108 protein-coding genes and 3 tRNA genes (1 of these 111 only partly in view) are annotated in these 112284 nt (G+C 71.6%); 69 read left to right on the top strand and 42 right to left on the bottom strand.

The features are described 5' to 3' along the window. From AB0D99_RS19040 to AB0D99_RS19025, 4 genes are all read left to right on the top strand, one after another. Positions 1-368 carry the 3' end of an amidohydrolase family protein gene (locus AB0D99_RS19040; RefSeq protein ID WP_362362899.1) on the top strand. 823 nt of this gene lie to the left of the window's left edge, so only the last 368 of its 1191 coding nucleotides appear in the window; its start codon lies off the left edge, out of view; it ends in the stop codon at positions 366-368. Beyond that, entirely contained in the window at positions 368-1504 is a 1137-nt protein-coding gene (locus AB0D99_RS19035; RefSeq protein ID WP_362362896.1) for an acyl-CoA dehydrogenase family protein, read from the top strand. Before AB0D99_RS19040 ends, AB0D99_RS19035 begins: the two co-directional genes overlap by 1 nt. A gap of 14 nt (positions 1505-1518) precedes the next feature. After that, entirely contained in the window at positions 1519-2382 is an 864-nt protein-coding gene (locus AB0D99_RS19030; RefSeq protein ID WP_362362893.1) for an acyl-CoA dehydrogenase family protein, read from the top strand. Positions 2383-2772: 390 nt separating this feature from the next. After that, a complete protein-coding gene (locus AB0D99_RS19025; RefSeq protein ID WP_362362890.1) occupies positions 2773-3222 on the top strand; it encodes an ATP-binding protein in 450 nt (149 codons plus the stop codon). A gap of 283 nt (positions 3223-3505) precedes the next feature. Here the strand turns inward: AB0D99_RS19025 and AB0D99_RS19020 are convergent, their stop codons facing one another. Continuing rightward, positions 3506-4444: a cyclase family protein gene (locus AB0D99_RS19020; RefSeq protein WP_362362887.1), complete on the bottom strand. Its 939-nt coding sequence runs from the start codon at positions 4442-4444 to the stop codon at positions 3506-3508. A gap of 101 nt (positions 4445-4545) precedes the next feature. On the opposite strand from AB0D99_RS19020, the gene AB0D99_RS19015 reads away from it, so the two are divergent. From AB0D99_RS19015 to AB0D99_RS19005, 3 genes are all read left to right on the top strand, one after another. After that, the gene (locus AB0D99_RS19015; RefSeq protein WP_362362884.1) at positions 4546-5460 is read left to right on the top strand and encodes an SDR family oxidoreductase; all 915 of its coding nucleotides are present in this window, start codon (positions 4546-4548) and stop codon (positions 5458-5460) included. Between the two features lie 82 nt (positions 5461-5542). Continuing rightward, on the top strand, positions 5543-6598 hold the full coding sequence (locus AB0D99_RS19010) for a Zn-dependent alcohol dehydrogenase (RefSeq protein ID WP_362362881.1): 1056 nt from the start codon (positions 5543-5545) through the stop codon (positions 6596-6598). 40 nt (positions 6599-6638) lie between these two features. Beyond that, positions 6639-8048, top strand: coding sequence for an MFS transporter (locus AB0D99_RS19005; protein ID WP_362362878.1), 1410 nt, complete (start codon positions 6639-6641; stop codon positions 8046-8048). Here AB0D99_RS19005 and AB0D99_RS19000 read toward each other — a convergent pair. After that, positions 7996-8970, bottom strand: coding sequence for a helix-turn-helix domain-containing protein (locus AB0D99_RS19000; protein ID WP_362362875.1), 975 nt, complete (start codon positions 8968-8970; stop codon positions 7996-7998). The two genes, AB0D99_RS19005 and AB0D99_RS19000, sit on opposite strands and share 53 nt — an antisense overlap. A 166-nt stretch (positions 8971-9136) precedes the next feature. Between AB0D99_RS19000 and AB0D99_RS18995 the strand changes: the two genes are divergently transcribed. Together AB0D99_RS18995 and AB0D99_RS18990 are read left to right on the top strand one after the other, a co-directional pair. Further along, positions 9137-10348 (top strand): MFS transporter, encoded by a 1212-nt coding sequence (locus AB0D99_RS18995; RefSeq protein WP_362363009.1) that lies wholly within the window; start codon positions 9137-9139, stop codon positions 10346-10348. 88 nt (positions 10349-10436) lie between these two features. Next, positions 10437-11750 carry an MFS transporter gene (locus AB0D99_RS18990; protein ID WP_362362872.1) on the top strand — a complete coding sequence of 438 codons (1314 nt, stop codon included), beginning with the start codon at positions 10437-10439 and terminating at the stop codon, positions 11748-11750. 65 nt (positions 11751-11815) lie between these two features. Here AB0D99_RS18990 and AB0D99_RS18985 read toward each other — a convergent pair whose 3' ends face one another. Continuing rightward, positions 11816-12400: a flavin reductase family protein gene (locus AB0D99_RS18985; RefSeq protein ID WP_362363006.1), complete on the bottom strand. Its 585-nt coding sequence runs from the start codon at positions 12398-12400 to the stop codon at positions 11816-11818. A 243-nt stretch (positions 12401-12643) separates the two neighbouring features. Here AB0D99_RS18985 and AB0D99_RS18980 point away from each other — a divergent pair, with 243 nt between their 5' ends. Then, positions 12644-13279: a hypothetical protein gene (locus AB0D99_RS18980; protein ID WP_362362869.1), complete on the top strand. Its 636-nt coding sequence runs from the start codon at positions 12644-12646 to the stop codon at positions 13277-13279. Positions 13280-13337: 58 nt separating this feature from the next. Here AB0D99_RS18980 and AB0D99_RS18975 read toward each other — a convergent pair whose 3' ends face one another. The 3 genes from AB0D99_RS18975 to AB0D99_RS18965 all read right to left on the bottom strand — a co-directional run bounded on the left by AB0D99_RS18975 (position 13338) and on the right by AB0D99_RS18965 (position 17799). Then, positions 13338-14129: an enoyl-CoA hydratase-related protein gene (locus tag AB0D99_RS18975; protein WP_362363003.1), complete on the bottom strand. Its 792-nt coding sequence runs from the start codon at positions 14127-14129 to the stop codon at positions 13338-13340. Between the two features lie 5 nt (positions 14130-14134). Next, on the bottom strand, positions 14135-16366 hold the full coding sequence (locus AB0D99_RS18970) for an acetate--CoA ligase family protein (RefSeq protein ID WP_362362866.1): 2232 nt from the start codon (positions 16364-16366) through the stop codon (positions 14135-14137). 263 nt (positions 16367-16629) lie between these two features. After that, positions 16630-17799 (bottom strand): NAD(P)/FAD-dependent oxidoreductase, encoded by a 1170-nt coding sequence (locus AB0D99_RS18965; protein WP_362362864.1) that lies wholly within the window; start codon positions 17797-17799, stop codon positions 16630-16632. Positions 17800-18001: 202 nt separating this feature from the next. Between AB0D99_RS18965 and AB0D99_RS18960 the strand changes: the two genes are divergently transcribed. Next, entirely contained in the window at positions 18002-18454 is a 453-nt protein-coding gene (locus tag AB0D99_RS18960; RefSeq protein ID WP_362362861.1) for a DoxX family membrane protein, read from the top strand. Next, positions 18451-18855, top strand: a complete 405-nt coding sequence (locus AB0D99_RS18955) for a Zn-ribbon domain-containing OB-fold protein (RefSeq protein ID WP_362362858.1) — start codon at positions 18451-18453, stop codon at positions 18853-18855. Before AB0D99_RS18960 ends, AB0D99_RS18955 begins: the two co-directional genes overlap by 4 nt. A gap of 94 nt (positions 18856-18949) precedes the next feature. On the opposite strand, the gene AB0D99_RS18950 is transcribed toward AB0D99_RS18955, so the two are convergent. Continuing rightward, on the bottom strand, positions 18950-19591 hold the full coding sequence (locus tag AB0D99_RS18950) for an HAD-IA family hydrolase (RefSeq protein WP_362362855.1): 642 nt from the start codon (positions 19589-19591) through the stop codon (positions 18950-18952). Positions 19592-19639: 48 nt separating this feature from the next. On the opposite strand from AB0D99_RS18950, the gene AB0D99_RS18945 reads away from it, so the two are divergent. Further along, complete coding sequence (locus tag AB0D99_RS18945) at positions 19640-20029, top strand: SSI family serine proteinase inhibitor (protein ID WP_362362852.1); 390 nt, start codon at positions 19640-19642, stop codon at positions 20027-20029. Between the two features lie 268 nt (positions 20030-20297). Then, positions 20298-20678, top strand: coding sequence for a VOC family protein (locus tag AB0D99_RS18940; protein ID WP_362362849.1), 381 nt, complete (start codon positions 20298-20300; stop codon positions 20676-20678). A gap of 59 nt (positions 20679-20737) precedes the next feature. On the opposite strand, the gene AB0D99_RS18935 is transcribed toward AB0D99_RS18940, so the two are convergent. From AB0D99_RS18935 to AB0D99_RS18925, 3 genes are all read right to left on the bottom strand, one after another. Beyond that, positions 20738-22966, bottom strand: coding sequence for a VCBS repeat-containing protein (locus AB0D99_RS18935; RefSeq protein ID WP_362362846.1), 2229 nt, complete (start codon positions 22964-22966; stop codon positions 20738-20740). Positions 22967-23117: 151 nt separating this feature from the next. After that, on the bottom strand, positions 23118-23633 hold the full coding sequence (locus AB0D99_RS18930) for a DinB family protein (RefSeq protein WP_362362843.1): 516 nt from the start codon (positions 23631-23633) through the stop codon (positions 23118-23120). Positions 23634-23733: 100 nt separating this feature from the next. Then, complete coding sequence (locus AB0D99_RS18925) at positions 23734-24150, bottom strand: MarR family transcriptional regulator (RefSeq protein ID WP_362362840.1); 417 nt, start codon at positions 24148-24150, stop codon at positions 23734-23736. A 112-nt stretch (positions 24151-24262) separates the two neighbouring features. Between AB0D99_RS18925 and AB0D99_RS18920 the strand changes: the two genes are divergently transcribed. After that, positions 24263-24820, top strand: coding sequence for a TIGR03086 family metal-binding protein (locus tag AB0D99_RS18920; RefSeq protein ID WP_362362837.1), 558 nt, complete (start codon positions 24263-24265; stop codon positions 24818-24820). Positions 24821-24905: 85 nt separating this feature from the next. On the opposite strand, the gene AB0D99_RS18915 is transcribed toward AB0D99_RS18920, so the two are convergent. Both AB0D99_RS18915 and AB0D99_RS18910 read right to left on the bottom strand, forming a co-directional pair. Beyond that, the gene (locus AB0D99_RS18915; protein ID WP_362362834.1) at positions 24906-25334 is read right to left on the bottom strand and encodes a DUF1992 domain-containing protein; all 429 of its coding nucleotides are present in this window, start codon (positions 25332-25334) and stop codon (positions 24906-24908) included. 134 nt (positions 25335-25468) lie between these two features. Next, positions 25469-25672, bottom strand: coding sequence for a cold-shock protein (locus AB0D99_RS18910; RefSeq protein WP_003967102.1), 204 nt, complete (start codon positions 25670-25672; stop codon positions 25469-25471). Positions 25673-25941: 269 nt separating this feature from the next. On the opposite strand from AB0D99_RS18910, the gene AB0D99_RS18905 reads away from it, so the two are divergent. After that, complete coding sequence (locus AB0D99_RS18905; protein WP_362362831.1) at positions 25942-26802, top strand: menaquinone biosynthesis protein; 861 nt, start codon at positions 25942-25944, stop codon at positions 26800-26802. Positions 26803-26943: 141 nt separating this feature from the next. On the opposite strand, the gene AB0D99_RS18900 is transcribed toward AB0D99_RS18905, so the two are convergent. After that, a complete protein-coding gene (locus AB0D99_RS18900) occupies positions 26944-28020 on the bottom strand; it encodes an alpha/beta fold hydrolase (protein WP_362362828.1) in 1077 nt (358 codons plus the stop codon). A gap of 141 nt (positions 28021-28161) precedes the next feature. On the opposite strand from AB0D99_RS18900, the gene AB0D99_RS18895 reads away from it, so the two are divergent. From AB0D99_RS18895 to AB0D99_RS18885, 3 genes are read left to right on the top strand one after another with little or no spacing between them, the layout of a single operon-like run. After that, positions 28162-29940 carry a protein kinase gene (locus AB0D99_RS18895; protein WP_362362825.1) on the top strand — a complete coding sequence of 593 codons (1779 nt, stop codon included), beginning with the start codon at positions 28162-28164 and terminating at the stop codon, positions 29938-29940. A 60-nt stretch (positions 29941-30000) separates the two neighbouring features. Continuing rightward, positions 30001-31200, top strand: coding sequence for a cyclic dehypoxanthinyl futalosine synthase (gene mqnC / locus AB0D99_RS18890; protein WP_362362822.1), 1200 nt, complete (start codon positions 30001-30003; stop codon positions 31198-31200). Positions 31201-31207: 7 nt separating this feature from the next. After that, positions 31208-31858 carry a hypothetical protein gene (locus AB0D99_RS18885; protein WP_362362819.1) on the top strand — a complete coding sequence of 217 codons (651 nt, stop codon included), beginning with the start codon at positions 31208-31210 and terminating at the stop codon, positions 31856-31858. Positions 31859-31874: 16 nt separating this feature from the next. On the opposite strand, the gene AB0D99_RS18880 is transcribed toward AB0D99_RS18885, so the two are convergent. Together AB0D99_RS18880 and AB0D99_RS18875 are read right to left on the bottom strand one after the other, a co-directional pair. Continuing rightward, a complete protein-coding gene (locus tag AB0D99_RS18880; protein WP_362362816.1) occupies positions 31875-32684 on the bottom strand; it encodes a hypothetical protein in 810 nt (269 codons plus the stop codon). 8 nt (positions 32685-32692) lie between these two features. After that, entirely contained in the window at positions 32693-33223 is a 531-nt protein-coding gene (locus tag AB0D99_RS18875; RefSeq protein WP_362362814.1) for a SigE family RNA polymerase sigma factor, read from the bottom strand. Between the two features lie 160 nt (positions 33224-33383). Between AB0D99_RS18875 and AB0D99_RS18870 the strand changes: the two genes are divergently transcribed. Both AB0D99_RS18870 and AB0D99_RS18865 read left to right on the top strand, forming a co-directional pair. Beyond that, entirely contained in the window at positions 33384-34103 is a 720-nt protein-coding gene (locus AB0D99_RS18870; protein ID WP_362362811.1) for a demethylmenaquinone methyltransferase, read from the top strand. Positions 34104-34185: 82 nt separating this feature from the next. Next, positions 34186-35469, top strand: coding sequence for a geranylgeranyl reductase family protein (locus AB0D99_RS18865; protein WP_362362809.1), 1284 nt, complete (start codon positions 34186-34188; stop codon positions 35467-35469). Positions 35470-35528: 59 nt separating this feature from the next. Here AB0D99_RS18865 and AB0D99_RS18860 read toward each other — a convergent pair whose 3' ends face one another. The 3 genes from AB0D99_RS18860 to AB0D99_RS18850 form a co-directional block, all read right to left on the bottom strand. Next, the gene (locus AB0D99_RS18860; protein ID WP_362362806.1) at positions 35529-35933 is read right to left on the bottom strand and encodes a helix-turn-helix transcriptional regulator; all 405 of its coding nucleotides are present in this window, start codon (positions 35931-35933) and stop codon (positions 35529-35531) included. Between the two features lie 200 nt (positions 35934-36133). Beyond that, on the bottom strand, positions 36134-37081 hold the full coding sequence (locus tag AB0D99_RS18855) for a hypothetical protein (RefSeq protein ID WP_362362803.1): 948 nt from the start codon (positions 37079-37081) through the stop codon (positions 36134-36136). 140 nt (positions 37082-37221) lie between these two features. Further along, the gene (locus AB0D99_RS18850; RefSeq protein ID WP_362362800.1) at positions 37222-37638 is read right to left on the bottom strand and encodes a peptidase inhibitor family I36 protein; all 417 of its coding nucleotides are present in this window, start codon (positions 37636-37638) and stop codon (positions 37222-37224) included. 271 nt (positions 37639-37909) lie between these two features. Between AB0D99_RS18850 and AB0D99_RS18845 the strand changes: the two genes are divergently transcribed. The 4 genes from AB0D99_RS18845 (at position 37910) to AB0D99_RS18830 (ending at position 41964) form a co-directional block, all read left to right on the top strand. Next, the gene (locus AB0D99_RS18845) at positions 37910-38434 is read left to right on the top strand and encodes a hypothetical protein (protein WP_362362797.1); all 525 of its coding nucleotides are present in this window, start codon (positions 37910-37912) and stop codon (positions 38432-38434) included. Next, the gene (locus AB0D99_RS18840; RefSeq protein ID WP_362362794.1) at positions 38427-39887 is read left to right on the top strand and encodes a peptidoglycan-binding protein; all 1461 of its coding nucleotides are present in this window, start codon (positions 38427-38429) and stop codon (positions 39885-39887) included. Before AB0D99_RS18845 ends, AB0D99_RS18840 begins: the two co-directional genes overlap by 8 nt. A gap of 158 nt (positions 39888-40045) precedes the next feature. Continuing rightward, positions 40046-40717 carry an ABC transporter ATP-binding protein gene (locus tag AB0D99_RS18835; protein ID WP_362363000.1) on the top strand — a complete coding sequence of 224 codons (672 nt, stop codon included), beginning with the start codon at positions 40046-40048 and terminating at the stop codon, positions 40715-40717. 5 nt (positions 40718-40722) lie between these two features. Then, positions 40723-41964 carry an ABC transporter permease gene (locus AB0D99_RS18830; RefSeq protein ID WP_362362791.1) on the top strand — a complete coding sequence of 414 codons (1242 nt, stop codon included), beginning with the start codon at positions 40723-40725 and terminating at the stop codon, positions 41962-41964. Here AB0D99_RS18830 and AB0D99_RS18825 read toward each other — a convergent pair. Continuing rightward, positions 41888-42931, bottom strand: a complete 1044-nt coding sequence (locus tag AB0D99_RS18825) for a helix-turn-helix domain-containing protein (RefSeq protein ID WP_362362788.1) — start codon at positions 42929-42931, stop codon at positions 41888-41890. The two genes, AB0D99_RS18830 and AB0D99_RS18825, sit on opposite strands and share 77 nt — an antisense overlap. An 85-nt stretch (positions 42932-43016) precedes the next feature. Here AB0D99_RS18825 and AB0D99_RS18820 point away from each other — a divergent pair, with 85 nt between their 5' ends. Further along, positions 43017-43898, top strand: coding sequence for an NAD(P)-binding domain-containing protein (locus tag AB0D99_RS18820; RefSeq protein ID WP_362362785.1), 882 nt, complete (start codon positions 43017-43019; stop codon positions 43896-43898). An 80-nt stretch (positions 43899-43978) separates the two neighbouring features. On the opposite strand, the gene AB0D99_RS18815 is transcribed toward AB0D99_RS18820, so the two are convergent. Beyond that, complete coding sequence (locus AB0D99_RS18815) at positions 43979-44797, bottom strand: C40 family peptidase (RefSeq protein WP_362362782.1); 819 nt, start codon at positions 44795-44797, stop codon at positions 43979-43981. Between the two features lie 661 nt (positions 44798-45458). Between AB0D99_RS18815 and AB0D99_RS18810 the strand changes: the two genes are divergently transcribed. Genes AB0D99_RS18810 through nuoN form a run of 14 tightly spaced genes read left to right on the top strand, consistent with a single transcriptional unit; the run spans position 45459 to position 61200 of the window. Next, on the top strand, positions 45459-45818 hold the full coding sequence (locus AB0D99_RS18810) for an NADH-quinone oxidoreductase subunit A (RefSeq protein ID WP_030494815.1): 360 nt from the start codon (positions 45459-45461) through the stop codon (positions 45816-45818). Between the two features lie 17 nt (positions 45819-45835). Then, positions 45836-46390, top strand: a complete 555-nt coding sequence (locus AB0D99_RS18805) for an NADH-quinone oxidoreductase subunit B (RefSeq protein ID WP_007383964.1) — start codon at positions 45836-45838, stop codon at positions 46388-46390. Then, positions 46387-47118 (top strand): NADH-quinone oxidoreductase subunit C, encoded by a 732-nt coding sequence (locus tag AB0D99_RS18800; protein ID WP_362362779.1) that lies wholly within the window; start codon positions 46387-46389, stop codon positions 47116-47118. Before AB0D99_RS18805 ends, AB0D99_RS18800 begins: the two co-directional genes overlap by 4 nt. Further along, positions 47118-48440 carry an NADH-quinone oxidoreductase subunit D gene (locus tag AB0D99_RS18795; protein WP_362362776.1) on the top strand — a complete coding sequence of 441 codons (1323 nt, stop codon included), beginning with the start codon at positions 47118-47120 and terminating at the stop codon, positions 48438-48440. The genes AB0D99_RS18800 and AB0D99_RS18795 overlap by 1 nt, the downstream gene beginning before the upstream one ends. Next, entirely contained in the window at positions 48437-49180 is a 744-nt protein-coding gene (gene nuoE / locus AB0D99_RS18790; protein ID WP_362362773.1) for an NADH-quinone oxidoreductase subunit NuoE, read from the top strand. Before AB0D99_RS18795 ends, nuoE begins: the two co-directional genes overlap by 4 nt. After that, entirely contained in the window at positions 49180-50529 is a 1350-nt protein-coding gene (gene nuoF, locus AB0D99_RS18785; RefSeq protein ID WP_362362770.1) for an NADH-quinone oxidoreductase subunit NuoF, read from the top strand. Before nuoE ends, nuoF begins: the two co-directional genes overlap by 1 nt. Next, a complete protein-coding gene (locus AB0D99_RS18780; protein ID WP_362362767.1) occupies positions 50526-53009 on the top strand; it encodes an NADH-quinone oxidoreductase subunit G in 2484 nt (827 codons plus the stop codon). Before nuoF ends, AB0D99_RS18780 begins: the two co-directional genes overlap by 4 nt. Further along, complete coding sequence (gene nuoH / locus AB0D99_RS18775; protein WP_362362764.1) at positions 53006-54361, top strand: NADH-quinone oxidoreductase subunit NuoH; 1356 nt, start codon at positions 53006-53008, stop codon at positions 54359-54361. Before AB0D99_RS18780 ends, nuoH begins: the two co-directional genes overlap by 4 nt. After that, entirely contained in the window at positions 54354-54932 is a 579-nt protein-coding gene (gene nuoI / locus AB0D99_RS18770; protein WP_362362761.1) for an NADH-quinone oxidoreductase subunit NuoI, read from the top strand. The genes nuoH and nuoI overlap by 8 nt, the downstream gene beginning before the upstream one ends. Further along, positions 54929-55756, top strand: coding sequence for an NADH-quinone oxidoreductase subunit J (locus AB0D99_RS18765; protein ID WP_362362758.1), 828 nt, complete (start codon positions 54929-54931; stop codon positions 55754-55756). Before nuoI ends, AB0D99_RS18765 begins: the two co-directional genes overlap by 4 nt. Beyond that, the gene (nuoK, locus tag AB0D99_RS18760; RefSeq protein WP_069927518.1) at positions 55753-56052 is read left to right on the top strand and encodes an NADH-quinone oxidoreductase subunit NuoK; all 300 of its coding nucleotides are present in this window, start codon (positions 55753-55755) and stop codon (positions 56050-56052) included. Before AB0D99_RS18765 ends, nuoK (AB0D99_RS18760) begins: the two co-directional genes overlap by 4 nt. An 11-nt stretch (positions 56053-56063) precedes the next feature. Next, positions 56064-57959: an NADH-quinone oxidoreductase subunit L gene (gene nuoL, locus AB0D99_RS18755; RefSeq protein WP_362362754.1), complete on the top strand. Its 1896-nt coding sequence runs from the start codon at positions 56064-56066 to the stop codon at positions 57957-57959. Between the two features lie 5 nt (positions 57960-57964). Continuing rightward, on the top strand, positions 57965-59554 hold the full coding sequence (locus AB0D99_RS18750; protein ID WP_362362751.1) for an NADH-quinone oxidoreductase subunit M: 1590 nt from the start codon (positions 57965-57967) through the stop codon (positions 59552-59554). Continuing rightward, a complete protein-coding gene (nuoN, locus tag AB0D99_RS18745) occupies positions 59551-61200 on the top strand; it encodes an NADH-quinone oxidoreductase subunit NuoN (RefSeq protein WP_362362748.1) in 1650 nt (549 codons plus the stop codon). The genes AB0D99_RS18750 and nuoN overlap by 4 nt, the downstream gene beginning before the upstream one ends. 65 nt (positions 61201-61265) lie before the next feature. Here nuoN and fahA read toward each other — a convergent pair whose 3' ends face one another. After that, positions 61266-62492 (bottom strand): fumarylacetoacetase, encoded by a 1227-nt coding sequence (gene fahA, locus AB0D99_RS18740; protein WP_362362745.1) that lies wholly within the window; start codon positions 62490-62492, stop codon positions 61266-61268. Between the two features lie 283 nt (positions 62493-62775). On the opposite strand from fahA, the gene AB0D99_RS18735 reads away from it, so the two are divergent. Continuing rightward, complete coding sequence (locus AB0D99_RS18735) at positions 62776-64062, top strand: LPXTG cell wall anchor domain-containing protein (protein ID WP_362362742.1); 1287 nt, start codon at positions 62776-62778, stop codon at positions 64060-64062. Between the two features lie 60 nt (positions 64063-64122). Here the strand turns inward: AB0D99_RS18735 and AB0D99_RS18730 are convergent, their stop codons facing one another. Both AB0D99_RS18730 and AB0D99_RS18725 read right to left on the bottom strand, forming a co-directional pair. Next, positions 64123-66120 carry a CocE/NonD family hydrolase gene (locus AB0D99_RS18730; protein ID WP_362362739.1) on the bottom strand — a complete coding sequence of 666 codons (1998 nt, stop codon included), beginning with the start codon at positions 66118-66120 and terminating at the stop codon, positions 64123-64125. 12 nt (positions 66121-66132) lie between these two features. Further along, positions 66133-67638 carry a peptide MFS transporter gene (locus AB0D99_RS18725; protein ID WP_362362736.1) on the bottom strand — a complete coding sequence of 502 codons (1506 nt, stop codon included), beginning with the start codon at positions 67636-67638 and terminating at the stop codon, positions 66133-66135. Positions 67639-67804: 166 nt separating this feature from the next. On the opposite strand from AB0D99_RS18725, the gene AB0D99_RS18720 reads away from it, so the two are divergent. After that, positions 67805-68815: a polyprenyl synthetase family protein gene (locus tag AB0D99_RS18720; RefSeq protein ID WP_362362733.1), complete on the top strand. Its 1011-nt coding sequence runs from the start codon at positions 67805-67807 to the stop codon at positions 68813-68815. A gap of 117 nt (positions 68816-68932) precedes the next feature. Then, complete coding sequence (locus AB0D99_RS18715; RefSeq protein ID WP_362362730.1) at positions 68933-70081, top strand: DUF2092 domain-containing protein; 1149 nt, start codon at positions 68933-68935, stop codon at positions 70079-70081. 63 nt (positions 70082-70144) lie between these two features. Here AB0D99_RS18715 and AB0D99_RS18710 read toward each other — a convergent pair whose 3' ends face one another. The 4 genes from AB0D99_RS18710 to AB0D99_RS18695 form a co-directional block, all read right to left on the bottom strand. After that, on the bottom strand, positions 70145-71446 hold the full coding sequence (locus AB0D99_RS18710) for a M28 family metallopeptidase (RefSeq protein WP_362362727.1): 1302 nt from the start codon (positions 71444-71446) through the stop codon (positions 70145-70147). Between the two features lie 339 nt (positions 71447-71785). After that, a complete protein-coding gene (locus AB0D99_RS18705) occupies positions 71786-72592 on the bottom strand; it encodes an NmrA family NAD(P)-binding protein (RefSeq protein ID WP_362362724.1) in 807 nt (268 codons plus the stop codon). 86 nt (positions 72593-72678) lie between these two features. After that, positions 72679-73575, bottom strand: a complete 897-nt coding sequence (locus AB0D99_RS18700; RefSeq protein ID WP_362362721.1) for an RNA polymerase sigma-70 factor — start codon at positions 73573-73575, stop codon at positions 72679-72681. Between the two features lie 62 nt (positions 73576-73637). Further along, positions 73638-74825, bottom strand: coding sequence for an FAD-dependent oxidoreductase (locus tag AB0D99_RS18695; protein ID WP_362362718.1), 1188 nt, complete (start codon positions 74823-74825; stop codon positions 73638-73640). Between the two features lie 190 nt (positions 74826-75015). Between AB0D99_RS18695 and AB0D99_RS18690 the strand changes: the two genes are divergently transcribed. After that, entirely contained in the window at positions 75016-75516 is a 501-nt protein-coding gene (locus AB0D99_RS18690) for a DUF1203 domain-containing protein (RefSeq protein WP_362362715.1), read from the top strand. A gap of 3 nt (positions 75517-75519) precedes the next feature. Here the strand turns inward: AB0D99_RS18690 and AB0D99_RS18685 are convergent, their stop codons facing one another. Further along, positions 75520-75972 carry a VOC family protein gene (locus AB0D99_RS18685; RefSeq protein ID WP_362362713.1) on the bottom strand — a complete coding sequence of 151 codons (453 nt, stop codon included), beginning with the start codon at positions 75970-75972 and terminating at the stop codon, positions 75520-75522. Between the two features lie 245 nt (positions 75973-76217). Next, positions 76218-76670 (bottom strand): helix-turn-helix domain-containing protein, encoded by a 453-nt coding sequence (locus tag AB0D99_RS18680; RefSeq protein ID WP_362362710.1) that lies wholly within the window; start codon positions 76668-76670, stop codon positions 76218-76220. Positions 76671-76776: 106 nt separating this feature from the next. Between AB0D99_RS18680 and AB0D99_RS18675 the strand changes: the two genes are divergently transcribed. Further along, positions 76777-78168 (top strand): MFS transporter, encoded by a 1392-nt coding sequence (locus tag AB0D99_RS18675; RefSeq protein WP_362362997.1) that lies wholly within the window; start codon positions 76777-76779, stop codon positions 78166-78168. A gap of 66 nt (positions 78169-78234) precedes the next feature. Here the strand turns inward: AB0D99_RS18675 and rarD are convergent, their stop codons facing one another. Both rarD and AB0D99_RS18665 read right to left on the bottom strand, forming a co-directional pair. Further along, positions 78235-79257 (bottom strand): EamA family transporter RarD, encoded by a 1023-nt coding sequence (gene rarD, locus AB0D99_RS18670; protein ID WP_362362707.1) that lies wholly within the window; start codon positions 79255-79257, stop codon positions 78235-78237. An 82-nt stretch (positions 79258-79339) separates the two neighbouring features. Beyond that, entirely contained in the window at positions 79340-80209 is an 870-nt protein-coding gene (locus tag AB0D99_RS18665; protein WP_362362704.1) for an NmrA family NAD(P)-binding protein, read from the bottom strand. An 88-nt stretch (positions 80210-80297) separates the two neighbouring features. On the opposite strand from AB0D99_RS18665, the gene AB0D99_RS18660 reads away from it, so the two are divergent. From AB0D99_RS18660 to AB0D99_RS18645, 4 genes are all read left to right on the top strand, one after another. Next, positions 80298-80705: a helix-turn-helix domain-containing protein gene (locus tag AB0D99_RS18660; protein ID WP_362362701.1), complete on the top strand. Its 408-nt coding sequence runs from the start codon at positions 80298-80300 to the stop codon at positions 80703-80705. A 249-nt stretch (positions 80706-80954) separates the two neighbouring features. Then, positions 80955-81617 carry a hypothetical protein gene (locus AB0D99_RS18655; RefSeq protein WP_362362698.1) on the top strand — a complete coding sequence of 221 codons (663 nt, stop codon included), beginning with the start codon at positions 80955-80957 and terminating at the stop codon, positions 81615-81617. Further along, positions 81614-83887 carry a bifunctional serine/threonine-protein kinase/ABC transporter substrate-binding protein gene (locus AB0D99_RS18650; RefSeq protein WP_362362695.1) on the top strand — a complete coding sequence of 758 codons (2274 nt, stop codon included), beginning with the start codon at positions 81614-81616 and terminating at the stop codon, positions 83885-83887. The genes AB0D99_RS18655 and AB0D99_RS18650 overlap by 4 nt, the downstream gene beginning before the upstream one ends. A 3-nt stretch (positions 83888-83890) precedes the next feature. Then, positions 83891-86089 carry a bifunctional serine/threonine-protein kinase/ABC transporter substrate-binding protein gene (locus AB0D99_RS18645; RefSeq protein WP_362362692.1) on the top strand — a complete coding sequence of 733 codons (2199 nt, stop codon included), beginning with the start codon at positions 83891-83893 and terminating at the stop codon, positions 86087-86089. A 55-nt stretch (positions 86090-86144) separates the two neighbouring features. Here the strand turns inward: AB0D99_RS18645 and AB0D99_RS18640 are convergent, their stop codons facing one another. The 5 genes from AB0D99_RS18640 to AB0D99_RS18620 all read right to left on the bottom strand — a co-directional run bounded on the left by AB0D99_RS18640 (position 86145) and on the right by AB0D99_RS18620 (position 92915). Next, the gene (locus AB0D99_RS18640; RefSeq protein ID WP_362362689.1) at positions 86145-87197 is read right to left on the bottom strand and encodes a 2-oxoacid:ferredoxin oxidoreductase subunit beta; all 1053 of its coding nucleotides are present in this window, start codon (positions 87195-87197) and stop codon (positions 86145-86147) included. Next, positions 87190-89127 carry a 2-oxoacid:acceptor oxidoreductase subunit alpha gene (locus AB0D99_RS18635; RefSeq protein WP_362362687.1) on the bottom strand — a complete coding sequence of 646 codons (1938 nt, stop codon included), beginning with the start codon at positions 89125-89127 and terminating at the stop codon, positions 87190-87192. Before AB0D99_RS18635 ends, AB0D99_RS18640 begins: the two co-directional genes overlap by 8 nt. 305 nt (positions 89128-89432) lie before the next feature. Beyond that, entirely contained in the window at positions 89433-90092 is a 660-nt protein-coding gene (locus AB0D99_RS18630; protein ID WP_362362994.1) for a response regulator transcription factor, read from the bottom strand. 194 nt (positions 90093-90286) lie between these two features. After that, positions 90287-91573 (bottom strand): sensor domain-containing protein, encoded by a 1287-nt coding sequence (locus AB0D99_RS18625; protein ID WP_362362684.1) that lies wholly within the window; start codon positions 91571-91573, stop codon positions 90287-90289. A 175-nt stretch (positions 91574-91748) separates the two neighbouring features. Next, positions 91749-92915: a sensor domain-containing protein gene (locus AB0D99_RS18620; RefSeq protein ID WP_362362681.1), complete on the bottom strand. Its 1167-nt coding sequence runs from the start codon at positions 92913-92915 to the stop codon at positions 91749-91751. A gap of 174 nt (positions 92916-93089) precedes the next feature. Between AB0D99_RS18620 and AB0D99_RS18615 the strand changes: the two genes are divergently transcribed. From AB0D99_RS18615 to AB0D99_RS18555, 13 genes are all read left to right on the top strand, one after another. Beyond that, on the top strand, positions 93090-93497 hold the full coding sequence (locus AB0D99_RS18615; RefSeq protein ID WP_362362991.1) for an NADH-quinone oxidoreductase subunit A: 408 nt from the start codon (positions 93090-93092) through the stop codon (positions 93495-93497). Beyond that, positions 93488-94057, top strand: coding sequence for an NADH-quinone oxidoreductase subunit B family protein (locus tag AB0D99_RS18610; protein WP_362362678.1), 570 nt, complete (start codon positions 93488-93490; stop codon positions 94055-94057). Before AB0D99_RS18615 ends, AB0D99_RS18610 begins: the two co-directional genes overlap by 10 nt. Further along, positions 94054-95559 (top strand): NADH-quinone oxidoreductase subunit C, encoded by a 1506-nt coding sequence (locus AB0D99_RS18605; RefSeq protein WP_362362675.1) that lies wholly within the window; start codon positions 94054-94056, stop codon positions 95557-95559. Before AB0D99_RS18610 ends, AB0D99_RS18605 begins: the two co-directional genes overlap by 4 nt. After that, positions 95556-96524, top strand: a complete 969-nt coding sequence (locus AB0D99_RS18600; protein WP_362362672.1) for a complex I subunit 1 family protein — start codon at positions 95556-95558, stop codon at positions 96522-96524. The genes AB0D99_RS18605 and AB0D99_RS18600 overlap by 4 nt, the downstream gene beginning before the upstream one ends. Then, positions 96524-97087, top strand: a complete 564-nt coding sequence (locus tag AB0D99_RS18595) for an NADH-quinone oxidoreductase subunit I (protein ID WP_362362669.1) — start codon at positions 96524-96526, stop codon at positions 97085-97087. The genes AB0D99_RS18600 and AB0D99_RS18595 overlap by 1 nt, the downstream gene beginning before the upstream one ends. Beyond that, positions 97084-97635, top strand: a complete 552-nt coding sequence (locus AB0D99_RS18590; RefSeq protein WP_362362666.1) for an NADH-quinone oxidoreductase subunit J — start codon at positions 97084-97086, stop codon at positions 97633-97635. Before AB0D99_RS18595 ends, AB0D99_RS18590 begins: the two co-directional genes overlap by 4 nt. Then, positions 97635-97976: an NADH-quinone oxidoreductase subunit NuoK gene (gene nuoK, locus AB0D99_RS18585; RefSeq protein ID WP_362362664.1), complete on the top strand. Its 342-nt coding sequence runs from the start codon at positions 97635-97637 to the stop codon at positions 97974-97976. Before AB0D99_RS18590 ends, nuoK (AB0D99_RS18585) begins: the two co-directional genes overlap by 1 nt. Continuing rightward, positions 97973-99961, top strand: coding sequence for an NADH-quinone oxidoreductase subunit L (locus AB0D99_RS18580; protein WP_362362661.1), 1989 nt, complete (start codon positions 97973-97975; stop codon positions 99959-99961). Before nuoK (AB0D99_RS18585) ends, AB0D99_RS18580 begins: the two co-directional genes overlap by 4 nt. Positions 99962-99988: 27 nt before the next feature. After that, positions 99989-101542 (top strand): NADH-quinone oxidoreductase subunit M, encoded by a 1554-nt coding sequence (locus AB0D99_RS18575; protein WP_362362988.1) that lies wholly within the window; start codon positions 99989-99991, stop codon positions 101540-101542. Then, positions 101539-103038 carry an NADH-quinone oxidoreductase subunit N gene (locus AB0D99_RS18570; protein ID WP_362362658.1) on the top strand — a complete coding sequence of 500 codons (1500 nt, stop codon included), beginning with the start codon at positions 101539-101541 and terminating at the stop codon, positions 103036-103038. The genes AB0D99_RS18575 and AB0D99_RS18570 overlap by 4 nt, the downstream gene beginning before the upstream one ends. 79 nt (positions 103039-103117) lie before the next feature. Continuing rightward, positions 103118-103573, top strand: coding sequence for a large conductance mechanosensitive channel protein MscL (mscL, locus tag AB0D99_RS18565; protein ID WP_362362655.1), 456 nt, complete (start codon positions 103118-103120; stop codon positions 103571-103573). A gap of 172 nt (positions 103574-103745) precedes the next feature. Continuing rightward, the gene (gene htpX / locus AB0D99_RS18560; RefSeq protein WP_362362652.1) at positions 103746-104609 is read left to right on the top strand and encodes a zinc metalloprotease HtpX; all 864 of its coding nucleotides are present in this window, start codon (positions 103746-103748) and stop codon (positions 104607-104609) included. After that, the gene (locus tag AB0D99_RS18555) at positions 104606-105010 is read left to right on the top strand and encodes a YccF domain-containing protein (protein ID WP_362362650.1); all 405 of its coding nucleotides are present in this window, start codon (positions 104606-104608) and stop codon (positions 105008-105010) included. The genes htpX and AB0D99_RS18555 overlap by 4 nt, the downstream gene beginning before the upstream one ends. Before the next feature lie 10 nt (positions 105011-105020). Here AB0D99_RS18555 and AB0D99_RS18550 read toward each other — a convergent pair whose 3' ends face one another. After that, positions 105021-106253, bottom strand: a complete 1233-nt coding sequence (locus tag AB0D99_RS18550; protein ID WP_362362647.1) for an APC family permease — start codon at positions 106251-106253, stop codon at positions 105021-105023. Positions 106254-106310: 57 nt separating this feature from the next. On the opposite strand from AB0D99_RS18550, the gene AB0D99_RS18545 reads away from it, so the two are divergent. Further along, positions 106311-106580 (top strand): GlsB/YeaQ/YmgE family stress response membrane protein, encoded by a 270-nt coding sequence (locus AB0D99_RS18545; RefSeq protein ID WP_362362644.1) that lies wholly within the window; start codon positions 106311-106313, stop codon positions 106578-106580. A gap of 28 nt (positions 106581-106608) precedes the next feature. Here the strand turns inward: AB0D99_RS18545 and AB0D99_RS18540 are convergent, their stop codons facing one another. The 3 genes from AB0D99_RS18540 to AB0D99_RS18530 all read right to left on the bottom strand — a co-directional run bounded on the left by AB0D99_RS18540 (position 106609) and on the right by AB0D99_RS18530 (position 108314). Then, positions 106609-107235, bottom strand: coding sequence for an alpha-ketoglutarate-dependent dioxygenase AlkB (locus tag AB0D99_RS18540; protein ID WP_362362641.1), 627 nt, complete (start codon positions 107233-107235; stop codon positions 106609-106611). Next, positions 107235-107735, bottom strand: a complete 501-nt coding sequence (locus AB0D99_RS18535) for a methylated-DNA--[protein]-cysteine S-methyltransferase (RefSeq protein ID WP_362362638.1) — start codon at positions 107733-107735, stop codon at positions 107235-107237. Before AB0D99_RS18535 ends, AB0D99_RS18540 begins: the two co-directional genes overlap by 1 nt. Positions 107736-107825: 90 nt before the next feature. Continuing rightward, the gene (locus AB0D99_RS18530) at positions 107826-108314 is read right to left on the bottom strand and encodes a YajQ family cyclic di-GMP-binding protein (RefSeq protein WP_147980723.1); all 489 of its coding nucleotides are present in this window, start codon (positions 108312-108314) and stop codon (positions 107826-107828) included. Between the two features lie 182 nt (positions 108315-108496). On the opposite strand from AB0D99_RS18530, the gene AB0D99_RS18525 reads away from it, so the two are divergent. Further along, positions 108497-108578: transfer RNA gene (locus tag AB0D99_RS18525), tRNA-Tyr, on the top strand. Positions 108579-108641: 63 nt separating this feature from the next. On the opposite strand, the gene AB0D99_RS18520 is transcribed toward AB0D99_RS18525, so the two are convergent. Both AB0D99_RS18520 and AB0D99_RS18515 read right to left on the bottom strand, forming a co-directional pair. Further along, a complete protein-coding gene (locus AB0D99_RS18520) occupies positions 108642-109298 on the bottom strand; it encodes an NAD(P)H-binding protein (protein ID WP_362362635.1) in 657 nt (218 codons plus the stop codon). Positions 109299-109300: 2 nt separating this feature from the next. Further along, on the bottom strand, positions 109301-110578 hold the full coding sequence (locus AB0D99_RS18515) for an amidohydrolase family protein (RefSeq protein WP_362362632.1): 1278 nt from the start codon (positions 110576-110578) through the stop codon (positions 109301-109303). A gap of 219 nt (positions 110579-110797) precedes the next feature. On the opposite strand from AB0D99_RS18515, the gene AB0D99_RS18510 reads away from it, so the two are divergent. From AB0D99_RS18510 to AB0D99_RS18490, 5 genes are all read left to right on the top strand, one after another. Next, a tRNA-Thr gene (locus tag AB0D99_RS18510) sits at positions 110798-110870 on the top strand. 44 nt (positions 110871-110914) lie between these two features. Next, a tRNA-Met gene (locus tag AB0D99_RS18505) sits at positions 110915-110987 on the top strand. Between the two features lie 89 nt (positions 110988-111076). Next, on the top strand, positions 111077-111241 hold the full coding sequence (rpmG, locus tag AB0D99_RS18500) for a 50S ribosomal protein L33 (RefSeq protein WP_003956487.1): 165 nt from the start codon (positions 111077-111079) through the stop codon (positions 111239-111241). An 82-nt stretch (positions 111242-111323) separates the two neighbouring features. Further along, complete coding sequence (locus tag AB0D99_RS18495; RefSeq protein ID WP_362362629.1) at positions 111324-111776, top strand: MaoC family dehydratase N-terminal domain-containing protein; 453 nt, start codon at positions 111324-111326, stop codon at positions 111774-111776. 2 nt (positions 111777-111778) lie between these two features. Then, the gene (locus AB0D99_RS18490) at positions 111779-112207 is read left to right on the top strand and encodes a MaoC family dehydratase (protein ID WP_362362626.1); all 429 of its coding nucleotides are present in this window, start codon (positions 111779-111781) and stop codon (positions 112205-112207) included. The last annotated feature ends 77 nt before the right edge of the window (positions 112208-112284 follow it).

Here is a 112284-nt window from a genome sequence, read left to right as displayed (position 1 = left end):
CGAGGCTGAAGCTGGCGTACAGCGAGGGCCAGATGGGCTGGATCCCCTACGCCCTGGAACGCGCGGACGACGTGTGGGAGGAGCACCGGGCATGGGGCGGGGTGCGGGACCTCGTCCCCGAGCCGCCGTCGACGTACTACTACCGGCAGATCTTCTGCTGCTTCTTCCGCGACAAGCACGGCATCGCCTCGCTCGACGTCGTCGGCCGGGACAACGCCACCTTCGAGACCGACTACCCGCACGTCGACTCCACCTTCCCGCACACCAAGGAAGTCGCCCTCGACCACGTCAAGGGACTCGACGACGAGACGGTCTACAAGCTCATGCGCGGCAACGCCATCCGCATGCTGGACCTGGGCATCGTCTGATGGACCTCGCGTACGACGAGAAGGAGGAGGAGTTCCGGTCCCGGCTGCGGGAGTGGCTCGCACGCGTCCTGCCGACCCTGCCGCCCCGGCCCGACCCGCTGGACTGGCCGGGGCGGCGGGCGTACGACTGCGGCTGGCAGCGGCGGCTGTACGACGCCGGGTACGCGGACGTCCACTGGGATGCCTCCCCGACCCAGCGGCTCATCTTCCTCGAGGAGACCGAGCGGGCCGGGGCCCCCTACGTGGGCGCCAACTTCGTCGGGCTGCTGCACGCCGGGCCGACGATCGCCGCCGAGGGGACGCCGGAGCAGCGGGAGCGGTGGCTGCCGCCGGTGCTGCGGGGCGACGAGGTGTGGTGCCAGGGCTTCAGCGAGCCGGACGCCGGCTCCGACCTGGCCTCGCTGCGGACGAGGGCGGTGCGGGACGGGGACGCGTACGTCGTCACCGGCTCCAAGATCTGGACCTCGCACGCCGAGGTCGCGGACTGGTGCGAGCTGCTCGTGAGGACGGACCCGGGGGCGTCCTCGAAGCACCGGGGGATCAGCTGGCTCGCCATGCCCATGGACGCGCCGGGCATCACCGTCCGGCCGCTGCGGACCCTCGCCGGGTCGACCGAGTTCGCCGAGATGTTCCTCGACGAGGTCCGCGTCCCCGTCGCCAACCGGGTCGGCGACGAGAACGACGGCTGGCGCGTCACGATGGTGACGCTCTCCTTCGAGCGCGGAACGGCCTTCGTCGGCGAAGTCGTCGCCTGCCGGCGGGTACTCGCCGAACTCGCCCGGGCGGCGCGGGAGAACGGCACCTGGGACGATCCGGTGATCCGGCGCGGGCTCGGCCGGCTGAGCGCCGAGTTCCGGGCGCTGTGGCGGCTCACCCAGTGGAACGTCAGCGAGGCGGAGGCGACGGGCGGGGTGCCGGGGGTCGGCGGCTCGGTCTTCAAGCTCCGGTACTCGCACGCGCGGCAGGAGCTGTACGACACGGCGGCCGCCGTTCTCGGCCCGGACGCGCTCGACCTCGGACGGGAGTGGAACCTGGACCGGCTCTCCTCGCTCTCGTACACGATCGCCGCCGGAACCAGTCAGATCCAGGCGAACATCGTCGCCGAGCGCATTCTCGGCCTGCCGAAGGGGCGATGAGAGGTGGTGGTCTCGTGGACTTCCGGCTGACGGACGACCAGAAGGCGCTGAAGGCGGGGATGCGGGAGCTGCTCGCGGGGCGCTTCGACAGGGACGCGCTGCGGGCCTCCGTCGAGCGCGGCACGCTCGACCGCGGGCTGTGGCGGGAGCTGGGGGCCGCCGGCTTCTTCGCGCTGCGGCTGCCGGAGCGGGAGGGCGGTGTGGGGCTCGGGCTGCCGGAGGCGGTCCTCGTCTTCGAGGAGGCGGGGCGGGCCCTGCTGCCCGGACCGCTGGTGGCCACCCATAGGGCGGCGGGCACCGTGGAGGGGGCCGCGGAGGGGGAGGTGGTGGTGGCCTCCGTCGACGGGGGGCTCGTCGAATGGCTCGACGAGTCGGACGCGGTTCTGGGGGACGCCGCCGGGGCGGTTCCCGTCCGGTCCGTCGATCCGCTCACGCCGCTGCACCGGGTGCCGGGGCCCGCGGGCGGGACCGCGTCCGGGGTGGAGGGTCTGCTCACCGCCGCCGAGCAGGTCGGCAGCGCCGCCCGCACGACCGAGGCGGCCGTCTCCTACGCGCGCGCCCGAGAGCAGTTCGGGCAGCCGATCGGGGGCTTCCAGGCGGTCAAGCACCTGTGCGCGCGGATGCTCGTGCGGACCGAGGTCGCCCGGGCCGCGGTCTACGCCGCCGCCGTCACCGGTGACCCCGTCGAGATGGCCGGGGCGAAGCTGCTCGCCGACGAGGCGGCGGTCGACTGCGCGCGGGACTGCCTCCAGGTGCACGGCGGGATGGGGTTCACCTGGGAGTCCGATGTGCACCTGCATCTGAAGCGGGCCTGGGTGAGGTCGCGGCGCGGTCCGTCGAAGGCGCAGGCGGAGGAGGCGGAGGCGGCCGCCTTGTAGCAGGACGTTCACGGAGCGTCGATATCGGGTTGTGTCCTTCGGCCGGTCCGTCACGGCCCGGAGTCGGGCTCCCGCTCCGGTACGCTCCGTGGGATGCGAGTGCTTGTGGACCCGGATCGACCCGGTGCCGCCGATGCGGCGGCTCCGGATCGGGCGATGCCCGCCGCTCGTACCCCGTGGAGGCGCTGGGCGCCCTCCTGTTCGACTCCCCGCAGCGTGCGTCGCACAGTATGGACCATGCGTACTCCTTCGCGCTGGAATATGCCCGAAGCGCTTGTTGCGGTGACTGTACGTCAACCATGCTGTCTCACAGGGGAATCACGGTCCGTGAGGACGTCGATGGCTGTGAGGCGCGAGGCGATGTGTCCGCCGGTTCGGATGGTGTGAGCGGTGCAGGTGCTTCAGGTTCAGTTGGAGGTCGGGCCGGACCCGGCAGAGGTGGGACGCGCTCGGCGATGGGCGCGTTCGAGGCTCGCCGGATCGGGCATAGGGGATGACGAGCCGCTGGCCGAGACGCTGGTGCTGCTCATCTCCGAACTCGTGACCAACGCCGTGGTGCACACGGGCTGTCCCGCCGTGCTGAGGATGCTGTTCGGCGCGGGCTGTCCGGAGGCCGGAACCGTGCGGGTGGAGGTCGCCGACACGAGCGACCGGCCGCCGATGCCGCGCCACGCGCAGGGCGAGGACACCAACGGACGCGGCCTGGAGCTGGTGGACGGTCTGGCCGACCGGTGGGGCTGGCAGCGTGAGGGCGTCGGCAAGAGCATCTGGTGCGAGGTGGACCGTGGGGCGCCCAAGGAGCCCTCGGTCGCCACCCCGGCGGCCTCGGTGCACTGTTGACGGTTCGTGGCGTTTTGTTCACCCTGGGGTGAGCGATTCGACGTGAGGGGACGACGAGGGCGCATCACGCCGCCCTCGACGAGTGCGGGTCGTGTCCAGGGTGGCGGCGGCCGTGCCGTGCTCGGGGCGCGCGCGAGCGCCGCCACCCGCGTACGACCACCGCGACCCCGCAGGCCGTCCCGAGCCTGCCGGTTCTCCGGATCCCGCCGGTTCTCCGGATCCCGCCGGTTCTCCGGATCCCGCCGGTCCTCCGGATTCCGTCGGCCCTCGGAGCGCCGCCGGTTCAGAGGATCGCCACCGGAGCCACGGGTGTGCCCGTACCGCCCACGAAGGGCTCGGGCATCGCGGAGAGCAGGAACGCGTACCGCCCGCTCTGTGCACAGGCTGTGGACAGGTCCTCCAGATTCCAGTTCTGCCCCTGGAGCATCCCCATCTCGACGAGGTCGAGGGCGTGGACGGGCAGCCAGAGGTTCTCGATCTCGGGCGGGAAGATCTCGAAGGTGAGCGTGTCGTTGGCGACGGCGGCGACATCGCGGGCGTGGAACCACTCCGGCGTCCGGAGGGAGAGGCCGGGGGAGGGGAACGCGTAGGCATGCTTGTCCCCGGCGAGGTACTGCCGTATCTGTCCGGTCCGTACGAGGACGATGTCGCCGGCCCGGACGGTGACGCGGCCGAATTCCGCCGCCTCGTCGAGGTCTTCGGGGGTCACGGCGTGGTCGCCGGGCAGCCGGTCCAGTCCCTTCGCGGCGGCCACGTCGAGCAGGACGCCCCGGCCGACGATGTGGCGGGCGGTGTGGATGCCGCTGAACTCGGACCGGCCGTGCGGGGTGATCGTGGTGGCGGGGCGGCCGTTGTAGATCTTGCCCGAGTGCGAGACGTGGGTGAGGGCGTCCCAGTGGGTGGCGGCCTGGAGGCCGAAGGTCACCGCGTCGTCGCTGGTGGCGACCGTGCCGGGACCGAAGAGCTCCTGGTTGACCTGGACCATGACGTGCAAGGGGTTGACCCGGCCCGGGATCATGCCCGTCTGGACGCCGTCCTGCCGCAGGTCGAGGGCGAGGGGGACGCGCCGGCCCGAGCGGACGGTCGCGACGGCGTCCCGCACGACCTCGTCGGTGATCAGGTTGAGGGTCCCGATCTCGTCGTCCCGCCCCCAACGCCCCCAGTTGTTGACGCGCTTGGCGATGTCGTGGAACTCGACGGGAAGCTGCGAGGGAACTGACATCGGGGCCTCCAGGGTCTTGTTTTCCGGTATCTGACGGACCGTAGAATCCTGTCGACGAACGAATCTAACGGACCGTCAGAAAATGCGGGAAGGGGCCGGGCGTGGGGAACTTCTTGGCAGGCAAGGTCGTCGCCGTGACGGGCGCGGGGCGGGGCATCGGGCGCGCGGTCGCCCTCGCGTGCGCGGCCGAGGGGGCGAAGGTCGTCGTCAACGACTACGGCGTCTCCATCGAGGGCGGGGAGCCCACGTCGGAGGTCGCGCTGTCGGTGGTGAAGGAGATCGAGGCGGCGGGCGGTTCGGCGGTCGCCGTCGCCGACGACATCTCGACGATGGCGGGCGGCCAGCGGATCGTGGACGTGGCCCTGGCGGAGTACGGGCGGATCGACGGGGTCGTGTGCGTGGCGGGCATCCTGCGGGAGCGGATGCTCTTCAACATGTCCGAGGAGGAATGGGACCCGGTCGTCGCGACCCATCTGAAGGGGACGTTCACGGTCTTCCGCGCGGCGTCCGCGGTGATGCGGAAGCAGGGCACGGGGACGCTGATCGGCTTCACGAGCGGCAACCACCAGGGATCCGTGGCACAGGCGAACTACTCGGCGGCCAAGGGCGGGATCATCTCGCTGGTGCGGTCGGCCGCGCTGGGCCTGCACAAGTACGGGGTGACGGCGAACGCGGTGGCGCCGGTGGCGCGGACGCGGATGTCGGCGAACGTCCCGATGGAGCTGAAGGAGATCGGCGAGCCGGAGGACGTGGCGGCGCTGGTGGTCTACCTGCTCTCGGAGCGGGCGCGCGCGGAGAGGATCACGGGCCAGGTGTACACGATCGCGGGCCCCAAGATCGCGGTCTGGGCGCAGCCGCGGGAGCTGCGGTCGGGGTACGCGGAGGGCGGCGCCTGGACCCCGGAGCGCATCGCGGACTTCCTGCCGGGGACGGTGGGCGTGGACCCGATGCCGATGCTGGCGCGCCTGGAGGAGATGGCGAAGGCCGCGGCGGAGGGCGCCCGGCCGAACGGCTGACCGCGCCGGGGGTGTCCGCTCCGGGCGCCCCCGTACGACGAGGTTCGCCCCCGACCGCGCGACGGACAGAAGGAGCACGCACATGAGAGGCGTCGTCTACGACGGCAAGCAGGTCCAGGTCGTGCACGATCTGGAGGTTCGGGATCCCGGTCCCGGGGACGTGCTCGTGCGCGTCGCCGCCGCCGGGCTCTGCCACAGCGATCTCGCCGTCATCGACGGCACGATCCCCTTCCCGGCCCCCGTCGTCCTCGGACACGAAGGCGCCGGAGTCGTCGAGGCCGTCGGCCCGGGGGTCACCCATGTCGTCCCCGGGGATCACGTCGCGCTCTCCACGCTCGCCAACTGCGGAGCCTGTGCCGACTGCGACCGTGGCCGGCCCACCATGTGCCGCAAGGCCATCGGGATGCCCAAGCAGCCTTTCTCCCGCAGCGGTTCCGGCCAGGCGCTCTACCAGTTCGCCTCCAACTCCTCCTTCGCCGAGCGGACCGTCGTCAGGGCCGTTCAGGCCGTGAAGATCCCCTCGGACATCCCGCTCACCTCCGCCGCCCTCATGGGCTGCGGAGTCCTCACCGGCGTCGGGGCCGTCCTCAACCGTGCCAGGGTCGACCGCGGCGAGACCGTGGTCGTCATCGGCACCGGCGGCATCGGGCTCAACGTCATCCAGGGCGCGCGGATAGCCGGCGCGCTCACGATCGTGGCCGTCGACACCAACCCCGCCAAGGAGGAGACGGCCCGTCGTTTCGGCGCCACGCACTTCCTCGACTCGGCCGCGTCCGTCCGCGACATCCTCCCCACCGGCGCCGACCACGTCTTCGAGTGCGTCGGTCACGTCGGCCTGGTCAGGCAGGCGATCGACCTCCTGGACCGGCACGGCCAGGCGATCCTCCTCGGCATGACCGCGCCCACCGCGGAGGCGAGCTTCCCGCCCGCGGCGATGTTCCTCGACAAGTCCATCCTCGGTTGCCGCTACGGCTCCTCGCGTCCGCAGAAGGACATCGCCCTCTACGCCGAGCTCTACCGCGAGGGCCGCCTCCTGCTCGACGAACTCGTCACCGCCACGTACCCGGTGGAGGAGTTCGCACGGGCGACGGAGGACGCCGAGCAGGGCAAGGTGGCACGGGGGGTGCTGACCTTCTAACGGGAGGCGTGGCCGCGAGGCCGCGGATACGGTCATGGTCATGGCATACCGCGACCTCGTCACCCGTCCCGTCCTCGTCTGGTCGGCCGTCGCCGTCGCCGCCAGGATGCCGGTCGCCATGGCGCCGCTCGCGCTCGTGTTCCTGGTGCGTGAACTGCCCGGCGGCTACACCCTGGGAGCCGTCCTGGCCGCCGCGTACGTCCTCGGCGAGATCGTCGCCGCCCCGGTCCTCGGCATCCGCCTCGACGCCGAACGGGCCAGACCGCACCTCGCCGTCGGGCTCGTGGTCGGAGCGCTCGCCTTCACCGGCCTCGGCCTCGGGCTCGCCGGGACCGTCCACCCCGTCGTCCTCGGCGCCCTCGCCTTCCTCGCGGGCGCGGGCCCCGCCGCCGCGCCGGGCGGCCTGCGCGCCCTGCTGACCGGCATGGTGCCGGAGAAGGCCGTCACCCAGGCTCTCTCCCTGGAGTCCGTCCTCACCTTCGGGATCTGGGCCGCCGCCCCCGCCCTCGCGACCGGCCTCGCCCTCGGCGTCGGACCCGGCGTACCGCTCCTGCTCCAGGGCGGGTTGATGGCGGCCTCCGTCGCCGGGCTGTGGGCCCTGCCCGCCGGATGGCGGGTCGAGGCGAAGGGCTCCGGCGGCGAGCCGATGCGCCGCGTCCTCGTGCGGGCCTGGCCCGTCTACGTCACGGGCGCGGCGAGCCTGACCCTGCTCGCCCTCGCCGAGCTGATCCTCCCGGCCCTCCTGGAGCAGCGGGCGATCGGGATCGGCTGGGCGGGGCCCCTGCTCGCCGGATTCTCGATCGGCTCGGCGGTCGGCGCGTTCGTCTACGGGCTGCGCGGCGGCTGGCCCGGGTCGCTGCCCGTGCAGAGCGCGCTCCTGATCCTGGGCGTCTCGACGGGCGTCGTGCTCGTCGCCGTGCTGCCCTGGACGGGCGCCATCGCCACCGCCCTCGTCCTCGCCGGACTGCTGCAGGCCCCGGCGATGCTCACCCGCAACCTGGCCCTCCGCCGGATGCTGCCGCCGGAGGCCCTGGCCGCCGGGTACTCCGTGATGTACGCGGCCGTCGGCGCCGGTTACGCGGCGAGCGGCACCCTGGCCGGCGGCCTGCTGAAGGTCGTCGCACCGTCCACGGCGATCCTCTGGGGCGTCGCCCTCACGCTGCTCCTGACCGCGATCGGCGTGGTGGGCGAGTGGCGCCGGGTGCGCCGGGGCGCGTGGCGTGCGGCGGAGGCGCCGGAGGGCGGCCCGGCCGGTGGCGGTGACGGTGTCCGTGGGGCCGCCGGTGGCGGTGGCGGTGACGGTGACGGGGTCCGTGGGGCCGCCGGTGCCAGTGGCGGTGACGGCATCCGTCGCAGCGCCGCTACCGGTGACGGTGCCGATCCGTCCGCCCGGCCGGCTAGCTCGCCGCCGCCCCCGTCCGGAACGTCCGCCGGTACGTCGTCGGGGTGACGCCGATCGCCGTCTGGAGGTGGGACCGCAGCGACTGGGGCGTGCCGAAGCCCGCGTCCCTCGCGACCTGGTCGACCGGCAGGTCCGTGGACTCCAGGAGGTGGCGGGCGCGTTCGACGCGCTGCCGGGTCAGCCACTGGCCGGGGCTGATGCCGACCTCCTCACGGAAGCGGCGCGTGAACGTCCGTACGCTCATCGCCTCCCGTACCGCCAGGTCCCGCAGCTGGATCGGCTCGTGCAGATGGGTCAGCGCCCAGGCCCGCGCCGAGGTCGTCGTCGCCGTCCCCGCCTCCGGGAGCGGGCGGGCGATGTACTGGGCCTGCCCGCCGTCCCGGTGCGGCGGTACGACGGTCCTGCGGGCCACCTCGTTGGCGACGGCGCTCCCGTGGTCACGGCGCACGATGTGCAGGCACAGGTCGAGCCCGGCGGCCACGCCCGCCGAGGTCAGCACGTCCCCGTCGTCGACGAACAGCACGTCCGCGTCGACCCGTACCTTCGGGAACAGCCGCTGGAAGTGCGCGGCCGAGGCCCAGTGCGTGGTGGCCGGCCGCCCGTCGAGGTAGCCGGCGGCGGCGAGCACGTACCCGCCGGTGCAGATGGACACGAGCCGGGTCCCCGGCCGGATGTGGGCGAGGGTGGCCGCCAGTTCGTCGGTCAGCCGGCCCTCGTCGTGGACGGGACCGAGTTCGTACGAGGCGGGGACGACGACGGTGTCCGCCGTCGCGAGCGCCTCCGGGCCGTTCTCCACGTACACGGCGAAGTCCGCGTCCGTCGGGACAGGGCCGGGTACCGGGGCGCAGGTCACGATCTCGTACAGCGGCCGACCCCCGGCGTCCTTGGCGCGGCCGAAGATCCGGTGGGGAATGCCCAGCTCGAAGGGGAGGAGGCCGGGCAGGGCGAGGACGGCGATGCGGTGCGGCACGAGAAATCCCCTTTGTGGTCCAGACCACTTGCTGCTAGAAGTCGGATCCGTGACGACGGACAAGCAGGCGGACGGGCGAGCGGACGTGACGGCGGACGGACAGGTGGACGCACCCGCGGACGGACGTGCGGAGCGGTACCCGTACAAGTCCGGGGGCCCTGAGCGCATTCCCGGACCCAGCGGGGCTCCGGCGCTCTGGAACCGTAACTTCCGGCTCTTCTTCGTGGCCCGGGCCGCCGCGGTCTTCGGCGAGGGCATGGTGCCCGTCGCCCTCGCCGCCGGTCTGCTCGGCGCCGGGCACCCCGGTTCCTCCGTCGGCTACGCGCTCGGCGCCTGGATCGGGCCCTTCGCCCTGTTCGTCGTCGTCGGCGGGGTTCTCGCGGACCGGTTCACCGCCCGTCGGATGATGATCCTCGCCGATCTGGTGCGCCTGCCCGGCGCGGCGGTCCTCGCCGTCTCCTTCGGCCTCGGCGGCCCGCCCCTGTGGGCGGTGTACGCCCTCAGCGCCGTCAGCGGCATCGGCGCCGCGCTCTTCCAGCCCGGCGTCGCCTCGACGATCCCGCGCATCGCCCCCGACGTGCAGCGCGCCAACGCCGTGCTGCGGGTCGTCGAGTCGCTGATGACGATGGCCGGCCCGGCCGCCGCCGGAGTGCTCGTCGCGCTCACGGGCGGCGCGGCGGCCGCGTTCGGCCTCAACGGCGCGACCTTCGCCGTCAGCGCGGTCTGTCTCACCCTGACGCGGCTGCCGTCGACCCCGTTCGACTCGGTGCGGCGCGGCTCGCTGCGGGCCGAGATGGTCGTGGGCTGGCGGGAGTTCACCGCGCGCACCTGGCTGTGGGGCGTGATCGCGATCTGGACGGTGTACGGGTTCACGGTCGCGGGGCCGATGGTCCCGTTGACGGCGACCCTGGTGACCGGGGACCACGGCTCGGCGACGTACGGCGTGCTGATGGCGGTCGCCGGCGCCGGCAACGCGGCCGGCGGGCTGCTCGCCCTGCGGCTGCGGCCCCGCCGTCCGCTCGCGGCGGGCGCGGTCGCCCTGCTCGGTCTCCCGGTGAACCTCGTCCTGCTGGCCTCGGGGGCGCCCGTCGCGCTGCTCGGGGCGGGGCAGTTCCTGGGCGGGGCGGCGTTCGCCTTCTGGCTGGTGATGTGGTCGACGTCGGTGCAGACGCACGTGCCCCAGGACGCGCTCAACCGGATGCACGCGTACGAGGTGGCCGGCTCGCTCCTGATGATGGCCGCGGGCCGGGCGCTGGCGGGTCCGGTGGCGGAGGTCGTCGGCACGGAGGAGGTCCTGCTGGCGGGTGCCGGGTTCGCGGTGCTGGTGGTGGTGGCCCTGGTGGTGGTCCGGCCGATCAGGACGCTGCCCCGGGCGTAGCCCCGTGGACGGCTCGGAGGGCGGACCGTGGCCCGATCCTTGTCAAAGCTGTCATCCGGGCCAGTGGTGGGCGCGGAGTCCGGTCACGATGCTGTGTGACGTGACCCAGACAACCGAGACCCCCGCGACCGTCGGCGAGAAGCCGACGCGTACTCCCCGTGTCCACCGCGCCTGGTTCGTCGCGGCGGTCACCTTCGTCACGATCATCGGCGCCGCGGGCTTCGCCTCGCTGCCGGGCCTGCTGATCGAGCCGCTGCACGGCGAGTTCGACTGGTCGCGCGGCACGATCGGCTTCGCGGTGTCGGTGAACCTCGCGCTGTACGGCCTCACGGCGCCGTTCGCCGCGGCCCTGATGGACCGGTTCGGCATCCGCCGGGTCGTCGCCGTCGCGCTGAGCGTGATCGCGCTCGGGTCCCTGCTGACCGTCTGGATGACCGCGTCCTGGCAGCTCGTCCTGTACTGGGGAGTCCTCGTCGGTCTCGGCAGCGGCACGATGGCCCTGGCGTTCGCGGCGACGGTGACGAACCGCTGGTTCGTCGCCCGGCGCGGTCTCGTCACCGGCGTCCTCACGGCGGCCGGCGCCTCGGGCCAGCTGGTCTTCCTGCCCCTGCTGTCCTGGCTGGTCGAGAACCACGGCTGGCGCCCGGGCGCGGTGACCGTCGCCCTCTCCGCCCTCGTGATCGTCCCCTTCGTCTGGCTGCTGCTGCGCGACCACCCGGCGGACGTGGGCCTCGCCCCGTACGGCGGCACGTTCGCGCCGAAGCCCGTGCCGGTCACCGGCGCGGCCCGGCGGGCCGTGACGGTCCTCCTCAAGGCGGCCCGGACCGGGCCGTTCTGGCTCCTGGCCGGCACCTTCGCCATCTGCGGCGCCTCGACGAACGGTCTGGTCAGGACCCACTTCGTGCCCGCCGCCCACGACCACGGGATGCCCGTCACCGCGGCGGCCTCGCTGCTCGCCGTCATCGGGGTCTTCGACGTCGTCGGCACGATCGCCTCCGGCTGGTTCACCGACCGGTTCGAAGCCCGCCGCCTGCTCGCCGTCTACTACGCGCTGCGCGGGATCTCGCTGCTCTTCCTGCCCGTGCTCCTGGCGCCGTCCGTGCACCCGCCGATGGTCCTGTTCATCGTCTTCTACGGTCTGGACTGGGTGGCCACGGTCCCGCCGACGATCGCCCTGTGCCGTGAGCACTACGGCGAGGACAGCGCGATCGTCTTCGGCTGGGTCCTCGCCTCCCACCAGGTGGGCGCGGCGGTGGTCGCCTTCGCGGGCGGCGCGGCGCGGGACGTCTTCGGCTCCTACGACGTCGTCTGGTACGCCTCGGGCGCCCTGTGCGCGGCGGCGGCGCTGATGGCCCTGGTGATCCGCCGCCGCGAACCGGCCTCCCCGGTTGAGGTCGCCTAGCCGCTGAACCGGCCGGTCCAGGTCGCCTAGCCGCTGAAGCGGCTGAACCGGCCGGTCCAGGTCGCCTAGCCGCTGAAGCGGCCGAACCGGCCCCGGTGGAAGAGCAGCGGTTCGCCGTCCTCGTCGCGGGTGCCGAGGGCCTCCACCCGGCCGACGACGATGAGGTGGTCGCCGCCCGTGTGGACCGTGGCGACCGTGCAGTCGACCCAGGCCGGGGCCCCGGCGAGGCGCGGCGAGCCCGTCACCGGGGCGTCGTCGTACCCCACGCCCGCGAACTTGTCGGCCCCGCTCCTCGCGAACCCAAGGCACAGCTCCCCCTGGTCCGCGCCGAGGATGTTGACGCAGAAGGCGCCGGCGTGGGCGATGCGGGGCCAGGTGGTCGACGTACGGGCGACCATGAAGGCCACCAGGGGCGGGTCGAGGGAGAGCGAGGCGAAGGACTGGCAGGCGAAGCCGGCAGGGCCGTCGGGGCCGGGGGCGGTCACCACGGTGACACCGCTCGCGAAGTGCCCGAGGACGCGCCGGAACTCGGCCGGGTCGACGGGCAGCCGCTCGTCCTCCCGTACCGCGCGGAGGCGGGGCCCGAGGAGTGGTTCGACGGCCGTGGGGGATCCGGCCGACCTGAGGTATCGGACGGCGGTGGCCGCCATCCCAGCATGTCCCATCACACCCCCCATTGAAGGTGACGGTTCGTCAGATGGGAAGCCGTGCGGCGAGGTCGGCCCGTCCGCCGCATGGCGGGTACCGGGCCATGGCGATCGGGTGAAGTGGTCGAGGCGCCCGTAATCGCCTCCTCACCCGGTGCGTTGCCGACGTGCCGGAGTCCGGTGACCGTGCCGCTGCCGAGCAGTCCGAGCAGGTCGCGACGGACCCTCACACGACAGGAGACGTACATGGTCACGCACACGCTCAGGCACCGGATGTCGGCCGTCGGCACCGTCCTGGGGCTCGGCCTCGGACTGCCGTTCGCCTTCGGGGTCACCCCCGCCCACGCGGCGGCGGTGTTGGAGGTCACGAAGACCCACACGGGCGACTTCGCCCGGGGTGGGGCGGGCACCTACCGGATCACGATCACCAACGGCGGCGACGAGGAGAGCAACGCGACGACTTTGGTGGACACATTGCCGCCAGGGCTCCAGATCAGCCTCGTGAACATCGGCGCGAACACGGTAGCGGTCGGCTGCACCTGGGACGATACGACGGTCACGTGCAAAAGCGACCCGATCGGCGTCTCCGAGGGCTACTCCATCGACGTGTCCGTCTCGGTTGCCGACGACGCTCCCTGCAGCCTGACCAACACCGCGACCGTGGTGGACGACGAGACCAGCGCCTCGGCCAGCGCGAGTGACCCCACGACCGTCACCGGCGGGGACTGCGACGACGACGGGAACGGGGGCCTCCTGTCGATCCTCCCCGTCAACCTCAACGGCGTCCTGCCGATGTTCAACAACATCAGCACCAACAACAACATCAACAGCCCTGGCGCCACCAACACCACCGGGCAGAAGTTCAGCCTGACCGCGCCCTGACCGCGCCCTGACCGCGCCCTGACCCTCGTGCGGCTCGGCGGCCCTCGGTACGGGGGTCTCAACGCCCCTCGTACCGAGCCGTCCGCCGTTCCACGAAGCTCGCCACGCCCTCGTTGGCGTCCCGGGTCGTCATGTTGATCTCCTGCGCCGCGGCCTCCGCCGCGAAGGCGGCGGAACGGTCCACGTCCAGCGAGGCGTTCACCAGCTGCTTGGTGAGCGCCAGCGCCCGCGTCGGGCCCTGCGCCAGCCGCTCGGCCCATTCGCGGGCGGTCTTCTCCAGCTCCTCCGCCGGAACCACCCGGTTCACCAGGCCCAGCTCCCGGGCCTCCTGAGCCGTCACCGCGTCGCCGAAGAACATCAGCTCCTTCGCGCGCTGCGGGCCGATCAGCCGGGGCAGCAGGTACGCCCCGCCCCCGTCCGGCACCAGTCCCCGGCGTACGAACACCTCGATGAACCGCGCCGGCTCCGCCGCCAGCACGAGGTCGCAGGCGAACGCCAGATGGGCCCCGATCCCCGCCGCCGTCCCGTTCACCGCCGCGATCACCGGCTTCTCGCAGTCCATGACCGCCCCGATGAACCGCTGCGCGCCGAGCCGGATCGTCCGCGCCACATCCCCCGCCACCCGCTCGCCGGCCGCGGCCGGGGCCCCTCGCAGGTCCGCGCCCGCGCAGAAGCCCCGCCCGGTCGCCGTCAGCACCACCGCCCGTACCCCCGGGTCGGCCGTTGCCTCCCCGAGGAGCGTGATGATCCGCTCACGCTGGTCCCAGGTCACCGCGTTCATCGCCTCGGGCCGGTTGAGCGTGATCCACGAGACGCCGTTCCCGACGGAGTGCAGCAGGTCGTCCACCAGGGCTCCTATCGGCAGACCGCGAGCGCGTCGAGCGCCACCGCGCCCTGCCCCCGCGGCAGCACCATCAACGGGTTGATGTCCAGTTCGGCGAGGTCGTCGTCCAGCTCCAGGGCCATCCGCTGCACCCGCAGCACGACCTCCACCAGCGCGTCCACGTCGGCCGGCGGAGCGCCCCGCACGCCCCTCAGCAGGGCCTGCCCGCGCAGTTCGCCGAGCATGTCCCTGGCCTGGTCCTCCCCGAAGGGCGGCACACGCACCGCCGCGTCGTTCAGGACCTCGACCAGCACGCCCCCCAGGCCCACCGTGACCGTCGGCCCGAAGAGCGGGTCGCGGGTCACGCCCACCACCATCTCGACCCCGCGCCCCACCATCTGGCAGACCAGGATCCCGTCGAGGTCGACGCCCTCGTAGCGGGCGATGTCGGTGAGCTCTCGGTACGCGTCCCGCACCTGACTGGCGGACGTCAGCCCGACCTTCACCAGACCCAGCTCCGTCTTGTGCGCCAGCTGGGCCCCGGACGCCTTCATCACCACCGGGTAGCCCACGAGCCCGGCGGCCCGGACGGCCGCCGCGGCGCTCGTCACCAACTGCTCGCGCGGCACCCGGATCCCGTAGGCCCGCAGCAGCTGCTTCGCCGCGTGCTCGCTCAGCTGCCGGCCCGGCCGCATCAGGGCCTGCGCCTTGCGGAAGGAGGGGGACGGGGTGCGCGGGGCCTCGTCGAAGGGGGAGCGGTAGGCGGTGGTGAAGCGGTGGTGGTCGAGATAGGAGCGCACGGCCCCGATGCAGTTGGAGAACGTACGGAAGGTGGCGACGCGCGAGGACCCGAGCAGGGTCTCGCGGTAGGCGGCCTCCGTCCCCACCGGCGATCCCCACACCACGCACACCAGCTTGTCGGTGGCCTCGGCCGCGTCGACCAGGTCCTGCGCGAGCTTGTCGCTCATCGGCGGGAAGGGGCCCGTGATGGGGCAGATCAGCACCCCGACGGACGGGTCGGCGAGGATCGCGTCGATGATCTTCCGCCCGCGCCAGTCGCCCACCGGATGGCCGCCGTTGTCGACCGGGTTGGCGACGTTCAGGTACGGCGGTATCCACTGGTGCAGCTCGTCCTGCTTGGCCTGCGGGAGCGTCGGCAGCCGCAGCCCGGCGGCCGTGGCGAGGTCGGAGAAGTGCGCGCCGGTGCCGCCGGAGATCGAGTAGACGACGACCCCGTCCGCGACCGGTTTGCGGGCCCGCGCCAGCAGGGCGGCGGTGTCCTGGAGTTCGTCGAGCCCGTCGACCCGGATGACTCCGAACTGCCGCATCGCCGCGTCGACGACCTGGTCCGCGCCGGTGAGTTTGCCGGTGTGCGAGGCGGCCGTCCGCGCCCCGGTCTCGGTCCGTCCGACCTTCACCGCGACGACCGGCACGCCTTCGCGGGCGGCGCGGTCGGCGGCGAGGAGGAAGGAGCGCCCGTCCTTGAGTCCCTCGACGTAGCAGGCGATGGCCCCCACCTCGGGCCGGGTCGCGAAGTACGAGATGAAGTCGGCGGTCTCCAGGTCGGCCTCGTTGCCGGTGGGCGCCCAGTGGGAGAGCCGTACGCCCAGTTCCTGGAGGGTGTGCACGGGCCGCCCCTGGTGGCCCGACTGCGTGATGAGCGCGATCGCCGGCCCGTCGAGGTCGTCGCGGAAGCGCTCGAAGGCGTTGAGGTTGGTGTTCGGCCCCAGCAGACGGATCCCGGAGCGCCGTACGGCGTCGGTGAGACGCTCCTGGGCCGCGGCGCCCTCGTCGCCGGTCTCGGCGAAGCCGGAGGCGAAGGCGACGGCGAACCGCACCTTGGCCTCGGCCAGTTCCTCGATGACCGGCAGCGGGTCGGCGACGAGCAGGACGGCGAGGTCGACGGGCTCGTCGAGCGCGCCGACGGAGGGGACGCAGTCGATCCCGAAGACGCTCGTACGGGTCGGGTGCACGGGCACGAGCCGGGCGCCGACCCGCTCGGCCCAGGCGATGAGCTGCCGCGTGATGCCGGTGTTGGGCCGCCCCTCGGCGTCGGACGCCCCCACGACGGCGACGGACCCGGGCCGGAAGAACCGGTCGAGGTCGGGCACGGGGACGTGCAGCGGCCGCCCGCTCACGTCCCGGTCGCCGTCCACCGCGGTGACACCGTGCACGGCGATCCCGGGCGTCCCGGAGTGCTCCCCGCAGGCGACCACGCGGGCGCGGAGGTCGGTGGTGAAGGTGCCGTGAGTCGATCCAAGCATCGTTCCGCCCACTCTCCCGCTCGTCGTCATCGCCGCAGCGCGTTACCTGACACTTAGTCAGATTACAGAACTGACGCTCAGTCAGGAATGACTGTGACAGGGCCAATGAGCGAAGAGGCCGGGTGGAGGGGCGGGGACGGCCGTGCCGGGAGCGCCCCGGGCGGGCGCGCTCCGGCCGTCGGCCGTCGCGGGGAGGGGCACCCCGGACCGGGACGCCCGGCCCGCGCCCACCCGCTGCCGGTCGGTCGTGGCCCCGTCCGGCGTCAGCCGGCCGTCTTCTCCCTGTTCGCCGACTTGTGGATCGCGCGGGCGATCTTCTCCGCGTCGATCGCCAGCTCCCGGAGCATGCCGCTGATCGGGTTCGTGAACCCGGTGAAGTACAGCCCCGCCGCCTCGCGCGGGCTCCGTGCGCCCCGAGCCGTCGGCCGTCCGTGCTCGTCGAGGACGCCCAGGTGCCCCACGAGCGGTTCCAGGGCGCGCCGGTAGCCGGTCGCGGCGATCACGGCGTCGGGGGTGACGGCCGAGCCGTCCGCGAGGAGGACCTTGTCGCCGTCGAAGCCGTCGACCGCGCCGACGACCTCCACCTTCCCCTTCCGTACGGCGTCGATCAGGCCCACGTCCTGCACGGGGACGGCCCCTTCGCGCTGTCGCGAGTAGAGCCCGGTGTCCGGCCGGGGCAGACCCCGCTCCGACAGGTCCGGGACGGAGACGCGGCACATCAGCTCGCCCGCCTTGTCGACCAGGCGCACCGGCAGTCGCCGCACCAGGATGCCGGTGCGCTGGGCCGGCCACCCGGCCGTGGAGCGCCGCACGATGTGCGGCACGGTGCGTATCGCGAGCCGCACCCGGGCCGCCCCGCCGTCCGCGAGATCGGCCGCGATCTCGGCGCCGGTGTTCCCGGCGCCGACGACGAGGACGTCCTTGCCCGCGTACGGACCCGGGTTCCGGTAGGCGCTCGCGTGGATCAGCTCGCCGCCGTACGCGTCGAGCCCCGGCCACTCGGGCAGCCGGGGGGTGTGGTTGTACCCGGTGGCGACGACCACGGCGCGGCCGGTCAGCCGCCGTCCGCCGGTGGCGTGCAGCAGCCAGTCCTCGCCGACGCGCTCGACGCGGGAGACCTCGACGCCGGTGACGATCTCCAGCTCGTGGAACTCGGCGTACTTCTCCAGGTACCGCACGACGTCCGCGCGGGCGACCCAGCGCCCGAAGGAGCGGGGTATCGGCAGGCCGGGGAGCGCCGAGAGGCGGCGGGTCGTGTGCAGCCGCAGACGGTCGTAGTGCGCCCGCCAGGAGGCGCCGACCGCCTCGGACTTCTCCAGGACGACGGCCCGTACGCCCTGCGCGCGCAGGGCGGCGGCGACGGCGAGTCCGCCGGGTCCGCCGCCGATGACGTACACGGGGTGGTCGGGCCTGGAATGGGGGGTGTTGGACATGAATGCTCAGCGTAACGAGATGCTCACTTGTTGGGTCTCGGTCAAGAGGGGAATCGGTTGCGAAACGGTCACGTGTGGGTGGGAGCTGGGTGGGGTGTGCGGGGGTGGGGCGGGGTCGTGCGGGGGTCTTGCGCAGACGCCGCGACATCCGCTGAACTGACGTACCGTCAGATCAGGATCGGGGAGGGGCAGGTATCGACCGATGCAGACCATCTGGCTCACCGGCGCCGAGTGGCTCGCCGTCCTTCGCATCGGCCTCGGCCTGTGGTGGCTGGAGAGCTGGCGCCACAAGGACAAGAAGGGCTGGTTCGAGCGCGGTACGGGCATCGCCTGGGCGGCGGACGTCGCCGGCAGGCACCGGTGGCCGTTCGTGAGGAAGGGCTTCGACTCGGTCGTCGCGCCGCGCCCCAAGGCGATGGCGTACGTCGTCGTCTACGCCGAACTGGCCCTGGGCCTCGGCCTGATCCTCGGCCTCCTCACCCCCGTTGCCCTGATCGGCGGCCTCCTCCTCAACCTCCTCTACCTCGTCCTGATGATCCACGACTGGGCCGAGCAGGGACAGAACGCGATGATGGCGCTGATCTCGCTGGTCGCCCTCTTCGCGATGTCCTGGCAGACCTGGTCCCTCGACCACGCGATCGGACTGTTCCTGTGACGGCCGCCGATCCGGACATCGACGCCTTCACCCGCCCGTACTGGGACGCGACCGCCGAGGGCCGCCTCCTCCTCATGCGCTGCGGGGCCTGCGGCCGCGCGCACCACTACCCGCGCGAGTTCTGCCCCCACTGCTGGAGCGAGGACGTCCGATGGGAGGAGTCGAGCGGCCGCGCCACGCTCTACACCTGGTCGGTCGTCCACCGCAACGACCTCCCGCCGTTCGGCGACCGGGTGCCCTACGTGGCGGCGGTGGTGGACCTGGCGGAGGGCCCGAGGCTGATGACGGAGGTGGTGGGCGTGCCGGAGGCGGACCTCCGGATCGGCATGGATCTGGAGGTCGCGTTCCGCAGGGAGGGGGAGGTCTCCGTCCCCGTCTTCGGTCGGGCGTCACCGGGGTGACCTTCCGCCGGAGCCGGCCGACGTCGGGCTCCGCGTGGACGACCCGGTGGAGCGGGCCGGTCGGCCCCGAACCGTCGCCGAACGGGGGACGGCCCTATGCGGACGAGCCCGAGAGGGCGAAGGCCAGGATCTCGGGAGCGGCCTCGGACAGGGTCGGGAAGTGACGGTGCCCGCCCGCCCCCGCCGGCGCCGCCGGCGCGTTGACCGTCCACACCGTCATCCCCGCGGCCACGCCCGAGCGGACCCCCGACGGCGCGTCCTCGATCACCAGGCAGTCGGCGGGCGCGGCGCCCAGCCGCTCCGCCGCCAGGAGGTACGGCGCCGGGGAGGGCTTGCCCTCGGTCACGGAGGCGGCGTCCACGACGAGCCCCGGCAGCGGGAGGCCCGTGCGCGCGAATCGACCCCGCACGCGGTGCTCGTAGTTGGAGGTGACGAGCGCCCAGGAGTCCGGCGGGAGGCCGCCGAGCAGCTCCGCGGCGCCCGCGAAGGCACCGTACTCACCGTTCCGTACGTCCTCGTCCTCCAGCGCGTGGAGCAGCGCCAGACACTCCTCCGGGTCGTGGCCGGGCGCCACGGCGGCGAACGTCTCGACGGGCCGCGTGCGGAGCGCGACCGCGTACACCTCCTCCCCGTCCAGCCCGTACCGCGCCGCCCAGGCGTGCCAGACGCGCCGCTGGTTGGCGACGGCGTCCATCAGGGTGCCGTCCACGTCGAAGAGGATGAACTTCCTGGTCATACGGGTGGAGCTTAGTGACCCCGGACCGGAGCCCTCGTTTGCCGGGGCATGAAGAGCACCCTTGCTTTCGCCGTGGCCACGGCCACCGTCGCGGGCTTCGGCCTCGCGGGCGCGGCGGGCGCCGCGCCGACCCCGCCCGCCAGCATCCTCCTGACGATCACGTCGGGTGCGACCGGTGACGTGAAGGAGGTCTCTCTCGGCTGCGGCCCCACCGGGGGAGACCACCCGCAGGCAGAGCTCGCGTGCGGCGACCTGAACGACGCGCGCGGAGACTTCGAGAAGCTGAAGGGGGACGCCGACGTGATGTGCCCGATGGTCTACGAGCCGGTGGTGGCGGAGGCGCAGGGCACCTTCGACGGCGTCCCGGTCGTCTGGAAGAAGGAGTTCGGGAACACCTGCGAGCTGAACGCGAGGACGGGCGCCGTCTTCGCGTTCTGACCGGCGCCGGCCTGGCCGGAAAGGCCGGCGTACCCCTGACGCGATAATGACCTGCGTCGTCGGTCGGTGATCAGTAAGGTCATCCGACGTGAACACCGGACCGGCGCATCGACGCCACGCACGGATCGGCTACCCGGTGGTGGGCTGATCGCTCGGTGGGTGCTGTCGGAGCGCCCCCGCCACCTCGGTTCGGCACGCGGACCTCCCAGCGCTGCTTCTGCACCGCGAGTCCGTTTCCTCCCTGCCGAATCACCATGAGGTCATCCGTATGTCAGTCACGTTCAACCACACCATCATCGCCGCCGAGGACAGCGCCGAGTCGGCCCGGTTCTTCCGGGAGCTGCTGGAACTCCCCGAAGCACCGTCCTGGGGCCCGTTCGTCAACGTGCAGCTCGCCGACGGCGTGCTCCTCCAGTTCGCGACCCCGCCGGGGCACATCGAGATCCAGATGCAGCACTACGCCTTCCTGCTCGACGACGAGCTGTTCGACCGGGCGTACCAGCGGCTGTGCGACCAGGGCGTCGTGCACTGGGCCGATCCGCAGATGCGGCGCCCGGGCGAGATCAACGACGAACACGGCGGCCGGGGCGTCTACTTCAAGGACCCGGCGGGCCACGCGATCGAGCTGATCACTCGTCCGTACGTGTAGGCGGAAGGCCCCGGGCCGGACGTGCACTCCACGTCCGGCCCGGGGCCTTCGCCGTCCGGTCAGGCGATCGAGGTCGGCCTGTTGGCGGACAACGTGGTCTCCTGCCGCTGGGCGAAGGGCGCGCTCCAGCTTCCCGTGCCCTTGTACAGGTACGTCCTGCTGTCGGCGGAGTTGGCCGCGAACAGGTCGGGACGGCCGTCCCGGTCGGCGTCGCCGACGCCGACGATGTGGCTGTAGCCGCCCCAGCCGGCGCCGATCTTGACGCGACTGGCGAAGGTGCCGTCGCCCTTGCCGAGGTAGAGCCAGAGGACTCCGGCGCCGTCGCGGGCGACGAGGTCGCCTGCGGCGCCTCCGGCGATGTTGCCGGTGGCGGTGATCTGGTTGTAGCCGTTCCAGCCGGTGCTGATCTTGACGCGCGTGGTGTACGGGGCGCGCCAGTTGCCGGTGCCCTTGTAGACCCACATGGCGCCGGCGGTGTCGGTGGCGACGAGGTCGGCCCTGCCGTCGCCGTTCAGGTCGCTCCCGGCGGCGATCTTGTTGTAGCCGCCGAAGCCTGTGGTGATCTTGTACCGGGTGGCGAAGGTCCCGTCGCCGTTGCCGAGGTAGTGCCAGAGCGCGCCCGTGGTGTCGCGGGCGATGAGGTCGGCGTGGGCGGCTCCGCCGATGTCGCCGGCGGCCTCGATCTGGTTGTAGCCGTTCCAGCCGCCGCTCAGCATGGTGTGCCCGTCGAATGCCAGTCGGCGGTCGTACACGTCGTAGCGCGAATCGGCGCGGTACAGCACCCCTTGGTTGTCGCGCAGGAGTATGTCGGGGGTGCCGTTGTCGTTGTAGTCGTGCGGGCCGGGCTTGCGGACGACCTTGAACGTCCCTGAGACGACCAGGCTCGGGCCGATGAAGTTCAGCGGATCCGCTGTGATCTCCCAGACGTAGTCGCCGTTGTAGGCGCTCTTGTCGGCGAGGTGGGTCGTCCAGCTGAAGGGCAGGACGCCGTTCTCCAGCATGTACAGGTTCCGGTATTCGACGATCTCGCCGGTCCGCACGTGGCGCAGGGTGAACGAGCCTGCGATGTTCTCCCGCGAGAACTGCCACGTGAACAGCCCCGGGTCCTTGTCGAGGTCGAGCGTGGCGGGAACGTTGTGGCTGAGCAAGGCGACCTTGGTGGGCTCGCCGGTGGAGGCGACGGGCGTGACGGTCGGCACGCCGTCGCCACCGGGGGCGATCCGGTAGAGGCCCTCCCCCTGGTCGACCGTGCCACCACGGACGATCTGGGCGCCGTCCGGTGCGACGGCGGACGTGGTGGTGTGGTCGAGGAGTTTTCGGGTCGTCACCCCGTCCTCGATGTTGAGCGCGGTCAGCGCGTTCAGGGGATTCAGCTTGGTGTCGACCGATCCGCTGCGAGTGCCGTACGTGACCCAGCCGCCGACGAGGCCGACCTCGACGTCGTGCCGCGAGGAGCTGCCGACCGCGATCCGCCGGGCCGTGGCCGTGGAGCGGTCGACGATCACCACTGTGGCGTTGTACCCCGCGTAGTCGACCCAGGCGAGGTGCGTCGCCGAGATGGCGATGTTGCCCTCCACGGTCAAGGGCAACGCGTAGTGCTCCGCCACTGTGTTGGTGGCGAGGTCGAGCGTGGCCAGGTACTTCTTGGATCTCACCTGGTCGCCGGCGTAGTAGGTCACCAGGGCGTGGTCGGCTGTGCCGGCCTTGACCGTGACGCTCGTGAGGTCCGCCGGAAGACCGGCGGTCGGCTGGGCCACCCCGTCGACCGCCGTGTGCATGGACAGGCGCCTGTTCCCCCGCGTGTCGCCGACCGAGGTGAACAGGGCGTCGCGGGCGGCCCCCGCGTAACTGGGCCCGGTCTTGGTGGGGACCGAGAGCAGCGTCTCCCCGGTCGCCATGTCGATGAGCTCGGCTCTGGAGTCGAGCCAGCTCGCGGCGACCGTGTCTCCCCACCCGGTGCTCTCGATCCTGGTGGTGGCCCAGTTCAACTCCTTCGGAGCGGAGCCGTCCGCCGGAACCCAGGTCCGTGTCTCGGAGGAGGGCACGTCACCTGAGGCCCGGGTCTTGGTGAGCGCCAGGAAGCCCGTCGCGCCCGCGCCGAAGATGGTGCTGTTCCTCGGGAACGGCGCGACGTCGGAGGTCGCCGCTTCCCCCGCCTCGGTGGCCGATGCCGGAACCGAGGCAGGCGGCGCGGCCACCGCCCCACCCGTCGACAAGGCGGTCACGGCGAGCGTGACGCCCATCGCGACGGCGAGTCTGCGGCTGAAGGCATGGGAATTCTGGAGCAACGGACGGGCCCTCCCCTTGAGGCGACCGCTCGCACCTCACCCGAGGCGGGGCGGCGGTCGGAAAGCGCGGCGGCGGCCGGAGGTTCCCCCCATCCGGATCTTCGCCTTCCGCGGACTGTGGCCGGAGGATAGCAACCCCGACCGACACCCGTCACGATCTTTCGCGTCGCTCCACCACGCCCCGTACGTACGCCGCTTGGCCCGCATGCTGGTTGTCCTCCGCGACCACGCTCACCAGGCGGACGCCCAGGGTGACCGGGGGGTCCCAGGCGTCGTCCACGACGCGGTCGAGGTCGGCGTCGGTCACCGTGCCCAGGTGTTCCACGCTCCGGGCGTGGACGGCGTCGTAGTAGCCGAGGAGCAGCTCCGCGGAGACCCGCACCTCGGCGACCTGCGCGCTGGAGTGGCCGTAACCCGTGGCCCTCGCCCCGAACGGGAGGCCGAACCGGTCCTTCCAGCCGTCCGACGTCCACACCTGCTCCGTGCCGAACGCGCCCGCGATGTGGTCGTCCTGGATCCGCGTCAGATGCCAGACCAGCCAGGCGATCGAGTTCGCGTCCTCGTCGATCCGTAGCGTCAGCTCGTCCTCCGACAGACCCTCGACGGCTCCGCGCACGGCCTCCTGGACGCGGCCGAAGGCGTCCAGCAGCAGATCGGCGCTCCTCATGTCACTCACTCCTCGCTCGACGGTGCGGTGTGCTCCACCCAGTGGGCCATCGAGGAGGCGCCGGCGACGGGCCGCGCGGCCGGGAGCCGGCCGAGTTCACCTACTCGGTGGCCAGGATCCGCAGGGCTCGGACGAACGTCTCCCGGTCGCCCGCCGGGAGCCGGGCGAGCAGGCGTTCCTCGCCCTCCCGGATCTCGGACCGGATGCCGTCCCGCAGCTCGCGGCCCTCGCGCGTGAGGGAGAGCAGGCGCGCCCGGCGGTCCTGCGGGTCGGGGCGGCGTTCGATCAGGCCGCGTGTCTCCAGGTCGTCGAGGACCGCGATGATCCGGGTCTTGTCCGCCCGGATGGCCTCGGCCAGCGCGGCCTGGGTGCGGATGGGGGTCTCGTCGAGGTGCAGCAGGACGGCGTAGGCCCACATCGTCACGCCGTGGGCGTCCAGGACCGGCTGCTCCGCCGCCAGCAGGGTGCGGCCCAGCGGCACGACCATCGCGGCGAGATCGGGGCGGGGCTCTTCCATGGCCACGAAAATACCCGTTGACAATTCATACGCGCGAGCAGATCGTCAGCACATGCGTATTACTTGGCAAGCTCAGGGACCCTTTGCGCGGTTACGGCTCCTCCACGCGCGCGTGATCCGCGACAGCGTCGCCCTGGTGGAGCGGGTCGCTCCCGGTGACCTCGGCCGGGCGACGCCCTGCGCCGGCTGGACGGTCGCGGATCTGCTCGCCCATATGACGGCGCAGCACCGCGGGTTCGCCGCCGCCGCCCGCGGCGACGGCGCGAAGCTCGCCCACTGGTCCGTCGTCCCGGTGACCGCGTCCGCCGACGGCGTCGCGCGGTACGCCGAGGCCGCCGAGCACGTCCTCGCCGCCTTCGCGGCCCTGGACGGCCCTGACCGGCCCTTCCTCCTGCCCGAGTTCACGGTCGACCGGACCTTCCCGGCCGGCCGGGCCGTGGGCTTCCACCTCGTCGACTACGTCGTCCACGGCTGGGACGTGGCCCGCGGCCTGGATCTCCCGTACGCCCCCGGCCCCGATGTCCTCGACGTCGCGCTGCCGATCGCGCTCTCCGTCCCGGACGGCGCCACCCGGCTCACCCCGGACAGCCCCTTCGGCCCCGGGATCCCCCTGCCTCCGGGGGCCGGGACGTTCGACCGGATCCTCGCGGCCCTCGGCCGGCACCCGTGACCCCGGCGACGGGCCGCACAACTCTCCGTGACCCCGGCGACGCCTACGCGTCCGCCCCTACGCGTCCGCCCCTACGCGTCCGCCCCTACGCGTCCCGCCGCTCGCGGTCCGACGGCTCTTCCCGCCGCGCCCGCCAGTCCGCCAGGGTCTCCTCCATGTCGAACGGGTGCAGGTTCAGCGGTGGCCCCGCCGGCGGCCGGGCCACCGCTTCGGCGATCTTGGTGTTGATCTCGCCCACGATCCGGCGCACCTGTGACTCCGACACCGCCCGGCCGATGGCCTCCACCGCGTCCTCGGCCTCCTTGCGCAGGGCCAGCGACGGCGGCAGGACCGCCGCGCCCTCGCGGTGCATCTTGCTCTTGATCCACCACAACGCGTCGTACGGGGCGTTGTCGTCGTCGAGCGGCTTTCCGAAGCCCGCCAGCTTCTTGAACTCGCCGCGCTCGGCGGCCTCGCGGATCTGCTTGTCCACGAACGACTCGAAGCTGACGCCCGGCGGTTTGCGTTCGGTCATACGACCAGACTACGAGGGGCGCGGGCGGTGGGGGAGGGGGTGAAAAAAGGCAGGAGCCCCGCTCGTGCCCGAAGGCACGGAGCGGGGCTCCTTGGGTACTTCTCTAGCCGTGCGCGATCGCCGACCCGGGCAACTTAGGCCGGGGTGACGTTCTCCGCCTGCGGGCCCTTCGGACCCTGCGTGACGTCGAAGTTCACGACCTGGTTCTCCTCGAGGGAGCGGAACCCGGACGCGTTGATCGCGGAGTAGTGGACGAAGACATCCGGGCCGCCGCCGTCCTGGGCGATGAAGCCGAAGCCCTTTTCAGCGTTGAACCACTTGACGGTTCCGGTAGCCATAAGCCCTCCTTGGGCCAAAGGGTTGCCCTGCTCCAGAACCTGCAAACAAGTCTGAAAACTACAAAAGCCTGCGGGTCACATGCTCCGCAGGCTCTGTACTGCAAGGGAAACCAAACTGCAACTTGCGATGAGCGTAGCACGCAGGGTGTCCGCCGCACTAGAGGGAAAGATCACGTCACCCACACGTTTGACGTGCATCTGATGTGCTGACGCGGCGCCACGCGTGCCCCGGCGATGTCCACCGTACGAGACGGGGCTAGCCTCGCGATGTGGACAATGCAACCGATGACCACCAGCGCAGCCGGCCCCGTGTCGGACACATTCAGTTCCTGAACTGTCTGCCCCTGTACTGGGGCCTGGCCCGTACCGGAACGCTCCTCGACCTGGAGCTGACGAAGGACACCCCGGAGAAGCTCAGCGAGCGGCTGGTGCGGGGCCACCTCGACATCGGGCCGATCACCCTCGTGGAGTACCTCCGCAACGCGGACGATCTCGTCGCCCTGCCGGACATCGCCGTGGGCTGCGACGGCCCCGTCATGTCCTGCGTGATCGTCTCCCAGCGTCCCCTGGCGCAGCTGGACGGGGCGAGGGTGGCGCTCGGGTCCACGTCCCGCACCTCCGTCAGGCTCGCGCAGCTGCTGCTCGCCGAGCGGTACGACGTGCGGCCCGACTACTACACGTGCCCGCCCGACCTCGGGCTGATGATGCAGGAGGCGGAGGCCGCCGTCCTGATCGGCGACGCCGCCCTGCGGGCCTCCCTGCACGACGCCCCGCGGCTCGGCCTGGACGTCCACGATCTGGGGCTGATGTGGAAGGAGTGGACGGGCCTGCCGTTCGTCTTCGCGGTGTGGGCGGCGCGCAAGGACTTCCTGGTCCGCGAGCCGGAGACGGTGCGCGAGGTCCACGACGCGTTCCTGGCCTCGCGTGACCTGTCGCTGGTGGAGGTCGCCAAGGTCGCGGAGCAGGCCGCGCGCTGGGAGTCCTTCGACGCGGAGCTCCTGGAGCGGTACTTCCGGACACTGGACTTCCGCTTCGGGCCCGAGCAGCTGGCGGGGGTGCGCGAGTTCGCCCGCCGGACCGGTCCGACGACCGGCTTCCCGGCGGACGTGAAGGTGGACCTGCTCGCCTGAGGCCGGAGCGTCAGGGTGCGGAGCGTCGGGGGCCGGAGCGTCAGGGTCCCGAGCGTCGGGGGCCGGAGCATCACCCCCGAGCGTCGGGGCCGGGAGCGTCACGCCCCGAGCGCCAGGGTCCCGAGCGTCACGCCCCGAGCGTCAGGCGGAGGGCACCGGCCCCTGCATCTGCCGGCTGATCCACTCCATCGAGCCGTCCCCCATGCCCCTGATGTAGCCCTTGGCGTTGTGCCCGCCGCCCTGGATGACCTGGAGGCGGGTCTTCACCGGGCCCTTCGTGAAGCTCCTCATGAAGGACCTCAGCCGCGGCTCGCCCGACTCCTCCGTCCCGATCTGGAACGCCAGGTAGACCCGGTTCGCCTCGGTGTCCGGCTTCGCGCCGAGCGCCTCGGCGAGCTTCTCCGGGTTGTTCGCCTGCCGCTGTGCCTCGTGGCCCGCCCACAGCGGGGAGTCGGGGACGGTGTCGGGGCCGGACGCGATGACGGCCTTGAACTTGTCGGGGTGCTGGAGCACCGCCTTCAGCCCGGCGAAGCCGCCGGAGGACGAGCCCATGAACGCCCAGCCGTCACGGGACGCGAAGGTGCGGAAATTCGCCCGGACGAAATCGGGAACGTCCTCGGCGAGCCAGGTCCCCATTCTGGGCTGCCCGGGTATATCGCTGCCGTCGTAGTAGTACGTGTCGTCCGGGTTGAGTACCGGCATCACGACAATGAACGGAAGGCTTTTCCCTTCCTGCGCCCATGTGCTGATGCTGGACTGGAGTTTGAGGTCGGTACCCATCCAGTAATTCACCGGATAGCCGTTGCCGCCCGGCAGTGCGACGAGGACCGGGAAGCCGCTTTCCGCGTACTTCGGGTCGAAATACTGCTTCGGCGCCCACACCCACACCCTGCCCGTGAAGCCGGACTTGGCGCCCTTGAGCGTGGTGACGCCGATCTTGGTGCCGTCGTCGAGGGTGTTGGCCGTGGTGAAGCTCGCCCTCGGGCCGGTGGGCAGGACGGTCTCCGGGCCGTTCGCCCCGGGTGATCGCGGAGTCCTCGGCGCCCCCGCGGTGTCGGCCTTCGCCGTGGATCTCGGAGTGTCGAAGGTGACGGGAGCCCCCTCGTCCGAGCAGCCGGCGACGAGAGCGGCCGTGACACCGAGGGCGAGAGCGGCGGCGAGGAGCCTGCGGACCCGGGGGGCGGCGGGGTTCCTCGTGGTCCTGGGGAGGCGTGTCATCGGGTGACTCCGGGGTGCTTCGGACACTGCGACGTATTACGGAGAAGAGGAGGGACGTGGTGGGGGATCGGTTGGCTGGGTACGGTTCCGAATCGTGGTGATCCGGCCCACGAAGGGCCGTGCGCTGCCGGAAGGGGAGACATGCAGCCGCTCGAAGCAGGGGAACCCAGGTCCATCGGCGCCTACCGGATCCTCGGCCGTCTCGGCTCCGGCGGCATGGGGCGCGTCTACCTGGCCCGCAACGAGGGCGGCAGGACCGTGGCCGTGAAGATCGTGCATCCGCACTTCGCCCTGGACGAGCAGTTCCGGGCCCGGTTCCGGCGTGAGGTGGAGGCAGCCCGGCTGGTCGGCGGGGAGTGGACCGCGCCGGTCCTGGACGCCGACCCGGAGGCGGCGGTGCCGTGGGTCGCCACCGGGTACGTCGCCGGGCCGACGCTCACCCGAGCGGTGGAGGCGGTCGGCCCGCTGCCCGCGCACACGGTACGGACCCTCGGCGCCGGCCTGGCCGAGGCGCTGGCGGGCGTGCACGGCCTCGGCCTGGTCCACCGTGATGTGAAGCCCTCCAACGTGCTCGCCACCCTGGAGGGCCCCCGGCTCATCGACTTCGGCATCGCGCGGGCCACGGACGGCACGGCGTCGCTCACCGCGACCGGGGTCTCCATCGGCTCGCCCGGCTACATGGCGCCCGAGCAGATCCTGGGCGACGGGGCGACCGGAGCCTCCGACGTCTTCTCGCTCGGCGCGGTCCTCGCGTACGTGGCGACGGGCGCCCCGCCCTTCCCGGGCGACACCTCCGCCGCCCTGCTCTACAAGGTCGTCCACGAGGAGCCCGAGCTGGGCGCGCTGTCGGGGGAGCTGCGGGAGCTGGTGGCGTCCTGCCTCGCGAAGGACCCGGGGGCTCGTCCCGCCCCGGGCGCGGTCGCGGCGGCGCTCGCCCCGCGCGGGGCGGCGGCGCTGGTCGCGGGCGGCTGGCTGCCGGGCCCGCTGGTGGAGGAGATCAGCCGGACCGCCGTACGGCTGCTGGACTTCGACGCGGGCACGGGAGCGATCCCGCCGTTCCCCGGTGCCTCGCCGGACCCGAACGTGTCGGGTCCCGTTCCCTTCACCGCCCCTTCGGTGTGGGCGCCGGCCCCCGGGGACGCGCCGACCGGCCCGCCGTCGGGCGTCTTCGGCCCGCCGGCGGCCCTGGCGTCCGACGCGGTGGCCGGGACGGCGGGTCCGTCCGGGCGGCCGGCCGTCGAGCCCGGCGTCTTCGGGCCGCCGGTCGCGCCCGCCCCCGGCGGCTTCGCCACCCCGGCCGGACAGGGGCACACCGCCCCCGAGGGCGACGGGACCCGGCGGCGGCAGGCCACGCTCTCGGTCGCCGCGGGCCGGCGCGTCAGCTGCACCGTGGCGCTCGCCGTGGCGGGGGCGCTCGCCGCCGTCACCCTGGGGGCGGGGTACCTCTTCGAGCTGATGCCGGGCGGCCGGCGGGGAGCCGACGCGAGCGACGGCGGTGGGAGCAGGACGAATCCGCCCGCCGCGACCTCCGCTCCCACCGCCACGCCCTCCGGCTCCGTCCCGGAGGCGTTCCTCGGCACCTGGACCGGACCCACCACCGAGCGCAACGGCTCCCCGCACGGGGACTTCACCGTCGTGGTCTCCCAGGGCGGCACCGGCAAGGACGTCGTCCGTACCACCCACACCGTCAGCGTCCTCGGCACCACCGTCCGCTGTCACGGCCTCGGCAAGCTGACCTCGGCGACCGCCACCGAGCTGAACATCGCCGACCGTACGGATCCCGACCGCCCGGGCACGGCGGGTTTCTGCACCACCGGCACGTCGACGTTCACCCTGACCCGCAACCCCGACGGCACCCTCGCCTACCGTTCCGACGAGGAGGCCGCCGGCCGGCCTAGCGGCACCCTGCGGAAGTCATGAGAAGCGCTGGCGTAGGCTGGCTCAGTCCTTAGTTTCCACCCTCCGAAAGGGACTCAGCCGGTGACCCAGAAGGCCGACCTCCAGTCCGTCCTCGACCGCGCCGCGGAGGGTGGCCGGATCACCCCCGAGGAGGCGCTCGACCTCTACCGGTCGGCGCCGCTGCACGCGCTCGGCGCGGCCGCCGATGCCGTACGCCGTCGCCGCTACGCGGGGACGGAGCACATCGCGACGTACATCATCGAGCGGAACATCAACTACACCAACGTCTGTGTGACGGCGTGCAAGTTCTGCGCCTTCTACGCGCCGCCGAAGGACACCGCCAAGGGCTGGACCCGGGACCTCGACGACATCCTGCGCCGCTGCGCGGAGACCGTGGAGCTCGGCGGCACGCAGATCATGTTCCAGGGCGGGCACCACCCGGACTTCGGCGTCGAGTACTACGAGAAGCACTTCGCCGCCATCAAGAAGGACTTCCCGCAGCTGGTCATCCACTCCCTCGGCGCGTCCGAGGTCGAGCACATGGCCAAGATCTCCGGCGTCTCCGTCGAGGAGGCGATCACCCGCATCCACGCGGCCGGTCTCGACTCCTTCGCCGGCGCCGGCGCCGAACTGCTGCCGGAGCGCCCACGCAAGGCGATCGCCCCGCTCAAGGAGAGCGGCGAGCGGTGGCTGGAGATCATGGAGATCGCGCACGGTCTCGGAGTGGAGTCGACGTCCACGATGCTGATGGGCACCGGCGAGACGAACGCGGAGCGCATCGAGCACCTGCGGATGATCCGCGACGTGCAGGACCGGACGGGTGGCTTCCGGGCCTTCATCCCGTACACCTACCAGCCCGAGAACAACCACCTCAAGGGCCGTACGCAGGCCACGCTCTTCGAGTACCTGCGGATGATCGCGATCTCCCGGCTGTTCATGGACAACATCGCCCACATCCAGGGCTCCTGGCTGACCACGGGCAAGGAGATCGGCCAGCTGACCCTGCACTACGGCGCGGACGACCTGGGCTCGATCATGCTGGAGGAGAACGTCGTCTCCTCGGCGGGCGCCAAGCACCGCTCCAACCTGCGCGAGATGATCGACATGATCCGTACGGCGGACCGCGTCCCGGCGCAGCGTTCCACGACGTACGAGCACCTCGTGGTCCACGACGACCCGGCGAACGACCCGGTCGACGAGCGGGTCGCCTCGCACATCTCCTCCACGGCCATCGCCGGCGGTACGGCGCACCCGGAGCTGAAGCTCCTGAACGCCAACTGACCTTCCCGTGCTGACGGTTCACGCGGCGGATGTACTGCTGCCGGGCGGCGGGCGGGCCCCCGTCCCCGCTGGCGCGGTGCTCGTCCGGGACGCGGAGATCGTGGCCCTCGGCCCGTACGAGGAGGTGGCCGGGGCGTTCCCGGCCGCGCGGGTCCGCCGCTGGCCGGGCGTCCTGACTCCGGGGCTGCGGCAGTGGCACGGGCACTGGCTGCTCACACGCGTGTACCACCCGGACCCGCGTGAGGCGGACGAGCTGGGCACCGCCCCCGTCGCGGGTCCGGCCTTCGACGCCCTCGCGCCCGACGGGGCCCGGATGGCGGGCAGCGTGCGGCGTGGTATCCAGCGGATGCTGGCCCACGGGACGACCCATGTGGGGCTCGGGCCCCGGTCGGGGGTCCGGCAGGCCGTGGGCCGGGTCGGGCTGCGAGAGGTGCCGAACGCGCCGTTCCTGGCGCCGCCGGTCTGGGACGGCCCGGATCTGGACCCCTTCGTGGAGGGGCACGACCTGGACGGCACGGTCCACGGTCCGCTGGCGGTGGGCGAACCCGCCGATCTGGCGGTCTTCGACGTGGCGGACGAGGCCGATCTGGTGGCCCGTGGTGCCGGCACCTGCGTCGCCACCGTTCTCGGCGGCCGCCTGGTCTTCCGTCGTCGCTAGCGGGTGCCGGTGACGGTCAGCCGCCCCTGACCGGTGTGGACTTCTCCTGGACCGGGTTCTCGTCGGCGTACTTCACCAGGTCCGTGAAGCGGTCGTCGCGGACCACGGTCAGCAGCTGATCCGCCGTCACCGGAGCCGAGGCCGCGGTCTTCCCGTCCGTTCCGTCGGCGGGGCCGACGGAGAAGAGGACATGGCTGCGGCCGTAGGCGAGCGTGACCATCGCGCCCATGGTGTCGATCTCGTTGACCGCCATCGAGTACGCCTGTGCCGTGCGGCCCCCGCCGAGGTCGGCCTTCTCGCAGGCCATCCGCTTGGCCGGGTCGCTCCGGCAGGGCTGGAGGGCCTGTCCCTCCGCAGGGCGTACGGACAGGGTCGCGGTGAACGTCCGGCCCGCCGAGGTGAGCTGGTAGAGGGAGACCTGGCCTTCCACCGGGCGGATCTCCGTCACGGTGGGCGGCAGCAGTTCGTCCAGGAGCGCGGCGGCCTGCTGCTGGAACTGGGCGCGCCGCTCCGCCTCGGCCCCGGTCTCCGGCTCCGGGGCGTCCTGGCCCGGTGTCGGGGCGATCCGTACGGGGGTGTGGTAGGCCGACGGGAAGGCGACCGGGGGCGCGGCGGGCATCGCCACCCCGGTGCCGGGTCCCGGCAGCAGGCTCAGGCCGAGGGCGGCGGCGGTCACCGTGCCGAAGACGCCGCCGACGGTGGCGAGGCGGGCCCGGGCGCGTCGTCTGCGTCCCTGCGCGATGGCGACCGGGGCGAGGTCGGGGAGCGGTGGAAGGTCTTCGGTCGTCCGGTCCATGGCGCTCTTGAGCAGTGTGGCGTCGTCCACTGGGGGCCTCACCTTCCGGTGGCGTGGTGGTCGGTGGCGTAGAGGTGCGCCTCGCCGAGACGGTCGCGGAGCCGCGCGAGCGAGCGTGAGCAGGTGCTTTTGACCGTCGCCTCGCTGCAGCGCAGGAGCGAGGCGACGGTCTCCACACTGAGGTCCTCCCAGTACCGCAGGACGACCATGGCGCGGGCTCTGGGCGGGAGCTCGGCGAGCGCGGCGAGCAGGGTGACCCGGAGGTCGGCGTGCTCCGCCGCCGGCGCGGGGCCGAGCCCGCCGGTCTTGGTGAAGGCGAGCAGGTCGCGCAGTCGGCGGCGTCGCTCGGCGAGGAAGGTGCGGGTCAGTACGGTCTTGGCGTAGGCGTGCGGGTACTCGGCCGTGCCGGCCCGGCGCCAGTGCTGGAACAGCTTGGCGAGCGTGGTCTGGGTGAGGTCGCGGGCGGTCTCGGCGTCGCCGCAGAGCAGGTACGCCGTGCGGTACAGCCGCGTCTGCCCGGCGCGGGCGAACTCCTCGAACGCCTCGTCCGAGCCGTGCGGTGCCTGCATCGCGCTCCTCCGTCCCTGGGGGTCGTCCCCTCGCTGCCCGACTGTCACCCCTCCTTGAGTCCGCCGCCCCGGAAAAGGTTGAGAGGAATTTTTCGACGAATCCCCGGCGGCCCCGGAGGGCTCCCGAAGGCCGTCGGGCGCGGGCTGCCACAATGGCCGGGTGACCCGAGCATCCCTGGACAAGCAGCCGCACGAAGTCGCCTCGATGTTCGACGACGTGGCGGCGAACTACGACCTCACCAACGACGTGCTCTCGCTCGGTCAGGACCGGCGCTGGCGCAAGGAGGTCGCGAAGGCGGTCGACGCCCGGCCCGCGCAGCGGATCCTGGACCTGGCGGCCGGGACGGCCACCTCCTCGCAGCCCTTCGCCCGCGCCGGGGCCTACGTCGTGCCCTGCGACTTCTCGATCGGGATGCTCCGGGTCGGCAAGGAGCGCCACCCGTGGATGCCGTTCACCGCCGGCGACGGGACGAGGCTCCCGTTCCGCGACGACGTCTTCGACGCGGTGACGATCTCCTTCGGGCTGCGCAACATCCAGGACACCGAAGGGGCGCTGCGCGAGCTGTACCGGGTGACGAAGCCCGGCGGCCGCGTGGTGATCTGCGAGTTCTCGCACCCGACCTGGAAGCCGTTCCGCACGGTGTACGAGGAGTACCTGATGCGCGCGCTGCCGCCGGTGGCCCGGGCGGTGTCGTCCAACCCGGACGCGTACGTCTACCTCGCCGAGTCCATCCAGTCCTGGCCCGACCAGCCGGCTCTCGCGGGGCTGCTGCAGAAGGCCGGCTGGTCCAAGGTGGCCTGGCGCAACCTGACCGGCGGCGTGGTGGCGATGCACCGGGGCTTCAAGCTCCAGGAGTCCGCCCGGACCGCAGGGTCATGACGGGCATCCCGGGCCCGAGGGTCCGGGGGCCCGCGCAATAGACTTCGACCGACCTTCCCTCGACCCTTCGGGAGACCACGCCGTGACCGAGCCCCTCTCCGAGCACAGCGCAGATGTGATCGTCGTCGGGGCAGGCCCGGCCGGCTCCACGACCGCGTACTACCTGGCCAAGGCCGGACTCGACGTCCTGCTCCTGGAGAAGACCGCGTTCCCCCGCGAGAAGGTCTGCGGCGACGGGCTCACCCCGCGCGCCACCAAGCAGCTCGTCGCCATGGGGATCGACATCTCCGAGGAGGCCGGCTGGCTGCGCAACAAGGGCCTGCGCATCATCGGCGGCGGAGTCCGGCTCCAGCTCGACTGGCCGGACCTCGCCTCGTACCCGGACTACGGACTCGTCCGCAAGCGGGACGACTTCGACGAGCAGCTCGCCCGGCAGGCGCAGAAGGCCGGCGCGCGGCTGTACGAGCGCTGCAACGTCGGTGCCCCGATCATCGACGACCGCACGGGCCGGATCACCGGGGTGACCGCGAAGCTCGGCGAGGAGAAGCGCGAGGTCACCTTCCACGCGCCGCTCGTCGTCGCCGCCGACGGCAACTCGACGCGGCTCTCGCTCGCCATGGGTCTGCACCGGCGCGAGGACCGGCCGATGGGTGTGGCGGTACGGACGTACTTCACCAGCCCCCGCCACGACGACGACTACCTGGAGTCCTGGCTGGAGCTGTGGGACCGGCGCGGCCCGCAGGACCGGCTGCTGCCGGGCTACGGCTGGATCTTCGGCATGGGCGACGGCACGTCCAACGTCGGCCTCGGCATCCTCAACTCGTCCTCCGCGTTCCGCGAGCTGGACTGGCGTGAGGTCCTCAAGGCGTGGTGCGCCTCGATGCCGGAGGACTGGGGCTTCACCCCGGAGAACATGACGATCCCGATCCGCGGCGCCGCGCTGCCGATGGCGTTCAACCGGCAGCCGCACTACACCAAGGGCCTGCTGCTCGTCGGTGACGCGGGCGGACTGGTCAACCCGTTCAACGGCGAGGGCATCGCGTACGCCATGGAGTCGGGCCAGATCGCGGCCGATGTCATCGTGCAGGCGCACGCCCGGTCGACCCCGGCCCAGCGCGAACTGGCCCTGCACAACTACCCGAAGATCCTCAAGGACACCTACGGCGGCTACTACACGCTCGGCCGTGCCTTCGTGAAGATCATCGGCAACCCGAAGATCATGAAGATCGCGACGCAGCGCGGTCTGACCCACCCGGTCCTGATGAAGTTCACGCTGAAGATGCTCGCGAACCTGACGGACCCGACCGGCGGCGACGCGATGGACCGGATCATCAACGGCCTGTCGAAGGTGGCCCCGAAGGCCTGAGCCGGCGCCGCCCGCGAACGGTGATGCCCCCGACGCGCTGCGTCGGGGGCATCCTCGTCTCACGGGTAGGTGCCGACCTCCGCCGTGCGCCTCGGCAGCAGCCCCCGGGAGATCACGCTCGTCGTCTGTGCCGCTCGCCCGGCTCCCGCGGGGCGACAAAGACGGCCCGGCCAGACGATCTCCGCGAGGAGCGCCAGCAGGTGGAGCTGGAGACGGGAGAGGCCGCCCAGCTTCTCGCGCATGTTCGTGACATGGAACTTGACGGTGCGTTCGGTGATGCCGAGCCGTGCGGCGAGGTCCGTGTTGGACTCGCCGCCGGGCATGGCCGAGAGCACTTCCCTCTCGCGATCGGTCAGGAGGTCCAGGAGTTGTAAGGCGGCGGTGACGGGGTTCACCCGCGCCGATCTCTCCTCGGCGCCCTCCGCAGGACGTGCCGGGTCGCAGTACTGGCCATGACGATGCATGTCTGTCCCCCCCCAGAGACGGCATTCGTTGCGCGCCGTGCCACGGCGCGCACGGTGCGACGGCGCGGCGTCGCGCCAGTGACCGTAACCCCCATCGAGGCGGAATCCATCGCCCGTCTCGCCTGATGGTCCTCGTCCGAACGGCCGGAAACCGACATTCCGAGCAGTCGGTTTCCGGCCGGTCCGGGTGCTGCGGCCGATCAGCCGTTCAGCGTGTTCGCCAGCTTCAAACGCTCTTCCAGCTCGGTCTTCGCCTGGTTCAGGGTCTCCGCGTTCTGCTCGACGTTCCGCTGCTGATAGGCGGACTCGACCGTGAACCAGACGCCGACAAGGTTGGCTCGTTCCTTGCAGGCGACATCCTGCTTGGCGGCGGCGACGGCCTTCGGGGATCCGAGGGCGCCCGAGGCGATCCCGAGGTCCTCCTGGGGGCTCACGGGATCGTCGGCCTTGTACCCCTTCTCGGCCATGCACGCCGACCATGCCGTGATCGCCTCGGCGACGCGGGAGTCGTCACGGGCGCGGGTGAAGGCGTCGGCGGTCACGTTGAAGACGAACATGACGTCGACCGCGCCCTTCTTCGGCGCGTAGAGCTTGAGATAACTCTCCCGGTTGCAGCCTCCGATGGGCACCTTCTGCCCGTTGACGGTCTTGCCGCTGTCCGCCTTCTGCGCCTCTTCCCAGCTCATCGGCTGAGCGGCGCCCTGCTTGAGGTCCGGTCCGCTCAGGGCGAGTTGTCCGGTGGCTCCGAGGGAGGGGGCCGGCGGCTTCACGGGCGGCGCGGCGCCGGCGCGGCTGTCGTAGCCGTAGCGAGCCGCCTTGTCGGGGTCCGTGAGGCCGTAGCGGGTGTCGTCGGATCCGGACCCGCGGCCCGACTGGACGGGCGGGGGCGGCTCGTAGGTGAAGCCGAACCGCTGCATGCACTGGCTGATCAGCCGGTTCTGGGCCTTCTGGAGCTGCTGCAGCTGTTCGGGAGTGGTCTCGTACGTGTCCATCGGGTACGAGAGCTCCGCTGTCCGGAGCAGCTTGGGCACCGCGCCGATCTCGGGCTCGCTCTTGGCGTCGCCGCCACCGGAGTCCGACGAGGAACAGGCGGTGAGGAGCGCGGCGCTCAGCAGAAGGACGGAGGCGCGCGTGGCGAGTGGGCGCATGGGGCTGCTCCAGAGGAATGTGCGTGGCTACCATGGGCGGAGCCGTTGCTCTGCCCGCCTCTTTCGGGCAGAGCAACGGCTCCTGTGTCATGCGTCGCCGGCGATGCCTAAGGGCTGTCCGACGGGTGGATCAGTGCTGATCAACGGGCCTTGTAGTAGTAGGCCGAGGAGATCTTGTTCTTGAACGTCGTCGAGGCGTTGCCGATGTGGCCGACGGGCAGGCTGCCCTCGACACCGCCGGCGTTGGCGTCGGTGTAGACCCACCAGACGTTCGAGTCGCGGTTCCAGTAGGAGGCCGTGTTGTCGTTGACGGACTGGCCCGCACCGGCACCCGGGCCGGGGAAGGTGTCGCCCGAGAAGTTGGAGTCCGAGACGTACAGGTCGAACACCGCCCCTCCCAGGGAGGAGTTGTAGTACAGGCCGAACTCGCCGCTCTCCAGAACGCCGTTCTTGCCGGTGGCCGCCGCGGCGGAACCCGCGGTGGCGAGGGCGCCCGCGCCGATGGCGGCGAGCGCGATCGCCGTGGCGGCGACGCGACGGATGGCAGTGCGCTGCATGGTGGTGCCTTTCATATCGCTGGTGCTGGTGTGGTGTGTGCGACCCGAGTGGGCCGCCCTTAAGAGCGAACAGCACCAACAGGGCTCAGTCCACTGTCCGTTGAGACAGTTACCGGCACGACTACCCCTGGCTATCCTGACGGGGCCGAGCCGCCCGCCGGGCGCCGGCCGTTCCCGCGCAGGGGCCATGACGCGACGTAGCGCAGCGCCGCGACGGCCCCTCTTCGCGCGTTCCCCTCTGCATGGGAAGCCCTCCGGAAGGACCTTTGTGATGACACGCCGTACGGCCGTCGTACCTCTGCTGATCGCCGCCTTCGGGCTCGCGGGATGCGCGAACTCGGGGGACGGCGCATCCCCGGACAAGGCGGGCGGGAGCACCCGGCCCCCTGCCGCCTCGGCCTCGCCCTCGGAGAAGACCGCGGACTGGGCCGGGTACTACGACTGCCTGGCCGCGCAGGGCCTCACGCTCCAGGACACCGGGAGCGGCGAGAAGCGGGTCGACAAGGACGCCAACGAGCCCGAGGCGATCACCGAGGCGGAGGCGGCCTGCGCGAGCAAGCTGCCGGCCCAGGGCCAGGCCGACCCGGCGGCGCTCGCCGAGGCGAGGAAGATCTCCGCATGCGTACGCGGGGAAGGCGTCACGGACTACCCCGACCCCGACCCCAAGACCGGCGAGGTGGCGCTCGACGGCGCGCTGGCCGAGAAGATCAAGGGCGACCAGAAGGTGATCGAAGCCCTGAAGAAGTGCTCCCCGGCAGCCGGTGGTACGAGCGGGGGGACGGTCGTCGGTGGCTGAGGACACCTCGCCCGACTCCGGAGCCGAAGGCTCCCGGCTCTCCCGCGGCCGCCTCTGGGTCGTCGGTCTGGTCGTCGGCGCGGTGGTCCTGACCGGGGGCGGGATCGTCGCCGGGACGTTCATCAAGTCGCCGTCCCAGGTGGCGGCGGACGCCGAGCCGCCCCCTCCGGACGTCCTGATCGCCCGCGTCGAGAAGCGGGTGCTCGCCGAGACCGTCGTCCTGCGGGGCACCGTCGCGGCCGGCCAGACCGTGCAGGTCGCACCGGTCGCCTCGGGCGCCGAGGGGAGCGGCGCCCCGGTGGTCACCAAGGTCCCGGTCAGAAGCGGCGCCACCGTCCGGCAGGGCCAGGTCCTCCTGGAGATATCCGGCCGTCCCGTCTTCGTCCTGAAGGGCGGGCTGCCGGTCTACCGGGACCTCAAGCCCGGCGCGACCGGGGACGACGTGAAGCAGCTGCAGGAGGCGCTCGCCGCGCTCGGCCACGGGCGCGGCGGCGACGCCAGGGGCACCTTCGGCGAGGGGACGAAGAACGCGGTCGGGGACTTCTACGCCTCGATCGGCTACGACCCCCGGCCGGCCGTGGACGACGAGGGCGCGGCCGTGGACGGTGCCGAGGCCACGGTCACCGGCGCCGAACGGGCGGCCGAGGACGCCCGCGACGCCCTCAAGGCCAACACGGACCGGACCCAGGACAAGACCCTGCGCAAGGCGCGCGACCGGGCCGAGGCGGACCTGCTGACCGCGCGCACCGCGCTCGCCAAGGCGCGGGCCGCGGCCGGCCCGATGCTTCCGGCCGGGGAGGTCGTCTTCGTCCAGGGCTTCCCGGCCCGGGTCGCGTCCGTTCCGGCACGGCCCGGTGCGCCGGTTCAGGGCACGGTGATGACGCTGTCCTCCGGGAGGCTGGTGGCGCAAGGGCACCTCCAGGACCACCAGAAGGGCATGGTCAGAGTCGGGCAGAAGGTGAAGATCCTGGAGGAGAACTCGGGCAGGGAGATCGACGCGAAGGTCGTCGCCGTCGCCGACTCGCCCTCCCGGCAGCAGGATCCGCAGGGCGGCGCCCCGCAGGACGGCGGTGGTGGCGACGGCGACGGGAGCCAGGGCGGCGGCGGAGCCGCCGGCGCGGTCGGCTATCTCTTCACCGCCCAGCCCGCCGGCGAACTGCCCTCCGAACTGGCGGGGCAGGAGGTGCGGCTGACCATCGAGGCCGCCTCCACCGACGGCAAGGCGCTGGTCGTCCCGATCACGGCGGTCTCGGCGGGCCCCGACGGCAGGACCGTCGTCACCACCGTCGACGGGCGGGGCAGACAGGAGCGGATCGAGGTACGGACCGGCACGACCGGCGACGGCTTCGTGGAGGTCACCCCGCTCGCGGACGGCGGTCTTGAGGAGGGCGACAAGGTCGTCACCGGGATCAACCCCGGCGGCGCCGCGGGCGCGTCCGGGGCCGGCTCGTGAGCAGCCCCGGCACCGGTCCCGGCCCCGGCACCGGTCCCGGCCCCGGCACCGGTCCCGGCCCCGGCACCGGTCCCGGCCCCGGCACCGGCACCGGTCCCGGCCCTGCCTCCGTCGCCGGCCCCGCCCCCGGCACCGGTCCCGCTCCCGGCACCCCCGTCATGGAGTTCCGCCAGGTCAGCCTCACCTACCCCGGGCCACCGCCGGTCACCGCGCTCCGACCGTGCGAACTCGTCGTGGGGAAAGGCGAGTTCATCACGATCGTCGGCCCGTCCGGCTCGGGCAAGTCCACCTTCCTGAACGTCGCCGGACTGCTCGACGCGCCCACCGGCGGCAGCTATCTGCTGGACGGCATCGACACCGCGGGGCTGCGCGACGGCGACCGCACGGCGCTGCGCGGCCGCCGTATCGGCTTCGTCTTCCAGTCCTTCCATCTGCTGCCCCACCGCAGCGCGACGGAGAACGTGATGCTCTCGATGGTGTACTCGGCCGTGCCGCGCGCCGAGCGCCGGGCGCGGGCCCGTGCCTCGCTGGAACGGGTCGGCCTCGGCCACCGCGTCGACGCGCTGCCCGGACGGCTCTCGGGAGGCGAGCGCCAGCGCGTGGCCATCGCCCGGGCGCTCGCGGGGCGCCCGTCGCTGCTGCTGTGCGACGAGCCGACCGGAAACCTCGACTCGGACAACGCCGAGTCCGTCCTCGGGCTCCTCGCCGAACTGCACGCCTCGGGCATGACGATCGTGGTCATCACCCATGACGCGGAGGTGGCGGCGCGCGGCGAGCGGACCGTGACCATCCGCGACGGGGTGCTGAGCGAGCCGGCGAGGGTGGGGTGAGCCGTATGCGTCCGCGCAGATCCGCACCGCGTGTGGTCGAGCCGTCCCGGCTCGCCGCCCGGGACGTCCTGTCCGAGGCCCTCGCCGGGATGCTCCAGCGCCCGGGCCGCTCGGTCCTCACCGCGCTCGGCACCGTCCTGGGCGTGGGCACGTTCGTCGCCATCCTCGGACTGACCGCGACGACGTCCTCGCAGATCGACTCCCGGTTCGATCTGCTGACCGCCACCGAGGTCACCGTCGAGGACATCGCCCAGGAGCAGAACGAGTTCGCCGATCCCGCCTTCCCCGCCGACGCGGACGCCCGGATCGAGCGGCTCGGCGGCGTCGAGCACGCCGGGGTGTACTGGACGGTCCGGCTGAAGCCCGGCACGACGGTCCGGTCCGCGCCGGTCGGCGACGGAGCGGCCGGCGAGCAGGTCGACGTGGTGGCCGCCTCCCCGGGCGCGCTGCGAGCCGCGGTGCCGAAGCTGGCGCAGGGGCGGCTGTACGACGACTTCGCGTCGCGGAGCGGCCAGCCGGTGGTGGTGCTCGGGGCGTCCGTGGCGGCCCGGCTCGGCATCACCACGCTGGAGACGAGTCCCGCGGTCTTCATCGGCGACGAGCCGTTCACCGTCGCGGGCATCGTCGACGACGTGAAGCGCCGGGCCGACGTGCTGATGTCGGTGACGGTGCCGCGGACCACCGCGGAGAAGCTGTGGGGGCCGCCCCAGCAGGGGGACGCGAAGATGCTGATCGCGACCCGGGCCGGCGCGGCCGAGCAGATCGCGCACGAGGCGCCGGTGGCGCTGCGCCCGGACCACCCGGAGTACCTGAAGGCGATCCCGCCGCCGGATCCGAAGACGCTGCGGGCCGGCGTGACCGACGACCTCAATCAGCTCTTCCTGCTGCTGGCCGCCATCTGTCTGGTGATCGGCGCGGTCGGGATCGCCAACACCACGCTGGTGGCGGTGCTGGAGCGGACCGGGGAGATCGGCCTGCGCCGGGCACTCGGCGCCAGGGGGCGGCACATCACCGTCCAGTTCCTCACGGAATCAGGGGTTCTGGGGGCGATCGGAGGACTGGTCGGCACGGCGCTGGGCGTCTCGACGGTGATCGCCGTGGCGCTCGTACGGGACTGGACGCCGGTCGTGCACTCGGCGACGGTGGCGGCGGCGCCCGCGATCGGACTGGTCACCGGGGTGCTGGCAGGGCTCTATCCGGCGTGGCGGGCGTCGCGGATCGCACCCGCGGAGGCGCTGCGTCGCTGAACCGGAAGGCGCGCCGGTAGTCGGACGGGGAGACCCCGACCGTCCGGGTGAAGTGGCGTCGCAGATTGGCCGACGTGCCCAGGCCGCTGCGGTCGCCGACCTGCTCCACGGGCAGGTCGGTGGATTCGAGCAGGACCTGGGCACGGGCCACCCGCTGCTGGAGGAGCCACTGCAGCGGCGTGGTGCCGTACGTCTCCTGCACCCGCCGGTGGAAGGTGCGCGGGCTCATCCGGGCCCGCCGGGCGAGGTCGTCGACGGTCAACGGCGCGGCGAGGTTCTCGGTGGCCCACTGCAGGACGGGTCCCAGGCTGTCGTCGTCGCTCGGCGGCAGGGGCGCCTCGATGAACTGCGCCTGCCCGCCGGCGCGATGGGCGTGGACGACCAGGCGCCGCGCGAGCTGACCCGCGATCGTCGCGCCGAGGTCCCTGCGTACGAGGTGCAGGCACAGGTCGAGCGCGGCGGTGGCCCCCGCGCTCGTCAACACGTTCCCCTCGTCCGTGTAGAGGACGGAGTCGTCGACGATCACCGCGGGGTGCCGGGCGGCGAGCTGCCGGGCGTGCTGCCAGTGGGCGGTCGCCCTCCGGCCGTCGAGCAGTCCGGCCGCGGCGAGCGCGAAGGCGCCCGTGCACAGGGACACCATCCGCGCACCGGACGCGGCGGCCGCGCGCAGCGCCTCGACGATCTCGGCCGGCACCTCCTCGCCGTCCTCCACGACCGCGTCGGGCACGGACGGCACGATGACGGTGTCCGCGTCAACGAGTCCGTCGAGACCGTGGTCGGTCCGCACGGAGAAGACCCCGGTGTCACCCGAGTCCCCGCAGAGCCGGAGCTCGTACCAGGGGTCGGCGAGGTCGGGTTGGGGGATGCCGAAGACCGTCGCGGCGATGGAGAGTTCGTACAGCTCCCACAACGAGGTGCCGACCCGTCGGTCCGGTACGACGGCGATGGCGACGACCCCGGGGCTCATGCCGCCGACCCTACGGCAGGAATCGTGCGGGAGCCGTCGGTTCTGCCACTGTCGGCCGGATTCCGCCGCTGCGAGCGTGGAGGGCATGAACGCACGGCACATGAACAAGCAGAACGTCACCGTCATCGGCCTCGGGCAGATGGGCCGAGCCCTCGCCGAGGCCTTCCTCGCCGCGGGCCACCCCACCACCGTCTGGAACCGTACGGAGGGCAAGGCCGACGCGCTGGTCGCCCGGGGCGCCGCCCGCGCCGCCACCGTCGCCGAGGCCGTCGAGGCGAGCGGCCTCGTCGTGGTCTGCGTCCTGGACTACCCGGCCGTGGGCGAACTCCTCGCCCCGGTGGCCGCGTCGCTGCGGGGCCGGACGCTGGTCAACCTCACCAGCGGCTCCCCGGAGCAGGCCCGCGCGGAGGCGAAGTGGGCGGCGGAACACGGCATCGGCTATCTGGACGGCGGCATCATGACGACCCCGCCGGGGGTCGGCGACAGCTCCAACATGATCCTCTACGCGGGTGCGCCCGCGCTGCTCGACGAGCACCGGTCGACCCTTGAGGTGCTGGGCGACCCGGTCGACCTCGGCCCGGACGCCGGGCTCGCCTCGCTGTACGACGCCGGGCTGCTCGGGCTCATGTGGTCGGTCTTCGGCGGCTGGCTGCACGCCACGGCCCTCGTGGGCGCGGACGGGGTCGCGGCCAAGGACTTCACCGCGCTCGCGAACCGCTGGCTGAAGACCGTCTCGTGGTTCATGACGGGATACGCCGAGCAGATCGACGCGGGGGAGTACCCGGGCGCGGACGCCACGATCGACGTCCAGGTGGCGGCGATCGGGCACCTGCTGCACGCGGGGGAGGCGCGGGGCGTCGACGACCGGCTGCCCGGACTGCATCTGGAGCTGATGCGCGCCGCGGTCGACGCCGGGCACGGCGGGGACAGCTACGCCCGGATCATCGAGGTCTTCCGGGGCAAGTAGGACAAAAGCACACAGGCAAGGGAGAAGCCGTCACTCCCCCGAGGAGTGACGGCCTTTCGCGCGCTACGGGACGCGGGTGATCAGAGGATCCGCACCGCGCCGGAGGGCATGTCCCAGTCGAGGGAGCGCTCGACGACACCGGTCGACGGGTTCTGCGCACCGACGTACTTGCCGCCGCCCACGTAGATCGCCACGTGGTACGAACCGCTCCGGCTGCCCCAGTACAGGATGTCGCCCGGCTGCAGGCTGCTCAGCGAGACGGACGTGCCCATGGACGACTGCTGGTTCGAGATGCGCGGCAGGTCGACGCCGGCCTGGCGGTAGGCGGCCTGGACGAGCCCGGAGCAGTCCCAGGAGTTGGGGCCGGTGCCGCCGGAGATGTAGGCGTCGCCGACCTGGGCGCGGGCGAAGGCGACGATCGCGGCGGCGGAACCGGTGGCCACCTGCGAACCGCTGTCGTCGCTGGAGGAGGAGCCACTGTCGGAGGGCGCGGAGAGCGCGGTGCGGGCCTGGGTGCGGGAGGCGCGCTCGCGGGCCTCGGCGCGGGCCTTCTCGGCCTTCTCGGCCTCGGCCTTGCGGTCGGCCTCCGCCTTCGCCTTCTTGGCGTCCTTGGCGGCCTTCGCGATGGCGGCGTTCTCCTGGGCCTGCAGGCTCAGGTCGAGGGCCTCCTGCTGGGAGGCCTCGGCCGAGGCGGAGACGGCGCTCGCCAGGTCGATGTCGAGGGATCCGAGAGTGGGCATCTCGATGGTCTCGGTCACCGGCTCGGCATTCGCCGGCCCGGCAGCACCGGCCACCGCGATGGTGCTGAGGACGCCACCGGCAACTCCTGCCCGGAGCGCGAGCTTCGAGGCGCTGCGGCGGGGCTTCCGGTGGCTGGGTATGTGAGCGGTGTGGGACATGAGGACAACCGCTATCAGGGCTTCACGGTTCCCTTCAAGAAACGTGGGTTGCGCCACAGTTACGTTCGGAACCACATAATCCGCTTACTCCGCGCCCTTATTGACGCCGTAACGGACAATTCGGGCATGGCCTATCAGGCCCTTGATCACGGGTTTTCAGTGAAACGTCCGAATTGACCGCCGCTTACCACCTCTTCACACCGATGGCCAAGCCCCGCTTTCTTCGGGAGGGTGGCGGTGTGGTGCAGGTCACATTCGAGCTCGTGAATGCATGCACGCGTCCACTCCCGTCCGCGAGTGCCCTCGACCGGGCGACGGCCGGTTGCTTTATCACCTGTCCGAGGTCCAGTGCCAATTTGCTTGCATGGCCCACCTCTTGATAGAGCACCACCCCCTCCGACCAGCGCTTTCCGGTCCGGATGTCACAACTGGTGATCACCTGGGCGCTTCGAGTGCCAAGATCACCGCTCATCCGACTTCATGATCCTTCGTCAGGTGGTGGAGATCACAAAGTCCTTGGCGTACCCCGTGTCGCAGATCACAGAGGGGCGGGCATAGGATGCGGAGCAGTCGGGCTTGTGAACTGCCTCACATGGGGGCGATCTTCCATGGCCCGACCGTGCGGTCCAACGGTCAAGGACGACTGGAAGGAGCGAGGAGCGTGAATGCGTACGCGCCCATCCTCGTGCTCGGTGCCCTGGGTGCGGGGTTTGCGATCTTCTCCGTGGTCATGGCCACGCTAATCGGCCCAAAGCGGTACAACAGGGCAAAGCTTGAGGCGTACGAGTGCGGCATCGAGCCGACGCCGACGCCGGCCGGAGGCGGACGCTTCCCCATCAAGTACTACCTGACGGCGATGCTCTTCATCGTCTTCGACATCGAGATCGTCTTCCTCTACCCCTGGGCCGTCACCTTCGACGCCCTGGGGCTTTTCGGGCTCGTGGAGATGCTGCTCTTCGTGCTCACCGTCTTCGTCGCCTACGCCTACGTGTGGCGGCGCGGCGGCCTGGAATGGGACTGAGGGGCTGAGGGGCACCTATGGGACTCGAAGAGAAGCTGCCGAGCGGCTTTCTGCTGACGACGGTCGAACAGGCCGCGGGCTGGGTGCGCAAGGCGTCCGTCTTCCCCGCGACCTTCGGCCTCGCCTGTTGCGCCATCGAGATGATGACGACCGGCGCCGGGCGGTACGACTTGGCGCGCTTCGGCATGGAGGTCTTCCGTGGCTCACCGCGCCAGGCCGACCTGATGATCGTGGCCGGCCGCGTCAGCCAGAAGATGGCGCCCGTCCTGCGGCAGGTCTACGACCAGATGCCCAACCCCAAGTGGGTCATCTCTATGGGGGTTTGCGCTTCTTCAGGCGGAATGTTCAACAATTATGCGATTGTGCAGGGCGTTGACCACATTGTGCCGGTTGACATCTATTTGCCGGGGTGCCCGCCGCGCCCGGAGATGCTGATGGACGCGATCCTCAAGCTCCACCAGAAGATCCAGAGCTCCAAGCTCGGCGTGAACGCGGAGGAAGCGGCCCGCGAGGCGGAGGAAGCGGCGCTCAAGGCCCTGCCGACCATTGAGATGAAGGGTCTGCTCCGGTGAGCGACGAAACTCCGAACCCCGAGAAGGAGCTCTCCGAGCAGAACCTGCCCGGGCAGCGCGGGGAGCACGGCGAGGAGGTCCGCGTCCAGCGCGGCATGTTCGGCGCCAACAACGGCGGCGACACCTCCGGCTACAGCGGCCTCGTCCGCTCCGTACGGCTCCCCGGCCCGGCCACCCGGCCCTACGGCGGCTGGTTCGACGAGGTCGCCGACGAACTCGAGGGCGCCCTCGACGAGCAGGGCCTCCTGCCGGAGAACGCGATCGAGAAGACCGTCGTCGACCGCGACGAGCTGACCTTCCACATCGCCCGCGAGCACCTCGTCCGCGTCGCCCGCACCCTGCGCGACGACCCCGCCCTGCGCTTCGAGCTCTGTACGGGCGTCTCCGGCGTCCACTACCTCGGTGACAAGGGCCGCGAGCTGCACGCCGTCTACCACCTGCGCTCGCTCACCCACGGCCGGCTGATCCGCCTGGAGGTGTCCGCCCCGGACGCCGACCCGCACATCCCGTCGCTCACCGCCGTCTACCCGACCAACGACTGGCACGAGCGCGAGACGTACGACTTCTTCGGCATCGTCTTCGACGGCCACCCCGCCCTCACCCGGATCATGATGCCGGACGACTGGCAGGGCTTCCCGCAGCGCAAGGACTACCCCCTCGGTGGCATCGCCGTCGAGTACAAGGGCGCCCAGATCCCGGCTCCTGACCAGCGGAGGTCGTACAGCTGATGAGCACCGAACACGCCTCCGCACGGGAGACCACCGAAGGCACCGTCTACACCGTCACCGGTGGCGACTGGGAAGAGGTCGTCGAGTCCGCCGCCAAGGCGGACGACGAGCGGATCATCGTCAACATGGGTCCCCAGCACCCGTCCACGCACGGTGTGCTCCGGCTGATCCTGGAGATCGACGGCGAGACCGTCACCGAGGCCCGCTGCGGCATCGGCTACCTCCACACCGGCATCGAGAAGAACCTCGAGTTCCGGACCTGGACGCAGGGCACCACCTTCGTCACGCGCATGGACTACCTCACCTCGTTCTACAACGAGACGGCGTACTGCCTGGGCGTCGAGAAGCTGCTCGGCATCGAGGAGCAGATCCCGGACCGCGCCAGCGTGATCCGCGTCCTCCTCATGGAGCTCAACCGGCTCTCCTCCCACCTGGTGTGCATCGCCACCGGCGGCATGGAGCTGGGCGCGACCACGATCATGATCTACGGCTTCCGGGACCGCGAGATGATCCTGGACCTGTACGAGCTGATCACCGGACTCCGCATGAACCACGCGTTCATCCGCCCCGGCGGCCTCGCCCAGGACCTCCCGCCCGGCGCCGTCGACGCCGTGCGCGAGTTCGTGAAGACCATGAAGAAGAACCTGCCGGAGTACGACAAGCTCGCCACCGGCAACCCCATCTTCAAGGCCCGCATGCAGGACGTCGGCTACCTCGACCTCAGCGGCTGCATGGCGCTCGGCGCCACCGGCCCGATCCTGCGCTCCGCGGGCCTCCCGCACGACCTGCGCAAGACGGACCCGTACTGCGGCTACGAGAACTACGAGTTCGACATCCCGACCGCCGACACCTGCGACTCCTACGGACGCTTCCTCGTCCGCCTGGAGGAGATGCGGCAGTCGCTGCGCATCGTCGAGCAGTGCCTCGAACGGCTGGAGCCCGGCCCGGTCATGGTCGGCGACAAGAAGATCGCCTGGCCCGCGCAGCTCGCGCTCGGCCCGGACGGACTCGGCAACTCCCTCGACCACATCAAGAAGATCATGGGCACCTCCATGGAGGCCCTGATCCACCACTTCAAGCTGGTCACCGAGGGCTTCCGCGTCCCCGCCGGACAGGCGTACGCGGCCGTCGAGTCGCCCAAGGGCGAGCTCGGCGTGCACGTCGTCTCCGACGGCGGCACCCGCCCCTACCGGGTCCACTTCCGCGACCCGTCCTTCACCAACCTGCAGGCCATGGCGGCGATGTGCGAAGGCGGCCAGGTCGCCGACGTCATCGTCGCCGTCGCGTCCATCGACCCCGTGATGGGAGGCGTCGACCGATGACGGACGGACAGACCAGTCTCGGGATGCCCCAGCTCCCCGCCCCCGACTACCCGGCCGAGGTACGCGCCCGGCTGGAGGCGGACGCCAAGGAGATCATCGCCCGCTACCCGGGGTCCCGCTCCGCGCTCCTGCCGCTGCTGCACCTCGTGCAGTCGGAGGAGGGCCATGTGACCCGCACCGGCATGAAGTTCTGCGCCGAGGTCCTCGGCCTGACCACCGCCGAGGTCACCGCGGTCGCCACCTTCTACACGATGTACCGCCGCAAGCCCTCCGGCGACTACCAGGTCGGGGTCTGCACCAACACGCTCTGCGCGGTCATGGGCGGCGACGCCATCTTCGAGGAGCTGAAGGAGCACCTCGGCGTCGGCAACAACGAGACCACCGAGGACGGCAAGGTCACGCTGGAGCACATCGAGTGCAACGCGGCCTGCGACTTCGCCCCCGTCGTGATGGTCAACTGGGAGTTCTTCGACAACCAGACGCCCGACTCCGCCAAGAAGATCGTCGACGACCTGCGGGCCGGCCGCCCGGTCGAGCCGACGCGTGGCGCGCCGCTGTGCACGTACAAGGAGACCGCGCGCATCCTGGCCGGTTTCCCCGACGAGCGCGAGGGGGCCGTCGAGGCCACCGGAGGGGCCGGCCCGGCCTCGCTCGTCGGGCTGCGGCTGGCCAAGGGCGAGACCCCGCACCACAAGATCGTCCACCCGCGCGGCGAATCGGCCAGTGGGGAGGGGGAGTGATGACCTTGGCACCCGAGCTGAACAACAGCAGCCCCGAGAAGCTTCTCGCGCCGGTCCTCTCGGCGTTCTGGGACCAGCCCGAGTCCTGGACCCTGGAGACGTACAAGAGGCACGAGGGGTACGAGGGCCTGCGGAAGGCCCTCGCGATGTCGCCCGACGACCTCATCGCGTACGTCAAGGACTCCGGTCTGCGCGGGCGCGGCGGCGCCGGCTTCCCCACCGGGATGAAGTGGCAGTTCATCCCGCAGGGCGACGGCAAGCCGCACTACCTCGTCGTCAACGCCGACGAGTCGGAGCCGGGCACCTGCAAGGACATCCCGCTCCTCTTCGCCAACCCGCACTCCCTCATCGAGGGAATGATCATCGCCTGCTACGCGATCCGCTCCGAGCACGCCTTCATCTACCTGCGCGGTGAGGTCGTGCCCGTCCTGCGCCGCCTGCACGAGGCGGTGCGCGAGGCGTACGACGCCGGTCTCCTCGGCGAGAACATCCTCGGCAGCGGCCTGAACCTCGACATCACCGTGCACGCCGGCGCCGGCGCGTACATCTGCGGCGAGGAGACCGCGCTGCTCGACTCGCTCGAAGGACGGCGCGGCCAGCCCCGGCTGCGCCCGCCCTTCCCCGCGGTCGCCGGTCTCTACGCCTGCCCCACCGTGGTGAACAACGTCGAGTCCATCGCGTCCGTTCCCGCGATCCTCAACCGGGGCAAGGACTGGTTCAAGTCGATGGGCAGCGAGAAGTCCCCGGGCTTCACGCTCTACTCGCTCAGCGGCCACGTCGCCTCGCCGGGCCAGTACGAGGCCCCGCTCGGGATCACGCTGCGCCAGCTGCTCGACATGAGCGGCGGCATCCGGCCGGGCCACCGGCTGAAGTTCTGGACCCCGGGCGGCTCCTCCACCCCGATGTTCACCGACGCACACCTCGACGTCCCGCTGGACTACGAGGGCGTGGGCGCGGCCGGCTCGATGCTCGGCACGAAGGCCCTCCAGTGCTTCGACGAGACCACCTGCGTGGTCCGCGCGGTGACCCGCTGGACGGAGTTCTACGCCCACGAGTCCTGCGGCAAGTGCACGCCCTGCCGTGAAGGCACGTACTGGCTCGTGCAGCTGCTCCGCGACATCGAGGCCGGCAAGGGCGTCATGGCCGACCTCGACAAGCTCAACGACATCGCCGACAACATCAACGGCAAGTCGTTCTGCGCGCTCGGCGACGGCGCCGCCTCCCCGATCTTCTCCTCGCTGCAGTACTTCCGCGAGGAGTACGAGCAGCACATCACCGGCCGGGGCTGCCCCTTCGACCCGGCCAAGTCGACCGCCTGGGCGGACAACCACAAGGAGGTGACGGCATGACGGTCACCACGGCCGGCCCCGCGGGCGGCGGTTCCCCGGCGGTACCGCCGGAGGACATGGTCACGCTGACCATCGACGGCGCCGAGATCTCCGTCCCCAAGGGGACCCTGGTCATCCGCGCCGCCGAACAGCTCGGCATCGAGATCCCGCGCTTCTGCGACCACCCCCTCCTCGACCCGGCCGGCGCCTGCCGGCAGTGCATCGTCGAGGTCGAGGGCCAGCGCAAGCCGATGGCCTCCTGCACCATCACCTGCACCGACGGCATGGTGGTGAAGTCGCAACTGACCTCCCCGGTCGCCGAGAAGGCCCAGCACGGTGTGATGGAGCTGCTGCTCATCAACCACCCGCTGGACTGCCCCGTCTGCGACAAGGGCGGCGAGTGCCCGCTGCAGAACCAGGCGATGTCCCACGGGCAGGCCGAGTCCCGCTTCGAGGGCCACAAGCGGACCTACGAGAAGCCGGTACCGATCTCCACCCAGGTCCTGCTCGACCGCGAGCGGTGCGTGCTGTGCGCGCGCTGCACCCGGTTCTCGAACCAGGTCGCGGGCGACCCGATGATCGAGCTGGTCGAGCGCGGCGCGCTCCAGCAGGTCGGCACCGGCGAGGGCGACCCCTTCGAGTCGTACTTCTCCGGCAACACGATCCAGATCTGCCCGGTCGGCGCGCTGACCTCCGCCGCGTACCGGTTCCGCTCCCGCCCCTTCGACCTGGTGTCGTCGCCCTCGGTCTGCGAGCACTGCGCGGGCGGCTGCGCGACCCGCACCGACCACCGGCGCGGCAAGGTCATGCGACGGCTCGCCGCGGAGGACCCGGAGGTCAACGAGGAGTGGGTGTGCGACAAGGGACGGTTCGCGTTCCGGTACGCGCAGCAGCGTGACCGGCTGACGACTCCGCTGGTAAGGAACCCGGAGACGGGCGCCCTCGAACCGGCCTCCTGGCCCGAGGCGCTGGAGGCGGCGGCGCGCGGCCTGGTCCGTGGCCGTACCGGCGTCCTGGCCGGCGGGCGACTGACGGTCGAGGACTCCTACGCGTACGCCAAGTTCGCCCGGGTCGCCCTCGACACCAACGACGTCGACTTCCGGGCCCGCGTCCACTCCAGCGAGGAGGCCGACTTCCTGGCCTCGACCGTCGCCGGGCGCGGACGCGACCTGGACGGCTCGGGGGTCACGTACACCTCCCTGGAGGCCGCCCCGGCGGTGCTGCTCGTCGGCTTCGAGTCCGAGGAGGAGGCCCCGGGGGTCTTCCTGCGGCTCCGCAAGGCATGGCGCAAGCGCGGCCAGAAGACGTACGCGCTGGCCTCGCACGCGACCCGCGGCCTGGTGAAGGCGGGCGGCACGCTGCTTCCGGCGGCGCCCGGCACCGAGACCGAGTGGCTGGACGCCCTCACCTCCCGGGTCGGCCTCGACGAGGCGGGCGAGCACGCGGCCGAGGCGCTGCGGAAGGACGGAGCGGTCATCGTCGTCGGCGAGCGGCTCGCCGCCGTACCCGGCGGACCGACCGCCGCCGTGCGGACGGCGGCCGCGACCGGGGCGAAGCTGGTGTGGATCCCGCGCAGGGCCGGCGAGCGCGGCGCGCTCGAAGCGGGCGCCATCCCCACCCTGCTGCCCGGCGGCCGCCCCACGACCGACCCACGCGCGCGTGAGGAGGTCGCGGCCGCCTGGGGCGTGCGCGAACTCCCGCACGGCTACGGCCGCGACACCGGCCAGATCGTCGAGGCAGCGGCCACCGGCGAACTGGGCGCGCTGCTCGTCGGCGGCGTGGAGGTCCGCGACCTGCCCGACCCGGCACGCGCGCGTGAGGCGCTCGACGCGGCCTTCGTGGTCTCCCTGGAGCTTCGGCCCAGCGAGGTCACCGAGCGGGCGGACGTCGTCCTCCCGGTCGCCGCGGTCGCCGAGAAGTCCGGCACCTTCCTCAACTGGGAAGGCAGGGCACGGCTCTTCGAGGCCGCGCTGAAGCCCGAGCAGATGACGAGGGCGCTGTCCCCGACGGACGCCCGGGTGCTGCACATGCTGGCCGACGCCCTCGACGCGCACCTGGCCCTGCCCGATCTGCGCGCGATCCGCCGGGAGCTGGACCGCCTCGGCGGCTGGGACGGCGAGCGGGCCTCCGAGCCCGTCGAGCCCGCGCAGGGCGCGCCCCGGCCGGGTGAGGGAGAGGCGGTCCTCGCCGGACACCGGCTCCTGCTCGACCTGGGCCGCCTCCAGGAGGGCGACGCGGCCCTGGCCGGCACCCGCCACGCGGCCGTCGCCCGGCTCTCGCCCGCCACGGCCGCCGAGACCGGCGTCAAGGACGGCGACCTGCTCGCCGTCACCGGACCGGCCGGCTCGACCCGACTCCCGCTCCAGGTCACCGAGATGCCCGACCGCGTGGTCTGGCTCCCGCTGAACTCCACGGCGGGCGGTGTCCTCTCCGACACCGGTGCCCACCCGGGCGACCTGGTCCGCATCGGCGCGGCGGTTTCGACGGAGGTGCAGGCATGAACACGCTGCTCGCTGCTGAAGACCTCTCGATGTTCGGGACCGACCCCTGGTGGCTCGTCGCGATCAAGGCCGTCTTCTGCTTCGCCTTCCTGATGATCACCGTGCTGTTCTCCATCGTGTGGGAGCGCAAGGTCGTCGCCTGGATGCAGCTGCGCGTCGGACCCAACCGGCACGGCCCCTGGGGCCTCCTCCAGTCCCTCGCGGACGGCATCAAGCTGATGCTCAAGGAGGACGTCGTCGTCAAGCGCGCCGACAAGGTCGTCTACATCCTCGCGCCGATCATCGCCGCGGCCCCCGCGTTCATGGCGATCGCCGTGATCCCCTTCGGCCCGGCCGGCAACGAGGTCTCGATCTTCGGCCACCGCACCACGATGCAGCTCACCGACCTGCCGATCGCCATGCTGTACGTGCTGGCCATCGCCTCGGTCGGCATCTACGGCATCGTGCTCGCCGGCTGGTCCTCGGGCTCGACGTACCCGCTCCTCGGAGGGCTCCGCTCCTGCGCGCAGATGATCTCCTACGAGATCGCCATGGGAGCCGCCTTCGCCTCCGTCTTCCTCTACTCCGGGTCGATGTCGACCTCGGCGATCGTCGAGGCGCAGGCGGACCGCTGGTTCATCGTCCTGCTGCCGGTCTCGTTCATCATCTACGTCGTCACGATGGTCGGCGAGACCAACCGCGCCCCCTTCGACATGCCGGAGTCCGAGGGCGACCTCGTCGGCGGCTTCAACACCGAGTACTCCTCCATCAAGTTCGCGATGTTCATGCTCGCCGAGTACGTGAACATGGTGACGGTCTCGGCCGTCTCCGTGACGCTCTTCCTCGGCGGCTGGCGCGCCCCGTACCCGATCTCCACCTTCTGGGAGGGCGCGAACCACGGCTGGTGGCCGATGCTCTGGTTCGTCCTCAAGGTGCAGCTGCTGCTGTTCTTCTTCATCTGGCTCCGCGGCACCCTGCCCCGCGTCCGCTACGACCAGCTGATGAAGCTGGGCTGGAAGGTCCTCATCCCGGTCTCGGTGCTCTGGCTGATGCTGGTCGCCACCGTCCGGGCCCTGCGCAACGAGAACGTCGGCTTCCAGAACATCGTCCTGTACGTCGCGGGCGCCGTCATCGCCGTCCTGCTGCTCTCCTTCATCGCGGACATGTTCCGCGACAGAAGGGCCAAGGCCGCCGAGGTCGAGGACGAGCCCCCCTTCGATCCGATGGCCGGCGGGTTCCCCGTACCGCCCAAGCCCGGACAGTCCCTGCCGCCCGTACCCCGGCGCAGGCCCCGGCACGACCGGGACCTCGTTGTCAGTGGTGGCCCCGATACTGCTACTGCGAGTGAGGGAAAGGAGACGGACGGTGTCTGATTTCCAGAATCCGGTGGCCGGCTTCGGCGTGACCTTCAAGGCCATGTTCAAGAAGCGGCTCACCGAGCAGTACCCGGAACAGCAGAAGACGACCGCTCCGCGCTTCCACGGCCGGCACCAGCTCAACCGTCACCCCGACGGCCTGGAGAAGTGCGTCGGCTGCGAACTCTGCGCCTGGGCCTGTCCTGCGGACGCCATCTACGTGGAGGGCGCGGACAACACCGACGAGGAGCGCTACTCCCCGGGCGAGCGGTACGGCGTCGTCTACCAGATCAACTACGCCCGCTGCATCCTGTGCGGACTGTGCATCGAGGCATGCCCCACGCGGGCGCTGACGATGACCAACGAGTTCGAACTGGCCGACTCCTCCCGCGAGAACCTGATCTACACCAAGGAGCAGCTCCTCGCGGGCCTGGAGGAGGGCATGGTCGACTCGCCGCACGCCATCTACCCGGGCATGGACGAGCAGGACTACTACCGGGGCCTGGTCACCGAGGCCGCGCCGGGCACGGTCCGTCAGGTGGCCACCGCCAAGGGGGAGAAGGGCGACCCGGAAGAGGTGGACGCATGAGCACCACCCTTGCCGCCTACACGACGTCGAGCGGCGAAGCGTTCCAGTTCTGGGTCCTCGGCACCGTCGCCGTCATCGGCGCCCTGTGCACGGTCCTGATGAAGAAGGCCATGCACAGCGCGCTCTGCCTGGCCGGCACGATGATCATCCTGGCGGTCTTCTACCTCGCCAACGGCGCCTACTTCCTCGGCATCGTCCAGATCGTCGTCTACACCGGCGCGATCATGATGCTGTTCCTCTTCATCGTCATGCTGGTCGGTGTCACGGCCGCGGACTCCTTGAAGGAGACCATCAAGGGGCAGCGTTGGTGGGCCGCGGCCTGCGGCCTCGGCTTCGGCATCCTGCTGATCGCCGGCATCGGCCAGGCGTCCCTGACCGAGTTCAACGGACTCGGCGCGGCCAACGGCGCGTACGGCGGAAACGTCGAGGGCCTCGCCGCCCTCATCTTCACCAAGTACGTCTTCGCCTTCGAGATCACCGGCGCCCTGCTCATCACCGCCGCCGTCGGCGCGATGGTCCTCACCCACCGGGAGCGCACCGAACGGGCCCGCACCCAGCGGGAGCTGTCCGAGCAGCGCGTGCGCGAGGGCAAGCACGTGCCGCCGCTGCCCGCGCCGGGTGTCTACGCCCGGCACAACGCGGTGGACATCGCGGGCCTGCTGCCCGACGGCACGCCCGCCGAGCTGACCGTGATGCAGACGCTGCGCAAGCGCGGTCAGATCCGCGACGTGTCCACCGAGGCGCTGGCCGACCTCAAGGCGCTGGAGCAGCGCTCCGAGGAGCGGCTCGGCCGGGACCGGGACGAAGAGGAGGCCTCGCGGTGAACCCCGTCAACTATCTCTATCTCGCCGCCCTGTTGTTCACCATCGGCGCGGCCGGGGTGCTGATCCGGCGCAACGCGATCGTCGTCTTCATGTGCGTGGAGCTGATGCTCAACGCCTGCAACCTCGCGTTCGTCGCCTTCTCCCGCATGCACGGCAACCTCGACGGCCAGATCATCGCCTTCTTCACGATGGTCGTCGCCGCCGCGGAGGTCGTGGTCGGGCTCGCGATCATCGTGTCGCTGTTCCGTTCCCGCCACTCGGCCTCGGTCGACGACGCCAGCCTGATGAAGCTGTGAGGGGCTGAATCGTGGAGAACCTGATTGCGCTGCTCATCGCGGCGCCTCTGCTGGGAGCGGCCGTCCTGCTGTGCGGCGGGCGGCGCCTGGACAAGGTCGGGCCCCTGCTCGGCACGGTGCTCGCGGCCGCCTCCTTCGTCATCGGTGCCGTCCTCTTCGCCGACATGCTCGGCAAGAGCGCGGACGACCGGGCCCTGTACCAGCACCTGTGGAGCTGGATCCCGGTCGGGGGCTTCCAGGCGGACATCGCCTTCCAGCTCGACCAGCTGTCGATGACGTTCGTGCTGCTGATCACCGGCGTGGGCTCGCTGATCCACGTGTACTCGATCGGGTACATGGAGCACGACGAGCGCAAGCGCCGCTTCTTCGGCTATCTGAACCTGTTCCTCGCGGCGATGCTGCTGCTCGTGCTCGCCGACAACTACCTGCTGCTGTACTTCGGCTGGGAGGGCGTCGGCCTCGCCTCGTACCTCCTGATCGGCTTCTGGCAGCACAAGCCCAGCGCGGCCACCGCCGCGAAGAAGGCCTTCCTGGTCAACCGGGTCGGCGACATGGGCCTCTCGATCGCCATCATGATCATGTTCACCACCTTCGGGACCTTCGCCTTCGGGCCGGTCCTGGAGGCGACCGGCGAGACGAGCGAGGGCACGCTGACGGCGATCGCCCTGATGCTCCTCCTCGCGGCCTGCGGCAAGTCGGCCCAGGTGCCGCTGCAGTCCTGGCTCGGGGACGCGATGGAGGGCCCGACCCCGGTCTCCGCCCTCATCCACGCGGCCACCATGGTGACCGCCGGTGTCTACCTCATCGTCCGCTCCGCGAACATCTTCAACGCCTCCCCCGACGCCCAGCTCGTGGTCGTCGTGGTCGGCGCCGTCACGCTCCTCTTCGGTGCGATCGTCGGTTGCGCGAAGGACGACATCAAGAAGGCGCTGGCCGGCTCGACGATGTCGCAGATCGGCTACATGATCCTGGCGGCGGGCCTCGGCCCCATCGGCTACGTCTTCGCGATCATGCACCTGGTGACGCACGGCTTCTTCAAGGCCGGGCTCTTCCTCGGCGCCGGCTCGGTCATGCACGGCATGAACGACGAGGTGGACATGAGGCGTTACGGCGGCCTCAGGAAGTACATGCCGGTCACCTTCGTCACCTTCGGCCTCGGCTACCTCGCGATCATCGGCTTCCCGGGCCTGTCCGGCTTCTTCTCCAAGGACAAGATCATCGAGGCGGCCTTCGCCAAGGGCGGCACCGAGGGCTGGATCCTCGGCGCGGTCACGCTCCTCGGCGCGGCCATCACGGCGTTCTACATGACGCGCGTGATGCTGATGACCTTCTTCGGCGAGAAGCGCTGGCAGGCCGACGAGAAGGGTGAGATGCCGCACCCGCACGAGTCGCCGAAGTCGATGACGGTGCCGATGATCCTGCTGGCCTTCGGGTCCGTTCTCGCGGGTGGCTTCTTCAGCATCGGCGACCGCTTCATCACCTGGCTGGAGCCGGTGACCGCGTTCGAGCACGGGCACCCGCCGCTCAGCGCCGCGGCCATCACCTCCGCCACGGTCGTGGTGATGGTCGTCGGCGTCGGGATCGCGTACCTCCAGTACGGACGCAGGCCCGTCCCGGTCACCGCGCCGCGCGGCTCGCTGCTCACCCGGGCGGCCCGCCGGGACCTGCTCCAGGACGACTTCAACCACGCCGTCTTCGTGACGGGCGGCACGCACCTCACCCGCTCGCTCGTCTACGTCGACCACACCCTGGTGGACGGAGTGGTCAACGGCACCGCGGCCTCCGTCGGCGGCCTGTCCGGCCGGCTGCGCAAGCTGCAGAACGGCTACGCCCGCACGTATGCGGTCTCCATGTTCGGAGGTACTGCGGTGCTGATCGCCGCGACCCTGCTGATGAGGGCGGTGTAACGCTCATGTCCTTCCCTCTTCTGACGGTGACGGCAGCGGTGCCGGCGGTCGGTGCGATCCTCACCGCCGCCGTCCCCGCGGCCCGCCGCACGGCGGCGAAGTGGCTGGCGCTGCTGGTCTCGCTGGTCACGCTCGTCCTCGCCGCGGTCGTCCTGGTCCGCTTCGAGCCGGGCGGCGACCGCTACCAGCTCGTCGAATCCCACTCCTGGATCAAGGACTTCGGGGTCCGCTACGAACTGGGCGTGGACGGCATCGGGGTGGCGCTGATCGCGCTCACCGCGCTGCTGATCCCCTTCGTCATCCTGGCCGGCTGGCACGACGCCGACCCCCTGGAGACGAAGAGCAGCCGCTGGCGGCCGACCCAGGGCTTCTTCGCCCTGATCCTGATGGTCGAGGCGATGGTGATCCTCTCCTTCGAGGCCACCGACGTCTTCCTCTTCTACATCCTGTTCGAAGCCATGCTCATCCCGATGTACTTCCTCATCGGCGGCTTCGGGGACCGGGCCCACAGCGGCTCGGACGAGAACGCGGCGGCCCAGCGTTCGTACGCGGCGGTCAAGTTCCTGCTCTACAACCTGGTCGGCGGACTGATCATGCTGGCCGCCGTCATCGGGCTCTACGTGGTCGCGGGGAACTTCTCCCTCACCGAGATCGCCGAGGCGCGGGCGTCGGGTCAGCTGGAGATGGCGACCAACACCGAGCGGCTGCTCTTCCTCGGCTTCTTCTTCGCCTTCGCGGTGAAGGCGCCGCTGTGGCCGCTGCACACCTGGCTGCCGAACGCGATGGGGGAGGCGACCGCACCGGTCGCCGTGCTCATCACCGCGGTGGTCGACAAGGTCGGCACCTTCGCGATGCTCCGCTTCTGCCTCCAGCTCTTCCCCGAGGCATCGAAGTGGGCGACCCCGGTGATCATCGCGCTCGCGTTGGTCAGCATCGTCTACGGGGCGCTGCTGGCGGTCGGCCAGCGGGACATCAAGCGCCTGGTCGCGTACGCCTCGATCTCGCACTTCGGCTTCATCATCATGGGCATCTTCGCGATGACCACCCAGGGGCAGAGCGGTGCGACGCTCTACATGGTCAACCACGGCATCTCGACCGCCGCGCTGATGCTGGTCGCCGGCTTCCTGATCTCCCGGCGCGGCTCGCGGCTCATCGCCGACTACGGCGGTGTGCAGAAGGTCGCCCCGGTGCTCGCCGGCACCTTCCTGATCGGCGGTCTCGCCACCCTCTCGCTGCCGGGCCTCGCGCCCTTCGTGAGTGAGTTCCTGGTCCTGGTCGGCACGTTCGCGCGGTACCCGGTGGCGGGCATCATCGCCACCACCGGCATCGTCCTCGCCGCGCTCTACACCCTCGTGCTGTACCAGCGGACGATGACTGGACCCGTGAAGACGGAGGAGGTCCGGACGATGCCGGACCTGCGGGTGCGGGAGCTGGTCGTGGTCGCCCCGCTGATCGCCCTGCTGATCTTCCTCGGGGTGTTCCCGAAGCCGCTGACGGACATCGTCGGTCCGGCCGTCACGCACACCATGTCCGACGTCCAGCAGAAGGACCCCCAGCCCACTGTCCCCATTCAGAACGCGGAGGCGGCCAAGTGAGTGCGTCGGCTGTCCACAGCCTGTGGACGACGGCTGCCGAGCCGTTGAACAAGATCCCGGCACCCCACATCGAGTACGTCCAGCTCTCACCCGTACTCATCGTCGTCGGTGCCGCGGTCCTCAGTGTCCTGGCCGAGGCGTTCGTGCCCCGCAAGGCCCGCTACCAGAGCCAGGTGTTCCTCAGCGTCCTGGCGCTCGTGGCCGCGTTCGCCGCGATCGTCGGCCTCGCCGCCGGCGGATACGGCTCCACCAAGGCCCACATCGCGGCCATGGGAGCCATCGCCGTCGACGGACCGGCGCTCTTCCTGCAGGGCATCATCCTGCTGGCCTCGATCGTCGCGGTCTTCACCTTCGCCGAGCGCCGGCTCGATCCGGCCGACCACGGCCACAAGGTCGACTCCTTCGCCGCCGAGGCCGCCGCCGTCCCCGGCAGCGATCAGGAGAAGGCGGCGGCCAAGGCCGGGTTCACCACCACCGAGGTGTTCCCGCTGGCGCTGTTCGCCATCGCCGGCATGCTGGTCTTCCCCGCCGCCAACGACCTCCTGACGCTCTTCATCGCCCTGGAGGTCTTCTCCCTGCCGCTGTACCTGCTCTGCGCCGTCGCCCGCCGCAAGCGGCTGATGTCGCAGGAGGCCGCGGTCAAGTACTTCCTCCTCGGCGCCTTCTCCTCGGCGTTCCTGCTCTTCGGGATCGCCCTGCTCTACGGCTACGCGGGCTCCGTCTCGTACGCCACCATCGCCGACGTCGTCGACGGCTCGGTCACCTCGATGAACCCGGCGCTCGCCGACACCATGGGCAACGACGCCCTGCTGCTCATCGGCTTCGCCCTGGTCCTGATGGGACTGCTCTTCAAGGTCGGCGCCGTGCCCTTCCACATGTGGACCCCGGACGTCTACCAGGGTGCGCCGACCCCCGTCACCGGCTTCATGGCCGCCGCGACGAAGGTCGCCGCGTTCGGCGCGCTGCTGCGTCTGCTGTACGTGGTGCTGCCGGGCCTCACCTGGGACTGGCGGCCGGTCATGTGGGGCGTCGCCATCGTCACCATGCTGGGCGGCGCGATCGTCGCGATCACCCAGACCGACATCAAGCGGCTGCTCGCGTACTCCTCCATCGCGCACGCGGGCTTCCTGCTGGCCGGTGTCATCGCCGCCACACCCTCCGGCATCTCCTCGGTGCTGTTCTACCTGGGCGCGTACTCCTTCGTGACGATCGGCGCCTTCGCGGTCGTCACCCTGGTCCGGGACGCCGGCGGCGAGGCGACGCACCTGTCCAAGTGGGCCGGTCTGGGCCGCCGTTCGCCGCTCGTGGCCGCGGTCTTCGCGGTCTTCCTGCTCGCCTTCGCCGGCATCCCGCTGACGTCCGGATTCTCCGGCAAGTTCGCGGTCTTCTCGGCGGCGGCGGAGGGCGGCGCGGGCGCGCTGGTCGTCGTCGGTGTCATCTCGTCGGCGATCGCGGCGTTCTTCTACATCCGGGTGATCGTGCTGATGTTCTTCAGCGAGCCGAAGGCGGACGGCCCCACGGTCGCCGTGCCCTCGGGCTTCACGGCCGCCACGATCACGGTCGGCGTCGTCGTGACGCTGGTGCTGGGCCTCGCGCCGCAGTACTTCCTGGACCTGGCGGGCCAGGCGAGCGTGTTCGTGAGGTAGCCGGCGACGCCGTCAGGGCCCGGTCCCCGCTCGCGCGGGGGCCGGGCCCTGACGTATGTGCGGGGCTACGGCGCCGGAACGATCCGCCCGGTCACCTCGCCGAGCGCGACCTGGGTGCCGTCCGGGCCGGGCGCCCACGCGGTGAGCGTGACCACGTCGCCGTCCTCCAGGAACGTCCTCTTCCCGGTGGGGAGTTCGAGCGCGTCCCGGCCGTTCCACGTCAGTTCGAGCAGCGAGCCGCGCTGGTGCACCTCGGGGCCCGAGACCGTGCCGGAGCCGTACAGGTCACCGGTCCGCAGCGACGCTCCGTTGACCGTCATGTGGGCGAGCTGCTGGGCGGCCGTCCAGTACATCGTGGCGAACGGCGGCTCCGAGACCACCTCGCCGTTGATCTCGACCGTGATCCGCACGTCGAAGCCGCCGAGCTCTTCGTCGGCGGAGTCGTCCAGGTACGGCAGCAGGTCGAAGTCCCGGGCCGGCGGCGCGGTACGGGCGGCGTCCAGGGCCTCCAGCGGGGTCACCCAGGCCGAGACGGACGTCGCGAACGACTTCCCGAGGAAGGGGCCGAGCGGCACGTACTCCCACGCCTGGAGGTCCCGCGCCGACCAGTCGTTGAGGAGGGTGAGCCCGAAGACGTGCTCACGGAAGTCACCCAGCGGGACCGGCGTGCCGTGCGCGGACGGGGTGCCGACGACGAAGCCGACCTCCGCCTCGATGTCCAGCTTCACCGAGGGGCCGAAGACGGGCGCCGGGTCCGTGGGCGCCTTGCGCTGCCCGGAGGGGCGTGCGACATCGGTGCCGGAGACCACGACCGTGCCCGCGCGTCCGTGGTAACCGATGGGCAGGTGCTTCCAGTTCGGGGTCAGCGCGTCGCCGTCGGGCCGGAAGATCCGGCCCACGTTGGTGGCGTGGTGCTCGCTCGCGTAGAAGTCGACGTAGTCCGCGACCTCGAAGGGCAGGTGCATCGTGACCGCGCCCAGCGGGTGCAGCAGGGGCTCTATGTCCGGCCGGTGGGCGGGCACGGTCACCCAGGCGGTCAGCGCGCGGCGCACGTCGCGCCAGGCGGTCCGGCCGGCGGCGAGCAGCGGATTGAGGCTGGGCTGCGCGAGCAGCGCGGCGTACGGGGACCCGAGGGCGTGCGCCGCGGCTCCCGCGTCGAGGACATGGCCGCCGATGCGGACGCCGACCCTCCGCCGGTCGGGCTCGTCGGCGGTGGAGAAGACGCCGTACGGAAGGTTGTGCGGGCCGAAGGGGTCGCCTTCGGCGAGGTCGAGCGGGGACTGCTCGGGCATCGGTGCTTGCCTCGCTTTCCACGGGTGTGGGGGACACGTTACGGGTCGGACCGCTCGGCGCGGATGACATGGGTCACACAGAAAGTGCGGCCTGCGTGCACAACTGTCCATGTTCGCGTGCTTTATGCGTGCTGTGCGGCGGCTGTGCGACTGAGCGCGTTCAATTCCCGCTTTTCCCGGGCCTTATTCGGGTCATACGATCTCGGCAACGTCGCACCGCGTGAGGTCCCCGCAGGCGCGACCCCCATTTCTTTCATCTTCGTTCGACCAGAAAAGGTCTGCCTTGAAGATTCGCCGCATTCTCGCGACGGCCGTTGCCGCCGCGGTGACGACGCCCGTCGTTCTCCTTTCGGCCGCCCCGGCGTTCGCCGACAACAAGCCGGCCGCGCCGGCGCAGACGCAGGACGAGAAGCCCTCGATCGAGCAGCTGAAGCTCGCGGTCGCCGCCGCCCAGAAGGCGTACGACGCCGCGGTCGCCGCGGAGGACGCCGCCCAGGTCGAGATCGAGAAGACGCTCGACGCCCTGGACAAGGCCGACCACCCGCTGCGGGTCGCCATTGCCGAGGCGAAGAAGGCGGCCGAGGCCGCCGCCACCGCCAAGACCGAGGCCGACACCAAGCTGGCCGAGGCCGAGGCCGCGCTGGCGGCCCTGCCCGAGGGCTCGGACAAGACCGAGGCCGAGAAGGCGGTCGCCGAGGCGAAGAAGGCGGCCGAGGCCGCCGCCACCGCCAAGACCGCGGCGGACGCCAAGTCCGCCGAGGCCGGCACCGCGCTCTCGGACGCGCGGGTCGCCGCCTTCAAGAAGCTCGGCGTCGCCCAGAAGGCGGAGAAGGACGCCAGGAAGGCCCTCGACGCCGCCAAGAAGGCGCTCGCCGACGCGGAGGCCGAGGAGCCGGGTGAGGAGTGCAAGGACGTCAGCAAGACGCTGACGCTCGACCTGAGCGGCCCCAAGAAGGCCGTCGCGGGCAAGAGCACCGACTTCACGCTGCGCATCAACAACGGCACGGGCACCCAGCTCGACGACGCCGGTGCCTTCACCGCCGTCATCAACACCGCCACCGGTGACAACCTGGACAAGTGGACGGACCTCAAGTGGTCCGTCGACGGGTCGACCTGGAACGACTCCGTCGAGAACATCGCCTTCATCGAGGTCGGCACGATCAAGCCCGGTGCCAAGGTCGACGTCAAGCTGCGTCTCGCGGTCGACGCCAAGGCGCCGAAGGCGTTCGTCTCGCTGATCTCCGCCACCGGCTACGACAACAACGACGGCAGCTGCGGCTGGGGCGACGAGGACGAGACCTTCGACTTCGAGATCGCCAAGGCCGGCACCCCCGCGACCGGCGGCAACGGCAACGGCTCGACCGGCGGGAACACCAACACCACCGGGCAGGGCAACACCTCCACCACCGCGGTGAACGGCGGAACCACCGGTTCCACCACCGGCTCGCTCGCCAAGACCGGTTCGAACGACGCCGTTCCGCAGATCGCCCTCGCGGGCGCCGCGGCCGTCGCGCTCGGTGCCGGTGCGATGTTCGTCGTCCGTCGCCGCAAGGCCGGCGCCGACGCCTGATCGACGTGGTGAGTGAGGGGCCCGCATTCCGTACGGAATGCGGGCCCCTTTCCCTTCCGTTCACCCCGCCGTACGCGGAATCCGTTTCTCCCAGGTCCGGTGGAAGAGAACCTCCCCACCCTCTTTGCACACCACTTCGTTCGACGTGACGAATACATCCGCGTCACAGGAGATCTCCGAACGCGAGTCGACCGTGACGTCCCACGCCAACTCCGGGCGGTGCAGTCGGATCGACCAGTCCGAGCGGGTACGGGCGGAGAGCGGATCGTTCTCGTCGATGGTGTACGTCTCCAGGGCGTCCTCGGTGAATTCCAGGCCGTCCGGATAGACCCGCGTGCCGCCGTACCGGGGGTCGACCTCCAGCCGCCACTCGCCCTTGGCCACGTCCCGCACCACCAGCCGCTCCGGGCGGGGTTCCTCCAGGGTCGCCGGGACGACCACGCCCAGCGGTTCGGACTGCTCGGGCTCCTCCCACTCGATCGCGTCGTCCGTGTGCCGGCGGACGGGGAGCGTCAGGTTCGAGGCGGCGGGATCGAGGGTGAAGCCGGCGGCGTCGGGCTGGGGCCAGATCCACGGCCAGTACGCGGAGGAGACCGCGAGACGGACCCGGTGGCCGGGCGGGAAGGTGTGGCCGATGCCGTTCAGCTCGAAAACGTGGTCCTCCGCCTCGCCGAGCTGGGCCTCCACCGCGCGGTCGCGGCCGTAGCGGGCGGAGAGGTTCAGCACGCCCCGCGTGACGAGCGTCGAGGAGCCGTCGGGGGCGACGTCGCACAGCCGGGCGATCACCTGGCCCGTCGGTGCGCCGGCGCGCAGGGACAGGCTGACCCCGGGGCGGCCCAGGATCTCGATCGCCGCGCCGTCCTCCGGGACCGCGAAGTCGAAGCACGCCGAGTGGGCGTCCTCGTCGCGCTGGTCGGGCGGCAGGTCGGCGTCGTTGCCGAAGGGGAAGAAGCGGCCCGCGTCCAGGCCGGTCTGCTGGGGCGAGTCGACGAGCACCGGCTCGCCCTGGAAGGCGTACGTCACGGGGGTGACGTTCGGGGACGGCCAGGCCGGGTCGGCGACCCAACGGCCCGGCAGCTCCTCGTAGACGGTGGCCGGCGGGTGCGACCCGCTGATCCACGAGCGCAGCAGCGGCTCGGCCATCACGTCGTTGTCGGCGCCCTTGAGGTGGTGGTCCCACCAGCGCAGGGTCTCCTGGAGGAAGCCGATCGCCGGGCCCGGCGGAAGGCCGCGGTCCGGGTACTGGTGCGACCAGGGACCGATGATCCCGCGCACCCGGTCCTGGGGGAGGTGCTCGACCAGTCGCAGCACGGTGTCCCGGTACGGGTCGTGCCAGCCGCCCACCGCGAGGACGGCCGCCTCGATCGCCCCGTAGTCCTCACAGACGCTGCCGTGCCGCCAGTAGGCGTCCCGGGTCTGGTGGGCGAGCCAGGTGTGGATGAACGGATCCACCGCCTCCAGGCGCCGCAGCCACGTCTCCCGCCACTCCCCGCCCACGTACAGGGGGTCCGGCGGGCGGGCGACGAAGGCGAGCATGGTGGCCGCCCAGGCGTGCATGTCCACGGCGAGGACGGAGCCGCCCATGTAGTGGACGTCGTTGTCGTAGCGGTCGTCGGTCGAGCAGACGGTGACGATCGCCTTCAGCGGTTCGGGGGCGAGGGCCGCGATCTGGAGCGAGTTGAAGCCGCCCCAGGAGATGCCGAACATGCCGACCTTCCCCGTGCACCAGGGCTGCTCGGCGAGCCAGTTCACCACCGCCACGCCGTCGGCCAGCTCGACGGCGTCGTACTCGTCGCCGGGCAGGCCCTCGCTGTTGCCGTGCCCGCGCACGTCGACGCGCACGGAGGCGTAGCCGTGCCCGGCGTACCAGGGGTGGCGCTGCCGGTCACGGGGCGCCGTCCAGTCCGTCAGGCGGTACGGCAGGTACTCCAGGAGGGCCGGGACGGGCTCGTCGGTGACCGGCCGCCAGATCCGGGCGTAGAGCTTCGTCCGGTCGGGGAGCGGAATCCGGACATCTTCGTGGGTCGTCTCGTACGGGAACTCGGTACGGATGCGCATGGCGGACCAACCTCAGTGGACGGGGTGCATGGTGCGGCGCAGCCAGGGCGCGAGGGCGATCACGACGAGGCCCGCGGCGACGGCGATGGCGCCGTTGACCCCGAAGTAGGCGGGCTTGGAGACGTCGTCGTAGAGCTTCACGGTCTGTGCCTGGATGCCGTTGGCGAGGGCGAGGGAGAGGAACCAGAGGGACATCGTCTGGCTGGAGAAGGCCTTCGGGGCGAGCTTGGTGGTGGCGGACATCCCGGAGGTCTCCAGGAGGACGTCACCGAGGCCGAGGAGGAGGTACGAGCCGACGATCCACCAGGCCGCCATCCGGTACGTGTCGTCGGCGTGACCGGAGGTCGGCACGACCATCAGCAGGAACGACAGACCGCCGAGGATCACCCCGAACGCGATCTTGTTGGAGGCGTGTGGCTGGTTGTGCCCCATGCGGGCCCAGACGGCGGCCACGACGGGGGCCAGGGCGACCTCGAAGGCGCCGAGGGCGGAGGCGTACCAGCTGGCCGGGAAGTCGAAGCCGAGGATGGTGGTGCGGGCGTTGGTGGACGCCAGCAGGATCATCGTCGAGTACGCCTGGAAGAGGATGAAGTTGAAGACCACCGAGGCCAGGAAGAGCACGACGTACGGCTTGAGCCGGCCGCGTTCCTCCGCGGTGACCCGGGGGCTCTTGAACATCACCCAGAAGTAGACGACCGGGGCGATCACCGAGACGAGCGTCAGCAGGTCGACGAAGCGGTCCATGGTCAGCCAGCCCGCCGCGGCCAGCACGGCCGCCACCGCCCCCACGGCGAGCGTGCCGAGGACGATGAGCAGGACCGCCCGGCGCATGGCGTCGGGGGCCAGCGCGAACTCGGCGGAGTGCTTGCGTCCGGCCAGGTGACGGCGGCCGAGGACGTACTGGAGCAGGCCGAAGGTCATGCCGATGGCGGCGGCCGAGAAGCCCCAGTGGTAGCCCCGGTGGTCGGCGAGCCAGCCGGTGATCAGCGGGCCGGCGAAGGCGCCGATGTTGATCGCCATGTAGTAGATGGCGAAGCCGGCGTCCCGGCGGTCGTCGTCGGTCGCGTAGAGCTTGCCGACCATGGTGGCGACGTTCGGTTTGAGCAGACCGGTGCCGGCGCTGATCAGGCCGAGGCCCGCCCAGGTCATGCCCGCGGTCGGCACCGCCATGGAGTAGTGGCCGAGGGCGATCAGGATGCCGCCCCACAGCACGGCCCGGTAGGAGCCGAGGATGCGGTCGGCCAGCCAGCCGCCGGCGACGGAGACCAGGTAGACCAGGGTGCCGTAGGCGGCCGCGACGGAGGCGGCCGTGCCCGGGGCCATGCCGAGGCCGTCGTTCGCGACGGTGTCGGCGAAGTAGAGGACGAGGATCGCCTGCATCCCGAGGAAGGAGAATCGTTCCCAGATCTCCAGGCCCGAGAGGGTGAGGAGCCCCCTCGGCTGACCGAAGAAGGCATGATCGTCTTCGGGTGGCGGCTGCTCGTCGTTCGTATCGGAATCGATCGCTGTTCGGGACAAAACGCCTACTCCTGGTCGTATGAGCTGATCACGAACATACCGGGGGTGGCGGGAAGGCGCCCATGGTGATCGAAAGGCGACCGGATACGCTGACTTGAGTGAATCGAGCGACACATCGACAATCCGTGTGATCGTCAGCAGGCGTCAGCAGACAGGAGACCCCCTCGTGACCGTCGTCGGGCCGTTCGGTCTTAGCGTGCGGGACCAGGCTCTTGAGGCCGATGTCCAGACCGGATTGGCGGCCGTGGAGGCAGGGCTCCTCGACGCCACCAAGAGCGAGATCCCCTTCATCACGGAGGCCGCCCAGCATCTCGTCCTGGCGGGCGGCAAGCGCTTCAGGCCCCTGCTCGTGATGCTCGCCGCCCAGTTCGGCGACCCGTACGCGCCGGGTGTCGTGCCCTCGGCCGTCGTCGTCGAGCTCACCCACCTCGCCACGCTCTACCACGACGACGTCATGGACGAGGCGGACGTGCGACGGGGCGTCGACTCCGCCAACACCCGATGGGGCAACTCGATCGCCGTCCTGACGGGTGACTTCCTCTTCGCCCGCGCCTCGCACACGCTCGCGGACCTCGGACCCGAGGCCGTACGCATCCAGTCGGAGGCGTTCGAACGTCTGGTCACCGGCCAGATCCTGGAGACCGCGGGCCCGCAGGGCGACCGCGACCCCGTCGACCACTACCTCGACGTCCTCGGAGGCAAGACCGGCTCGCTCGTCGCCGTCTCCTGCCGCTTCGGCGCGATGATGTCCGGCGCGGACGAGAGCGTCGTCGACATCCTCACCCAGTACGGCGAGCGCCTCGGCGTCGCCTTCCAGCTCGCCGACGACGTCCTCGACATCGCCTCCGACTCCCACGAGTCCGGCAAGACCCCCGGCACGGACCTGCGCGAGGGCATCCCGACCCTGCCGGTGCTCCACCTGCGCGCCGCCGCCGCGGCCCACGGGCGCCCGGAGGACGTGGAGCTGGTCGAGCTCGTCGACAGCGACCTCAGCGACGACGCGCGCCACGCGGAGGCCCTGCGACGGCTGCGGGTCCACCCCGCCCTGGAACAGGCCCGCCGGGACACCGTGCGCTACGCCGAGGAGGCCCGGGCGATGCTGGCCCCGCTGCCCGAGGGGTACGCCAAGTCGGCTCTGCAGGAGCTCTGCGACGCGGTGGTCCACCGCGCGGGCTAGGGCGTCTCAGGGTCGGGTCATCCCTCAGCAGTACGTCGGATTGCGCCCGGGGGCTGACGATTCCGCCGCTCGTCTTTGGTCAGATGGAGTCATCGACCACGGAGGTAGGGACAGACCATGGCAGACAACCGTAAGGCGAGCCGCTACATCGTCCCGGTCGCGGTGGCCGGAGTGGCCGCCGCGACCATCGGGCTCGTACCGGCTCTCGCGGCGTCCGGTGACCCGGACCTGCCGGAGATCACCGCCCAGCAGCTGATCGAGAAGATCGCGGCGTCCGAGACGCAGACGCTGTCCGGCACGTTCAAGGTGAGCACCGACCTGGGTCTGCCGTCGGTGGCGGGCCTGGCCGGTTCCCTCGGCGGCGGCTCGGGCCCCGCCTCGGCCGACCCGGAGGAGAAGCTGACGCAGCTCGTCTCGGGCACGCACACGCTGCGCGTGGCCGCCGACGGCCCGGACCGGCAGAAGCTGACCATCCTGGACGGCGCGGACGAGTACAGCCTCATCCACAACGGCGACGACGTGTGGGGCTACGACAGCAAGTCGAACGAGGTCTTCCACGAGAAGACGGACAGGGCCGGCGAGGCGCCGGAGAAGGAGCTGCCGGCCACGCCGAAGGAGCTCGCCGACGAGATCCTGAAGGCCGCGGACGGCACCACCTCGATCACGGTCGGCGGCACGGCGAAGGTGGCCGGCCGGGACGCGTACCAGCTCGTCATCAAGCCGAAGCAGAGCGGTTCGATGGTCGAGTCGGTGAAGGTCGCGGTGGACGCCGGCAACGGCACCCCGCTGAAGTTCACCCTCACCTCGGTCGACGGCGGCAAGCCGGTGGTCGACGCGGGCTTCACGAAGGTCGACTTCGGCAAGCCGGCTGCCTCGACGTTCGACTTCAAGGCGCCGAAGGGCGCCAAGGTGACGGAGGGCGTACCGGACGACGAGAAGGGCTCCGAGGACTTCGGCAAGGAGTTCGGGAAGCAGTTCGGCGGCCTCGGGGACCTGGGCGGCGGCGAGGGTCCGAACGTGATCGGCGAGGGCTGGACCGCGATCGCGACGTTCGACACGGGTGCTCCGGCGCCGAAGACGGACGAGGCCCCGAAGGAGGTCCAGGGCTTCCTGGACAGCCTCGGTGACAAGGTCACCGGGAAGTTCGGCTCCGGCACGGTCTTCAAGACGAAGATCGTCAACGTGCTGATGACGGACGACGGCAAGGTGTACGCCGGCGCGGTCACGAAGGACGCGCTGGTGCAGGCGGCGAACGCCGCGAAGTAGGGCGCGTTGGGACCCCGGGCGGGTCGGGGGCGATGGTCACCGACCCACCCGGGAGTTCTGCTGTTACGGGAACGTCAGCTTGAAGCTGTTGATGTAGCCCGTGTCCTGCGCGGCCCGGTCCTGGACCCGCAGCTTCCAGGCGCCGTTGGCGACCTCCGAGGAGGCGTTCACGGTGTAGGTCTGCACGAGGTTGTCGGCGCTGCCGCCGGAGCGGTTGTGCAGGTTGTAGACCGAGCCGTCGGGGGCGACGAGGTCGACGACGAGGTCACCGCGGTAGGTGTGGACGATGTTCACGTCCACCTTGAGGGCGGAGGGCGCGTTGCCGGTGATGCCGGTGACGTCGACGGTGGAGGTCACCGCGGCGCCGTTGTCCGGGATCGACACGTCGGCCGCGTTCTCGAAGACCTTGCCGGGCGGGGTGGTCGTGCCGGCCGACAGGGTCCAGATCGCGTGGGCGACGGCGTCGCTGTTGCGGTCGAGCGCGGTGTCGTTGATGTTCGACGTCGTGTCGCACGAGGAGTGGTAGCAGCGGTCGAAGGCCGTGGCCGTACCGCCCCACTTCTGCACCTGGGCGCTGGTCTTGACCCGGCTGGCCCCGGTGAACAGACCGCCGACGGGGATGCCGACGTTCTTGAACGAGGCGTGGTCGGAGCGGCCGTCGCCCTCGGTCTCGATCTCGGTCGGCACGCCGATGCCGGCGAAGTAGCTCTTGAAGGTCTGCTCGATCGTCGGGTCGTCGTCGTAGACGAAGTAGCCCGGGTTGGGCGAACCGATCATGTCGAAGTTCAGATAGCCGGAGACCTTGGCCCGCTCGGTCGACGGCAGGTTGTTCACGTAGTACTTCGAGCCGATGAGACCCAGTTCCTCGGCGCCCCACCAGCCGAAACGCAGATGCTTCGTGGGCTGGAAGCCGGCCCGGGAGACGGCGAGCGCGGTCTCCAGGACGGCGGCGGAACCGGAGCCGTTGTCGTTGATGCCGGCGCCGGAGGAGACGGAGTCGAGGTGGGCTCCGGCCATGAGGACCTGGTTCGGGTCACCGCCCGGCCAGTCGGCTATCAGGTTGTAGCCCGTGGCTCCGTTGGAGGTGAACTGCTGGAGGGTGGTGGTGTACCCGGCGGCGTCCAGCTTGGCCTTCACGAAGTCGATGGACGCCTTGTAGCCGGTGCGGCCGTGGGCGCGGTTGCCGCCGTTGGCGGAGGCGATCGACTGCAGGTCGGTGAGGTGCTGCTTGACGTTGGCGAGCGGGATGTCGGGCGCGGCCGCCGCGGAGGGAGCCGCGTCGGCGGTGGCGCCGGAGAACCCGGCGAGGGCCAGCGCCGCGACGGCGGAGAGCGCGGCGGCGCGTCTGGGAACGGAGAACTTCATGTGGGGGCTCCGGATTCCGAACGGGGATGGGACGGAAACGTGCGAGACGCCCCGGGGCGTGGGTGCCACGAGGCGCTGGAGCTGTGCGGGGTGCGGTTGTGCGACGTACGTCTGTGCGTGCTGAATGTTCAGTGCCGGGGTGACGTGTCGTCAAGAGCGGAAACCGGTCAGGGGCGTTCGCTCATCGGACGGTCCGCCGACCGTGCGACGGGCGAACGCCGCCGGCGGCGCCCGACCGTGGGACGAGCGTGGCTGGTCCCGGCGCCCGACCGTGCGACGAGCGCACGCGGATCGCGGTGCCCGACCGCGGGCCGGCCGGTGGTCGCCGGCGACCGGGCTCTAGAAGCGGTCGGCGTGCTCGGTCGCCCACTGGGCGAAGGTGCGCGCCGGGCGTCCGGTGACCCGTTCGACGGTGTCGTCGACGGTCGTGGAGTCCTCGGTCGGGGAGGCGTACCAGCCGATGACGTACTCGGCGTCCGCGCGGGACACGCCGGTGGCCAGCAGCCGGTCGACGGCCTGCTCGTGCGTGAGCGGGACGAAGTCGATGTCGCGGCGGGTCGCCCGGGCCAGCACGGCGATCCGCTCGCGCGGGGTCAGCGCCTGCGGCCCGGTGAGGTTGTAGGCGCGCTCGTGATGGCCGTCGTCGAGCAGCGCGGTGGCGGCGACCGCTGCGATGTCGGCCTCGTGGACGAGCGCGCTGGGGAAGTCGTACGGCTCGCGGACGATTCCCTCGGCGCGGATCGAGTCGGCCCAGGTCAGGGTGTTGGACATGAACTCCTGCGGTTCCAGGCGCGTCCACTCCACACCCGACTCGGCGACCGCCTTCTCGACCGGGCCCACGAAACCGCCCCACAGCACGGTGATCCGCCGCACTCCCGCGTCCACCGCCCGGCGGACCAGCTCGGGCCCCACCTCGGCGAGCCCCGCCGTCACCGTGATGTGGAGACGGCTGACGCCGTCGAGGGCGGCTCCCAGGCCGTCCGGTGCCGTATGCGTTCCGGCCACCAGCTCCACCCCGGCCGGTAACCGTCCCGCGGCCCCGGCCGGATCCCGTGTCAGTGCCCGTACGGGCTCTCCTCGGCGGACCAGCTCCGCCACCACGTGCCGGCCGGTGTTCCCGGTGGCGCCCGTCACCAATGTCGTCATGGTCGAACTCCCTTCGTCGGCACGACCGTAGGAGCTCGACCGCGGTTGAGGTCAACCGGCTTCCGGGCGATCGCCCCCGGCGCCGCTCAGCGCAGGGCGATCGGGGTCTCGGACTGGACGCGGGTCAGCTTCTCGGGGTTGCGGACGTAGTAGAGGCCCGTGATGCGGGCGTCCTCGACGCGGACCGCCATGACGCCGTCGATCTCGCCGTCCACACGGACCACGAGCGCCGGGCTGCCGTTGACCACGGTCGGGTCGAGCGTGAAGGTGATCTCGTACTTGCCGATGCCGCCGATCATGTAGCGGGCCACCTTGTCGGCGCCGACGACCGGCCGCCGCGCGGCCTGCTTGATACCGCCGCCGTCGCTCATCAGGACGATCTCGGGGGCGAGCACGTCCAGGAGACCCTGCATGTCCCCGGTCTCCAGGGCACGTTGGAAGGACTCCAGGGCCGCCCGGGTCTCGCCCGGGGAGACCGCCTCGCGGGGACGGCGGGCGTCGACGTGCTTGCGGGCGCGGTGGGCGATCTGCCGGACGGCCGCGGGCGTCTTGCCGACGGCCTCGGCGATCTCGTCGTAGCCGACGTCGAAGACCTCGCGCAGGACGAAGACGGCGCGTTCGGTCGGGGAGAGCGTCTCCAGGACGAGCATGAGCGCCATCGACAGACTCTCGGCGAGTTCGACGTCCTCGGCCACGTCCGGCGCGGTGATCAGCGGCTCGGGCAGCCAGGGGCCGACGTAGGACTCCTTGCGGCGGGACATGGTGCGCAGCCGGTTGAGCGCCTGGCGGGTCGTGATCCGGACCAGGTAGGCCCGCTGGTCGCGCACCTGCCCCAGGTCGGCCTCGACCCACCGCAGCCAGGTCTCCTGGAGGACGTCCTCGGCGTCGGCCGCCGATCCCAGCATCTCGTACGCGACCGTGAAGAGCAGGTTGCGGTGGGCGACGAAGCTCTCGGTGGCCGCGTCGGTGGCGTTGTCGCTCATGTCTCGTTCTCTCTCCCTCGTGCCCGGCCGCGCTCGTCGACGGCCGGGCCCATGCTGCCCGTTCAGCGGGTGGCGAGCGCCTCGCCGTGCTTGGCGACGAGCCGCTCCCCGCGCTTGTCGTCCTTCGCCCACCACGTGCGCACACCCGGCTTGCGCGCCTCGTATCCCAGCTGCCAGACGGTGCTCCTGCAGATGAGCTCCTTGAGCTTGGCGCCCGGGCGGCCGCCGAGGTAGAGCTTCTTCGCGGTGTCGTCCTTGTGGGAGACCTGGAAGATGCCGAAGCGGCGCCCCAGGCTGATGCACTGGCCCGCGAACCCCACATCGACGGGGGCGGGCCGCTCGCCGGCGATCCGGCTGAGAACGGTCTCGGCGGCCTGCGGGCCCAATTGGACCGCGGACTGGCATCCCATCCGGAACGGCAGGTCCGACGGCGCCGCCGAGTCCCCGGCGGCGACGATGCGCTCGTCGTCCACGCTCGTCAGGGTCTCGTCCGTGAGCAGGCGGCCCAGGGAGTCGGTGGTCAGTCCGCTGCGGGCGGCGAGGTCCGGCACGCCGAATCCGGCGGTCCAGACGGTCACGTGGCCGGCCAGCTCGCGGCCGTCCGCGAGCCGCACGGCGTCGCGCGTCACCGCCGTCACCTCGGCGCCGGGGCCCTCGACCACGGTCACCCCGAGCGCGGCCAGCCGCCCGGCGACCGAGCGCCGGCCCCGGGGGTGCAGATACGGGCCGAGGACCCGACCGCACACCAGGGTCACCCTGCGGCCCGTCTCGGCCAGTTCGGCGGCCGTCTCGATGCCGCTCGGACCGCCTCCGACGACGGTCACCGCGGCCGACACGGGCGCGGCTTCGAGAGCCGACCGCAGCCGCTCGGCCTCCTCCAGGCCGGCGACCGGGTAGGCGAACTCGGCCGCTCCGGGCACGCTCGGTCGCGCGCTGCCGCTGCCCACGGCGTAGACCAGGTAGTCGTAGTCGACGGTGCCGCCGCTCTCCAGGGTCAGGCGCCGCTCGGCCGCGTCGATCCGGGTCACGGAGTCGACGACCAGGCCCACGCCCTCGGCCAGGACCTTGCGGTACTCCACGACCGCCTCGTGGGTCCCGCCCGCCAGCTGGTGCAGCCGGATCCGCTCGACGAAGGCGGCGCGCGGGTTGATCAGCGTCACCGTGACGTCGTCGCGCCGCGTCAGACGGCTGGCCGCCATGACGCCGGAGTACCCGCCGCCGATCACGACGACCTTCGTGGTGCTGGTCATGGTGTCTCCTCCGCTTGCCGGTGTTGGCTCCTTCGCCCTTGAGACACCGGGCGGCCGGCGTTTGTGACAGGGGGGCGCCGGATCCGCGTCCATGTGAGCCGGATCACGGTGCCGGGGCGCCCCCTGGCACGGGGAACGTGGTGTCCGAATACCGCCGGTGCGTCCCGCGCCGACGCGTGAGGCTGGGCCCATGACCACCTACACCGCACGCCCCGTCGATCCCGCGGCCCTCGCCGAGCTCAGGGCCGTGGACGACGCCGGCAGGCCCTGCGTCCCGTACACCGCGACCGAGGGCGGCAGCCCGCTGCGCTGCTGTCTGCGGCCCTGCGCGGCGGGGGAGCGGATCGCGCTCGTCTCGTACGCCCCGCTGCGGCGCTGGGCCGCCGAGACCGGGGCCGCGCCCGGCGCGTACGACGAGCAGGGGCCGGTCTTCATCCACGCGGAGGAGTGCGCGGGACCGGCCGAGGACCCGCGGGCGTACCCCTTCGACCGGCCCGGCGCGCTGCGCACCCTGCGCCGCTACGACTCCGCGGGGCGGATCGTCGGCGGTCGGCTCCTGGCGATCCCGGCCCGGGCGACCGAGGGCTTCGACGAGGCGTTCGCGGAGGCGTTCGCCGACCCCGTGGTGGAGCTGGTGCACGTCAGGGCCGTCGAGTACGGCTGCTTCCAGTTCGAGGTGCGGCGCGCCTGAACGTCACTGCACGCAGAACTCGTTGCCCTCCGGGTCCCTCATGACCACCCAGGCGCCTCCCTGTTCCTCCACCCGGCGCAGGACGGAGGCGCCCAGGGTCTCCAGCCGCTCGACCTCGGCGTCCCGGGTGCCGGGGGCGATGTGGACGTCCAGGTGGAGGCGGTTCTTGACGGTCTTCTCCTCCGGGACGCGCTGGAAGAGGATCCGGCGGCCCTGGCCGATGCCGGTCGCCTCCTCGTAGGGGTCGTCCGGGTGACGGACGGCGATCAGGTCGCGGAAGGCGAGGCGGCCGGAGACGGTGACGGTCACGTCGGGCGGGAGCGCGCCGAGGTCGAGGAGGCGTGCGACGTGGGCGCTGTTGTCCTCCTCCAGGTAGCCGAGGGCGGCGGCCCAGAACGCGGCCTGGGCATGCGGGTCGGCGGCGTCGATCACGAGCTTCCAGTGCAGTGCGGTCATGTGCCGAGTCTCGCCCACACCGGTCCGAACGCACCGCAGCGACGGCCGCGATGCGCCACACGCCGCGCCCGCAGCACGGTGATGGGCCACCGCGCCGCGCCCGCCGCGACGGTGATGCGCCACCGCGCCGCGCCCGCCGCGACCGCCTGACGCCCCCGCCGTCAGGCGGTGCCGCCGCCCCGTGTCCTCGTCGCGTCCGCGCCGGCCCGGACCGCGTGCCGTGCCGCGCCCGCCGCGACCGCGGGTCAGACTGCGGCCACCTCCGCCGCCTCCCTCGCGTCGTACGCCTCGCGCGCCGCCGCGATCTCGTTCTGGTGGCGTTCCGTCCATGTCACCAGCGAGCGGATGGTCGTGTGCAACGTCCCGCCCAGCGGGGTCAGTTCGTAGTCCACGCGCGGCGGCACCACCGGATGCACCGTCCGCTTCACCAGCCCGTCCCGCTCCAGCTGGCGCAGCGTGACCGTGAGCATCCGCTGGCTGATCCCGTCGATCTCCCGCCGCAGCTCCGTGAAGCGCAGCTTGCGGCGGTCGAGCAGGGCGATGACCAGCAGGGACCACTTGTCGGCGACGCGGTCGAGGATCTGGCGCACCTCGCAGTCCTCCCGGGTGTCCCACTGGAAGGGGTCCGTGTCGCCCTCGTGGCCCTCGGAGTAGGTGACTTCGCAGTGACTCGGTGACTTCAAAGTGCCTTCTTCCATGGCACCGAATGCTGCCGCAGGATGCAGGTGGTTACAAGAGGGAACCGACCCTCTGGCCGGTAACCACCCCTTCCCTTCCCGCCTGGAGACAGCCATGTCCGCATCCATGCCCGCACGTGCCTGGGCCCTGCTCCTCGTCCTCTGCGGAACGATCTTCCTGGAGGGCATCGACGTCGCCATGCTCGCCGTCGCGGTGCCGAGCATCAGATCCGATCTGGATCTGTCCACCGGCACAGCCGCCTGGGTGATGTCGGCGTACGTCCTCGGCTACGCCGGCTTCACCCTCCTCGGCGGACGCGCCGCCGATCTCCTCGGCCGCCGCCGGATGTTCCTCGGCTGGCTCACCGTCTTCCTGCTCTTCTCCGGCCTCGGCGGCTTCGCGACCGAGGGCTGGATGCTGATCACGGCCCGCTTCGTGACCGGTGTCGCCGCCGCGTTCATGACCCCCGCCGCGATGTCGATCATCACCACCTCGTACGAGGAGGGCCCGCAGCGCAACCAGGCGCTGCTGGTCTTCGCGGGCACGGCGGCGGGCGGCTTCACCCTCGGGCTCGTCATCGGCGGGCTGCTCACCCAGCTCGGCTGGCGCTGGGTCTTCTTCGCTCCGGTCCTGCTCGCCGCCGTCGTCCTGCTCGCCGCGGTACGGCTCGTCCCCGGGGAGGCGCGGCCCGAGAAGGTCCCCGGCGGCTTCGACCTGGCGGGCGCGCTGACCGCGGCGGGGGCCATGCTGCTGCTGGCCTTCGGGATCGTCCGGATGGAGCACGGACTCGACGGCTGGCCGCTGACCGCGTTCGTCGCCGCCGCGGGTCTCGTCCTCGTCGGGGTCTTCGTCGCCGTCGAGCGCCGGGCCGCGGCCCCTCTCGTACGTCTCGGACTGCTCCGCAAGGCGTCCACGGTCCGGGCCGACATCGGGGCGCTGCTGTTCGTCGGCTCGTTCTTCGGCTTCCAGTTCGTCGCCACGCTCTACCTCCAGGAGCTGCGCGGCTGGTCCTCCCTGGAGACCGCGTTCGCCCTGCTCGTGATGGGCGTCGACGCCGTCCTCGCCCCGACGCTCACCCCGCGGCTCGTGGCGCGGTTCGGCAACGCCCGGGTCGTCCTCGGCGGCTTCGTGCTCGCGATCGCCTCGTACGCGCTGTTCCTGCCGGTCGGCCCGGACTGGTCGTACGCGGCGATGTTCCCGACCCTGCTGCTGACCGGACTCGCCTTCGCCCTCGCGTACGGACCGCTCACGATCGCCGCCACCGACGGCATCGAGGAGGAGGAGCAGGGGCTCGCCAGCGGGCTGCTGACGACCGCGGTGCAGTTCGGCTCGGCGGTCGGCATCTCGGCGGTGACGGCGGTGTACGGGATCGCCGGCGGCGGCATCGACGGGTTCCGGGCGGCGCTGGTGGTGCCGCTGGCCATGGTGGCGGTCGGCGCGGCGGTCGCGGCGACAGGCGTACGGGCCCACCGGACGCGTGCGGTTCCGGAGGTCGTCCCCGAGGTCACCGTCTCGTGACCGGCGGACGCGCAGACGCGACGGCCCCCGGAGGGGAACTCCGGGGGCCGTCGCGTGCGTGCGGGGTCAGTGCACGGGCCGGGCCGGCGTGGTGGGAAGCGCCACGGTCCCGGGCTCGGCGGGCACGCTCGTGGCGCCCTCGGCCGCGGTGTCCGCGAGGGCGCGGTCCACGACGGTCCTGGCCAGCGCCTCCGCCTCGGCGCGGCTCCGCCGTGCCGTCCGCAGCGCGTCCCAGGTCAGGATCGTCAGTGCGAGCCACACGAGGGAGAAGCCCGCCCAGCGCTCCGGCGGCATCGCCTCGTGGAAGTACAGGACGCCCAGGCCGAACTGGAAGACCGGCGCCAGGTACTGGAGCAGCCCCAGCGTCGACAGCGGTACGCGGATGGCCGCAGCGCCGAAGCAGATCAGGGGCACGGCCGTGACGATCCCGGTCGCCGCGAGAAGCGCCGCGTGGCCCGCGCCCTCGGTGCCGAAGGTGGCCGAGCCCTGGGTGCCGAGCCAGAGCAGATAGGCGAGGGCGGGCAGGAACTGGACGGCGGTCTCGGCGGCCAGCGACTCCAGGCCGCCGATGTTGACCTTCTTCTTCACCAGGCCGTAGACGCCGAAGGAGAAGGCCAGGATCAGCGAGATCCACGGCGGGCGCCCGTAGCCGATCGAGAGGACCAGCACGGCCGTGGCGGCGACGCCGACCGCCACCCACTGCGCGGGCCGCAGCCGCTCCTTCAGGAGCAGGACGCCCAGGGCGATGGTGACGAGCGGGTTGATGAAGTAGCCGAGCGACGCCTCGACGACCTGGCCGGCGTTGACGGCCCAGATGTAGACGCCCCAGTTGACGGTGATGACCGTCGCGGCGAAGGTGATCAGCCCCAGTTTGCGCGGGCTGCGCACCAGCTCGCGTATCCAGCCCCAGCGGCGCAGCGCGAGGAGCGCGATGCCGACGAAGGCCAGCGACCACACCATCCGGTGGGCGAGGATCTCGGCCGCCCCGGCCGGCTTGAGGAGTGGCCAGAAGAGCGGGACGAGCCCCCACATGCCGTAGGCGCCGATCCCGTACAGAAGTCCTGCTCGTCCCTCGTTGTCTTCCTTCACCGAATCTCCTGCCCCGCGCCGCGCTGTTCCGTCGAAGGTAGCGCCGCACGGGGCCGGCTGTCATGTCCGTACCGCAATACGGTCATGACCTCTGCGCGAGCGCCTCGGCGATCGACGCGGCGAGCGGGGTGGTCGGGCGGCCGATCAGGCGGGACAGGTCGTCGGTCCGTCCGGCGAGCGCCCCGCGCTCGATGGCCCGGTCGACGTCCACGAGGATCGCGGCGAGGAGCGGCGGGACGCCCGCGCCGGTCAGGATCTCCTCGTGCGTCCCGGCCGGGACGTTGCTGTACGTGATCTCCCGGCCCGTCTGGCGGGCGACCTCCGCCGCGTACTCGGCCAGCGACCAGGCGACGTCGCCGCTCAGCTCGTACGCGGTGTTCAGGTGCGTCTCGGCCGGCCCGGTCAGCACCGCGGCGGCCGCGGCCGCGTAGTCGGCGCGCGCGGCCGAGGCGACCCGGCCCTCACCGGCGTTGGCGACCACGGCGCCGTGTGCGAGGACGGGAGCCAGGTTGGCGGTGTAGTTCTCGGTGTACCAGCCGTTGCGCAGGAAGGTGTACGGCAGCCCCGAGTCGAGGATCCGCCGCTCGGTCTCGGTGTGCTCGGCGGCCAGGTCGAAGTCGGCCTCGGGTCCGCCGAGGACGCCGGTGTAGGCGAGCTGGGCGACGCCGGCGGCCTTGGCCGCGGCGATCACGGCGGCATGCTGCGGCACCCGCTGCCCGACCTCGCTGCCGGAGATCAGCAGGACGCGGTCGCCGGCCTCGAAGGCGCCCGCCAGGGTCTCCGGCTTGCCGTAGTCGGCGATCCGCAGCCCGACGCCGCGCTCGGCGAGGTCGGCGGCCTTGGCCTTGTCGCGGACGACGGCGGCCACGGACGTGGCGGGGACCCGGGTCAGCAGCTCGTCGACGACGAGACGGCCGAGCTGTCCGGTGGCTCCGGTGACGACGACGCTCATGGTGATCTCCTTGTTCGCGGGGTGATGCACTCACCGTACGGAGGGCGCCAACTATTCGAAAGTACCCACTTTGAAGTAAGGTACTGGCATGGGAGTAAGTGAACCGAGGAGCCTGCTGGCGGACGTCGACGGCGCCATGTGCCCGGCGCGGCTCGTTCTGGAGCACGTCACCAGCCGATGGGGGGTCCTGATCCTGATCGCGCTGCGGGAGCGTTCGTACCGCTTCAGCGAGCTGCGCCGACGCGTCGGCGGCGTCAGCGAGAAGATGCTCACCCAGACCCTCCAGACCCTGGAGCGCGACGGCTTCGTCCATCGCGACGCCAAGCCGGTCATCCCGCCCCGCGTCGACTACAGCCTCACCGGACTGGGCGAGGAGGCCGCCCGGCAGGTCTGGGAGCTGGCGCGCTGGACCGACGCGACGGTCCCGGCCGTCCAGGAGGCCCGCGTCCGCTACGACGAGGCGCGTCGCGAGGCTGCCGCGGAATCGTCCCAATGATGCTGTAACCAGGGCACGTTGGGTCCGCGCGTCGTACGATCTGCTCACCACTGGGGGAAAGTGTGAGCGTTCCGTGGGGGGCTTGTGGCGTACGGATACGGAAGAGTGCTGCGCGCTTGCGGGGGCTTACTCGCCTGCGGCGTGATCCTGACCGGATGTTCGGATTCCGGCGACGACGGCAAAAAGCCCCAGGGGAAGGCGAGTCCGACCTCGGCGGCCCCACCCGAGGGAAGTCCGACGACGGCGCCCTTGGGCACGCCCACGAAGCTGCCCTTCACGGCCGACCCGAAGCGCGCCCCGAAGAACGCGGCCGAGGCCAAGCGGCTCGCCCTCGCGATCGTCGCGGGGCCCGACTCCTGGGGCTCGGACTACGTCAAGCGCACCCCGCACCTCACCGCCGACGACTACTGGCCCGTGCTCGGCGCGCGGTGCACCTGGGAGACCGGCACCCGCCCGGGGAGCGTGCTCCACAGCGTCACCGCCTACAGCGAGATCCCCGCCTCGGCGGGGAGGGGGCTGCTGCGGGTCTCCGCCACCGTCGTCGTCCACCGCACCGAGTCGGACGCCGACTGGGAGATGGCCCAGACACTGGAGGAGGCGCTCCGCTGCCCCGACCAGCAACTGCGCGACGGGGAACGGATCACCGGCTTGATGTCCCTCGGCAGCCCCTTCGGCGTCGGCGGTAACTTCACCGCCGTGGACTCGCTCAGGGAGGCGGGGACGTACGTCAACGACGCGGTCAAGGGCGAGCAGACGTACTCCTGGTACCAGTCCCGCGTCGGACAGGTCACCGTCGCCGCCGTCGTGAAGGGCGCACCCGGCCACGTCGCCAAGGACGTCGACAGCGCTCAGGTCCAGGCCCTGGTGGCCATGGTCGGGCGCGCCGAGGACCAGCTGGAGGTCCAGTCGTGAGCCCCACCGCCCAGCCGGACCCGCAGCCGGAACCCCAGCCGGACCCGCACCCGGAACCTCAGCCCGGTCCACGGCCGGCGCCCCGTCCCGCGGCGCTCCAGCCGCTGCTGACCTCCGACCCGTCGGCGATCGCCGGATACCGCCTCCTGGGCCGGCTCGGCGCCGGCGGCATGGGCGTGGTCTACCTCGGCCGTACGGACAACGGCGAACTCGCCGCGGTGAAGGTCACCCACGCCGACCAGGCCGACCAGGCCGACTTCCGCGCACGGTTCCGCCGCGAGGTCGACGCCGCCCGCCGGGTCTCCAGCCCCTGGGCCGTCCCCGTCACGGGCGCCGACCCGGACGCCCCCGAGCCCTGGATGGCGACCGCCTTCGTCCCCGGGCCCTCGCTCGGCGAGGCGGTCATCGCCCACGGCCCCCTGCCCGAGCGGAGCGTACGGATCCTCGGCGGAGCGCTCGCCCGCGCGCTGGCGGCCGTGCACGCGGCCGGGCTCGTCCACCGCGACGTCAAGCCCGGCAACGTGCTGCTCGCCGTCGACGGCCCGCGCCTCATCGACTTCGGCATCGCGCGGACCACCGGGGATACCGCGCTCACCTCCACCGACATGGTCGTCGGCACCCCCGGCTTCCTCGCCCCCGAACAGGCCGAGGCCCGCGCCGCCGAGATCGGCCCGCCCAGCGACGTCTTCGCGCTCGGCTGCCTCCTCGCCCACGCGGCCACCGGACGCCCGCCCTTCGGTACGGGAGCGGTCGACGCGCTGCTGTACCGCACCGTCCACGACGAGCCCGACCTCACCGGCGTACCCGAGGGGCTCCTCGACCTCGTGCGCGCCTGCCTCGCCAAGGACCCCGCCGAACGGCCCACCGCCGAGGAGATCGCCGCCCGTCTCACGGAGGACACCCCGGGCGCGGCCGCCGACTGGCTGCCCGCCCCCGTCGTCCGGACCATCGCCGAGCGCTCCGCGGCGATGCTCGCCCTGCCCGAGATCGACGCCACCGAGCTCGGGGCGGCATCGGATCCGACCGGTCAAGCCGCCCCCGGGAGACGGAGGTTCCTGCTCCTCGCCTCGGGCGCGGCCGTCCTCGCGGCAGGAGGCGGCGTCGCCGCCTGGGCGGCGCTGCGGGACGACGACAAGGACGGGAAGGCCGCCCCCGGACCGAAGAAGCGGCGCTGGGTCGTCGGCGTCCAGGCGGACCTGACCGGCCCCGCCAAGGACATCGGGCGCGCGCAGGAACGCGGCGTCCGGCTCGCCGTCGAGCGGTTCAACGCCCGCGCGGACAAGCCGTTCACGCTGGAGGTCAAGGTCTCCGACGACGGCGGAGACCAGAGCAAGGCCCTGGCCGCGGCCCGCGTCCTCACCGGTGACCCCGACGTCATCGGGGTCATCGGGCCCACCTCCGACTACACGGGCCTGTCCGCCCTCCCCGCGTACGACGAGGCACTCCTGCCCGTGATCACGGTCTCGGCCGGGCTGAACCTGCTGACCTATTCGGTGGGTGGCCAGGGGCTCTCGATGGTGCAGGCATGCCCGCAGCACATCATCGCCGGCAGCGGCCTCGCCTACTACGTCCTGACGAAGACCCGGAGCATCCGGCCGGGCATCCTCCAGGAGCGGACCGACGACACCTACGCCTGGCAGTACATCGGCGGGGCGAACTTCGGCTTCCGCCAGGGAAAGGTCGTCCCCGTCCCTCGTGTCGTCCCCGGACCCACCACCGACTACAAGCGCGTACTCGGCGGCATGATGGCGGAGGGCATGGACGCCTACGTCCACTGCGGTCTCGCCCCGAGCGCCGCCCTCGCCGCCCGCGCGCTCGACGAACTCGGCTTCACCGGCATGAGGGTCGCCGGGCAGCACGTCTTCGGGCCCCGCTTCCTGGCAGAGGCGGGGGCCGCGGCGGAGGGCTGGCTCCTCGGCGCACCGGTCGTCGACCCCACGACCCGCAAGGAGGCGTCCGCCCTCGTCGGCGCGCACCGGAAGAAGTACGGCTCGGCCCCCGACTACTACACGGGCGAGAACTACGACATGACCAACCTCCTGCTCCAGGAGGTCGAGAAGGCGGCCAAGGGCGGGAAACGTCCCGACCGCAGCACGCTGGTCTCCCCGCTGCGCAAGGCCAAGTACACGGGCGTCATGGGTGGTTACGTCTTCAAGCCCGAGAGCGGACAACTGGCGGCGGCCGGCACCTTCATGTACGTCGTGGAGAACGGACGGTACAAGCCGCTGGAGTTCGCCCCCGCGCTCCCGCCGACGAACAGACGGGTCTGAGAGGTGCGGCCCCTCCGGCCGGCCGATCCCTCGTCGATCGCCGGATTCCGTCTGCTCGGCCGGCTCGGCGCCGGCGGCATGGGCGTGGTCTACCTCGCCCGGACCGCCGGCGGCGGGCTCGCCGCGCTCAAGCTGATCCTCGCCGAGCACGCCGCCGATCCCGGCTTCCGGGAGCGGTTCCGGCGGGAGGCCCGGGTCGCCGAGCGGATCACCGGCCGTTGGGTGGTCCGCGTCCTCGGCTCGGACCCGGAGGCCCGGTCGCCCTGGCTGGCCACCGAGTTCGTGCCCGGCCCCTCGCTCGCCGAGGCGGTCGGCATCCACGGCGCCCTGCCCGAGCCGACCGTACGGGCCCTGGGCGCCCGGCTCGCCGCCGCGCTCAGCGACATGCACGAGGCCGGACTCGTCCACCGCGACGTCAAGCCGGGCAACGTCCTGCTCGCCCTCGACGGACCCCGTCTGATCGACTTCGGCATCGCCCGGTCGGCCGGGGCCACCGCCCTCACCGCCACCGACGCGATGATCGGCACACCCGGCTACCTCGCCCCCGAGCAGGCGCGGGTCACCGGCGCCGACGAGGTCGGCCCGCCGAGCGACGTCTTCTCGCTGGGGTGCGTGCTGGCGTACGCGACGACCGGACGACGCCCCTTCGGCACGGGCGGGGTGGCCGCCGTCGTGTACCGCACCGTCCACGAGGAACCGGACCTCGACGACGTACCGCGGGCGCTGCTGCCGCTGGTGACCGCCTGCCTGGCCAAGGACCCCGGCGACCGGCCCACGGCGGCGGAGGTGCGGACCGCGCTCGGTCCCGCGGACGGCTCCGCCGACGACTGGCTGCCGCCGGGCCTGCCCGCGCTGATCGCGGAACGCTCCGCCCGCGTCCTGGACCTGCCCGTCGCGGAGCCGACCGTCGTGGCGTCCACCGACGGGACCCGCACCTCGCCGTCACGGCGACGCTTCCTGGCCCTCGGATCCGCGGTGGCCGTCGCCGGCGCCGGCGGAGTGACGGCCTTCCTCGTGAACCGCGAGCCGGGCGGCACCGGCACCGCCGGACCACCCGTCGCCCGGCCCTCGTACACGATCGGCGTCCAGACCGATCTGAGCGGGCCGCGCAAGGCGGACGGGCGTGCCCAGGAGCGCGGGGGGCGGCTGGCCGTCGAGACCTTCAACGCCCGTTCCGACCGGCCCTTCGACCTGGTGCTGAAGGCGCGGGACGACGGCGGGGACGCGCGCCGGGCCGCCGCCGTGGCGCGGGAGTTCGTGAAGGACCCCGCCGTCATGGCCGTGGTCGGTCCCACCACCCGCGAGACCGTGGTCGCCGGCGCCGACGCGTACGTCGCGAGCAAGCTGGTCTTCGCGGCCGTGGCCGTCGGCATCGACCAGGGCGACCTTGCCGCCTCGACCATCAGCCCGGTCTACCGCGAGCTGCGCGTCCAGCACGACATGCTGCAACTGCCCGTCACCAGCTTCGCCCTGGTGCGCGGCGCCAAGCAGACGGCCGTGGTCCTGGACCGGGCGGCGGGGGACTACAGCTGGCGTACGGCCAGCTCCGTGAAGAGCACGATGAGCAGCCTGGGCGAGGTGGTGACCATCCATCAGATCGCCGCGCAGGAGGAGGACTTCGGGTCCGTGGTGGGCGAGGCCCTCGCCACCCGCCCCGAAGTCGTGCTCTTCGCGGGCGTCTCCCCGCGCCGTGCCGGACTGTGCGCCAAGGAGCTGAAGCGGCAGGGCTACGGAGGTCTGCGCGGCGGCGTCGAGTACGCCCTGCAGCCGGAGTTCCTCTCCGTCGCGGGTCCGGCCGCCGAGGGCTGGTACTTCGGCACCTCCTACGTCGACCCGGCGCTCGTCCCCACGGCCAGGGCGTTCACCGCCGCCTACCGCAAGCGCTGGGGGCTGTCGGGCTCGGCGCCGGTCGATCGGTTCGCGGTGGAGGCGTACGACGCCGTGACGTGTCTGGCCGAGCGTATGACGAGCCTGGTCTCCGGCCAGCAGCTGGAGATCACGCGGATCGCCGTGCGGGGGGCGGTGCGGACGTTCTCGTTCCAGGGCGTCGCGAAGAAGTACGGCTTCGACACGCAGAACGCGGTGTTGTTCAAGTACAGCGACGGGCTGTTCCTGTACCGGGTCGAGCGGGGCGTCCCGCGCTATCTCGGCCCGTACGCGCAGGTGGCGGAGGACGAGAAGAAGCGGCTCAAGAAGCAGTGAGGGGCGCGGCCCGCTTCCCCGCGGTCCACGCCCCTCGTCTCCGTGCGGTCGGCGGCTAGCCCACCACGGTCCAGGTGTCGTTGCCCGCGAGCAGCTGCCCCAGGTCCCCCTTGCCGTGCTGCTCGATCGCCGTGTCCAGCTGGTCGGCCATCAGCGTGTCGTACACCGGTCGCCGCACCGAGCGGAACACCCCGATCGGCGTCTGGTGCAGGGTGTCGGGGTCGGCGAGCCGCGAGAGGGCGAACGCGGTCGTCGGGGAGGCGGCGTGGGCGTCGTGGACGAGGATCGCGCCCTCGTTCTCCGGGGTGACCGTGACGACCTTCAGATCGCCCGTGGCCGGGTCCCGTACGACTCCCTTGTCCAGGCCCGTGCCGAAGCGGATCGGCTGCCCGTGCTCCAGCCGGATCACGGCCTCCTCGGCCTGGTCCCTGTCCTTCAGGACCTCGAAGGCGCCGTCGTTGAAGATGTTGCAGTTCTGGTAGATCTCCACGAGCGCCGTGCCCGGGTGGTCGGCGGCCTGCCGCAGGACCTCGGTGAGGTGCTTGCGGTCGGAGTCGACCGTACGGGCCACGAAGGACGCCTCCGCGCCGATCGCCAGCGAGACCGGGTTGAACGGTGCGTCCAGGGAGCCCATCGGGGTCGACTTGGTGATCTTGCCCAGCTCGCTGGTGGGGCTGTACTGCCCCTTCGTCAGGCCGTAGATCCGGTTGTTGAAGAGCAGGATCTTGAGGTTGACGTTCCGCCGCAGCGCGTGGATCAGGTGGTTGCCGCCGATGGAGAGCGCGTCGCCGTCACCCGTGACCACCCAGACCGACAGGTCGCGGCGCGAGGTGGCCAGACCCGTGGCGATGGCCGGGGCGCGGCCGTGGATGGAGTGCATCCCGTACGTGTTCATGTAGTACGGGAACCGGGAGGAGCACCCGATGCCGGAGACGAAGACGATGTTCTCCTTCGCCAGGCCGAGTTCCGGCATGAAGCCCTGCACGGCGGCGAGGACGGCGTAGTCGCCGCACCCCGGGCACCAGCGCACCTCCTGGTCGGACTTGAAGTCCTTCATCGACTGGGCGGCTTCGGCCTTCGGCACGAGGTTGAGGAGCGACTCACTCATCGATGGCCTCCTTGAGGGCCGACGCGAGCTGCTCGGCCTTGAACGGCATCCCGTTGACCTGTGTGTGCGACCGGGCGTCGACGAGGTACTCGGCCCGGACGAGGGTGGCGAGCTGGCCCAGGTTCATCTCCGGGACGACCACCTTCTCGTACCGCTTCAGCACCTCCCCGAGGTTCTTCGGGAAGGGGTTCAGATGGCGCAGATGGGCCTGGGCGATCGGCCGGCCGGCCGCCCGCAGCCGGCGGACGGCCGCCGTGATCGGCCCGTAGGTGGAGCCCCAGCCGAGGACGAGGGTCTTCGCACCGTCCGGGTCGTCGACCTCGATGTCCGGGACCTCGATGCCGTCGATCTTGGCCTGCCGGGTGCGGACCATGAACTCGTGGTTGGCGGGGTCGTAGCTGATGTTGCCGGTGCCGTCCTGCTTCTCGATGCCGCCGATCCGGTGTTCGAGGCCGGGGGTGCCCGGCACGGCCCAGGGCCGTGCGAGCGTCTGCGGGTCGCGCTTGTACGGCCAGAAGACCTCGGTGCCGTCCGGCAGCTCGTGGTTCGGGCCGCCGGCGAACTGGACGCGCAGGTCGGGCAGTTCGTCGACGTCGGGGATGCGCCAGGGCTCGGAGCCGTTGGCGAGGTAGCCGTCGGAGAGGAGGAAGACCGGCGTCCGGTACGTGAGGGCGATCCGGGCCGCCTCGACGGCCGCGTCGAAGCAGTCGGCGGGGGTCCTCGGGGCCACGACCGGGACCGGGGCCTCGCCGTTGCGGCCGTACATGGCCTGGAGGAGGTCGGCCTGCTCGGTCTTGGTCGGCAGACCCGTCGACGGGCCGCCACGCTGGATGTCGACGACGAGCAGCGGCAGCTCCAGGGAGACCGCGAGGCCGATCGTCTCCGACTTGAGCGCCACACCCGGGCCGGAGGTGGTGGTGACGGCGAGCGAGCCGCCGAAGGCCGCGCCGAGGGCGGCGCCGATGCCGGCGATCTCGTCCTCGGCCTGGAAGGTGCGGACGCCGAAGTTCTTGTGCCTGCTGAGCTCGTGCAGGATGTCCGAGGCCGGGGTGATCGGGTACGAGCCCAGGTAGAGGGGCAGGTCGGCCTGGCGGGAGGCGGCGATCAGCCCGTACGACAGGGCCAGGTTCCCGGAGATGTTCCGGTACGTGCCGGTGGGGAACGCCCGGGTCGCCGGGGCGACCTCGTAGGAGACGGCGAAGTCCTCGGTCGTCTCGCCGAAGTTCCAGCCGGCCCGGAAGGCGGCCACGTTGGCCTCGGCGATCTCCGGCTTCTTCGCGAACTTCTGGCGCAGGAAGGTCTCGGTGCCCTCGGTCGGCCGGTGGTACATCCAGGAGAGCAGCCCGAGCGCGAACATGTTCTTGGAACGCTCGGCCTCCTTCCGGGACAGCCCGAACTCCTTCAGGGCCTCGATCGTCAGCGTCGTCAGCGGGACCGGGTGCACCTGGTAGGCGTCCAGCGACCCGTCCTCCAGCGGGGAGGTGTCGTAGCCGACCTTGGCCATGGCCCGCTTGGCGAACTCGTCCGTGTTGACGATGATCTCGCCACCGCGCGGAACGTCGCCGATGTTGGCCTTCAGGGCGGCCGGGTTCATCGCGACCAGCACGTTCGGGGCGTCGCCCGGGGTCAGGATGTCGTGGTCCGCGAAGTGCAGCTGGAACGAGGAGACGCCCGGCAGCGTGCCGGCGGGGGCCCGGATCTCGGCGGGGAAGTTCGGCAGCGTCGAGAGGTCGTTCCCGAAGGACGCCGTCTCGGAGGTGAAGCGGTCACCCGTGAGCTGCATGCCGTCACCGGAGTCCCCGGCGAACCGGATGATCACCCGATCGAGTCGCCGGACTTCCTTGTCTTCGCCGTGGTGGGGCGCTGCCGGGACGCTGCGCTGCTCCCCGACCAGGGCCTCACCGGCCTCGCTACTGACCTGGCTGGTCACTGAACTGGACCTCCCTCGCGGCAAGGGTCTCTCCGCCGGAGGCGGGAGAAGGCTCGGGGGACGGTCGGCGCACCGGCCGTCCCGTGGCCCACCCTACGACGGTGAGGGGGGCCTTCCCGGGACTTCTCGCATCGTGGACCTCGTTTTGAGATGCCTCTTCGTGCTGGATTGTCACGTTCTGTCGCCCCCCAGAGTCTTCCGGAAAGTCGCGTTCCGCTCGTCCTTCGGTACTAGGCCCCGCTTGTGCGGGTATCGGCTCGATGTGGCCGGATCCCCGCTCGACTATCTGACAGAGTGTCAGGTAATCAGGAGTTCAGGTAGGTCAGCACCGCGAGTACCCGGCGGTGATCCCCGTCACTCGGAGACAGGCCCAGCTTCAGGAAGATGTTGCTGACGTGCTTCTCCACCGCGCCGTCGCTCACCACCAGCTGCTTCGCGACCGCCGAGTTCGTCCGCCCCTCGGCCATCAGCCCCAGCACCTCCCGCTCGCGCGGGGTCAGATTCGCCAGCACGTCCTGCTTGCGGCTCCGGCCCAGCAGCTGCTGCACCACCTCCGGGTCCAGCGCCGTACCGCCCCTGGCCACCCGGACCACCGCGTCCACGAACTCGCGCACCTCGGCGACCCGGTCCTTCAGCAGATAGCCCACACCCCGGCTGGAACCGGCCAGCAGCTCCGTGGCGTACTGCTCCTCCACGTACTGCGAAAGGACCAGGACCCCCAGCCCCGGGAACTCCTTGCGCAGCCGCACCGCCGCCCGCACCCCCTCGTCGGTGTGCGTGGGAGGCATCCGCACGTCCGCCACGACCACGTCGGGCAGCGCACCCTCACCGGCGAGACCGGCCACGGTCTTCACCAGGGCCTCGCCGTCGCCCACACCGGCGACGACCTCGTGCCCCCGGTCGGTCAGCAGCCGGGTCAGGCCCTCACGGAGCAGCACTGAATCCTCGGCGATGACCACGCGCACCCTGTCCGCCACGTCTTCCACGACCCTGAAGCCCCCATGTTCCGATGTTCTTCCGCGATCGTCCCCAGCATCGCAGCAAGAGGGACGCGCGGGGGTGGCTTGGGGTTCAGGGGTGTGTCAGACGGCGCGGCCGGCGCCCGGCCGCAGGCGCGCGGTGCGCCCGTCGCGCCACGCGGGCCGGTGCCCGGGCCGGTTCAGGCTCGCCAGGGCAGTTCGGCGGTGACCGTCGTCGGACCGCCGGAAGGGGAGTCCACCACGAGGATCCCGTCGACCGCGCCCAGCCGCTCCGCCAGGCCGGCCAGACCACTGCCCGCCGAGGCGTCCGCTCCGCCCCGGCCGTCATCCCCGACCTGCAGCATCATCCGGTCGCCCGCCCGCCACACGTCCACCTGGGCGCGCCGGGCGCCGGAGTGCTTGGACACGTTCTGGAGCAGCTCGGACACGGTGAAGTAGGCGATGCCCTCGATCGCCGGCACCGGCCGGGCCGGAAGATCGACCTCCACGGACACCGGCACCGTGCAGCGGGAGGCGACCGCCGACAGCGCCGCGTCCAGGCCCCGGTCGGTCAGGACCGCCGGGTGGATGCCCCGGGCCAGGTCCCGCAGCTCCTGCAGCGCGGTCTTCACCTCGCCGTGCGCCTCCTCGACCATCCGCGCCGCCGCCCTCGGGTCCTCGGTCAGCTTCTCCTTCGCCAGACCCAGATCCATGGCGAGCGCGACGAGCCGGGCCTGGGCGCCGTCGTGCAGATCCCGCTCGATGCGGCGCAGATCGGCGGCGGCGGTGTCCACGACCACGCCCCGGTCCGTCTCCAGCTCCGTCACCCGGGTCGCGAGCCGCGACGGACCCAGCAGCCCGGAGACCATCAGCCGGTCGACGGCCGCCAGCGAACGGATGATCCACGGCCCGGCGAGCACGAAGAGCAGGCCGACGGCGCTGGTGACGGCGATCTCGAAGGGGGAGTCGAGGTAGAACGCGTGCGTCTCGTCGCCGTACAGCTGGATGCCGTCCTGCCCCGTGTACAGGGGGAAGACCCACTGCCACAGCGGGTACGTGAAGAGGGCCCAGCCGTACGTCCAGAAGGCCACCGAGACCGTGAAGGCGAAGATCGCCCACGGCATGTGGAGGATCGCGTACAGCAGGTGCCGCCAGGACGCGCCGCTCTTCAGCGTCGCCCCCATCCACGCCATCGCCCCGCCCGTGCGGCCCCGTGCCGGAGCGGGCGCCGCCACCTTCAGCCCCAGCAGACCGCGCGCCCGAGCCCGCTCCACGGCGCCGAAGCCCCGGCACATCGCGAGCGCACCGGCCAGGACGGGAATGCCGAGGAAGGTGATCAGGAGACCCGCGCCGGCCGAGACCAGGGCGATGGAGAGGGCGAAGTAGGCGACGCTCAGCGGCAGTCCGAGCACCAGGTAGCCGAACTCGCGCCAGGTGCGCCCCTCGAACGGCGCGCGGATCGCGGCGGGGAGACGGTGAGAGGCCATCGCTGGTGTCCGTTTCTGCAGGAGTGAGGTCGATGTGTCCAAGGGTTCCGCCCCGGCGAGCCCCGGACCATGAGGAAGGTGGGCCTCTGGGTCCGGGGGTTTTCCCTACCCGGGACGGGTGGCTCGCGGCCGGGGCCGGGGCCCGGCGGACGGCCGGTCAGGTCCGGACGGCCGGTCAGGTCGCGGGGCGCGCGCGCCACGGGAGTTCGGCCGTGACCGTCGTCGGACCACCCTCCGGCGAGTCGAGGACGAAGAGCCCGTCCACCGCCCCCAGCCGCTCCGCGAGCCCCGCCATCCCCGTACCGCCGTCCAGCCGCGCCCCGCCGCGCCCGTCGTCCCGCACCTGGAGCAGCAGCCGGTCCTCCCGGCGCCACACCTCCACGGAGGCGGAACGCGCCCGGGCGTGCTTGGACACGTTCTGGAGCAGCTCGGACACGGTGAAGTAGGCGATGCCCTCGATGGCCTCGGCCGGCCGCTCGGTCAGATCGACGGTCACCTTCACGGGGACGGTGCACCGGGCGGCGATCGAGGAGAGCGCCGCGTCCAGGCCGCGGTCGGTGAGGACGGCCGGGTGGATGCCCCGGGCCAGGTCCCGCAGCTCCTGGAGCGCCAGCTTCACCTCGCCGTGCGCCTCGTCGACCATGGACGCCGCCGCCTCCGGGTCCTCCAGAAGCTTCTCCTTCGCCAGGCCGAGTCCCATGGCGAGCGCGACGAGCCGGGCCTGGGCGCCGTCGTGCAGATCCCGCTCGATGCGGCGCAGATCGGCGGCGGCGGTGTCCACGACCACGCCCCGGTCGCTCTCCAGCTCGGCGATCCGCCGTTCCAGCTCGTCGGAGGGCGAGAGCAGGCCGCGCACCATGGCCCGGTCCGCGTTGGCGAGCCCCCGGGCGAGGAAGGGCAGCACGGGCCAGAGCACGATCAGCGAGACGAGGGTGACGGTGAAGGTCACGATGCCCCAGGGCAGCCGGATGAAGCCGTACAGCAAGGTCCGCCAGGCCACCGGGTCCTTCACCGACGCCCACAGCCAGGGGAGGAAGCCGTGCCGGCGGGGGAGCGGGCTGGGTTCCTCCACGCGTACGCCGAGCAGCGCCCGCGCCCTCGCCCGCTCCGCCCGGCCCAGACCGCGGGCGCCCGCGAGACCGAGCGCCAGCAGGGGCAGACCGATCACCGTGACGGACAGCCCGACACCGATGGCGACCGACACCACCGCGTACACGAACCCGACCACTGCGATCGGCAGATTGGCCAGCAGGAAGGAGACCTCCTTCCAGGTGTGCCGGCCGTAGCCGATGCGGGCGGGCGGCAGCCGGTCGCTGTCAGGGGTATCGGTGTCGACGCTCATGGGCCCAAGCCTGCCGGTCCGGAGGCCGGGCATGCCATGGGGTACGTGGGTGGAGGCGAGTAGGGATATCCCCACCCGCTCACTCCGTGGACACGACCGCTTACGGCCTCTTTAACAGGGCCTAGACTCCCGTGCGTACAGATCGTCGAAACGGGCAGGGAGCGAGGGGTGGACGTGCCGGATCCGACCGTACGGGCGGGAATCGGACTCGCGGCGGACTACTTCCAGTCGTACTCCGTCGTCGGGCTGCTGGCTGTCGTCGGCGTGCTCTTCGTCGCCGTCGCGTTCGGCGCGGGCCGACTGCTGCGGCCCGTCGTGCCGACGCCGGAGAAGCTGCTGACCTACGAGTGCGGTGTCGACCCCGTGGGCGAGGGCTGGGCACACACCCAGGTCCGCTACTACGTGTACGCCTTCCTCTACGTCATCTTCGCCGTCGACTCGATCTTCCTCTTCCCCTGGGCGACCGTGTTCGCCGCGCCCGGCTACGGCGCGACGACGCTGGTCGAGATGTTCATCTTCCTCGGCTTCCTGGCCGTGGGACTGCTCTACGCGTACAAGAAGGGCGTCCTGACATGGACGTGACCCCGCTCCCCACCCCCAAGCTGGGCCCGCTGGCCCGGCTGGCGCCCGAGCCGATGAAGGTGGTCCTGAACTGGGGCCGCCGCTACAGCCTGTGGGTCTTCAACTTCGGCCTCGCCTGCTGCGCGATCGAGTTCATCGCCGCGTCGATGGCCCGCCACGACTTCATCCGGCTCGGCGTGATCCCCTTCGCGCCCGGCCCGCGCCAGGCCGACCTGATGATCGTCTCCGGCACGGTGACGGACAAGATGGCGCCCGCGGTGAAGCGACTGTACGAGCAGATGCCCGAGCCCAAGTACGTCATCTCCTTCGGCGCCTGCTCGAACTGCGGCGGGCCCTACTGGGACTCGTACTCGGTGACGAAGGGCGTCGACCAGATCATCCCCGTGGACGTGTACGTGCCGGGCTGCCCGCCGCGCCCCGAGGCGCTGCTCCAGGGCATCCTCAAACTGCAGGAGAAGATCGCGCGCGAGTCCCTCGCGGCGCGGTACTCGGGTCCGTCGGTGGGTCAGCTGACGAGCGGACTCGTCACCCCGCCGAAGCCGGGCGGTGACGACAAGTGAACACGAACGGGTACGACACCCTCCCCGAGGCCGTGACCGAGATCTTCGGCGAGGAGGCGACGGCGGAGCGGGCGTACGACCTGCTGACCGTGGACGTCCCCGTCGGCGCGTGGATCGCGTCGCTGGAGATCGCCCGGGACAAGCTGGGCTGCACCTACTTCGACTGGCTGAGCGCGGTCGACGAGCCGGGCGTGGGCTTCCGGGTCTGCGCGCACGTGGTCGCGCTGGAGGGCCGTCGGGTGCGCCGCCTGCTCGTCCGTACGACGGTTCCGCACGCGGCGGCGACGCTTCCCACGGCCGTGGAGATCTACGCCGGTGCCGCCTGGCACGAGCGCGAGACGCACGAGATGTTCGGCGTCGAGTTCACCGGCCACCCGAACCTCGTTCCGCTGCTCCTGCCGGAGAACTTCGAGGGCCACCCGCTGCGGAAGGACTTCGTCCTGGCCGCGCGGGTCGCGAAGGCGTGGCCGGGCGCGAAGGAGCCGGGCGAGTCCGAGCACGGCGGCCCGAAGCGCCGCCAGATGCTCCCGCCGGGCGTCCCGGACCCCAACGACTGGGGCCCCATGAAGGGCCAGCTCCCCCCTGCCCCGGCCCGCCCGGCCCGGGCGGCCGCGGGCGACCGGCCGCCGCGGCGTGCCCGCACGGCCGCGGACGGCTCGACCACCCAGGCCCCGGAGGCGTCCGCCCCGGCTGCCGAGCCGGCGGCCCGCCCGCCCCGTCGCAGCCGTACGGCGGCGGAGGGCTCGGCGAGTCAGGCGTCGGAGGCGTCCGCCCCGGCTGCCGAGCCGGCGGCCCGCCCGCCGCGTCGTACCCGTACGGCGGCGGACGGCTCGGCGAGTCAGGCGTCGGAGGCGTCCGCCCCGGCTGCCGAGCCGGCGGCCCGCCCGCCGCGTCGTACCCGTACGGCGGCGGACGGTTCGGCGAGCCAGGCATCCGAGCCGGCCACGCCGGAGCCCGGCGGTACGACGGGTCGGGCGGAGCCGGAGGCCCCGCCCCGCACCCGGAGCTCGGACGCCCCGTGGCACCACGCCCGCCCGGCCTTCGACACCCCGACCCCCGAGGCGCCCCCGGCAACGGAAGCCGCACCCGCGACCGAGGCCGAGACGGCACCCGCGCCTGGGGCCGCACCGGCCTCCGAGCCGGCACCGGCCTCCGAGCCGGCACCGGTCTCCGAGCCGGCGCCCACCCCGGAAGCCGAGCCGGCACCGGTCTCCGAGCCGGCGCCCACCCCGGAAGCCGAGCCCGCGTCGGCACCCGTCGCCGAGCCGGAGTCGCGCCCCGCCGCGCAGGACGCCGAGCCGTCCGCCGGGACTGCCACCGAGCCGTCCGCCGGGACTGCCACCGAGGCGTCCGCCGGGACTGCCACCGAGCCGTCCGGTTCACCCGACGCCGACGACACCGCAGACGCCGACGCCGACGCCGACGCAGACGCCGAGACCGACGCCGACAACGACACCCACCCCACCGACCCCACCACCCCCGCCGGAGGCGAACCCGCGTGAACGACGCTCTCGACGTCGCCCTCCGGCTGCTCGTCGTCTTCGCCGTGTTCCTCGTGCTGCCCCTCGTCATCGGGCAGACCGAGCACAAGGTCATGGCCCACATGCAGGGCCGCCTCGGGCCCATGTACGCCGGTGGGTTCCACGGATGGGCCCAGCTCGTCGCCGACGGGGTCAAGTTCGCGCAGAAGGAGGATGTCGTCCCGGCCAACGCCGACCGCCGGATCTTCCAGCTCGCGCCCGCCGTCGCCCTCCTCCCGTACCTCCTCGTCCTCGTCGCCATCCCCATCGGCCCCAGTGAGGGAGCCGTCGGCCAGGTCGTCGACGCGGGCATCTTCTTCGTGCTGGCCGTCATGGGCGTCGGCGTCCTCGGCAGCCTCATGGCCGGCTGGGCCTCCGCCAACAAGTTCTCCCTGCTCGGCGGCCTCCGTACCGCCGCCCAGCTGCTCGCCTACGAGCTCCCGATGCTGCTCACCGCCGCCTCCGTCGCGATGGCCGCCGGCACCGTCTCCCTCCCCGGCATCCTCAACGCCTTCGAGTGGTGGTGGCTGCCCTGGCAGATCGTCGGGGCGATCGTCTTCTTCGTCGCCGGCCTCGCCGAGCTGCAGCGCCCGCCGTTCGACATGCCCGTCGCCGACTCCGAGATCATCTTCGGCGCGTACACCGAGTACACCGGCCTCCGCTTCGCGCTCTTCCTGCTCGCCGAGTACGCGGGCATCGTCGTCCTCTGCGGGCTCACCACCGTCCTCTTCCTCGGCGGCTGGCACGGCCCCTTCGGCGCCGACGGCCTCGGCTGGGTCTGGACCCTCCTCAAGACCGCGATCCTCGCCTTCGTCGTCATCTGGCTCCGCGTGAGCTACCCGCGGCTCCGCGAGGACCAGCTCCAGAAGCTCGCCTGGACGACCCTCGTCCCGCTCGCCCTCGCGCAGATCGCGCTCACCGGCATCGTGAAGGTGGCGATCCAGTAATGGCCATTCCCGGATCAGGTCTCGCCAAGGGACTCGCCGTCACCCTGCGCACGATGACGAAGAAGACCGTCACCGCGCAGTACCCCGACAAGCAGCCCGAGCTCCCGCCCCGTACGCGCGGTGTCATCGGGCTCTTCGAGGAGAACTGCACCGTCTGCATGCTCTGCGCCCGCGAGTGCCCCGACTGGTGCATCTACATCGACTCCCACAAGGAGACGGTGCCCGCCGCCACCCCCGGCGGCCGCGAGCGCAGCCGCAACGTCCTCGACCGCTTCGCCATCGACTTCGCCCTCTGCATGTACTGCGGCATCTGCATCGAGGTCTGCCCCTTCGACGCGCTGTTCTGGTCGCCCGAGTTCGAGTACGCGGAGACGGACATCCACGAACTCACCCATGAACGGGACAAGCTCCGCGAGTGGATGTGGACGGTCCCCGAACCGCCCGCGCTCGACCCACGAGCCGAGGAACCCAAGGAGATCGCCGCGGCACGCAAGGCCGTGGAGAAGGCCGCCGCCGCGGCGGCCGCCGCCGAGGCCGCCCAGTCCGAGGGGGACCAGCAGTGAACCTCGCCGCCGCCACCCCCGGCTTCCTCTCGCCGTCCGGCGTCGAGATCGCCTTCCTCCTCGTCGGCCTCGTCACCCTCGGCGCGGCCGTCGTCACCGTCACCACCCGTCAGCTCGTCCACGCCGCGCTCTGGCTGGTCGTCGCGCTCGGCGGGCTCGCCGTGGAGTACCTCCTCCTCACCGCCGAGTTCATCGCCTGGGTCCAGGTGCTGATCTACGTCGGTTCCGTCGTCGTCCTCCTCCTCTTCGGCCTCATGCTGACCAAGGCGCCCATCGGCCGGTCCCCGGACGCCGACTCGGGCAACCGCCCCGTCGCCCTCGCGGTCGCGCTCGCCGCGGCCGCCGCGCTCGTCTGGGTGGTCGTCGACGCGTTCCGTACGACCTGGATCGACCTGGACGGACCGGCCCAGGGCTCCACCAAGGTGTCCGGAGAGATCCTCTTCCGACACTGGGTGCTGCCCTTCGAGGCCCTCTCGGTCCTCCTCCTCGCCGCGCTGGTCGGCGCGATCGTCCTGTCCCGCAAGAACGCCAAGGAGGCCCGGGACTGATGCATCTCGCCTACCCCGCCGTCCTCGCCGCCCTGCTCTTCTGCGTCGGCCTCTACGGCGTCCTCGCCCGTCGCAACGCGATCCTGGTCCTGATGTCCGTCGAGCTGATGCTCAACGCCGTCAACCTCAACCTGGTCGCGTTCGACGTCTGGCTCCGCGACACCCTCCACGCCGGCCAGGCGCTCACCCTCTTCACCATCGCCATCGCGGCCGCCGAGATCGGCATCGGTCTCGCGATCGTCCTGATGGTCTACCGCAACCGCGGCAGCTCGGACGTCGACCGGCTGCGCGACACGGCGGAGGCGCCCTCCGACGACGAGAAGGCCGAGGCCACCGCGTGACCACGACGACCCTCGCCTTCCTCGTCCCCCTTCTTCCCTTCCTCGGTTCCGTCGCCGGTCTGCTCCTCGGCCGGACCGCGCCCGGCTTCGTCCGGCCCCTCGCCGTCCTTCCGACGCTCGCCGCGGCCGTTCTGGCCGTGCTCGTCGCCGTCCGGCAGGGCGGCGGAAAGACGATCGAGGCCGCCACCCAGCTCACCCCGACGGGCTCGGTCCCCATCGACCTTGCCCTGTACATCGACGGCTTCGCCGCCCTCGCGGCCGTACTGGTCGGCGTCGTCGCCACCTGCGTGCAGGTCTACTCGACCGGGTACCTGAGGGACGACCCGCGCTACCCGTCGTACGCCGCGCTGGTCTCCCTGTTCACCGCCGCGATGCTGCTCGTCGTCTACTCCGGCGACCTGATGGTGCTCCTGGTCGGCTGGGAGATCATGGGCATCTGCTCGTACTTCCTCGTCGGCCACTACTGGGAGACCCCCGAGGCCCGGGCCGCCTCCCTCAAGGCGTTCCTGGTCACCAAGCTCGGCGACGTCCCCTTCCTGATCGGTCTCTTCGCGCTCGCCACCGACGCGGGCACGTTCCGGATCGACGGGATCCTCGGCGCCGTCGCCGCCGGCGGACTCGACCACCCCACCCTCGTCGCGCTGCTGCTGCTCGCCGGCGTGGCGGGCAAGTCGGCGCAGTTCCCCCTGCACACCTGGCTCCCCGACGCCATGGCCGGCCCCACCCCCGTCTCCGCGCTCATCCACGCGGCGACGATGGTCGCCGCCGGTATCTACTTCGTGGCCCGTCTGCTGCCGGTCTTCGCCGAGTCCGCGGCCGCGCTGACCGTGCTCGCCGTGATGGCCGCGGTGACGATGGTCGGCTCGGCGCTCGCCGCGCTCGCCCAGGACGACATCAAGCGGGTCCTCGCCTACTCGACCATCGGCCAGCTCGGCTACATGGCGGGCGCCCTGGCCGTCGGCGACCGGGGTGCCGCCGTCTTCCACCTCATCTCCCACGGCGCCTTCAAGGCCCTCCTCTTCCTCGCCGCCGGCGCGATCATCCACGCCGCCGGTACGAACTCGCTCTCGGCCATGTCCCGCATGAGCGGCCTGACCAAGCGGATCCCCGACGCGTACTGGACGATGACCGTCGCCCTCCTCGCGCTCGCCGCCCTGCCGCCGTTCGCCGGCTTCTTCTCCAAGGAAGCCGTCCTCGTGGCCGCCGAGCACACCGCGCTGGGGGACCGCACCGTCGCCCCCGCCGGCGCCGGCTGGACCGTCCTCGTCGCGGGCCTGCTCACCGCCCTCCTCACCGCCGCGTACGCGGCCCGCCTCTGGCTGCTCGCCTTCCGTGGCCGGGGCGCCGGGGCCCCCGACCACGGTCGCCAGCCGCTCGCCATGACCACCGTCCTGTGGGTGCTGGCCATCCCCTCCCTCGGCTTCGGTCTGAGCGTCACCTACCTCGACGACTGGTTCGACGGCAACGCCCTCACCCCGACCGTCACCACCGCCGTCCTCGGTACGGGCCTCGCCCTCGTCGGCGCCGCCGTCACCTACGCGGTCTGGCGCACCCTCGCCGCCAAGGTCCTGGCGGGCGAGGGCCCGGTCCGTGAGCCGGTCGCGGCGCACGTCGCCCACCCCGACGCCGAGGCGGGCCAGGTCGAGGCCGAGGCGCTGCACCTGCCGCACCCGGCCGAGGACCCGGCCGACCCCGGCCGTGTCCTGCTCGGCCCGCTGCACCGCCACGCGGCCACCGGCTTCCACCTGGACGCCCTCTACACCGCGGTCTTCGTCCGCCCCGTCCTGGCAGCGGCCTCCCTGGTCCGCTTCCTGGACCGCGAGGTCGTCGACACCTACGTGAACGGCGCGGGCACCGGCACCCAGTGGCTCGGATGGCTCGTCCGCCGCGCCCAGACCGGCAACGTGCAGACCTATCTGAGCGCCCTGCTCGCCGGCTCCGTCGTCCTGGCGATCGCCGCCGTACTCGTCGCCGCCGGAGCGTGAGACGTGATCGATATCAGCGAATCCGTGATGCAGTTCCTTCTCGCGTTGATCGTCGCCGGCCCGCTCGTCGGCGCCGCCGCCGCGCTTCTCCCGGCACCGCCCGGGCTGAAGGGGAAGTCCCCGGACCAGGCCGTGCTCCGCCACGGCGTGGTCGTCACGGGAGTCGTCCTGATCGCGGCGATCGTCCTCGCGCTCGGCTTCGACCACGACCAGCCGTCGAAGATGCAGGCGAGCACGGACATCACGTGGATCCCCGCACTCGACGTGCGCCTCCACCTCGGCGTCGACGGCATTTCCCTCCCCCTCCTGGTCATGACCGCGCTGCTGACCTTCCTCTGCGCGCTCCACAGCTACTTCAAGATGCCCAGCGGCCCTTCCCCCAAGGGCTTCGTGGCGCTGCTCCTGGTCCTCGAGGCCGGCACGCTCGCCACCTTCGCCGTCCTCGACCTGATCCTGTTCTTCCTGGCCTTCGAGATGGTCCTCATCCCGATGTACTTCCTCATCGCCCGCTGGGGCGGCGAGGGCAGGCAGGCGGCCGCCTGGAAGTTCATCCTCTACACGCTGCTCGGTTCGGTCGTCATGCTGCTCGGCCTGCTCCTCATCGGCGTGAAGGCGGGCACGTTCGACATGGTGGCACTGGCCTCTGACAACGGCCGGGGACTGACCACGTCCGTGCAGGTCATCGCCGTTCTCGCGATCGGCGTCGGGCTCGCGGTGAAGACTCCGATGTGGCCGCTGCACAGCTGGCTCCCGGACGCCCACACGGCCGCCCCGACCGTCGGCTCGGTCCTCCTCGCCGGTGTGCTGCTGAAGATGGGCACGTACGGATTCGTCCGGATCCTCCTGCCCGTCGCCCCGGACGGCATGCGGGTCTTCGCGCCCTATCTCGCGGCCTTCGCCGTCGCCGGGATCATCTACGGATCGCTCGCCTGCCTCGCCCTCGCGAAGCCCGGCAACAAGGGCGACCTCAAGCGCCTCATCGCGTACTCGTCCGTCGGCCACATGGGCTTCGTGCTCCTCGGCATCGCCACCATGACCCCCACCGGCGTCAACGGCGCGCTCTTCGCCAACATCGCCCACGGCCTCATCACCGGCCTGCTCTTCTTCCTGGTCGGCGCGGTCAAGGACCGGTACGGCACCGCCGACCTCGACACCCTCGCGGGCGCCACCGGCGCGGCCCTCTACGGCCGCGCCCCCCGGCTGGGCGGCCTGCTCGCCTTCGCCGCCGTCGCCTCCCTCGGACTGCCCGGCCTCGCCGGCTTCTGGGGCGAGATGCTGGCCCTGTTCGGCGCCTTCGAACCCGCCGAGGGCCTCAGCCGCCCCGCCTTCCTCACCTTCATGGCGATCGGCGCCTTCGGCACCCTGCTCACCGCGGCGTACCTGCTCGTCGTCGTCCGGCGCGTCTGCATGGGCGGCCCCCGCCCCGGCGGGGAGACGGTGATCGCCGACGTCCAGGGATACGAGTTCGCCGCCTGGACCCCGCTCGTCGCCCTCACCGTCCTCGCCGGCCTGTGGCCCGCGGTCCTCCTCGGCCTCACCGATCCGGCCGTCCAGAAGCTCCTCGCGGGAGGGAACTCGTGACGACCACGAACCTCGTCCAGTCCGTCGACTGGCTCGCGATCGCGCCACCCACGCTGACCGCCCTGGTCGCCCTGGCCGTGCTCGTCGCCGACCTCTTCCTCCCCGAGCGCCACAAGCAGCTCCTCGGCTGGACCGCGATCGCCGGGCTCGTCGCCTCGATCGCCCTGCTGATCCCGCTGCGTGCCGGCGACCGCTCGACCTTCTGCCTCACCACCGATCCGGCGGCGACCGCCGCCTGCAGCTACACGGCGGACACGTTCACCCTCGTCATCCAGCTCCTGGTCCTCGGCGGGGCGCTGCTCACGGCCCTGCTGTCGCTCTCCGACACCCGCGACAGGCTGCCCGCGGGCGAGTACTGGTTCCTGCTGCTCTCCTCCGCCGCCGGGGCCGCGCTGCTGCCCGCCTCCCGTGACCTCGCGACCCTCGTCGTCGCCCTGGAGGTGGCCTCGCTGCCCGCCTTCGCGCTGGTCGGCCTGCGCCGGGGCGACCGGCGGTCCAGCGAGGCCGCGCTGAAGTTCTTCCTCTCCTCCGTCACCGCGACCGCCGTGACCCTGCTCGGCGTCAGCTTCGTGTACGGCGCGACCGGCACGCTCCACCTCACCGAGCTGGCCGAGCGCCTCGACGACGTCCCCGGCCAGCTGGAGATCCTCGCCCAGACGGGCGTGGCGCTCACCCTGGTCGGCTTCGCCTTCAAGACGGCCGCCGTCCCCTTCCACTTCTGGGTTCCCGACACCTACGTCGGTGCCCCGCTGCCCGTCGCGGGCTATCTCTCCGTGGTCGGCAAGGCCGTCGGCTTCACCGGCCTCATCCTGGTCACGGTGGTCGCCTTCCCCTCGTACGCCGACGTCTGGGGTCCGGCGCTCGCGGTCCTCGCCGCGCTGACCATGACCATCGGCAACGTGGCCGCCCTGCGGCAGGTCCCCACGCGCGCGTGGAGCGCGGTCCGGCTGCTCGCCTGGTCCTCGGTCGCCCAGGCCGGCTACCTCCTGGTGCCGATCGCCGCCGCCGCGTACTCCAGTGACGACCAGATCGGTGCCACCGTCGCGTACGCCCTGATGTACGCCGTCGTGAACCTCGGCGCCTTCGCGGTGGTCGTGCTGGTCTCCCGTACCCACCCCGAGAACCGGATCTCGGACTACCGCGGGCTCTACGCCGACCGCCCCGTGACCGCCCTCGCCATGGGGTTCTTCCTGCTCAATCTGGCCGGTCTGCCGCCCGGTATCATCGGCCTCTTCGCCAAGGTCACCGTCTTCTCGGCCGCGGTCGACGCGGGTCTCGGCTGGCTGGCCGTGATCATGGGCGTCAACGTCGTGATCGGCCTCTACTACTACCTGCGGTGGACGGCGGTCCTGTTCCGGGCGCCGACGGCGGAGCGGTCGCAGGCGCGCGTGCCCGCCCCGATCACCCTGGCCATCGCGGTCGCCGCCGTCGTGGGCGTCGTGCTCTCGGGTTACCCGCAGTTCGCGCTGCGCTTCGCGGCCACGGCCCTCTTCTGAGCCCCGACCGACCCCAACCCCCCACGCGCACCCCACACCCCACGCCCCCCCCACAGAACAGCGTCAAGGAGCTTCACCCGTGCTGAACGGTTTCAAGGACTTCATACTTCGCGGGAACGTCGTCTCGATGGCCATCGGCCTCGCCGTCGGATCGGCCTTCACCACCGTCGTGACCGGCTTCAGCAAGGCGTTCATCACGCCGCTCATCGGTCTCGCCACCGGCTCCGTCGGTGACTTCAGCGAGGCCCAGTTCACCGTCGGCAAGACGATCTTCCCGTACGGTCTGGCGATCGCCGCCGCCATCGCCTTCGTGATCACCGCCGCGGTGCTCTACTTCATGATCGTCGTCCCCATGGCGAAGGTCCAGGAGAGGTTCGCCAAGGAGGAAGCGGCCGAGGACAAGTTCGAGAAGCGCGACTGCCCCCGCTGCTTCACCGAGATCCCGGCCGTCGCCACCCGCTGCGCGCACTGCACCAGCGAGGTCGAGCCCCTCGCCGCCGCGCTGGCCGAGGCGGGACTCCCCGCCCCGCGCTGATCACCCGTACGGCCCACAGAGCCCCCGGTGGGGGCAGGGGAACCCGTGCATCCCGCCTGGCGTTGACCAGTACGGGAGGGTCCACTGGACCTGGGGCTCCCCCCGGACGCTGTCCGGGGCGGACCACCACACAGCAAAGGGTTCCCCTGCCGCACCACTTGGAGGGCGTACCGTGCACCGCCGGCACAACGGGCTGAGGACCGCCGTACTCCTCGGAGGGCTCTCGGCCCTCATCATCCTCATCGGCAGCTTCTTCGGCCGTACGGGGCTGATCGTCGCGCTCGTCGTGGCACTCGGCACCAACGCGTACGCCTACTGGAACAGCGACAAGCTGGCGCTGCGGGCCATGCGGGCCCGGCCGGTGAGCGAGTTCGAGGCTCCCGCGCTCTACCGGATGGTGCGCGAGCTCTCCACCCAGGCCCGCCAGCCGATGCCCCGGCTCTACATCTCGCCGACCCAGGCGCCGAACGCCTTCGCCACCGGCCGCAACCCCCGCAACGCGGCCGTGTGCTGCACCGAGGGCATCCTGCAGCTCCTCGACGAGCGCGAGCTGCGCGGCGTGATCGGCCACGAGCTGAGCCACGTCTACAACCGGGACATCCTGATCTCCTCCGTCGCCGGAGCGCTCGCCTCCGTGATCATGTTCCTGGTCAACTTCGCCTGGCTGATCCCGGTCGGCCGCTCCAGCGACGACGACGGTCCCGGTCTGCTCGGCATGCTGCTGATCATGATCCTCGGTCCGGTCGCCGCCTCCGTCATCCAGCTCGCCATCAGCCGCTCGCGGGAGTACGAGGCGGACGCCTCCGGCGCCCAGCTCACCGGCGACCCGCTGGCGCTCGCGAGCGCCCTGCGTAAGCTCGAAGCAGGGACCAAGCAGCTGCCGCTGCCGCCCGAGCCCAGGATCGAGACGGCGAGCCACATGATGATTGCCAACCCGTTCGGAGGGGGCAGGGGGCTTTCGAAGATGTTCTCGACGCACCCGCCCATGGCGGAGCGCATCGCCCGACTCGAGCAGATGGCAGGTCGTCGCCCGTGAAGACAATCCTGAACGTCATTTGGCTGATCCTGTGCGGCTTCTGGATGTTCCTCGGCTACATGGTCGCCGGCATCCTGCTCTGCATCACGATCATCGGCATCCCCTTCGGCCTGGCCGCCTTCCGTATCGGCGTCTACGCCCTCTGGCCCTTCGGCTACACGGTCGTGGACCGGCGGGACGCGGGTGCGCCGTCCTGCGTCGGCAACGTGCTGTGGCTGGTCCTCGCGGGCTGGTGGCTGGCGCTCGGCCACATCACCACCGGCATCGTCCTCTGCATCACGATCATCGGCATCCCGCTCGGCATCGCCAACTTCAAGCTGATCCCGGTGTCGCTGCTGCCGCTGGGCAAGGAGATCGTCCGCACGGACGAGCCCTACCCGTACACGTACAGCACCCACTAGGCCCGACGCCCTAGGAGTGGTCGCGGCGCCCCCGGCTGACCGCGTACGCCACCGTGCCCACCGCGAGGACGCCGAGCCCGGCGAGCACGGAGGGCGGCGGCAGCGCGAAGGCCAGCGCCCCGCACCCCACCAGGCCCAGCGCGGCGAGGGGACGGTGGGAGCGGCCGAGCGTCCACGCGGAGGCGTTGGCGATCCCGTAGTAGACGAGCACGCCGAAGGACGAGAAGCCGATCGCGCCCCGTACGTCCGCCGTCGCCGCCACCACGGCCACCACCGCGCCCACCGCGAGCTCGGCCCGGTGGGGCACCTGGAAGCGGGGATGCACGGCGGCCAGCCCGGCCGGCAGATGACCGTCCCTCGCCATCGCCAGCGTCGTACGGGACACCCCGAGGATCAGCGACAGCAGGGAGCCCAGCGCGGCGACCGCCGCACCGGCCATGACGACGGGAACCAGCCATCCGGCGCCGGCCGCCCGGGCGGCGTCCACGAGCGGCGCGGGGGACGCCGCCAGGGCCGACGGCCCGAGGACGGCGAGGACGGCCACCGCCACCACGGCGTAGACGACCAGGGTGATCCCGAGCGCCAGGGGCACCGCCCGGGGGATCGTCCGGGCCGGATCGCGCACCTCCTCGCCGAGCGTGGCGATCCGCGCGTACCCCGCGAACGCGAAGAACAGCAGCCCCGCGGCCTGGAGCACCCCGCCGGCCGTCACGTCCTCGTCCGGGGCGAGCCGCCCGAAGTCCACCGCGCCGGAGGCGAAGCACGTCACCGTCACCGCCGTGAGGACCGCGAGGACCAGCGCCACGATCGCGCGCGTCAGCAGGGCCGATTTCCGCACGCCGCCGTAGTTCACGGCCGTCAGCGCCACCACGGCCGCGACCGCCACCGCATGGGCCTGCTCCGGCCACAGGTACGCCCCGACGGTCAGCGCCATCGCCGCGCACGAGGCCGTCTTGCCGACGACGAACGCCCAGCCGGCCAGGTAGCCGAAGAACGACCCGAGACGTTCGCGACCGTACACATAGGTACCGCCCGACGCCGGGTAGAGGGCGGCGAGCCGGGCCGAGGACATCGCGTTGGCGTACGCGACCAGCGCGGCGAGCCCGAGCGCCGGCAGCAGCCCCGAACCGGCCGCCTCCGCGGCCGGGCCGAGCGCCACGAAGATCCCGGCGCCCAGCATCGAACCCAGCCCGACCACCACGGCGTCGAGGACACCGAGCGAGCGGCGCAGTTCCTGTGTCATGCACGGCACACTACGGCCCGCCGCAACCGCGCCCGCGGCCTCCGCGTCTTCCTCACCATGAACGTCATCAGCTGGATCGTCCTGGGCCTGCTCGCGGGCGTCGTCGCCAAGATCCTGCTCCCGGGCCGCGACCCGGGCGGGCTCATCGGCACCACCCTCATCGGCATAGCCGGCGCCTTCATCGGCGGCTGGATCTCGTCCACCTTCCTGGACCGCCCGGTCACCACCGGCTTCTACGACACCGCCACCTGGCTCTCGGCCATCGGCGGCTCGCTGGTGCTGCTGATCGGATACCGGATCCTCTTCGGCCACTCGCGCTCGCGCTGAGGCCGCGTCGCGCCGAGGCCGCGTCGCGTCACAGGCCGGTCTCGCGAAGGGTGATGTTCAGGCGGCCCGTCAGCCCGAGGGCCGGATCGGCCGTGCCGGGAAGGACCTTGGGCACCCCGTGATAGGCGAACCGCGACGGCCCGCCGAAGACGAAGAGGTCCCCGGACTCCAACTCCACGTCGGTGTACGGCCTTCCCCGGGTCTCGGTGTTCCCGAACCGGAACACGCAACGATCACCGAGGCTCAGCGACACCACCGGCGCGCCCGACCGCTCGTCCTTGTCCTGGTGCAGCCCCATCCGGGCGCCGGCGCCCGCGTCGTAGAAGTTCACGAGGGCGGTGTCGGGCGCGTACCCGCCGCCGTCCCCGTACGCCTCGGTCACCGCCTCGCGCCCCAACTCGACCAGCCAGGCGGGCATGTCGACATCGACGGCGTCGAGATAGCGGTACGGGACCCAGCGCCGCCCCAGACAGAGCGACCGCACGGACATCACGCCGCCGCCCGGCAGCGCGGTGTGCCGGTACGGCACCGGACCGCGCCCCCACTCCCGGCAGGCGGCCACCAACTCCCGTTGCCGGCCCGGGGAGAGCCACCCGGGAACGTGCACCGCGCCCGGGGCCACGACGGCCCGCTCCCGCGCGAACAGCCCGTCCATCACGCCACCAGGGCGCCTTCGAGTCCGAGCAGCAGCTCCTTGCGGTCCAGCCCGGCCGCGTACCCGCGCAGACTCCCGTCCGCGCCGATCGCCCGGTGACAGGGCCGCACCACCAGCAGCGGGTTGCGCCCGATCGCGGTGCCGACGGCCCGCACCCCGGCCCCGGAGGAGCCCACCCGGCGGGCAATGTCCCCGTACGAGACGGTGGAGCCGTAGGGGATCTCCTCCAGCGCACGCCAGACGCGCCGCTGGAACTCCGTCCCGCCGTCCGCGAAGGGGATGTCGAAGCGGTCCCTGCGACCGGCGAAGTACTCACCGAGCTGCGCGGCGATCTCCTCGAACGCCTCGGGCGCGTGCCGCCAGCCGTCCTCGACGACGGCGGCACCCTTCTGCCCGGGCAGCGACAACGAGACCAGCGCGGTCCTGCCGCCCTCCTCGGCGCCCCGCCCGACGAGCAGCATCTCGCCCAGGGGCCCCTCGACGTACGCGTACACCGTCATGACGGTTCCTCTCCTCGCACTCGCTCCGCGTCCCAGTGTGCGAGGCCCGCCACCCCGGAGGCTGGCGGCTTTCGGACACGCAGTTCGCGACTAGCGGTAGTTCACGAACTGGATCGCGAAGTCGAAGTCCTTGCCCTTGAGCAGCGCCTGCACGGCCTGCAGGTCGTCCCGGCTCTTCGAGCTGACCCGCAGCTCGTCACCCTGGACCTGCGCCTTGACGCCCTTGGGGCCCTCGTCGCGGATGGCCTTCGCGACCTTCTTGGCGTTCTCCTGGGAGATGCCCTCCTCGATCGTCGCGAAGATCTTGTACTCCTTGCCGGACAGCTGCGGCTCACCGGCGTCCAGCGACTTCAGCGAGATCCCGCGCTTGATCAGCTTGGTCTCGAAGATGTCGAGGATCGCCTTCACGCGCTCCTCGCCGTTGGCCTGCATCAGGATCTTCTCGCCGGACCAGGAGATCGAGGCGTCGGTGCCCTTGAAGTCGTAGCGCTGCGAGATCTCCTTCGCGGCCTGGTTGAGGGCGTTGTCGACCTCCTGCCGCTCGACCTTGGAGACGATGTCGAAACTGGAGTCGGCCATGACGTGTGGCTCCTTGCGTCGGATGGGTTGCGGGTTGCGTTGGCGTACGAGGCAAGCCTAGTCATCCGACGCCGCCCGAACCGCTGATCAATCCGGTGGCGAAGCACCCCTGAGGATCAGGTATCGTTTACGTCGTTGCCACGGAGCACCGCCGAAAAGCGGCTCCGAACAACACATCCCATGGCGGTGTGCCCGAGTGGCCAATGGGAGCGGACTGTAAATCCGTCGGCTTAGCCTACCCAGGTTCGAATCCTGGCGCCGCCACGCGATAGAGAAGGTCCCCGGTGTTCGCACCGGGGACCTTCTTCTTTGTCCTTGTCCGCGGGGTCAGTTGCCCGCCATGTCCTTCACCGCCACCGCGACCGGGGTCGAGCCGCTGATCAGCTCCAGGGTCAGGCCCGCCGTCGCCGGGGTCTCCAGGAGTTCGGCCAGGACAGCGGCCACGTCGTCGCGGGAGACCGGGCCGCGGCCCGTGGCGGCGCCGAGGCGGACCAGTCCCGTGCCCGCGTCGTTGATCAGCGAGCCGGGGCGCAGGATCGTCCAGTCCAGCCCCTCGCGGGCGCGCACCGAGTCGTCCGCCGCGCCCTTGGCGCGCAGGTAGACGTCGAAGACCTCGTCGCCCGGATGGGCGGAGTCCGCGCCCATGGACGAGACGACGATGTACCGGCGCACACCCGCCCGCTCGGCCGCGTCGGCGAACAGGACCGCCGCCGCGCGGTCCACCGTGTCCTTGCGTGCGGTGCCGCTGCCCGGCCCCGCACCCGCCGCGAAGACCGCCGCGTCGGCGCCCTGCAGGACGCCCGCGACCATCTCCACCGTCGCCGACTCCAGGTCCAGCACGACCGGTTCGGCGCCGGCCGCGCGCAGGTCGTCCGCCTGCTCCGGGTTGCGGATGAGCCCCGCCGGCTCGTGCCCCGCCGCGGAGAGCAGGCGCTCCAGGCGCAGGGCGATCTGACCGTGTCCTCCAGCGATGACAATGCGCATACTCACGACCGTACGACGGGACCGGCCGGAGGGCTTCCCGGCTCGGGTCGCTCGGGACGGGTCTGGCGGGGCAGGTCGAGCGCGGCGGCCGAGTCGCAGTACTCCCGTACGGCGCTGGTCCGGGCCACCACCCGGCCCCGGTGCACCACGATCCGGCTGTAGGCCAGGGACAGCACGCCCGAGAGGCGCTCCCCGCGCACCGCGAGCAGCTCGGCGGGGAAGCCGGCCTCCACCCGTACCTCCGGGAGCCCCATCGCCGTACGGGCCGCCGCGCTCACCGCCCCGTACGCGTCCTCGGCGGGCAGCCCGCCCAGCGAGGCCAGCAGGTACGCGGCCTCCAGCGGGTCCCCCCGCCCGACCGGGTTGGAGACGTCGCGCAGCGCACCGCCGCCCGCCGCGAGCCGTACACCGGCGGCGCGCAGCAGCCGGACCGGCGCCGCGGCGCGCAGCTCGGTCGCCCCGCAGCCGCCCTGCGGGAGGCAGACCACCGTCACCCCGGCCGCGGCGAGTTGGTCCGCGGCGCGTCGCGCGACCTCTGAGGGCAGCCGGGACAGGCCCGCGCAGGGGCCGATCGTCACCCCCGGCCGCAGCCCGCCCGCCATCGCCGCCAGCCGGGCGAGCCGCGCGGGGTCGTCACCGTCGGTGTGCAGGTCGACGGGGCAGCCGTGCTCCGCGGCCACCTCCAGGACGGCCTCCACGTATCCGGCCGGGTCGGGGTCGAGGTCCGGGCAGCCGCCCACCACGCCCGCGCCCATCTTCAGGGCGTCCCGCAGCATCGCGAGCCCGTCCGCGCCCGCGGCCCCCGTGAGCAGCCGGGGCACGGCGACGGTCGTGAGCTCCGCGAGGCCGCGCAGGGACCGGCGGGCCTGCAGGACCGCTTCGAGGGGGCCGAGGCCCTGGACGTCGCCGATCCTGACGTGCGCGCGCAGGGCCGTGGCGCCGTGGCCGAGTTGGAGCAGCGCGGCCTCGGTGGCCCGCCGCTGCACCTCCTCGGGGGCGTACGAGACGGGGCCGGGGGAGTCGGCGCTGAGGGCGGTGTCGGAGTGGGCGTGCGGCTCGGCGGGGGCGGGGAGCAGGAGATAGCCGGCGAGGTCCACGCGGGCGCCGAGGGGGGTGAGGCTGCCGGCCGTGCCGACGGCCTCGATCCGGCCCCCGCACATCCGGACGTCGACCGTCCGTCCGTCGGTGAGGCGGGCGTTGGAGAGCAGGAGCGAGGTGGAGTCGGCGGTGGCGGCGGCCCAGTCGTCGGGTGGCTGGGGCTGCTTGCTGTCGGCTGACATCGGGCTCCTCGAGTTCCAGCTCAGAACAAGATCACGCAGCGTGGGCCCGAGCCTAGGGGCGCTCCGGCCGCCCTTCGAGGAGGAGCGCAATAGTCGTACTGATGAGGCCACGTGTGGCCTACGAGGCAGGGGAGGAGACCCCGCGCGCGGGTGCGTGGACGGAGGGCACGAAACGGATTTGGGCGATCGGCGGAGGACCGTGTAATGTCTTCATCGCTCGCCCCAATAGCTCAGTCGGTAGAGCGTCTCCATGGTAAGGAGAAGGTCTACGGTTCGATTCCGTATTGGGGCTCTGGTGAGAAGGAACCCGCCTCCGGGCGGGAACCGGATCATCAAAGCGGTGTAGCTCAGTCGGTAGAGCAAGCGGCTCATAATCGCTGTGTCACCGGTTCAAGTCCGGTCACCGCTACACACAGTAGCCGATTGTGGGGTCGGTCCTTCGATCGGCTACTCTTTTATGCGTTCATCCGTCCATCCGTCCGTCCAAGGAGCACTCACGTGGCTGCCACCGACGTCCGCCCGAAGATCACGCTGGCCTGCGTGGAGTGCAAGGAGCGGAACTACATCACCAAGAAGAACCGGCGTAACAACCCGGACCGTCTTGAGATGAAGAAGCACTGCCCTCGCTGCAACTCGCACACTGCGCACCGCGAGACGCGCTAATCAGGCTCGTACACGAGGCCGTCCCCACCAGGGGGCGGCCTCGTGTCGTTTGTCGGCAACAAATCCAGGAGGTATCGAGTCCATGGCGCTCGACCAGTCCTTCGTGGGCCGGACCTATCCGCCCACTGCGGCTTACGAGGTCGGCCGCGAGAAGATCCGCGAGTTCGCCGAGGCGATCGGCGACGCGAATCCGGCCTACTCCGACCAGGAGGCGGCGAAGGCGCTCGGTCACCCCGATGTGATCGCCCCGCCGACCTTCGTGTTCGCGATCACCTTCAAGGCCGCCGGGCAGGTCGTCGAGGACCCGCAGCTGGGCCTGGACTACAGCCGTGTCGTGCACGGCGACCAGAAGTTCGCGTACACCCGGCCGGTGCGGGCGGGGGACCGGCTGTCGGTCGTCTCGACCATCGAGGCGATCAAGTCGATGGCCGGCAACGACATCCTGGACATCCGCGGTGAGGTCCACGACGAGACCGGCGAGCACGTGGTGACCGCCTGGACCAAGCTCGTGTCCCGAGCGCCCGAGGAGGTCTGAGGATGACCGCGAAGATCGCTTACGACGAGGTCGAGGTCGGCACCGAGCTGCCGGCGCAGTCCTTCCCCGTGACGCGCGCCACGCTGGTGCGGTACGCCGGTGCCTCCGGCGACTTCAACCCGATCCACTGGAACGAGAAGTTCGCTGTCGGTGTCGGCCTGCCGGACGTCATCGCGCACGGCATGTTCACCATGGCCGAGGCGATCCGCGTCGTGACCGACTGGGTCGGGGACCCGGCGGCCGTCGTCGAGTACGGCGTGCGCTTCACCAAGCCGGTGGTCGTCCCCAACGACGACGCGGGCGCCGTGATCGAGGTCGGCGCGAAGGTGGCGGCCAAGCTGGACGACAACCAGGTCCGGGTGGACCTGACCGCGATGTCCGCGGGTCAGAAGGTCCTCGGCATGTCCCGGGCCGTGGTCAGGCTCGCGTAGCGCACGGACCGGTGGAGGGTGGGGGGGGGGGGGGAGCGGCGCCCCCCCCCGCCCAAACCCGGGGGGGGGCGGCCCCC

The organism is Streptomyces sp. NPDC047971, assembly GCF_040653355.1.
Lineage (GTDB): Bacteria > Actinomycetota > Actinomycetes > Streptomycetales > Streptomycetaceae > Streptomyces.
The sequence above is the reverse complement of the archived record's forward strand: the minus strand, read 5'-3'. Positions and strand labels throughout refer to the sequence as shown.

Excerpts from the sequence above, each read along its gene's own strand:
- AB0D99_RS18950 (WP_362362855.1), bottom strand. The coding sequence starts at position 19,591 with ATGACCAGGAAGTTCATCCTCTTCGACGTGGACGGCACCCTGATGGAC.
- AB0D99_RS18705 (WP_362362724.1), bottom strand. The coding sequence starts at position 72,592 with ATGACGACATTGGTGACGGGCGCCACCGGGAACACCGGCCGGCACGTG.
- AB0D99_RS18815 (WP_362362782.1), bottom strand. The coding sequence starts at position 44,797 with ATGTCCCACACCGCTCACATACCCAGCCACCGGAAGCCCCGCCGCAGC.
- AB0D99_RS18940 (WP_362362849.1), top strand. The coding sequence starts at position 20,298 with ATGTCAGTCACGTTCAACCACACCATCATCGCCGCCGAGGACAGCGCC.
- AB0D99_RS18715 (WP_362362730.1), top strand. The coding sequence starts at position 68,933 with ATGGCAGACAACCGTAAGGCGAGCCGCTACATCGTCCCGGTCGCGGTG.
- AB0D99_RS18845 (WP_362362797.1), top strand. The coding sequence starts at position 37,910 with ATGACACGCCGTACGGCCGTCGTACCTCTGCTGATCGCCGCCTTCGGG.
- AB0D99_RS18490 (WP_362362626.1), top strand. The coding sequence starts at position 111,779 with ATGACCGCGAAGATCGCTTACGACGAGGTCGAGGTCGGCACCGAGCTG.
- AB0D99_RS18610 (WP_362362678.1), top strand. The coding sequence starts at position 93,488 with ATGGACGTGACCCCGCTCCCCACCCCCAAGCTGGGCCCGCTGGCCCGG.
- AB0D99_RS18540 (WP_362362641.1), bottom strand. The coding sequence starts at position 107,235 with ATGGACGGGCTGTTCGCGCGGGAGCGGGCCGTCGTGGCCCCGGGCGCG.
- AB0D99_RS18660 (WP_362362701.1), top strand. The coding sequence starts at position 80,298 with ATGGGAGTAAGTGAACCGAGGAGCCTGCTGGCGGACGTCGACGGCGCC.
- AB0D99_RS18495 (WP_362362629.1), top strand. The coding sequence starts at position 111,324 with ATGGCGCTCGACCAGTCCTTCGTGGGCCGGACCTATCCGCCCACTGCG.
- AB0D99_RS18700 (WP_362362721.1), bottom strand. The coding sequence starts at position 73,575 with ATGAGCGACAACGCCACCGACGCGGCCACCGAGAGCTTCGTCGCCCAC.
- AB0D99_RS18535 (WP_362362638.1), bottom strand. The coding sequence starts at position 107,735 with ATGACGGTGTACGCGTACGTCGAGGGGCCCCTGGGCGAGATGCTGCTC.
- AB0D99_RS18825 (WP_362362788.1), bottom strand. The coding sequence starts at position 42,931 with ATGAGCCCCGGGGTCGTCGCCATCGCCGTCGTACCGGACCGACGGGTC.
- nuoK (WP_362362664.1), top strand. The coding sequence starts at position 97,635 with ATGCATCTCGCCTACCCCGCCGTCCTCGCCGCCCTGCTCTTCTGCGTC.
- nuoE (WP_362362773.1), top strand. The coding sequence starts at position 48,437 with ATGACGGACGGACAGACCAGTCTCGGGATGCCCCAGCTCCCCGCCCCC.
- AB0D99_RS18620 (WP_362362681.1), bottom strand. The coding sequence starts at position 92,915 with ATGAGCGTCGACACCGATACCCCTGACAGCGACCGGCTGCCGCCCGCC.
- AB0D99_RS19020 (WP_362362887.1), bottom strand. The coding sequence starts at position 4,444 with ATGTCAGTTCCCTCGCAGCTTCCCGTCGAGTTCCACGACATCGCCAAG.
- AB0D99_RS18665 (WP_362362704.1), bottom strand. The coding sequence starts at position 80,209 with ATGAGCGTCGTCGTCACCGGAGCCACCGGACAGCTCGGCCGTCTCGTC.
- AB0D99_RS18685 (WP_362362713.1), bottom strand. The coding sequence starts at position 75,972 with ATGACCGCACTGCACTGGAAGCTCGTGATCGACGCCGCCGACCCGCAT.
- AB0D99_RS19010 (WP_362362881.1), top strand. The coding sequence starts at position 5,543 with ATGAGAGGCGTCGTCTACGACGGCAAGCAGGTCCAGGTCGTGCACGAT.
- AB0D99_RS18985 (WP_362363006.1), bottom strand. The coding sequence starts at position 12,400 with ATGGCGGCCACCGCCGTCCGATACCTCAGGTCGGCCGGATCCCCCACG.
- nuoF (WP_362362770.1), top strand. The coding sequence starts at position 49,180 with ATGACCTTGGCACCCGAGCTGAACAACAGCAGCCCCGAGAAGCTTCTC.
- AB0D99_RS18895 (WP_362362825.1), top strand. The coding sequence starts at position 28,162 with ATGCAGCCGCTCGAAGCAGGGGAACCCAGGTCCATCGGCGCCTACCGG.
- AB0D99_RS18910 (WP_003967102.1), bottom strand. The coding sequence starts at position 25,672 with ATGGCTACCGGAACCGTCAAGTGGTTCAACGCTGAAAAGGGCTTCGGC.
- AB0D99_RS18640 (WP_362362689.1), bottom strand. The coding sequence starts at position 87,197 with ATGAGTGAGTCGCTCCTCAACCTCGTGCCGAAGGCCGAAGCCGCCCAG.
- AB0D99_RS18930 (WP_362362843.1), bottom strand. The coding sequence starts at position 23,633 with ATGAGGAGCGCCGATCTGCTGCTGGACGCCTTCGGCCGCGTCCAGGAG.
- AB0D99_RS18795 (WP_362362776.1), top strand. The coding sequence starts at position 47,118 with ATGAGCACCGAACACGCCTCCGCACGGGAGACCACCGAAGGCACCGTC.
- AB0D99_RS18945 (WP_362362852.1), top strand. The coding sequence starts at position 19,640 with ATGAAGAGCACCCTTGCTTTCGCCGTGGCCACGGCCACCGTCGCGGGC.
- AB0D99_RS18875 (WP_362362814.1), bottom strand. The coding sequence starts at position 33,223 with ATGCAGGCACCGCACGGCTCGGACGAGGCGTTCGAGGAGTTCGCCCGC.
- AB0D99_RS18545 (WP_362362644.1), top strand. The coding sequence starts at position 106,311 with ATGAACGTCATCAGCTGGATCGTCCTGGGCCTGCTCGCGGGCGTCGTC.
- nuoH (WP_362362764.1), top strand. The coding sequence starts at position 53,006 with ATGAACACGCTGCTCGCTGCTGAAGACCTCTCGATGTTCGGGACCGAC.
- AB0D99_RS18830 (WP_362362791.1), top strand. The coding sequence starts at position 40,723 with ATGCGTCCGCGCAGATCCGCACCGCGTGTGGTCGAGCCGTCCCGGCTC.
- AB0D99_RS18575 (WP_362362988.1), top strand. The coding sequence starts at position 99,989 with ATGCAGTTCCTTCTCGCGTTGATCGTCGCCGGCCCGCTCGTCGGCGCC.
- AB0D99_RS18820 (WP_362362785.1), top strand. The coding sequence starts at position 43,017 with ATGAACGCACGGCACATGAACAAGCAGAACGTCACCGTCATCGGCCTC.
- AB0D99_RS19035 (WP_362362896.1), top strand. The coding sequence starts at position 368 with ATGGACCTCGCGTACGACGAGAAGGAGGAGGAGTTCCGGTCCCGGCTG.
- AB0D99_RS18925 (WP_362362840.1), bottom strand. The coding sequence starts at position 24,150 with ATGGAAGAGCCCCGCCCCGATCTCGCCGCGATGGTCGTGCCGCTGGGC.
- AB0D99_RS18675 (WP_362362997.1), top strand. The coding sequence starts at position 76,777 with ATGCCCGCACGTGCCTGGGCCCTGCTCCTCGTCCTCTGCGGAACGATC.
- AB0D99_RS18915 (WP_362362834.1), bottom strand. The coding sequence starts at position 25,334 with ATGACCGAACGCAAACCGCCGGGCGTCAGCTTCGAGTCGTTCGTGGAC.
- AB0D99_RS18765 (WP_362362758.1), top strand. The coding sequence starts at position 54,929 with ATGAGCACCACCCTTGCCGCCTACACGACGTCGAGCGGCGAAGCGTTC.
- AB0D99_RS18680 (WP_362362710.1), bottom strand. The coding sequence starts at position 76,670 with ATGGAAGAAGGCACTTTGAAGTCACCGAGTCACTGCGAAGTCACCTAC.
- AB0D99_RS18850 (WP_362362800.1), bottom strand. The coding sequence starts at position 37,638 with ATGCAGCGCACTGCCATCCGTCGCGTCGCCGCCACGGCGATCGCGCTC.
- AB0D99_RS18625 (WP_362362684.1), bottom strand. The coding sequence starts at position 91,573 with ATGGCCTCTCACCGTCTCCCCGCCGCGATCCGCGCGCCGTTCGAGGGG.
- AB0D99_RS18595 (WP_362362669.1), top strand. The coding sequence starts at position 96,524 with ATGGCCATTCCCGGATCAGGTCTCGCCAAGGGACTCGCCGTCACCCTG.
- AB0D99_RS18695 (WP_362362718.1), bottom strand. The coding sequence starts at position 74,825 with ATGACCAGCACCACGAAGGTCGTCGTGATCGGCGGCGGGTACTCCGGC.
- AB0D99_RS18970 (WP_362362866.1), bottom strand. The coding sequence starts at position 16,366 with ATGCTTGGATCGACTCACGGCACCTTCACCACCGACCTCCGCGCCCGC.
- AB0D99_RS18520 (WP_362362635.1), bottom strand. The coding sequence starts at position 109,298 with ATGCGCATTGTCATCGCTGGAGGACACGGTCAGATCGCCCTGCGCCTG.
- AB0D99_RS18990 (WP_362362872.1), top strand. The coding sequence starts at position 10,437 with ATGCTGTGTGACGTGACCCAGACAACCGAGACCCCCGCGACCGTCGGC.
- AB0D99_RS18710 (WP_362362727.1), bottom strand. The coding sequence starts at position 71,446 with ATGAAGTTCTCCGTTCCCAGACGCGCCGCCGCGCTCTCCGCCGTCGCG.
- AB0D99_RS18515 (WP_362362632.1), bottom strand. The coding sequence starts at position 110,578 with ATGTCAGCCGACAGCAAGCAGCCCCAGCCACCCGACGACTGGGCCGCC.
- AB0D99_RS18965 (WP_362362864.1), bottom strand. The coding sequence starts at position 17,799 with ATGTCCAACACCCCCCATTCCAGGCCCGACCACCCCGTGTACGTCATC.
- AB0D99_RS18690 (WP_362362715.1), top strand. The coding sequence starts at position 75,016 with ATGACCACCTACACCGCACGCCCCGTCGATCCCGCGGCCCTCGCCGAG.
- AB0D99_RS18750 (WP_362362751.1), top strand. The coding sequence starts at position 57,965 with ATGTCCTTCCCTCTTCTGACGGTGACGGCAGCGGTGCCGGCGGTCGGT.
- AB0D99_RS18780 (WP_362362767.1), top strand. The coding sequence starts at position 50,526 with ATGACGGTCACCACGGCCGGCCCCGCGGGCGGCGGTTCCCCGGCGGTA.
- AB0D99_RS19005 (WP_362362878.1), top strand. The coding sequence starts at position 6,639 with ATGGCATACCGCGACCTCGTCACCCGTCCCGTCCTCGTCTGGTCGGCC.
- AB0D99_RS18960 (WP_362362861.1), top strand. The coding sequence starts at position 18,002 with ATGCAGACCATCTGGCTCACCGGCGCCGAGTGGCTCGCCGTCCTTCGC.
- AB0D99_RS18980 (WP_362362869.1), top strand. The coding sequence starts at position 12,644 with ATGGTCACGCACACGCTCAGGCACCGGATGTCGGCCGTCGGCACCGTC.
- AB0D99_RS18835 (WP_362363000.1), top strand. The coding sequence starts at position 40,046 with ATGGAGTTCCGCCAGGTCAGCCTCACCTACCCCGGGCCACCGCCGGTC.
- AB0D99_RS18550 (WP_362362647.1), bottom strand. The coding sequence starts at position 106,253 with ATGACACAGGAACTGCGCCGCTCGCTCGGTGTCCTCGACGCCGTGGTG.
- fahA (WP_362362745.1), bottom strand. The coding sequence starts at position 62,492 with ATGCCCGAGCAGTCCCCGCTCGACCTCGCCGAAGGCGACCCCTTCGGC.
- AB0D99_RS18530 (WP_147980723.1), bottom strand. The coding sequence starts at position 108,314 with ATGGCCGACTCCAGTTTCGACATCGTCTCCAAGGTCGAGCGGCAGGAG.
- AB0D99_RS18860 (WP_362362806.1), bottom strand. The coding sequence starts at position 35,933 with ATGCATCGTCATGGCCAGTACTGCGACCCGGCACGTCCTGCGGAGGGC.
- AB0D99_RS18900 (WP_362362828.1), bottom strand. The coding sequence starts at position 28,020 with ATGACACGCCTCCCCAGGACCACGAGGAACCCCGCCGCCCCCCGGGTC.
- AB0D99_RS18730 (WP_362362739.1), bottom strand. The coding sequence starts at position 66,120 with ATGCGCATCCGTACCGAGTTCCCGTACGAGACGACCCACGAAGATGTC.
- AB0D99_RS18855 (WP_362362803.1), bottom strand. The coding sequence starts at position 37,081 with ATGCGCCCACTCGCCACGCGCGCCTCCGTCCTTCTGCTGAGCGCCGCG.
- AB0D99_RS18805 (WP_007383964.1), top strand. The coding sequence starts at position 45,836 with ATGGGACTCGAAGAGAAGCTGCCGAGCGGCTTTCTGCTGACGACGGTC.